The following is a 115,343-nucleotide window of genomic DNA, read 5'->3' as shown; positions in this document are numbered from 1 at the left end:
CTTCCTTCTGGCCGCGCTCCACTTCGGAAAGGTACCCGAGGGAGACACGGGCCTTGTGGGAAACTTCCCGCAAGGTTCGTCCTTGACGCTGGCGCACGTCGCGGAGCACATCTCCGATCTCCTGGCGTAGTACAGGCATGGCATGCTCCTTAGCGTGGGACGGGCTGGGTTCGGATTCTCCGGCTGCCAACCAACGGGTCACGCCATTGATGGTCACCGGTTCTCTCATCATGTCTACTGTCTTCTCCTGTGCGGGGACGATGTATGGGCTGAAGGGATTCCGTCCACTACTGGACGAGATCCGTTGCTGTTCACAACGCACCTCTCGGGTTCTTTGTTCCCTCAGGGCGAGGACTGCGCCCGATTCACAGCTAATGTCCAGCAACTCTGGACGTTTCTCACTATCCTAGTGGCGCAGAACTCATTCGCCTATGCCCGAGGGGCCGTGCACGACGTCGACGATTAATCGCAGTGCGGCATCCACACTGGCCTGCCGGATAGTTTCGCGGTCGCCTTCGAAACGGAACAAGGTGGCGCGTTGGACCTCATCCGTTGCCACCGCGATCCAGACGGTGCCGACCGGTTGGCCTTGGTGCGGTTGCGGGCCGGCCACGCCCGTGGTGGCCACACCAAGGTTCGCGCCGAGGCGGCGTCGAGCGCCGTCGGCCATCTGCAAACTGACCTGTTCGTCCACGGCACCGTGGGAGTCCAACCGGGCGGTGTTCACACCGAGTACGTCGGCTTTGATGTCGTTCTGGTAGGCGATCACTCCCCCGCGCAACACCCGGGAGGCTCCACTGATATCAGCGACGCGGGCTGCAACGGCGCCGGCGGTCAGCGATTCGGCGGTGGCGAGCGTGAGACTGTGAGCGCTCAACAGCTCGACGACGTCAGCTGCGGTCGTCACGGGTCCCATCTTCGGTCGAGTTCAGCAGAGAAGTCTTACGTAGTTGAATCGCTTTGACGATGTAGTCGATGCCGGTGGCGACGGTGACAATGAGCGCCAGGATGATGATGCTCCAGCCCACCCAGGGCCACCAGGATCCCACCAGCGGGGCCAACGGCATCAGCAACAATCCGATGCCCGCGGTCTGGAGCACGGTCTTGAGTTTTCCGCCGGCGGAGGCGGGCATGACCCCGTAGCGCAGCACGATGAAGCGCATCAGGGTGATACCCCATTCGCGCACCAGGATGACGATGGTGATCCACCACCAGATCTCGCCCAAGAGGGAGAGCACGATCCAGGCCGCACCGGTGAGGAGCTTATCGGCGATCGGGTCGGCGATCTTACCGAAGGAGGTCACCAGCCCCCTCTTGCGAGCGATGTCGCCGTCGAGCTTGTCCGTGTACATGGCGGCGGCAAACACCACGAAAGCGAGCCAGCGGTAGAGCAGAGACTCCTCGCCGAAGGTTCCACCCAGCACGAGCAGCCATACCAGCAGCGGAACCATGAGGATCCGCACCATGGTCAGCACATTGGGCAGGTTCCAAAGGGGATGATAGCCCCGCGCTCGATCTAACGACCCGTCAGCTGCCATGCGTCTTCTGACTCTCCCTCGTCGTCATCGTGGTAGTCCACGACTTGCGTGTATTGATCGTAGTGCTGGCCTACCAGATCCTGGCCCCAGTCACGGGTGGCCTGATCGTCGGTGGCGTCCGCGTCGTCGGCTGGTGAGTCTGAGGGCACAGAATCGGCGACCATACGCTGTTCGCTCGCGCTCAGTGCGGCACCGGTCGCTCCGGGTATCGAGGGCTCAGCGGCGGCAGCGCTGGCCGGCGCACCGCCTGCCGGCTTGTCGCCACGGATGGTGGCCAGCACCTCGCCGAGGTCATCCGGCTGAACGAGCACGTCGCGGGCCTTGGAGCCTTCAGAGGGTCCGACCACGCCGCGGGATTCCATCAGGTCCATCAGGCGCCCGGCCTTGGCGAAGCCCACCCGGAGCTTGCGCTGGAGCATCGAGGTGGAGCCGAACTGCGAGGTGACCACGAGTTCCACTGCCTGCAGTAGCACCTCCAGGTCATCGCCGATGTCCTCGTCGATGACCTTCTCGGCCTTCTCGGGGACGACGTCCTCACGGTACTGGGCGCTCATCTGCGTCTTCACATGCTCGACGATCGCCTGGACCTCGGACTCATTGACCCAGGCACCCTGAACACGCATCGGCTTGGACTTGCCCATCGGCAGGAACAGTGCGTCGCCCTGGCCGAGCAGCTTCTCGGCGCCGGGCTGGTCGAGAACCACGCGCGAGTCGGTGACCGAGGAGGTCGCAAAGGCCATACGCGAGGGTACGTTGGCCTTGATGAGACCGGTGACCACGTCCACCGAGGGGCGCTGGGTGGCCAGCACCAAGTGGATGCCGGCGGCACGCGCCAACTGGGTGATACGCACGATGGCGTCTTCGACGTCGCGCGGGGCGACCATCATCAGATCGGCAAGCTCATCGACGATCACGAGCAGGTACGGGTAGGGCTTCAGCTGGCGTTTGGAGTCCGGCGGCAGGGTGACCTTGCCGGCGCGGATGGCCTTGTTGAAGTCGTCGACGTGTTTGTACCCGAAAGCTGCGAGGTCGTCGTAGCGGGTGTCCATCTCCTTCACCACCCACTGCAGCGCTTCGGCCGCCTTCTTGGGACTGGTGATGATCGGGGTGACCAGGTGGGGCACGCCTTCGTAGGCGGTGAGTTCCACGCGCTTGGGGTCGACCATGATCATCCGCACCTCATCAGGAGTGGCCCGCATCAGGATGGAGGTGATCATGGAGTTCACGAACGAGGACTTACCGGCACCAGTGGCACCGGCGACGAGCATGTGCGGCATCTTGGCCAGGTTGGCCATGACGAAGCCGCCCTCGACGTCCTTACCCACGCCCATCACCATGGGGTGGTCGGTCTTGCGCGCGGCGGGAGAACGCAACACGTCACCGAGCGCGACCACTTCTTTGTCGGTATTTGGGATCTCGACACCAATAGCGGACTTGCCCGGGATGGGACTGAGAATGCGCACATCAGTGGAGGCCACGGCGTAGGAGATGTTCTTCTCCAGGTTGGTGACCTTCTCGACCTTGGTGCCCGGGGCGACCGAGATCTCGTAGCGGGTGACCGTCGGTCCACGGGAGAATCCGGTGACGTCGGCGTCGACCTTGAACTGGTGCAGGGTCTCTGTGAGGGCTGCGACGACGCGATCGTTGGCTTCGGATCGCTCCTTGGCGGGCGGGCCCAGCGGGAGCAGGTCCATCTTCGGCAGCGTGTAGGTGACGTCGCCGTCGAGGTGGAGTTGTTCGGAACGGGTGGGCAGCGGCGGCAGGTCGGGGCTGACTTGGGCCACCGGGTTGGAAGCCACCGGGGCGACGGTGCTGAGTGGGACGGTGGCGTTCGGATCGTCCATGGCGTCGGCGTCGGCTGCGTCGTGGGTAGCGTTCTCCCCCACGCCGGCCTGGGCGCGGGCCTGCTGCAGTGCACGATCGGCGGCGGTGGGACGCTTGACCCCGGCGGGAACGGTGGGCTCTGTTTTCGTCCGAGCGGGCACATTCTCAGGGGGCGCTTCGCTATCGAAGATGCCGTCCACATCGACCACGTCAGTGCGGGCCTCATCACGGTCGTGGATCACCGGGGTGGCGTACGCTTCCTCGGCGCTCGCGGAGTCTTCGGCCTCACCGTCTGCCGTGTCGGGTTCATCGGAACCGAAGAGCTTCCACCGCTTCTTGCCGCTGCCCGAGGCCGACTTCTTCTTGGTTTTGCGCCCGGTATTGGTTGCGGCCTCGTCGTCGCCGTAGAGGTAGGACTGGTCGTGGTCAGAGCCTTCGGCTTCCGGGGCAGTATCGGCGTGGATGGAGCGCTCGGCGTGGGGTTGCTGACCGGTGAGCCAGGCATAGAGGCCGGCGAGTCGCTCGGGGATGCGGCCCACGGGCGTGGCGGTGAGCACGAGCAGACCAAAGAAAAGGAGCACACTCATGATGACCCAGACCGGCCCAGGAGTGATCAGCGCGACCAACGGGTCGGTGACCAAGTAACCGAGCACTCCGCCCGAGGCGAGCATGCCGGAGAGGTCACCGGCGACAGGTGGGTTTCCGTGCGTGAGCTGAGCCAGGCCGGAGCCGGCCGCGGTAATAATGAGCAAGCCGATAATAATACGGCCGTTGGCGCGGTGCTCCTGCGGGGTGCGGAAGCAGCGCACTGCCACCATGACCATCAACACGGGGACGATCAGGGCCATCCAGCCGAAGGTTCCGGCGGCGATGCCGTGGACGATTTCGCCGTAGCCGGGCGTTTCGCGCAGTCCCCACCATTCAACGGTGGCGATGAGGATGGCCAACACGAGTAGCACGAAGCCGGTGCCGTCGCGGCGATCCTCGGGTGCGACTTTCGCGTCGGGGCCGAGTTTGCGCACAGTGGCACCGATGGGGGTCACCAAACCGATCCAGGTCCCGCGCAGGGCGCGCAGGGGCCAGGCCATGGTGGGTTCGGAGGATTCGAAGGCCTCCTGTTGCTTCGCCTTCGTCGTCGTCGAGCCTTTTTTGGCCGTGCCGCTGCGGGACTTGGCCGAGGTCGAACGCGTCGAAGACGGCGAGCGAGTGGGGGAAGTTCGGGTCGCCATACCCGAAAGAATACCGTGAATCCGCCATTTTTCGTTGATTCAACACAGAACCGGGCTCGGAATCGTGCGGTTCCGAGCCCTTTTCCGGTGACGAAGTCGCCTCGTCGAGAGACTTTAGTAGCTGGAATAGCCGTCCTCAGTGAGCTCGTGCTTTTCTTCGCCGGTGATGGCGGGATTGAAGATGGACACCAGGATCATGTCCTCGGTTTCGCCACCACGTAGTTCGTGTGGATCGTGTTCGTTGAGCACGTAGATGGTGCCGGGGGTGATGTCGTGGACCGTGCCGTCCTTCTCCACCACGGACCCGGAGCCACCGATGCAATAGCAGGCTTCGAGGTGGTTGCGGTACTGCAGCTTGGAGGAGCTACCGGCTCGCACCACGGTGTGGGCGACGGCGAAGCCCATTTGGTCAGCATCCACCAGGAGACGATCGGAGGTACCTCCGCCCCATTCCACGGTCTGGGCTTCCTCACGCGTACGTGTAAACATCGTGTTCCTTTCTCGAAGTGCGACAGAGACAGGTCCACCGTAAGAAGATGAGCCCCTGAAAGTCAGGGGCTCATCAACGGATTTTCGTTATTCCAATGGTTCGGTTCAGGCTTCCAGAACCACCGGCACGATCATCGGGCGGCGGCGCAGCTTGCGGTTAACCCAGGAGCCGATGGCGCGGCGCACCACCTGTTGCAGCTGGTGGGTGGTGTGCTGTTTACCGGAGGCTGCCGCTTCTTCCAGGGCCTTGATGATCTTGGGTTTCACCGAGTCAAACACCTTGTCGTCCTCGGCCACACCGCGGGCGTGGATGTCGGGACCGGAGACGATCTTGCCGGTCTGGCGGTTGATCACGGTGATCACGGAAATGAAGCCTTCCTCGCCCAGCACCCGACGGTCCTTGAGATCGGATTCGGTGATGGCACCAATGGAGGAGCCGTCAACGTAGACATAGCCGCATTCGACGTCGCCCACAATTTCGGCCACGCCATCGCGCAGGTCCACCACGGTGCCGTCGGCGGTGAGCAGCACGTTCTCGGAGGGCACCCCGGTGGCTTCGGCAATGCGGCCGTTGGCGATGAGGTGACGGACTTCGCCGTGCACGGGCATCACGTTGCGGGGGCGAACGATATTGTAGCAGTACATCAGCTCGCCCTGGGAGGCGTGGCCTGAGACGTGCACGTTGGCGTTGCCCTTGTGGACGACTTCGGCGCCCAGGCCCATCAGCCCGTTGATCACCCGGTACACCGAGTTTTCGTTGCCGGGGATCAGCGAGGAGGCTAGTACCACGAGGTCGCCGGTTTCGATCTGGACCTGGTGATCGCCGTTGGCCATCCGCGACAGGGCCGCCATGGGCTCGCCCTGGGAACCGGTGCACATCAGCACCACTTCGTCGTCGCGGTAGTTTCCGATTTTCTTGACGTCCACGAGGATGCCCTCGGGGACGTTGAGGTAGCCGAGCTTGGCCGCGATCGACATGTTGCGCACCATGGAGCGACCAACGAAGGCCACTTTGCGCCCGTTGAGGGCGGCGGCGTCGAGCACCTGCTGCACACGGTGGACGTGCGAGGAGAAGGAGGCCACGATGATCCGCTTGGTGGCGCGGGTGAAGTAGGTCTCCAGGGTGGTGCCGATGTTCTTTTCCGTCATGGTGAACCCGGGGACTTCGGCGTTCGTCGAGTCCGTCATGAACAGGTCCACGCCTTCTTCACCCAGCCGGGCGAAGTGGCGCAGATCGGTGATGCGTCCGTCGAGGGGCAGCTGGTCCATCTTGAAGTCACCGGTGTGCAGGATGGTCCCGGCCTCGGTGCGGATGGCCACGGCCAGCGCGTCGGGGATGGAGTGGTTGACGGCCACGAATTCGCATTCGAACGGACCGAAACGCTCGACGTCGTTTTCCTTGACCGCCAGCGTCAGCGGCTTGATCCGGTGCTCCTCCAGCTTGGCCTCGATCAGGGCCAGGGTGAGGGTGGAGCCGATCAGCGGGATGTCCTGCTTCATGCGCAACAGGTACGGCACGGCGCCGATGTGGTCCTCGTGACCATGGGTGAGCACGATACCGACGACGTCGTCGAGACGGTCGCGAATGTACTCGAAATCGGGCAGGATCAGGTCAACGCCCGGCTGAGCCTCTTCGGGAAAGAGCACCCCGCAGTCGACGATGAGGATCTTGCCGTCGATCTCGAAGGTGGTCATGTTGCGGCCCACCTCGCCAATACCGCCCAGCGGAACGATGCGGCAGGTGCCGTCGCGCAGGGCCGGAGGCGTGGTGAGCGTGTTAGATAGGGTCATGGTGCGGGTGGTCCTTTCGGAAGGAGATCACACCGTGACGCCGCCCTCCTGGAGGTCGGCGCGGATCACGGCTTGTTCGGCCTCGGTGGCCTGTGTCAGCGGAAGCCGCACCACCGAGTTCGGCAGGATGCCCTGCCAGTGAAGAATGGTTTTCGCTGCGACGGCGCCTTGAACGTGGCTCATCACGGCGCGCTGGATCGGGTCCAGTTCGAAGTGCACTGCGCGGGCGGTGCTCAGGTCTTGGGCGTGCATGGCATCGACCAGGCGGCGGTAACCGGCGGTGGCCACATGGGCGGTCACCGAGACCACGCCCACGGCACCGGCGGCCATCAGCGGCAGGGTGAGGCCGTCGTCGCCGGAGTACACCAGCAGGTCGGTCTCGGCCAGCACCCGGGTGGTGGACTGGTAGTCAGCCTTGGCGTCCTTGAGGGCGACGATGTTGGGATGCTGGGCCAAGGCGATGATGGTCTCGGAGTGGATCGGCATCACGGAGCGGCCGGGGATGTCGTACACCATCATCGGCAGGTCGGTGGCCGAGGCGACGGTTTCAAAGTGCGCTCGAATGCCGGCCTGGTTGGGCTTGTTGTAGTACGGGGTGACGAGCAACAGTCCGTCGGCACCGGCCTGTTCAGCGCGGCGCGAGAGCTCGATCGAGTGGGCGGTGTCGTTAGTACCGGTGCCCGCGATGATGGTCGCACGGTCCCCTACGGCTTCCTTCACCGCGGAGAACATGCGCACGTTCTCGTCGTCGGTGAGCGTGGAGATTTCACCGGTGGTGCCGGTGACGACGATGCCGTCGGCACCCTCGTTCACCAGGTGTTCGGCCAGTTTCTGCGCGCTGTCCGTATCCAGCTGACCTTCGTCGTTGAAGGGGGTGACCATGGCGGGCACGACCGTGCCGAAGAGGAATGAAGTCGCAGAAGTCATAACACCAGCCTACCTGCGAGAATGGTCGGTGGCACTTCCTGGGCCCGACGACGCGCGGGACGTGCTCTACGCCACCGATCCGAGTGCTGACGGAAGGACCTTCGACGATGCGGTCGACCCCGATCTTCTCCCCCACCCGGATCACCGGCATCGATGCTGCGCGCGGGGTGGCCCTGCTCGGGATGATCAGCGTGCACCTGATGTCCTTGACCCAAGTGAGCGCGGATGGAATCACCATGGAGCCTACGCTGGTGGGTCGGCTGTTCACCGGGACGGCCTCCGCCCTGTTCGCGGTGGTGGCCGGAATCTCGCTGTCGCTGTGGTCATCGTCGCGCGCCCCGGCTCAGGCGCGCCGCAGTATATGGATGCGCGCTCTGATTCTGGTGCTTCTGGGGCTGGCCTGCGGGCACCTGGATACTTCCATCGCCGTGATCCTTTGCCACTACGGCCTCTTGTTTTTGGCGGCGTCGACGTTCATTACTCTGAGCACCCGGCAGCTGTCCCTGGTGGCCAGTGCCTGGTTGCTGGTCTCTCCGCTGGTCGCGGCGGGGTTGGCTCGGTTCATGCAAGCGCAGCTGGGCGTGAACGAGTACGTGGATACCTGGCGGTTGTGGCATACCCCGAATTTCGGGGATCTTCTCGTCCAGCCGGGCTTGTTGATGTGGGATCTGCTGTTCACCGGTTACTACCCGGTGCTGCAGTGGACCGGGTATCTGTTACTCGGGCTGGCGCTGGGGCGGTTGCGTCTGGACCGGCTACGCACCGGGGCCTTGCTGACCACAGGTGGCGGGCTGGCGGCCCTGGCCAGCTGGTGGGTGTCGGCGCTGTTGTTCCGTTCGACGGCGCTACGTGATCAGGTGATGGAGCGCACCGGTGTGGAGCCTGAAGCACTCGATGCTGCCCTGCAGACCGGCAGCGGAATGATCGACGAGTACACGGTGGGAGCGGCGTCCTGGTTCGCCGCGGCCACACCGCATTCGGGCGCGCCTTTGGATCTGGTGCGTTCCGCCGGGGCGGCGGTAGCGATCGTGGGTCTCTGCCTGCTGGCCACCACGGTGGCCCGCGGAGTCCTGCGCTGGCCGCTGTTACCGCTGATCGGCGCCGGTGCACTACCGCTGACCCTGTATGTGGGACACCTGGTGGCGCTGCATCTGTTGAGTGACGCCACCGAGACATGGTCGGAGCCACGACTGGCCGCCGTCTATCTGGTCTCCGCACTGGTGATCGGGCTGGTCTTCGCCTTGCTGCGTCGGCGCGGTCCGCTCGAGTGGGTGCTGCACGAACTGTCCTCGGGCGACGTGTCTCCCGCGCGACGCTAGCTGGCGGCGAGGAAACGCCGAATCGCTTCCCGCATCGCACTGCGGGCACGACGGCGGTCGCCGGAGGCGTCATAGGCGAGGCTGAGCCGGAACCAGCTGCGCCAGTCGTCGGGGGCGGCTTCAGCCTCGGCGCGGTAGAGCTCGAACTGCCGGTCAGCCTCGGCGCGGTCGATGCGCCCACCCGGTGAGCGCGGCAGGGTGTCTTCGGGCAGCCCGCCTTCGGATTCCAGCACCTGGGCCATGCGTTCGGAACGCAGGCCGAAGAGGATCTCGCGGGTGATCAGCCAGATGCTGATGCCCACGATGATGATGACGGACACCCCGATGACCGCGGCGATCACCGATCCGGAGCGGATGAAGCCGATCGCCGACCACAGCGCCAGCACGGCGAAGAGCAGGAGCAGCATGGAGAGCAGAATGGTGCCGATTTTCGCGCGCATCAGGACTTTCTTCGAAGGTGCTTAGCCAGCAGAGTTTAGGACAGGTCGAGGTAGCCGTCGAGGCCGTAAGTGAGCCCGGGGCGAGAGGCCACGGTGCGCAGCCCCAGCAACACGCCGGGCATATAAGCGGAACGGTCGAAGGCGTCGTGACGGAGCACCAGTTGTTGTCCGGGGGTACCAAGCAACACCTCTTGGTGGGCTTCGAGCCCGGCTAGGCGCACGGCGTGCACGCGCACCCCATCCACCAGCGCCCCACGGGACCCGTCCGGGTCATGTTCGGTGGCATCCGGGCTGGCCGGGAGCTGAGCGGCGGCACGGGCGGCACCGATCAGTCCGGCGGTACGCACCGCCGTGCCGGAGGGGGCGTCCACCTTGTTGGGGTGATGCATTTCGATGATTTCGACGGAGTCGAAATAGCGTGCGGCCTTCGCGGCGAATTCGCTGGCCAGCACCGATCCGATGGAGAAGTTTGGCGCGATGAGTACCCCCACCTCCGGATGCTCGGCCAGCTGAGCTTCCAGCACGGCGCGGCGTTCGTCGCTCCAACCGGAAGTGCCGACGACGACGTGCAGTCCGTGATCCACGGCATAACGCACCACCTCGGGCGAGACCGACGGCACGGTCAGATCGAGCACATGGCTGGCACCGGAGTCCCCGATGGCGTCGAGACTGTCGCGCGAGGACAGCGTAGCGACCAGCTCGAGATCATCGGCGCCGTTCACGGCGTTGACAGCGTAGCGGCCCATCTTGCCGGTCGCGCCGACCAGGGCAACACGGAGGGAGGAGGTTTCTGCCGGAGAGGTCATGGCTCTACCCTACCGTTGCTCGCGGCCGTTCTCGGGCCCGACCACCACTGTGGCGCGCTCGGAGCTGGCCAACCGGGTAGCCACCCGCTGGACATCGTCGGCGCCAACGGCGCGGATGCGTTCCAGGGCACCGTCGAGGTCGGTGTACTCCCCCGTGACCAACTCGGCCCGTCCCAGTCGCGACATGCGCGATCCGGTATCTTCCAGCCCCAACACTAGGGAACCGCAGATCTGGCCGTGGGCGCGGTCGAGTTCGTCGGCGGAGATCGTCTGAGCCGCCATGGCGTCCAGCTCGGCCACCATCACCTCGGCCACGGTTTCGGTGTTACGCGGGTGACATCCGGCGTAGAGCCCGAAGTAGCCGGCGTCCGAATAACCAGCAGCAAAAGCGTAGGTGGCGTAGGCCAGTCCGCGCCGTTCGCGCACCTCTTGGAAGAGCCGGGAACTCATTCCCCCACCCAAGGCCGTGTTCATGACGGACAGGGCGAAGCGGTCGTCATCGAGGGTGTGGAAGCCGCGGCCGCCCACGATGACGGATGCCTGTTCTACGGGCTTGTGCACCGTGATGGTCCCGGGCAGCAGCCCCGGTTCCTGTGCTTGGGTGGAGCGTCTCGGGGCCGGTGCATCAGAGGTGGCGGTGGCGAACCAGCCGGCGGAATCGAGTGCAGCGGTGACCAGTCTGACCACGTCGTCATGCTCGAGACCACCGGCAGCGGTGACGACGAGCTCCTCGGGGCGGTACCAGTGTCGGTAGTGGTCATAGACGTGGTCGCGGGTGACCGCGTTGATGGTGTCTGCGGTGCCGCCGATGGGACGACCCAGCGGGTGCTCGTGCAGCAGGCGTTCGGCGAGGATCTCGTGGCTAAGGTTTCCCGGATCGTCGGCGTCCATGGCGAGTTCTTCGAGGATCACGCCGCGTTCGAGGTTCATCTCCTCCGGATCCAGGGTAGCGGAGGTGACCATATCAGAGATGACATCGATCGCCATCGGCAGGTCCTCATCCAGCACCCGAGCGTGGTAGCAGGTGGATTCCTTGGCCGTGGCCGCATTGGCTTCCCCGCCCACCCGGTCAAAGGCGCTGGCGATATCCATGGCGCTGCGGCGCGGGGTGCCTTTGAAGAGGAGGTGTTCGAGGAAGTGAGTGGACCCGTAGCCTTCCGGGGATTCGTCGCGTGATCCCACCGCGATCCAAAAGCCGATGCTGACGGAGCGTTGGGTGGGCATCGCTTCGGTGAGCACGCGCACGCCACCGGGGAGCACGGAGCGGCGCACGAGGTTTCCATTGCCGCCGTCAAAAACGGTGCCGGTAAAGTCTACGGGGATCTGCTTGGTCGTCATTGTGCCCATTATGGCAAGGAGCGAGGGGTCAGCGGGAATCGGTGTGGTTTCGGCGCGGGAAACACCGCGGCCCCCGCTTCAGCCGGTGAGGGCTGAGGCGGGGGCCGCGGTTGGGCTCACCTGAAGGGGTCAGGATCTGTATCAGGCGTCGTCGCCGTCGTTGTCCTCGGCCTCGGTGCCGTCGATGTCTTCACCGACGATGACGGGTACCAGGGAGAGCTTGCCGCGGTCGTCGATCTTGGAGATCTCGATCTGCAGCTTCTGGCCCACACCGATGACGTCTTCGACGTCGTCCACGCGCTTGCCATCATTGAGCTTGCGCAGCTCGGAGATGTGCAACAGGCCATCCTTGCCCGGGGTCAGCGACACGAAGGCGCCGAAGCTGGTCAGCTTCACCACGGTGCCGAGGTAGCGCTCGCCGACCTCGGGAACCTGCGGATTGGCGATGGCGTTGATCGCACTGCGGGCGGCCTCGGCCGCGGAGCCCTCGGTGGCGCCGATGAGCACGGTGCCGTCGTCCTCGATGGAGATGTCGGCGCCCGTGTCTTCCTGGATCTGGTTGATCATCTTGCCCTTGGGGCCGATGACCTCACCGATCTTGTCGACCGGGATCTTCACGGAGATGATCCGGGGCGCGGTCGGGCTCATCTCATCCGGGCCGTCGATCACGGAGGTGATCACGGACAGGATGTGCAGACGGGCTTCGCGGGCCTGGGTCAGCGCGGCGGCCAGCACGGAGGCGGGGATGCCATCGAGCTTGGTGTCGAGCTGGATAGCGGTGACGAATTCCGAGGTACCGGCGACCTTGAAGTCCATGTCGCCGAAGGCATCTTCGGCGCCCAGGATGTCGGTCAGGGCGGCGTAGCGGGTCTCGCCGTCGACGGTGTCAGACACCAGGCCCATGGCGATCCCGGCGACCGGTGCCTTCAGGGGCACACCGGCGTTGAGCAGCGACAGAGTCGAAGCGCAGACGGAGCCCATGGAGGTCGAGCCGTTGGAGCCCAGTGCCTCGGAGACCTGACGGATGGCGTAGGGGAACTCCTCGCGAGTGGGCAGCACGGGCACGATGGCGCGCTCTGCCAGGGCGCCGTGGCCGATTTCGCGACGCTTCGGTGAACCGACGCGGCCGGTTTCGCCCACGGAGTAGGGCGGGAAGTTGTAGTGGTGGATGTAGCGCTTGGTCTTCTCTGGTGCGAGCGAGTCGATCTGCTGCTCCAGCTTCAGCATGTTCAGCGTGGTGACACCCATGATCTGGGTCTCGCCCCGTTCGAAGATGGCGGAGCCGTGCACGCGCGGCAGCACCTCAACCTCGGAGGTCAGCTTGCGGATGTCGGTCAGACCGCGGCCGTCGATGCGCACCTGCTCAGTGAGGATGCGCTGGCGCACGACCTGCTTGGTGACGGAGCCGTAAGCCTTGACGACCTCGTTGCGACGATCTTCGAACTGAGTGCCCTCGCCGGCCAGTGCTTCCACGACCTCCTGGTGGTACTCGTCCGAGGCGGCTTCGCGCTCCTGCTTGTCGGCGATGGAGAAGATCTCGCGCAGGCGCTCGGAGGCGTAGTCCTGAACGGCCTCGAAGACGTCGTCCTCGTAGTCGAGGAAGAACGGCACGTCGACCGGCGCCTTGTTCACGCGGTTGGCCAGATCAGCCTGAGCCTCGCACAGGGCCTTGATGAATGGCTTGGCCGCTTCCAGACCCTCGGCGACAATCTCCTCGGTGGGAGCCTGGGCGCCCTGTTCCTTGACCAGCGACCAGGCGTTCGGAGTGGCCTCAGCTTCGACCATCATCACGGCAATGTCGTCGCCGGCCACACGACCGGCCACGGCCATGTTGAACACGGCGTTCTCCAGCTGGGAGTGCTTCGGGAACGCAACCCACTGGCGTTCGCCCTGACCGTTGTCGATCAGCGCCACGCGCACGCCACCGACCGGGCCGGAGAACGGCATGCCGGAGAGCTGGGTGGACATCGAAGCGGCGTTGATAGCCACGGTGTCGTAGATCTCGTCGGGGGCGATCGAGGTGACGGTGACGACGACCTGGACCTCGTTGCGGATGCCCTTGGCGAAGGCCGGGCGCAGCGGACGGTCGATCAGGCGGCAGGTCAACACGGCGTCGGTGGTCGGGCGACCCTCGCGGCGGAAGAACGAGCCGGGGATGCGGCCGGCGGCGTACATGCGCTCTTCGACGTCAACGGTCAGCGGGAAGAAGTCGAAGCCTTCGCGCGGGGACTTGCCCACCGAGGTGGCCGAGAGCATCGAGGTCTCTTCGTCGATGTAGACCATGGCCGCACCGGCGGCCTGCTGTGCCAGACGACCGGTTTCGAAGCGCACGGTGCGCTGGCCGTAGGGGCCGTTGTCGATGATGGCTTCAGCGAACTTAATTTCTGGACCCTCCATGGGTCTCCTTTCGGGTGGTCGCCCGGGAGACTGCGGTGCCGTGGTCGGTCTTCGATCGAAGCTCTCGCACGCTGTGGTTCGCCCTGGTCGGGCGCCACCTTGCGAGAGCCACTGTCGAGGACCGGGATCACGGGCGAACGGGCAGCCCGGGCGAGGTTCTCTTGGTGTTGCTATTCGGGTGTTGCACTCGGTGCGATGCACGCTCCGACAACGGAGCGCACCGTTCACCATTGTGGCCTATCCACGGGGGACAGACCAGAGGCGGTGGCCTCTAGGAGTCCACCGCCTCTGCAGGTCTCAACGACGCAGGCCGAGACGCTCGATCAGCGCACGGTAGCGTTCGATGTCGACACGCTGCAGGTAACCCAGCATGCGACGACGGCGACCCACCAGGGCCATCAGGCCGCGACGGGTGTGGTGGTCGTGCTTGTGGTCCTTCAGGTGCTCGGTCAGATCCGAGATACGACGGGACAGTACAGCAACCTGCACCTCCGGAGAGCCGGTATCGCCCTCATGCGTCGCGTGCTCTTTGATGATCTCCTGCTTCACGGCGGGGTCAAGTGCCACGCTGAACTCCTTTGAGAGTTGTACCGCGATCATGAATGACGCTCCGGAGAGCGCCGGTGCCCTGCCACCGCGGACTGCAGCGGGCACCAAGGATTCAGCTTACCAGGTCTGACCGCCAGGCGCTGGTGATGTAGGGCAGCTGGAGCACCGAATCTGTGGCGTGGCCCAGGTGTTCCAGCAGGTACCAATCCAGGTTCGCCCGCATCTTCTCGCGCGTGGTTTCGGTGGCCCGCAGGTGGTAGGACCGAGTGGCCATCAGCGCGTGCAGGCCCGGCACGGTGACGGAGTCTTCCCAATGCCAACCGGTGCGCTGTGGTGGGCTGAACCCGGGGCCCAGCTGCGGCGGGGCCTCCACGGGGTGCACGTCCCCGGCGTGCATGATGCGACTCAGCCGGTGCACCCAGGGCACGGAGGTGTCCAGTTGGTGTTCGACGATGCCCAGCACTCCCCCGGGCGCCAAGACTTCGGCCAGCCGCTGAGTGCCGAGTTCCGGGATGATCCAGTGCCAGGCCTGACCGCAGGTGACCACATCAATACTGTGTTCGGCGACGACGTCACGGTGGGCGGGCAGGTCCTCGACACGGGCTTCGATGGTGGTGAGGAGAGGGTGTCGGCGTCGCAACACCCCGAGCATCTCGGCGGCTGGCTCCAGTGCGGTCACCTCGTATCCAGCCTGGACCAACTGGTCGGTGAGCAGTCCCGTTCCGGCCCCGACGTCGAGGGCGCGTCGGGAACCGGTGTCGGGCGCGAGCACCTCAATGACTTCTGCCGGGTAGCCCGGGCGTACCGAGTGGTAGATCTCCGCGGCGGAGGCCCCGGCTGCGAACGCGCCACCCAGTCGCTGACGCTGGTGCGCGTCGAGTCGGGGCAGGCGCTGGGGTCGTGGCGGGGGTGGCTGGGTCATCACCCGGTGGTGGCGAAGTCGGAATCGACAGCGGGCATATCTCCGCGCAGGATCAGCCTGGCCATGGTCACATCGCGGTCCATCTGGGCCACCAGTTTCTCGATCCCTTCGAAGGCGACCATGCCGCGCAAGCGGGCCACAAACTCGACGGTGACCTGCTGGCCGTAGAGGTTGAAATCGCTGATAGCTTCTTCGGGCCGGTCCATCACGTGGGCTTCGACGACTCGCTCGATGTCATCAAAGGTCGGGTTGGACCCCACCGAAATAGCAGCCGGCCAGCGGCGTTCGGCGTCGTCGATGAGCCAGCCGGCGTACACGCCATCGGCCGGAATCAGCCCCTGGGTTTCGGTGGAGAGGTTCGCGGTGGGGAATCCCAGTTCGCGGCCGCGGGCGTGGCCGTGTACCACTTCTCCGTGCACGGCGTGCTGACGTCCGAGCACCTCGGCAGCGGCAGCGACCCGGCCCAGGGTGAGGCTTTCGCGTACCCACGTGGAGGACCAGCGGCGTTCGTCGCCAACATCGTCGATGGCGATGACGTCGAATCCGTGGGCGGCGCCGAGTTCTCGCATGGTGGCGAAGTCGCCGGAGTTGTTCCGGCCGAACCGCACATCGTGGCCGACGATCACCACGGAGGCGTTGAGGGTCTCCACCAGGGCGCTGCGGACAAATTCTTCGGGGGTCTGCTGGGCGAAGTCAAGGGTGTAGTGCACGACGACGGTGGCGTCGAGGTTGCGTTGGGCCAACAGGTCCAGGCGCTGTGGCAGGGACACGATCGGCACGAGCGGTTCTTCGGGCCGGTGCACAAGGCGCGGGTGCGGGTCGAAGGTCAGCGCCACGGCCTGTTCTCCCCGGGCGCGGGCGGTGGCGACCACCTGGTCGAGCACCGCCTGATGGCCGCGGTGGACACCGTCAAAATTGCCGAGGGTGACCACCGAGGCTGGCTGTGGGGTGGGGACGGCTGCTAGGCCTTGCCAATACTGCACGCGGTTCCTCTCACGAATTCTTGTCTCGGCTGCACCGTCGTCACGATGTGCACGGTTTTTACGGTACCGTCCCGGCGGGCTCAGTCGCGTCCGGTGACCGCAGTGTCGTGGGCTCCGGTTTCTGCGCCGGGGCGATGAGTGAGTAACCAGATCAGACCAATGATGGGCAACACCATCGGCACGTAGCCGTAGCCTTCACCGAAGTGGCTCCACACGGTGGACTCCGGGAAGTGTTCGGGGGCGACGAATGAATAGGCGCCGATGGCGATGACACCCACCAGCTCTATGAGCACCGCCACGAGTGCGGTCCACCACGCGCGCACTCCGGGGACGGCCAGGGCAACGGTGGCGACAATGTAGACGACGGCGGCGAAGGCCGAGAGCAGATAGGGTTCCGGGGCTGCCGAAAAATCGGAGGCCAACTGGTACCCGGCGCGGACGGATGCGGAGAGCGCGAAGATACCGTACACGGCGATGATGACGCGCCCGAGCCCGGAATTTCGTCGGCCCTTCGGTGGGGCCACCGGGTTCGTTTCGGCCGTCGCGTCCGTCATCTTCTGCCTCTCACCCAAACCAGATCACCTGCATTCTCTGAATCATCACCAGTACGGTGGGGCCGATCGCCCCCAGCACGAGATTAGACCATCGGGTCTTGTCGGTGACGGCCCACGCGAAGGCGATCACCGGCAGCATCAGCGCCGTGAGGATGTAGCCCCAGAATTCCCACAATGGTCCAGCAATGGGGGTGGACGTAATGGAGCGCACCAGTGCGGCAACCGAGTAGACCACCAGGAACAGTTCGACCGCACCGACCGAGATAATGGAGGCGTCGTCGGGGAAGGTGCGGATGGTCGTCATGATGACGCAGATGACGAAGGACAGGATGCAAATAACCGCCCCCGTCCAGAACCAGGCGTCGTAGATCACGAGGGGGTGCCCTTCTCCGGCAGTTGTCCGGGTCCGTCTGCGGCGGCGAAGACGATGCTGGGCTTGGCCACCGCGGTGTCACGGAACGTGGAGTTCTCGATGAGCGCGATCACGACGCCGTCTCGGGTGCGAGCAGCCACGGTCCCCGCATCCTCGCTGGGAGTTATACGGCGCCCAAACTGCAGGTCAGCAGCTTCGTCATCGGTGAGGGTGCGCACGGGGAAGAGCCCGGAGGCGGCCTCGGAGAGTTCGATGTAGGCGAAGGTGTCGGCAAGCTGATCCACCGTGACGGCGTCATCAACGTAGAACGGGCCGACCCGGGTGCGGCGCAGCATGGTGAGGTGTCCACCGGTGTCCAGCGCCTCGCCTAGATCTCGGGCCAGGGCACGGATATAGGTGCCGGAAGAACAGCTCACGGTGACGTCGAGGTCCACGGTTTTACCGTCTTCGGCTCTGCGGTAGTCGGTGAGTTCGAAGGAGTCGATCCTCACCGGGCGGGCTTGCAGTTCGACGTCTTCGCCGGCGCGCACACGGTCATAGGCACGGCGACCGTCCACCTTGATCGCGGACACCGAGGAGGGAATCTGCAGGATATCGCCGGTGAGTTCGCTGATCTGTTCCTGCACCCGTTCCTCGGTGACAGCGTTGGCCAGGCGTGAGCGGACGATCTCGCCGTCGGCGTCATCGGTGGTGGTGGAGGCGCCCAGCCGGATGGTGGCTTGATAGGTCTTGTCCGTGCCGGTAATGGCGGTGAGCAGCCGGGTGGCCTTGTTGAACCCGATGACCAGCAGTCCGGTGGCCATCGGGTCCAAGGTGCCGGCGTGGCCAACCTTGCGAGTGCCGGCGAGACGGCGGGTTTTGCCCACTACGTCGTGAGACGTCCATCCGGCGGGCTTGTCGATCAGGGCCAGTCCCGATACTACGCTCCCCGGTGCCCCGTTCGGACGCTGCTGAGTCATCGGTCAGTGCTCCCGGGTGTCCTCGGCGGATTCGGATTCCTCATCGTCCTTGCGGTAGGGATCTTCGTCCCCGGCGTAGCGGGCTCCGGTGGAGGCAGCAGCGATTTCGGCGTCCCGTTCCCGTGCCGCACGCAGCACGTCTTCGAGATGCGCTGCGGCTTCCGGAACCGTGTCGGGAATGAACTCGAGGGTGGGTACCAGACGGATGGTGAGCCCGCGGCCGACTTCTCGGCGCAGGATCCCACGGTTGGCTTCCATGCCCTCTCGAGCTTCTTCAACCACCGTGTCGTCGCCGAGCACGGTGTAGTACACGGAGGCGTGCTGCAGGTCGTTGGTGACGCGGACCTCGGTGATGGTCACCGGTTCCACCCGGTCGTCTTTGACTGCTTTGCGCATCGCCTCGGCGATGAGCACTTTGATGCGCTGGGCCAAGCGGGCCGCGCGTGCTGGATCGGCCATGGTCTGGCGTCCTCTCTGGTTTGAATGTAGGTGGGTGGGGAGACGATCGGCCGTGGCCGACAAGGCTCAGCCTCGCCGGCCACGGCCGTTCTCCGTTACAGGGTCCGCACCGCCGGTGCGGTGGTGCGGGCAGGCATCATTAGACGCGCGGCTTCTCCTGCATCTCGTAGGTTTCGATGATATCGCCGTCCTTGATGTCGTTGAACTTGCCCAGGCCGATACCACACTCGTAGCCCTCGCGGACCTCGGTGGCGTCGTCCTTGAACCGGCGCAGCGACTCGATCTTGAGATCGTTGGCCACCACGGCACCGTCTCGCACCAGGCGTGCAGAGGCGTTGCGGCGGACAATCCCGGACATGACGAGCGAACCGGCGATGCTGCCCCACTTCGAAGAACGGAACACTTCGCGGACCTCGGCGGTGCCCAGCTGGACCTCTTCGTATTCCGGCTTGAGCATGCCCTTCAGGGCGGACTCGATATCGTCGATGGCGTCGTAGATGACCGAGTAGAAGCGCATGTCTACGCCTTCTTCGTCGGCGTACTCGTTGACGCGCTCGGCCGGGCGGACGTTGAACCCGATGATGATCGCGTTGTCCACGGTCGCCAAGTTGACGTCGTTCTGGGTGATGGCACCCACGCCACGGTGGATGACGCGCAGCTGCACGTCGTCCTCGCCGATGTCGATCTTCATCAGCGAATCTTCCAGGGCCTCCACGGCACCGGAGACGTCGCCCTTGATAATCAGGTTCAGCGTGTCAATCTTGCCCTCGGCCACGGCCTGGTCGAACTCTTCCAGGGTGATCCGCTTGCGACGACGCGCCAGGGTGGCGTTGCGCTCGGCGGCTTCACGCTTCTCAGCGATCTGACGCGCGGTGCGGTCATCTTCGGTCACCAGGAACAGGTCACCTGCGCGCGGAACGGTGGAGAGTCCGAGGACCTGCACGGGGCGCGACGGCAGCGCCTCGGAGACCGTGTCGCCGTTCTCGTCGAACATGGCACGTACACGGCCGTGGGCGGTGCCCGCCACCATGTTATCGCCGACCCGGAGGGTACCGGACTGCACGAGCACGGTTGCCACGGCGCCGCGGCCCTTGTCGAGGTTGGCCTCGATGGCCACGCCGCGCGCGTCCTTGTCTGGGTTGGCGCGCAGCTCCAGTGCGGCATCCGCGGTGAGCATGACAGCTTCGAGCAGATCGTCGATGTGCATGTTTTGGCGTGCAGAGACGTCGACGAACATGGTGTCACCACCGTATTCCTCGGGCACCAGACCGTATTCGGTGAGCTGTCCACGGATCTTGTCCGGGGACGCTTCCGGCTTATCGATCTTGTTGACCGCGACGACGATCGGCACACCGGCCGCCTTGGCGTGGTTCAGGGCTTCCACCGTCTGCGGCATGACGCCGTCGTCGGCAGCAACCACGAGCACAGCGATATCGGTGACCTTGGCACCACGGGCGCGCATGGCGGTGAACGCCTCGTGACCGGGGGTGTCAATGAAGGTCAGGCGACGTTCCTTGCCCTCGTGCTCCAGGCTGACCTGGTAGGCACCGATGTGCTGGGTAATGCCGCCGGCTTCGCCCTCGATGACGTGGGTGGAGCGGATAGCGTCGAGCAGTCGGGTCTTACCGTGGTCGACGTGACCCATGACGGTCACCACAGCCGGGCGCTTCGCCAGATCATCGGCGCTCTCGCCTTCAGCTTCGGCTTCGAGGTCGATGTCGAAGGAGTCCAGGATCTCGCGATCCTCATCCTCGGGCGAGACGATCTCGATCTTGTAGCCCAGTTCCTCGCCGAGCACCTGGAAGGTGCCCTCGTCGAGCGACTGGTTCGCTGTGGCCATCTCACCGAGGTGGAAGAGCACGGTCACCAGGGCCGCCGGATCCGCCTTGATCTTGTCTGCCAGATCAGCCAGCGAGGAGCCACGGCGCAGACGCACCACGGTGCCGCCGTCGCCCTTGGGGACCTTGACGCCGCCTACCACTGGTGCTTGTTGCTGCTCCAGCTCCTGGCGCTTTGCGCGCTTCGACTTGCGCTGCTTGCGCGAGCCGCCTCCGCGGCCGAAAGCGCCCTGGGTGCCACCGCGACCGCCGCGACCACCGCGAGGTGCGCCGCCACCGGGTCCACCGGTGCTGGGGCCGCCGCCGGCTGCGCCGCCACCACGACCGCGACCACCGGCTCCACGTCCGCCACCGGCGGGTGCGGGCCGAGAGATCTGGCCGGGCATCATGGACGGGTTAGGACGAGGACCGCCGCCCTGTCCCGCCGCGCCACCAGGACGAGGCGCCCCGGCCGCGCCGCGGCTACCGCCGGGGCGCGGTGCGGGACGATCGCCGTCGTTGCGGCTGGGCTTCATGCCCTGCTTCGGTGCGAACGGGTTATTGCCCGGACGTGGTCCACCACCGCGGCCACCCGAGGGACGGGGACCGCCGGAGCGCTCGTCGGAACTGTGCTTCGGAGTGAACGGGTTGTTGCCCGGACGTCCGCCGCCACCTCGGCCATTGGGCTTCGATGCAGGTGCGGCCGGACCCGGCTTGGGCGCAGCGGCTCCCGGCTTCGGAGCGTTCGACGCAGCCGGCTTCTCGGGTGCGGACGAGGCCGGAGTCGGTGCGGCCGGAGTCTGCTTGGCTTGTGGAGCCGCAGCGGGCTTCTCGGCCGGGGCAGCATCCTTGCTGGGCGCCGACGAGGCACCGGGCTTGGGAGCTGCGGGGGAAGGCTTCTGGGCAGCGGGTGCGGCCGGCTTCTTGCCAGCGGGCTTCGGAGCGCTGGGCTTGCCCGCGGCAGGCTTCTTTGCATCGCCCTTTGCGGGGGCGTCGGCGTAGGCCGCCTTCAGTTTTTTAACCACCGGGGGTTCGATGGTCGAGGAGGCTGAGGAGACGAACTCTCCAATGTCTTGGAGCTTCGACAGCGCCTCCTTCGAGGTGATACCAAGCTGCTTAGCAACTTCGTGGACGCGTAGCTTCGCCACGGTTCTCCTGTTCTGGTCCGAACCGTGACGCATGCACGAATTAGCTCGCGCACACCTCCGGCGTCAGACCGTTGATGGGTGTGATGTTCATCGTTGGGCACTCATCGCGTGCTCACCGGGTATCCATCAGATCTCTGACCCGCTTTCATGGTTTGTCTGTTGTCGTCCTGATTCGTCTCGCCTCACAAGACGCTCGGCTGCTCGGTTCAGCTGCTCGCGGAGGTCCGTGGTGTCTACGGGCCCTTTGAAGGCGCGTGCGAAACCGCGTCGCGACTCAGCCAGATCCCAACATCGAGGGTCTCGATGCAACCAGGCCCCTCGGCCCGGCAGGCGACGGTGTTCGTCGAGGGTCACGGATCGGGTATCCGCATCACCGACGAGCACCACTCGAATCAGGTGGTACTGGTCCTCTCTCTGGCGACAGCCGATGCAGGTGCGCACCGGACTACGATCGCGCATTCCACACCCGCTTCACAGATATCGTCGGGCGCATCGAACGTCGCCACAGTGATGGACCGCCTACTAGTCTAGCCTTTTCTGCCCGCCGATGTGGGACGGACGTGACACCCCTCATGCCATTGGGGTGACGTGAAGACTTAACTCAGCGGGATTCTGCCTGCGATTCACCGACGATATCGATGCGCCAGCCGGTCAACTTCGCCGCCAGGCGTGCATTCTGACCTTCTTTGCCGATGGCCAGGGACAGCTGGTAGTCGGGCACGATCACCCGGGCCGTGCGCGTGGCTTCATCGGCGCGCGGCACGGAAGCCACCTTGGCCGGGGACAGCGCGTTGGCGATGAAGGTCGCCGGATCTTCGGAGTAATCGACGATGTCGATCTTCTCGTCGTTCAGTTCCGTCATCACCGCACGCACACGAGCGCCCATTTCACCGATGCAAGCGCCCTTGGCGTTGACGCCGGGCTGGGTGGCGCGCACTGCGATCTTGGTGCGGTGTCCGGCTTCGCGAGCCAGCGCCATCACCTCGACGGAACCGTCGGCAATTTCAGGCACCTCAAGTTCAAAGAGCTTGCGCACCAGGTAGGGGTGGGAGCGGGACAGGGTGATGGAGGGGCCCTTCATGCCCCGCTGCACCGAGACCACGTAGGAGCGCAGCCGCCGGCCGTGGGTGTAATCCTCGCCGGGCACCTGCTCCTGGGGCGGCAGCACGGCCTCGACGGAGCCGAGGTTGACCATCACCATGTGCGGGTTCTTGCCCTGCTGGATCACCCCCGAGATCAACTCGTCCTGCTTGTCGCGGAATTCACCAAGAATCTGGTTGTCTTCGACGTCGCGCAGCTTCTGCAGGATGACCTGACGGGCGGTGGACGCGGCGACGCGGCCAAACCCGGAGGGGGTGTCGTCGAATTCGCCGATCTCGGTGCCGTCTTCATCGATCTCGGCGGCCCAGATGGTGACCTTGCCGGTTTTGCGATCGACCTCGGCGCGGGCCTTGCTCAAGGCGCCGGGCGACTTCTGATAGGCCAGATAGATGGCCTGCTCGATGGTGGGCAGCAGCTGATCCAGCGGAATTTCCCGCTCTTTCTCCAGCATGCGCAGCGCGCTGATGTCAATGTCCACCGTGTGCCTCCCGTTTCTTTCCCTGTATTCGCTTGTGGGTGCTGGGCCGTGGGCTGTCGATCTCGTTGCCGAATTTCCAGCCCCAACCTCGCTGTCAGGACAGCATCAGGCTCCGGTGATCGACCGGCCGTGGGTCAACTCTACCTGGACGACGGCGCTAGACAGTATCGCGTAGGAGTGGCGTTTCGGTGCGGACTCCTTGGCGGGCATGCCTTTCTTGGCGCCGGGGCGGATTTCGGCGAAGTCGATACCCTCATCATCGGCGGCGATGATGCGCCCCCAGACGGCCTCGTCGTCGTCGCCAATGGTCACTTCCACGACGCGGCCGACGTTGCGAGCCCAGTGGTGCGGGCTGGTCAGCGGGCGGGTGACTCCCGGGGAGCTGACTTCCAGCTGGTAGGCGTCGCGGCCCAGCTCGGGCAGGTCGTCGATCGCATCCAGGGCGTGGGAGACCGCTTCGGTGGCGGTCTGCAGGGTGTCCATGTCAACGCCCTCGGTTCCTTCGCGCAGGTCGACGATCACGGTCAGCACCTGGGACGGTCCCGAACCGGTGACCCGCACCTCCTCGAGCCACAGCCCGGTGGTGTCCAGGGCGCCCAGCACCAGCCGCTCCAATGCGGTGCGCTCGTCTTCGGGGCGTGCGGAGACCGGCAGGCTCCTCGGTGCAGGCTGTGCAGACATGTCGGCTCCTTCTGGAGTGGGAAACGGATGACTCTCGGCTACCAGGGTACTCAGGACAGGCCCAGAACATGACACAATACACAGGCGTGAGCACCAGCACGCCAAATTCACCGGAGAACCCCAGCGCGGGTCCAGCCTCGACGAGGTCGCAGCCGCGTCGCGTGTGGTCTCGGTGGCTGGTGGTGGGACTGGGATTGCTACTGGCCGCCGGATTTCTGGTGGCGTTGTGGGGACTCGCATCCGGTGTGGTTCGGGCCCTGGTGGGCGAGCACTCCCCCGGGCAAACTCCGATCGTCTCGGATGCCGGCGGAAACCTGGCGCCGGGTACCGGATGGGTGCAAGAGAATCGCGAGCAGCGCGGTGCGGCCTTGGTGGCGGAGTACCGGCGTCTGGCCGCGGCTGGCGAGACTCCCCCGGCGGTGTCCACACTGAGCGAGGCGGTGGCGGGCACGGAAGCACTGTCCTGTGAGTCCTCCACCCTCTCGGCGGTGCAGACCGCTATGGCATCGACCCGCGCCCTGGGCCAGTTGAGCGAGACCGCCGAAGCGCGCGCTGCCGCTGCCGGCGACGCCGAATTCGCGGAACAAACCACCCAAGGCACGTATACGATGTGGCGGGCACTGCAGCAGTGGGTGCCGACCGAGTGCTGGGATGAGGCGGGCACCGCGTTCCAGGTCACGGAGGCTCCGGCCTCTGAGTTGACGCGGCTGTTGCCCGCGCTGACCGATCAGTGGACCCGGGTGTGGGTGGATGCGGATTCCGAGAAGGTCGAGACCGTGGCCCGCAACGGTTTGTGGCAGGCCACGGTGCTCGAGGAGCTCAGCGCAGGGAGCGCAGCTGATCGTCGATGATCTCGGCGGCGTCGGCGACGTCGACGTTGCGGCGCTCACCGGTGGCACGGACCTTGAGTTCCACCTCACCGTCGGCGAGGCCGCGGCCCACGACCACGGTCAGCGGGACGCCGAGGAGTTCGGAGTCGGAGAACTTCACGCCGGCGGAGACCTTCTTGCGGTCGTCCAGGAGCACTTCCAGTCCGCGTGACTCGAGCTCAGAGCTGAGCTTTTCAGCTGCTGCCAAAATCTCGTCGCCCTTACCGGTAGCCACGATGTGCACTTCGGCCGGGGCCACGGCGATAGGCCAGGCCAGGCCGTGCTCGTCGTGGTGGGCCTCGGCCAGGGCAGCGACCGCGCGGGTGACACCGATGCCGTAGGAGCCCATGGTGACGACGACCTGCTTGCCGTTTTCGTCCAACACCTTCAGGTCCAATGCTTCGGCGTATTTGCGGCCGAGCTGGAAGATGTGACCCATTTCCATGCCGCGGCGGGTCTGTAGCGGTCCGGAACCGTCGGGGGCCGGGTCGCCGTCACGCACCTCGGTGGCTTCAACGACGCCGTCCCAGGTGAAGTCACGTTCGGCCACCAGGCCGAAGACGTGCTGCTGGGCGGAGTTGGCGCCAGTGATCCAGGCGGTACCGGCCACAATGCGCGGGTCCACGAAGAACGGCAGCCCGGTCTGGGATTCTTCGCCAAAGAACGCTCGAGCGGTGCCGCTGCTGAAATCGGTGGGGCCGATGTACCCCTTGACCAGTCCCGGGTGCTTGCGCAGGTCCTCTTCAGTGGCCGGTTCCAGTGTCGGTTCGCCGTTGACCTGGAGCAGCTGGGCCACGCTGGCTTCGAGGCGCTTCAGGTCGACGTCGCGATCTCCGGGCACACCGACGACGAACTGGCGGCGTTCTCCGCCGTCGACGACCGCGGTGAGCACCACGCACTTGAGCGTGTCTGCCGCTTCCCATGCCCGGTCCTCGCGGGGCAGCAACTGGTTGGAGACGTCCACCAGAGTGGCGATGGTGGTGGAATCCGGGGTGTCCTTGACCTCGGCCGCCGGAGCGTTGGTGTAGTCCAGTGGTTCGGGGACCACGGTGGTCACGGCCTCAACGTTGGCGCGGAATCCGCCGGCGGACTCAACGAAGGTGTCCTCGCCCACCGGCGAGGGGTGCAGGAATTCTTCAGACTGGGAGCCGCCCATGGCACCAGCGGTGGCCTGCACGGGCACGACCTCGAGACCTAGCCGGGCGAAGATCTTCAGATAGGCGCTGCGGTGGGCGGCGTAGGCCTCGTCGAGACCGGCCTCATCCACGGTGAAGGAGTAGGAATCCTTCATGATGAATTCGCGCATGCGCAACAGACCCGCCCGCGGACGAGCTTCGTCACGGTACTTGGTCTGAATCTGGTACAGGTAGGCCGGCAGATCCTTGTAGGAGGAGTAGTGGTCCTTCACCAGCAGGGTGAACATTTCCTCGTGGGTGGGGGCCAGTAGGTAGTCGGCGTCCTTACGGTCTCGCAGACGGAAGAGGTTGTCCCCGTAGTCGTCCCAGCGTCCGGTGGTCTCGTAAGGTTCGCGCGGCAGCAGGGCGGGGAAGAGCACTTCCTGGCCGCCGATGGCGTTCATTTCCTCGCGCACGATCTGCTCGACCTTGTTCTTCACCCGCAGCCCCAGCGGCAGCCAGGTGTAGATTCCCGGGGCGGCGCGCCGGATGTACCCGGCTCGGACCAGCAACTTGTGGCTGGCGACCTCGGCCTCTGCGGGATCATCACGCAGGGTGCGCAGGAAGAGGGTGGACATGCGCAACGGCATTTCGGCTCCGTTCGAACTGGGGCGACAGGGTGGGATGCCCGGCGCAAGACGGCGCTTCGGACAGCCTGCTCCAGCTTACCGTCTGAGCGCGGTTCAGCTCTCCTCGAGGCGGAGGGACTCGCTGAGCTGATCGATGAACGTGAGCCCGACCCCGACGTCGGATGGTTCGGAGCTGAGGTAGCTGTACACCTGGTCACCGTCGCGGACCAGCACGGTGGAGATGTCCATGGACGGTAATTGGGCGCTGCCCTGTTCTTCCTCGTCATCCTCGGATTCGGCAGGGACGATCGAGTTGAGCAGTTCGAGGGCTTCATCGGTGTGGTGACTGAGCTCGGTGACTTCGGTGTCGGCGCGCAACTGGGTGCCATTGCCGAGGGTGACGTCCACGGTGTCGCAGCGGATCGCGACGTCACGCTGGTTCAGCACATACTCGGATGCTGCCTCCGGGGAGTCGAAGGTCATCACGGTGAGCTGCTCGATGATATAGCTACCGGGCTGGGAGGCATCCACAGTAGTGCCAGCCGCGGCGAGCGTGGCTCCGGCCTCTTCAAGGGGGCCGGGGGTTTCTTCCTCGCTCGGTTCGGCCGTGTCGGCGCCGTCTTCGTGTGATCCGGAGCCGACCAGGGTGGCCAAGCACTCGGCGGGCTCTGCTGACTCCACATCGCTCCACTGCTGGCGCAACACTTGCTGGGCCAACACGGCTTCACCGGTGAGGATCTCGGTGTCCTCGCCCAGAAGGTCCAAGAGCGCCTGCGCGAGATGCTCTTCGGTAAGGTCCTCCGGGTCGGTCGCCGACGGGGTTTCTTCCGCACTGGTCGCGGTGGTGGACGCGGTGGGCTCGGGAGTCTCCTCGGTGCCGGGGGCACCCTCGCGGCAGCCGGTCAACAGCAGCGCGCCGAGCATCAGGGTGCCGGCCAATCGCACCATGTGTGAGGCGTCATGAGCGGTCATGGGTCTCCTTCATCGGCGGGTCACGACTCCAGACGTTCGCGCAGTCGCTCGATGAGCTCCACGGCGGCGTCGGTGTCGGTGTCAGCGTCCCCGGTGTCAACGTAGAGGTCGGTGCCGGCGGGCACGTACACCGCGAGAGTGGGGTCCAGGTCCAACGACGGGGTCGCGGCGGTTCCGGACGGGGCATCGGTCACGGCCTCGGTTGCACCATCGGTGGCGGAGTCCTCCGGCGCCTCCGTCAGCTCTTCATCCATGACCAGGGAGGTTTCGGTGGTGACGACCAGCCCCGGGGCCGGGGCGCAGTCTTCGGGGCTCACTCCGGAGGTTTCGATCATGTCGTCGGAGTCCTGGGGCGCTGCCAGTGCGGACTCGCCGGCCAAGGTGGTGGACTGCTCCCCCAGTTCGGCCAGCAGCGCCTCCTCGAATTCCACGGACACGGAATCGGCCGTGAAATCGGGAGCGGTGAAGACGGCGTGACTGGCCGCTTCCTGCGGCGGCGCCTCGGACGGACTCGGCTCGGGTTCTTCTTTCGGGGCACCACAGCCGGTCAAGAGCAAGAGGGCAACGGCGACGACGGCGCCGCGCAACGGGAGTGCGCTGAGGCGTGCTCGCATGGGTATTCCTTCGACGCGATGACCTGTCGGGCGCGCCACTCGCTCCCGACACCGTTGCCAGTGTACCGCCAGGATCACCCGCCGGCTCAGAACAGCACGGTGGCGAAATCGCCGACCGTTTCGAATCCGACCCGTTGATAAGTGCGGATGGCCGGCTTGTTGTAGTCGTTGACGTAGAGGCTCACCCGCGGCGACATGGTGAGCGCGTGGGCGGCGGTGGCGGCCACCGCGGCGGCTGCTTGGCCCTGGCCGCGGGCCCAGGGAGCCAGCCAAACCCCTTGCAGTTGGATGCAGGCGCGAGTGAAGACACCGATGTCGGCTTTGAACCGCACTCGTCCCGCCGTTTCACCGGGGGTTTCGTCAATGTCGACGAGGCAGTGCCCACGAGAGATCAGTGACTCCACCCGGCTGCGGTACATCACGGGTCCGTCGTCGAGGGGTGAGTATCCGAGCTCTTCGGTGAACATGGCCACGGAAGCCGGAAGCACGCGGGAGAACTCGTCCACTCGCGCCGGTCGAACCCGCGGGTTGAGCGGACCGGTCGGCTGGGTGTCCAGCATCATCAGCGGCTGGTGTTCGCGGACGTCCCGAGCCCGTTGCGGGCCTTCTTGCAGGGCGGACCAGATGCTCATCACGGATTCCCGGGGACCGAAAATTGAGCCCAATCGGCGGCCGAGCACGCGCACGGCGAGTCCGATCAATTCGCCGGCTAACCAGTCGGAACCGACGGGGACCACGTTGGAGCCCACCCAGCAGGCGCTGAGCAGTTCACCGGGACGGTCAAGATCGTCAATCCCCAGGAACACTCCGCGATGCAGGGCGCGCAACGGTCCGGCCAGTCGTCCGGTATCGAGAATGGCCTGGACGTAACAATGAGCAACAGGATCGCTGGCGCACAGCCGCCCGAGCGCTTCGGTGTCGGCGTCCGTGAGCAGACGCACCGTGTCTTGGGTGCGCAACCGGATCGCCGCGTCGACTTCGGCGGTCCAGTGCACCCCGTGCGGCATCACACTCATCGGCGTCCTCCTTCAGCAGCAGTCTGGCTCACTGATACGACACGAACCAGGGTTTGGGGACAATGTCCATCGTCTCAGACGGCGTAAAGGTGGGGTTGTCCTCGTCAATAAAGTTCTTCCACCCAATTCGCACATGCGGGGCCAGGTCCTTCGTCAGGGTGCGATAGGTGTCCATTTTCTGACCGGGAGTGCCGTGACCATCCGCGTGGACCAGCAACGCCAGTCCCGGGCGCTCCACCACTTTTTCGCGGTCGACAATCATCCGCAGCTGGAACTGATGCAGGATCACCAGTTTCTCGGGCAGATTGTTTTCGGCCACCAGTTTGGCCAGCCATTCGGTCGTCGCATTGACCTCATCGGCCTGCACCTGTCCGATTTGAGCCATATGCCGTTGGCCAGGTTGCAGTCGCCATTCGGGATCCAGCGCCAGGCCCACGTGTGGTTCCAGCAACAAGTCCTCGAAGTGTTTCGCCTGGGTGAGGAAATCCGAGAGTCCGGGCTGGAGGTCGAGGATGACGTAGATGTCGTTCTCGGCCGCGGCTTCGACCCACTCACGCAACACGTCCATGTCCACCGCGGAAGTGTATTCACCGGTAGGTCCTTCGGATGCGGTGGCGACCGTGGAGATGATCTCGAAGGCGGGCATCACCGGCTCGCGGCTGGTTCCCTCATAGGATGCCGCCAGTTCCTGGGCGCGGGTGATGGATTCTTCCAGGTCCTGCTCCCCCAGCAACCCCAAGGAGGGGATTCCCGGTGAACCATAAAGGGCCACAAATCGCCGTCCCGGGAACAGCCGGGTGCCGCCACCGGGCAACTCGGGTTTCGGTATGGAGGTGGGTGACGGCGACGCCGCGGCGCTCACCGAAGCGGACGCGCTGCCCGAAGCGGACGGACTTTCCGAGGCGTTGGAACCTCCCGATCCGCATGCCGCCAGCACCCATGTCGCACCCACCCCTGTCAGGCCGGTCAGAACGGTACGACGGGTCGGGAACGAGACGAGGCGTGAAGTAGCGTCGAAGGGGTCAGGCATAGGGGCCACTCTAACGACGAGCTAGAACAGCTGAACAGGTTTGACGATGTCCGCCACGATGAGTATGGCGCCCATCACCATCAGCCCAGCAGCCACTATGTAGGTCAGCGGCAGCAGTCGGGCAATATCGAACGGACCGGGGTCCTTCTGCCCGCGCAGTTTGGCCCACGTCCGGCGGATTTTCTCCCACAGCGCCCCCGCCACATGCCCGCCATCAAGGGGCAACAACGGGATGAGGTTGAACACCATCAGTGCAATGTTCACGGAGGCGATCAGCGACAAGAGCATCGCCGCCCGGTCGGCTACCGAAACCGTTTCTTGTGCGGCCGCCTCACCGGCGATTCGGCCGACCCCCACCACGGACATGGGACCGTTGGGGTCTCGTTCGCCGTCGGTGGCAATCACGACGACGGTGTCCCACAGCCGCACGGGCAGGGCCACCACCACGCGCGCAGTGGCTTCCAGCTGCTGACCCAGCACGGGAAACGTCTCGGTGACCGGTTGCGTCTGGTTCTCCACGAGAGATCCCATGCCGATGAAGCCGACGTGGTGGGTGATGATGTTGTCGTCATCGTCGTATTGGACACGTCCCAACGAATCGAGTTGCGGGCGTGCCGTGAGTTGCGGGGTGATCGTGGTGGTGTGCTCGGTCCCGTCCCGCAGGTAGGTGATCTCGGTAACCTGATCCGCGCGCTGCTGGATGCCCTCGGTGAGAGACTCCCAGTCGACGACCGGTTCCCCGTTGAACGAGGTAATCTCGTCTCCCGGCTCCAACCCCGCCGCGTACGCCGGTGAAGTGGGATCCTCGTCGGTGCATTCTTCAGCACCGGCTTCGGCACGCTCTGTCTGTTCTTGGGCGCTTATCGCACAGCGGAACACTTCCGAGACCGTGGTGGTGGGGGTGGATACGCCCACGCTGGTCACCAGGATAGCGGTGAGCACGGTGCCGATCACCAGGTTCATGAACGGCCCGCCCAGCATGATGATGATGCGTTTCCACACGGGCAGGGAGATGAACATCCGGTGCTCGTCACCCTCGCGCAGCTCGGCGGCCGCGACTTCACGGGCGTCCTGGGACATTTGCTGCAGCAACCCGGTGGAGGCGTTACGCGGTTGCTCCCCCTGGTCGGGGTGGGCCGGCGGGTACATGCCGATCATGGCCACGTAGCCACCCAGCGGTATTGCTTTAATCCCGTACTCGGTGTCTCCACGTTTGAACGAGAACAGGGTCTTGCCGAAACCGACCATGTATTGGGTGACCCGCACCCCAAAAAGTTTGGCGGGAACGAGGTGCCCGATTTCGTGAAGGGCGATCGAGAGGATGATGCCAACGGCGACGACGAGCACACCGATCACAAAGGCCACGGCAGAGAAAGTCACCGCACCATTATGCAGGTATGCGCTGTGTGTCGGCTGAATCGACCGGAACCACGTAGAGTAGTGAGAACATCGACCGACGGTGACGAGGAGGTCACGACAATCATGATCCTGCGTGAGGTCCGTTCTACGGATGTCGACGAGTTTTTCCTGCAGCAGCAGGACGAGCAGGCGAATGTGATGGCCGCCTTCGCGCCTCGCAATCCCCGAGATCGAGGCGTCTTCGATTTCCACTGGTCAGCGCTGTTGCGTGACGAGAATTCGCTCGTGTACACCATTGAGCACGACGGTCACGTGGCCGGAGCGTTGGTGTGCGCAGGACTCAATGATGTGCCCGAGTTGTCGTTCTGGACCGCTCGACAGTTTTGGGGTCAGGGCATCACCACGGCTGCGGTCGATGAGTTCCTGGCCGGTTTCGAGCCGCGCCCGGTCCGCGCCCATGTGCCGGTTGACAATATCGGTTCGCAGAAGGTCCTCACCCGCCGCGGATTCGCCGTCGTCGACGAAGTCAAGACTTTTTCGAATGCTCGCGCCGAGGTCGTGACCGAGCTCGTTCTGGAGCTGAGCGCCTAATCGTTCCGGTCGCCCTGGCGTCCGTACTTTTCCCGGTGCTCAATCGAGAACGGTGAGAAGTTCCACGGCGTCGTCAATAAACGCGTCGACCTGACCCTCTTCATATCCCTCGCTACCCTGCACCGAGCGGAACGAGACCACCCGCAGATCCGTCACCGACACTGAAGATTCGTCGGTGAGGTGCCCCCGCAGTTTCCGGCACAGGGTGTCGACATCCTGCTGGTGATAGCTGGTGGACTCTTCGTTACTGGGGCGGCGGAAGCGTTCGCCGTCGGGACGATCCAGGCGCAACATCAGCCGCCGGATCAGCTCGTCCAGGTACGTATTCCAGGTCTCCATGCCCTGCTTTTGGATGAGCTCATCGCGCTCGGTGCGCAGGAAGGCGTCCTCCAACCGGTCCAGCACCTGGTCCACCTGGTGAGCGGTGTACCCGCCTTTGACGGCGTCAAACGAGGTGGAGCGCACCTCGGCGGCCGTCATGGTTCCGTCACCGTGGTAAGCGTGGCGGGCACGCCGAATGAACTCGTCAACCTGCTTGGGATCGTAGCCGTAGTTCTTGCGCGAGGTCGTCGAGAACGGGTTGGCCTCATCGGGGTTCGCGGACAGTGGTGCGCGCTTGGACCCGCGCTTGGCAGCGCTTCGGGCTTTCGCGTTCATGATCGATCAGCTCCCTTGATGCCGTTCTGTGGTGCGAGGGCGGTGGTGCGTGCGCTCATGGCATCAGCACCACGAAGACGGTGTAAGCGACAGGGGCGGCGAACACCAGCGAGTCGAGGCGGTCCATCGCGCCTCCGTGTCCCGGTAGCGAGTTGCCCATGTCCTTAATGTCCAGTTCACGTTTGACCATGGACTCCGAGAAATCGCCGGCCGTGGCGGCAAAAACGATGGCGAAGCCCAGCAAGGCGCCGATCCACCAGGGCTCGTGCAGGGCCCAGTGGAAGCAACCGGCGCCCACGCCCATGGCTGCCACCAGCGATCCCATCAACCCTTCCCAGGACTTCTTCGGGCTCACTTTCGGCGCCATGGGGTGCTTGCCAAACAGCACTCCGACCACGTAACCACCAGTGTCATTGGCGACGACGATCAGCAGCAGGGAGGCCACCATCAGGCTACCCTGGGGTTCGTGCAACAGCACCACACCGAAGGACAGCAGGAACGGCACCCACAGCAGGATCAGCATGGCGGAAAGTACCGTACCCACGGGGGTGGTGGAGCTCTCGACGACACACCAGTACAGCGCCAGCAACATGGTGCCGAAAAGGGCGAACATCATCGCGTCGATGCCACCAAAGTACGCTGTTAGCGGCATGGCCGCCGAGGCTACCCACAGGGGGGCCAGCGGAACATCGATACCGCGGGGCCGTAGCGCCCGTGCGATCTCCCAGGTCCCCATGAGCAGCAGCACCACAATCAGCACCACGAGCACCAGGTGTACGTAAAGCAAACCTACAATGGCAGTGCCCAGCAGGATCACGCCGGTGATGATCGCGGCGGGAAGGTTCCGTCCCGCGCGGGATTTCTTCGGTTCTTCCGCGGCCGGAAGCTCCAGTGGTGAGTCCAGTGCCGCCTGGGCGCCTTCGTCCGTGAGGTCAATGCCGATAGCGGCGCGTCCGCCGCGCGGATCAATGGCGGCCCCGCTGCCCGTGCCCGGAATCCGGCTCACCAGCGGCGCGGCCGCCACTGCGGCCGGTAGCTGTTCTGGTGGTACTGGTGGTTCCCCTACGGTCGAGGACGCTGCGGCAGCCGCCTGGGCAGCCTCGAGCGCCCGGCGTTCTTTACGGGACTGCGGGATGATCATTCCCGTGTCCGGATCACGCACGGGATCCGGAAACCCTTCAAGCTCGGTAATCACCGGCCCAGATGCGGTCTCGGGGTGTGACGACGACGTCGTCTCCTCACGAGGAGACGACGTCGCGGTGTCTGCTGGGTCTGACATATCAAATGGCCAGGTCAGAGATCTATTCGCAAGCGAACAGATCAGACCTCCATCAGTTCCTGTTCCTTGTTCTTTGCCATCTCGTCGATAGAGTCGGTGAAGCGGCGGGTCAGAGCGTCAAGCTCCTTTTCCGCGCGTGCGCCTTCGTCCTCGCCAATCTCTCCGTCCTTAACGAGCTTGTCGAGGGTTTCCTTGGTCTTGCGGCGGGTGTTGCGCACCGAGACCTTGTGATCCTCGGCCTTGGTCTTCACCAGCTTCACGTATTCCTTGCGGCGCTCCTCGGTCAGCTCAGGCATCACCACGCGGATGACTTTCCCGTCGTTGGAGGGGTTAGCGCCGACCTCGGAGTCGGACAGGGCCTTCTCGATGTTGCGCAGCGCCGAGACGTCATAGGGGGCGATCATCAGCGTGCGGGCATCCTGAGTGGTGAAGGACGCCAGCTGCTGCAGCGGAGTGTAGGTGCCGTAGTAATCGACCATGACCTTGGAGAACAGCCCCGGGTTGGCGCGGCCCGTGCGGACCCCGGCGAAATCTTCTCGCGTGGCTTCCAGGGTGCGTTCCATCTGCTGTTCGGCTTCGACCAGATTCTCTGCGGTCACGATGTCTCCTTCGACGTTGATGGGTCTGTTGTCAATCCTAGGCTACGGCGCGGGCATTGCGGGCCAGCGCTCGCCGCCGCGTCAGACAGTGACGGTGGTACCGATGCGCTCACCGCGCAGCGCTCGAGTGACGTTGCCGTCGCCTTCCATGCCGAACACCATCATCGGCAGGTCGTTGTCCTTGCACATGGTCATGGCGGTCAGATCCATGACGCGGATGTTCTTCAGCAGCGCATCGTCGTAGGTGAGCCGGTCGTATTTCTCGGCCGTGGGGTCCCTCTTCGGGTCTGCGGTGTAGACGCCGTCCACCCCGGACTTGGCCATCAGCACCTCGTCGGCACCGATTTCTAGGGCGCGCTGCGCGGCCACCGTATCGGTAGAGAAGTAAGGCAGACCCGTGCCGGCACCGAAAATGACCACGCGATTCTTCTGCATGTGGCGAATCGCACGCAGCGGAATGTAAGGCTCCGCAACCTGCTCCATCGAGATGGCCGACTGCACACGGGTGTCGACGCCGGCCTGTAGCAAAAAGTCCTGGAGGGCCAGGCAGTTCATGACTGTGCCGAGCATGCCCATGTAGTCGGCGCGACGACGGTCCATGCCGTTCTCAGACAGTTCGGCGCCGCGGAAGAAGTTGCCACCACCGACGACGACCGCCACCTCGATGGTGTTTTTCACGGCGGCAATTTGTTCGGCAACGAAACGCACGGTTGCTGGGTCAATTCCGACTTTGCCACCGCCGAAGACCTCACCGGAGAGCTTCAGCAGTACCCGACGGCGTCCCGACGGGGCGGTGGAGTTGTAGCGTTGTTGGGCGTCCGGGCCATCTTGAAGGCCGCCGGGAGTATTGATGGTCGGGGTGGAGGATGTTTCCGGTGCATGCTGATCCGGCATGGGCGTCTCCTAGACATCGAACGCGCGCGAGGTGGTGCGCAGAAGCGGACGGGTGTGGCGCCGAATTCGTGGTTCGGCAGAGAAAAAGGGGGTGACCACCATGTGGTGATCACCCCCTCCTTCAGGTGTTCATCGTCGATGGACGACGACGGACGTTGTGGTGCAGTCTACTGGGATCAGCTACCGACGCGGAAGCGAGCGAACTTCACGCCCTTGGTTCCGGCCTGCTCGAGGACCTTGCCCACGGAGACCTTCGGGTCCTTTGCGAAGCCCTGGTCCTCCAGCACGATCTCCTTGAAGAAGCCGGTCAGGCGTCCTTCGATGATCTTCTGCATGGCCTGCTCCGGCTTGCCCTCGGCGCGCGCGGTCTCCTCGGCGATGCGGCGTTCGTTGGCCACAACGTCCTCGGCAACCTCGTCGCGGGACAGGTAGGTCGGGGCCATGGCAGCAATGTGAACGGCGACGTCGTGAGCCGCGGTCTGCGCTTCAGCGGAGTCCGAATCCACAGCCATGAGCACGCCCACCTGAGCCGGCAGGTCCTTGGAGGTCTTGTGCAGGTAGGCATCCACGAAGGCGCCTTCCACACGAGCCACGCGGCGCACGACGACCTTCTCGCCCATCAGGGCGCCTTCTTCGGTGACGTGGTCACCCAGGGTGCGGCCGTTGTACTCGGCAGCCAGCAGGGCGTCGACATCGGCAGCCTTGGAGGCGGCGGCGACCTCGAGCACGGTGTTGCCCAGGTTGATGAACTTGTCGGCCTTGGCCACGAAGTCGGTCTCGCAGTTGATCTCGATCATCACGCCGGCGCCATCGGCGACGGTCGCGGCGATGAGGCCTTCAGCGGCCGAACGACCTTCGCGCTTGGTGGCGCCCTTGAGGCCCTTCACGCGAATGATCTCGATGGCCTTCTCGGCATCACCGTTGGCCTCGTCCAGAGCCTTCTTGACGTCCATCATGCCGGCACCGGTGCGTTCACGCAGTGCCTTAATGTCAGCAGCGGTGTAGTTCGCCATTGCTGTTAACACATCCTTCAGTTACGCGGGGTCTCCGCAGTGATGTTGGTCAGTGATCGTAGAGGTCTTACTCGGACTTCTCGGCTTCGGCGGCCGGCTCGGACTGCTCTGCAGCCTCTGCGGTCTCGCCTTCAGCAGCGGACTGCTGTGCCTGAGCTTCGTTGTGCTGCTCGAGGAGCTCGCGCTCCCACTCAGCCATGGGCTCTTCGGTGGTGCCCTGTCCGCCGGACTTGCCCTGGTTGCGGGCGATGAGGCCATCGGCCACAGCGTCGGCGATCACGCGGGTCAGCAGGGACACGGAGCGAATAGCGTCATCGTTACCCGGGATCGGGTAGGTGACTTCGTCCGGGTCGCAGTTAGTGTCGAGGATGGCGACGATCGGGATACCCAGCTTCTCCGCCTCGTCGACGGCCAGGTGCTCCTTCTTGGTGTCCACGATCCACACGGCCGAAGGCGTGCGGGTCATGTTGCGGATACCGCCGAGGTTAGCCTGCAGCTTCTCCAGTTCGCGGTGCAGCAACAGCAATTCCTTCTTGGTGTACTGCGAACCTGCGACGTCCTCGAAGTCAATAGCTTCCAGTTCCTTCATGCGGTTCACGCGCTTGGAAACGGTCTGGAAGTTGGTCAGCATACCTCCGAGCCAGCGGTGGTTCACGTAGGGCATGCCCACGCGAGTAGCCTGCTCTGCGATGGCTTCCTGAGCCTGCTTCTTAGTGCCGACGAACAGGATCGAACCGCCGTGAGCGACGGTCTCCTTGATGAACTCGTAGGCGCGGTCCACGTAAGACAGGGACTGCTGCAGGTCGATGATGTAGATGCCGTTGCGCTCGGTGAAGATGAAGCGCTTCATCTTCGGGTTCCAACGACGGGTCTGGTGGCCGAAATGGACGCCGGAATCCAGCATCTGGCGCATTGTCACGACTGGCATGTCGCTCCTTCTGTGCAGGCGAGACGCCGGGCACCGCAGACCGCGGTGCACAGGGCGTGGCACACTGCTTATCGTAGTTTCTCGGTTGTTTGGCGGACCCTCTGGTGACGGTTGCCCCTGGCAGAGCAATGGCGGTTGCCACTCTGCGGCCGATGACCGATGCGGAAAACGTCCGCGGCGGACCGATGGCCGCACGTCGAAGAGCGTTTGCCCTTCACTTGCTGTGCGCGTAGTCAGCTCCATGGTTTCTTCGCGCCGAGGCACGACGATTGGACACAGAGCTGCTCGCACCAGCATACCCCATCTTGGCCTCCGTCTTGAACGGCTCTGTCTCCTCCACAACCCTTGCGACGACCGTCCCAGTCGTCCCATTTCCACATGTGCCGGATTGCTCGGCGGCACTGACGTGGATCGGGAATCACGATGTCACTATGACTGCTCCCCCACTAGAATCACCACGCACCACATTTCACGGTACATGGGTGATCGCCGTTACTGCCCTCGTACTGGCGTGTGGCACGCTGACTGCCTTCGACGCTCACGGTCATGCGATCACTTCTGCTCGTCATGCAGTGCCAGCAACAAGCACCGCTGGCGCAAACTGGACGCCGCCCGTAGAAGGGGCGAACGCGTCATCGGTCGTGCGCGAGTTCCACGGGCCATCGACTCCGTGGGGTGCTGGCCATCGCGGAATCGACCTGTCCGCGTCTTCGGAGGTGGTGGCACCCGACGGTGGTACGGTCCGTTTTGTGGGCACGGTGGTCGATCGCCCGGTGTTGACCATCGAGCACGACAACGGGATGTTGTCCTCGTTTGAGCCAGTGGCTACTGAGTTAAGCTTCGGGGATGTCGTCCGGCGGGGACAGGTCCTCGGCTCGCTGAGCGGCGAACAGCACTGCGAGATGTCGTGCGTGCACTGGGGCGTGCGCATCCCAGACGGTTGGACAATCGGGTCGACCGTGCGTGATCGCTACATCGACCCTGGACTGCTGTTGGGCTGGTCGGGACCGTCGGTGTTGTGGCCGCTGCAGGGGTCTCCGTTCCGGTAGTAGCTGGCTCGTCGAAGTGAAGTGCTCGTCAGTTGGATTGGCGGCGTGGACGGAGTGAACGACGAGCCGCCACAGATTCGGCGACTCGCAGTAGTTCTTCGGCCGATCGCTCCCACGTAAACAGGGAGGCCTGTTCGACAGCGGCCCGAGATGCATCGGCAAAGGCCGTGGGATCTTCCCAGCGTCGCACCGCCGCGGCCAGTTTTTCTCCGGCTTGACGTTGCTCTTCCAGTTCGATGAATTGAGCTGCTCCGGCTTCGCCACCGATCTCCCGGAAAATTTCGAGATCGGAGACGATCACCGGGGTCCCTTCGGCCATCGCTTCGGCCAACGGCAGCCCGAATCCTTCGGCACGCGACATCGTGACCAGTGCGGTGCAGGAACGGAGTAAGTCCCGGTACTCTTCTTCGCTGGTACCGCGGTGGAACACCAACGCATCCGAGGCAACACCCAGCTCATCCGCCAGTTCCAAGAGCTCAGATTCACGATTCGCTGTGATCCTGGAGAGGAGATGAAGCCGGTAGCCGGACAGGTGCGGCATGGCTGCGATCAGAGACTCCACGTTTTTGTAATCCATGAAGGAGCCCATGTAGACCAGTGACTTCTCAGGTGTTCGGTCGGGCTCGCGTGGCTCGGCGGTGGGCTGGGGCGCGTTGGAGACCACGGTGATCGGCCTACGGGTGAGACGGTGATGTCGCATCAGTCGCTGGGTCGTGCGGGAGACGGTAACAACGTCGTCGGCCCGGTCCAATAGCAGCCGCTGTGGCCAGTATGCCAAGTGGTAGAGCCGCCAGAGTCCACGCACCGGCAGGGGCAAGTCTCGAGGTGGGGTGCGGTGCTGGTAGTAGATCAGGTCGTGCAGAGTCAGAATGAGGCCGAAGCGTCGACCGGCCGATCCCATGGTCTGCATCGGGGAGAAAACCACATCGGGGGAAAAAGCGTTTAACTGCTGAGCGACCATGGGCTCACGGGCCGAGGTCGGGGCAGAGACTTTGACCCAGGGCACGCCGGCCGGAAGCATCGGCAACTGTGCCTCGTCGTGGATGATCATCGTGACATCGGCCCGCCTCGCAGTGGCTTCGATGAGGGAGGCACCGTACCGGGAAATTCCATCATGGAAGTCCGTTCGCGTGTATCGGGCATCCATGAATAGTCGCAACGATCGACCCTGAATCACGGACCGGGCTCCTCTCCTCCAGCACGGGTGGTTCCATCGAGAACTCTATCTGCCTCACCCTGTTCCAGGTTTCGTTCCAGGTAAACCACCAAGGGAGCCACCTCTGATGAGGCGACTCCCTTGTATTCATGCGGTAGGGCGTGCGGGACTTGAACCCGCGACCCAAGGATTATGAGTCCTCTGCTCTGACCAACTGAGCTAACGCCCCCTGCGCTGCCGTCGAAACGGCAACCCGTCCATCATACTGTCAGTTCAACGCGCGGATTTCATTGGCGGAAGCTCCACGGTAAATGCGCTCGAAGATGTCGATGGTTTTCGATTCTGCGTGCTGCTGTACTTTCTCGTGGGATTTCTCCCCCATGGACTGACGGACAGCCGGGTCGGCGCCGAGCACCGCTTCCAGCTTCTGTGCCAGATCTGCGGAGTCGCCGGGGGTGAACAGGTACCCGTTTTCGCCGTTGTCGACCAGGTGTGGCAGGGCCAACGCGTCGGCAAGAACCACCGGCTTCGAGGCGCTCATTGCTTCCAAGCTCACCAACGACTGCAACTCGGCGGTACCGGGCTGACAGAACACGTCGGCGCACAGGTACGCCTCACGCAGCTCAGCTTCCGTCACGTGGCCGCGGAAAGCGACTCGGTCGGTGATACCCAGTTCCTCGGCAAGGGAGCGCAAGGCGTCCCGCTGTTCGCCGTCGCCGACGATTTCGGCACGAACCTGCAGATCAGGATCAGTGAGCGGAAGAGCGCGCAACAAGACGTCGATGTTTTTCTCGACCGCCAGCCGGCCGACGAACAATACGGTGGGCTGCTGATGCTTGATCAGCTTCTCCTCTGGTTTCAGTTCGTACTTTGCTGAATCAATGCCGTTGGACACCGCCAGGACATCCTCTAGCCCCGCGTTTTCCATCATGGTACGTGCGGCCAGTTTGGTGGGAGTGGTCACCACGGCGGTCTGGCCCATGAGCCGTCCCATGTCGCGCCAAGAACTGCGGGAGACGATATTGAGGAACCACTGCGGAAACGGCAAGAACGGCTCAAGGTTTTCCGGCATGAAGTGGTTGGTCGAAATGACGCGAACACGACGCTTCGTGGCTTGTTTGATAGCAGCTTCGCCGATCATATAGTGACACTGCACGTGCACCACATCGAGTTGAACTTCGTCCAGAATCCGCCCGATGGCACGGGCTGCGCCGCGTTTACTCACCAGTCGGTAATACTCGTGCGTGGGGGCAGGTACGGACCGCACCCGGTGCACCGTGGCCACATCGGTGTGCTCGACCGTGTTCGGACCGGATTCATTGCGGGGGGCGACCACGTGGACTTCATGTCCGCGCGCGTGCAACGCGGTGGCCAGCCGATGACAGAACGTTGCCGCGCCGTTGACATGCGGAGGATAAGTGTCCGCCGCGATCAGTACCTTCAAGGGTGCGCGGTCAGCGTCGGTCACGTCGAGCTGCTCCTTCTCGAGCTAGGGCGCGGTTTGTTTCGGGGATTCGGGTTGAGCCGCTTGGTCCCACTCGACCTTGCGCTTGATCACATCGGGGTGGTCCCTGGCCAACACCAGAACTCCCCCCGATGCTACGGCAGCAGCCACGACCATTCCAGCCAACACGAAGAGAGATACCCCATCTTGCAACTCGCCGAGCACGAAGATTCCGATGACGACGGCGACCAGCGGGTCCACCACGGTGAGACCCGCTACCACCAGATCGGGTGGACCATGCTGATGCGCCCGCTGCACGAAGTAGCTACCCAGTAATGCGGCAGTAACCAGCACCGCCAGCTGTAGCCACGGGATGCCCATGAATCCGCCGGCGTCCCGATCGAGCACGTGCAGAATGGCCAATCGGGTGGAGACGGCGACGAAGGCGAACAGCACACCTGCGCCCATGATGTAGAGGAAGGCCGAGGGGTGAGACCGAAGAATCGCCGCCGTGATCGCGAACACGAAAATGACTGCGATGGCGATCCAATTCGTCAGGTTCTCCTGGTCCATGAGGGGGCGGTGATTCTCCCGGGTCGCCACAATCGCGAGAGCGACGAACCCTGCCGAGCCACCCACACAGCAGGCGATGGCAATGATGGTGGACCGGTTCAACTTCAGGGCAGCAATTCGAGCGTGCAGCACGGTGGTGATCACCACCGCGACCGCGCCGATGGGTTGCACGACCGTCAGGGGCGCGGTGGCCAAGGCATAAACGTTGAGCGCGATGCCCAGCAACAACAGCAACCCACCGACCAGCCAGCGCCCCTGTCGCACCAGCTTGAAGTAATCCAAGGGGCGCAGCACCGTCACCCCGGCGTATTTACGAACTCCCGATGATTGTCGTTCCGAGCCAACCGCCAGGCACACCGCTCCAAGCAGTGCGGCCACCACGGCCCAAATGATCATGATGCTCCGGTTTCTGCGGCGATGCTGTTTTCAGGTCGGCCCTGCTGATGTTTAAAGGTCCAGGCCTGTCGTTCGCGCGGGTTAATTCCGGCGGCGCGGAGCTCACGGTGCTTGCGCAACGAGCGGAGCGTGTAGTCGATCGCAGCACCCCAGTGCCCAAGGCAGCCCGGGATCAAGAAGACATAGGCCACCACATGCCAGAACGTGGAATCCATGTCCGCTACCTGGGCCAAGAGCAGGAAAGGGATTCCGGCCATGAGCATCGCGGTGCGGATCTTCCCCAGCGCAGTGACTTCCAGCTCCGGAGAACCGAGGAAAAGTACGGCGTTGAGCACGAAGAGCAGTAGATCCGGGATGAGCAGGGTGAGAACCAACCAGCTGGGGGCCACCCCGGTGATCACCACGGTGATGGCGACGACGACAATCGAAATCCGGTCGGCTAGCGGGTCCAGCCATTTCCCGACCGTCGAAATCTGGTTGAACCGGCGTGCGACGTAGCCGTCCACCCAGTCGGTGCTGAACAATACCGCCAGGGTAATGAAGGCTCCCAGGTACTGACCGGTGAAGGTCTGCCAGACGAAGAGCGGAACCAGACAGAACCGCACCAGGGTGATGATGTTCGGCGCGGTGAGCCATCGGTCCGATACCCGGTAGTCGATATCGGTTCTGGTGCCGGCGCCAATCAGCTTCATCCCGTCACTCCCGAGGGGTGGTGTGAGTCGACGAGCGGGCGGCGACTCACTTCTTGTCTGTGAGCTTCTTCAAGAATACCGCCAGGGCGGTGGACGACGCTCCGAGCAGTGCGATCGGCTGCCAACGGTCCTTCACGTAGTCGCTGGCGTCGCCCACCTTTTCACCGGCGCGAACCGCCCCGGTGTAGGGCGAGACCGGCGAGGTGCCGGCGTCCTCTCGACGACGACCGGTAGCGGCCGCAGTGAAGGCAGCGAACTGGGCCTTGACGTCTGTCTTCTCTTCAAGGCCCGAGCGGATATCACCCAAGTGACGACGGCGCAGTTCAGCGCGGTGGCGCAGTTCCTCGGAAGAAGGCTTGATGGAGGCCACCGTGGTGGGCGCCTCACCGCGCTTACGGGCGGCCTTCTCTTCCTTGCGGGCCTGCTTGGTGAGTTCCTTCTCGCGCAGCTTCTCCTGCTTCTTGCGCTCGGCCTTCTCGGCCTCGAGGCGGTCGAATTCCACCGGGTCGAAGGCGTTGCCCTCGGCGAGGTAGCCCAGGTCATGCTTAAATCCGCGGATAGTCTCCTGGGGCACCAGCGGCATCTGGCCCTTGAGGATGAGTGCTCCAATGCCGATGAAGATCAGGCTGATCACCAGAGCGCCAGCGGCGACCATCAGCGACCAGAACCAGAGGTTTCCGGTGTCGGCGAACGCACCGATGAGGGCCACGACCAGCGCGATCAGCACGATAGCCAGCAGGAACAGCCCCAGCACGGCCAGGCCGATGCCGACGCCGAGACCCATGCCCTTGGACTTGATGTGGTTGACGGCCAGCGCGGACTCGTCCTTAAGCTGTTTCGGCACCAGTCGCAGGCCCGTGGCGGTCAGATCGAGCATGGAGCTGGACCGCGTCTGATCCGTCACACGCACGCGTCCGCGCTGCGACGAGTGCTGCGCTGATGCGTCAGCGGCCGCATGAGTACCGGGATTTGCCATTCGGAACTACCTCTTTAACATCTCGGACGGTGGTCTTGTCGCCTACAAAAGTATCACCGGCCCCAGCGCCCCGCGTAGTTCACATCAACGCCACTCCCCCGGTTCTTCTCACCACCATCTCATCTGATGTTCACATGTTTCTCATCCGTCAGGGTCAGGATGTGCACATTAGCCTGACGGCGCTGGGACGCCGTCGGTCCACTCACCACCGGAAGCCGAGCCTCATGACACCGTTCCTCACGCCTCCACCGGGCCCCGCTGCATCCACCGCTCCACAGCGTTCGGATGTGGCGGGACTATTGGCCACCGCCGCGTTCGCCGCCGCACTGCTATCGCCGCTGCGCCACTACGTGGGTCCGCAGAAGAAGGTCCAGCGCGACAAAATCAAGCACGATTCATTTCCGATCTCCACCTATCCGATGTTCTCGGCCGATCGAGCCGGGCGCATCGTCGTCCCCCATGTGGTGGGTGAGACGGCCGACGGCGAGCGCATTAACCTCTCCTACCGGCTCTACGGCACCGGTGGCCTGAACCAGGTACGCAAGCAGGTGGCTCGCGCGGTACGTCAAGGCCATGCCGACACGGTCGCCCAGAACTACGCGGATGCGCTGCACCGCTACTGCAACCCGGAGGAGATTTCCGAGGTTCTGGTGGTGCGCAGCCGCTTCATCTTCTCCGATTATTTCGCCGGTGACCGCCGTCCCTTCGCCGAGAACGTCCACGCACGCTGTGCCCCCGGAGGCACGGCCACGCTGTGCTCCCCCGGCATACTCGCTCGCCCCGATTCCGATACCTCGATGAAGGACCGCTGATGCTGAACACCATGATTTCTCTGTTGCGACCCATCGCCGATGCCTCGCGTCCGGCGGTGCTGCGTGTGGGCGTGGGCGCCTACTCGGTGGCCCAGCAGGTGCGCCGTCGGAAAATGTTCCGAAGCCTGCACCGCCAGGACCCGAAGCGTTTCAAACCGGTCGGCGTCGTCTCCGTGTTGAAACGCCCGTTGCCTCCGCGCGTTGCCGATGCCGTGTTGGATCTGTCGCTGGTCACTAATGTGCTTGCGACGGCCGGGGTGGCCCACCGCATCACCGGCCCCGCCAACGCCGCCCTGCAGTGGTGGACCCTGACCTACCGCAACTCCTGGGGCATGATCTTCCATCACGACAACATGATGCTGCTGCATCAGAGCGTGCTAGGCGTGACCCGTTCGGCGGATTCGCTCTCGGTGGATTCCCTGCTGCGCGACGGCGAACTACTGCCCGAACGCAGCGGACGCTCCTACGGTGCGGTGGCGCCAGCCATGAATGTGGCAACCTGTGCGATCTACCTCATTTCGGGCGTGGCCAAGGTCCGCTCCCCCCGCGGTTGGAAGTGGGCGTCCGGAGATACGCTGCGGGATCAGATTGCCGCCGATGCGCTCCGCAAAGAAGTCTTCGGTTCCACTCCCCCGGAAACCGCACGGCATTTGGAGTCCTCGGGTACCCCGTTTGGAGTGCTTGCGGCGGTATCCCTGGCCGTGGAACTCGGGGCCCCCGCGGCGCTGGCGCACCCTCGCCTGGGGCAACTTTTTGCCGTCGGCGCCTGGGGAATGCACTGGGGCATTCGCCGGATGATGGGCATCAAATTTTCCTACAACACCTCAGGGGTGGCGTACCTGTCGTTCTTCCCGTGGGACCTGCCCTCATCGGATTCTCATGCACATCTCACGGGCTCGTCATCTTGACGTGGTCTTCTACTTCTTGACACCGCACCCCTCGGTCTGACCCGAAAGGACCCGCCATGACTGCTTCTCTGACTTCCTCCATCGCTTCCCTCCCCGCCCCGCTGAGCGCCGAGGAATTGCTCCGCTCGGCTTCCCCGCTGAACCAGCTGTCGATCGTCCGCCATCCCGTGCCGGCCCGGGTCCAGGGTTCCTACACCACCCGCTTCGCCGCGGCTGATCTGGCAGCCCGCCCCGATGCCTTCCATCTGCTCTCCGGCAATGGGATGCGGCCGATGACCGGCGACGTCGTGGTGGCCCGCGTGGTCGAGATCGGTAACCACAAGCGCGTGGAAACCATGGAGTCGCGTAAAGCCATCCTATTCGAGAACTCGATCATCATGCTGGCCTACGGTCACCGCTACGCCGCCGACCAGTTCCTGGCACACGTGCCGGACTCGCTGCAGCCCTGCCACCTGGTCGCCGCCGGTGGAATTGCCGGACTGGTCACCGAATCCCACGCCGATATGGAAGAGCCCACGCTGATCGAGCCGCTGGGTCTGCTGGCCGATGAGCACGGTGTGGTCAACGTGGCGCGTTCAGCCCCATTGCACTTCGACGACGCCGCCGCACTGGAGCGCCTGCGCGTCTCGCGGCCCAAGGTGATCGCGGTGCTGGGTACCTCGATGAACTCCGGGAAGTCCACGGCGGCCGCCTGCCTGGTGAACGGTCTTACCGCCTCGGACCGTCGGGTCGCCGCGGGCAAGATCACCGGGACCGGGGCCGGTAATGATCCCATGCACTACCACGACGCCGGGGCGCAGAAGGTGCTGGACTTCACCGATTTCGGCTACCCCACCACCTTCAAGACCTCGATGCCCGAGGTTCGCAGCCTCACCGTGAACCTGATCGACCGCCTGGCCGACAGCGCTTCCGGGTCCGTGGACGTGGTGATCGTGGAGATCGCCGATGGTGTCTACCAGGAGGAAACCGCTGCCCTGCTGCGTGACCCCCTGTTCCACGAGGTCGTCGACCAGGTGGTCTTCACCGCTTCGGACGCACTGGGCGCCCAGGCGGGTGTGCAGGCACTGCAGAACGTCGGGCTCTCCGTGGCTGCTGCTTCCGGTGTGATGACGTCGTCGCCGCTGGCCACCCGCGAGGCCGGCCAGGTGCTCTCCGGTGCCGGTGTGCCGGTCATCAACACCTTGGAACTGACTGACCCCGAGGTGGCCACCCGGCTGCTGCTGAACGAACAGGCCTGATGATGGCTGTCACCACGCACCCTTCCACCCGCTCGAATGACTCCCGTGACCCCGCCATGCCGCGGGTCTGGAAGGGGCGTCGTCGCCTGCTGCTGTTGCAGTTGGTCGGCTGCGGTGTGGCACAGGCGGTGGCAGGACTGGCGATGGCACTGCTCGTAGAGACGCTGCTCTCGGCGGCCTCCGCGGAGCCTGGCACCGATCCCGCTCACGCCCTGCCGACCTGGATGCTGGTGGCGGGTCTCGTCGGTTCGGTGCTCGGTATCGGCATCATCCGCTGGATCGAGCGCATCGTGGCCGAGGACCTGGGGCAGGACTACGTGTTCGAGCAGCGACGTCGTCTGGTGACCGCGGCTTTCGGGGGTGCCGGGAACCGCTCGCTAGGCGTGATCGTCACCCGGGCCTCCAACGACCTCACAGCGGTGCGCACCTGGATCTCTCGCGGGCTGGTCCCGCTGCTCACCGGGCTGCCGCTGATCCTGGTGGTGCTGGGGGCGCTGACTTTCTCTCATCTGGTGATCGCCGCCGCGGTGGCCCTGCCACTGCTGTTGATGGCCGCCCTGCTGCCCTGGCTGGCACGGATGGCTCGCGAGCGGGCCCGCACCGTGCGCCGGATGCGCGGGCGGATGTCCGCGCGCATCGCCGACGCGGTGAAAGCCGGCGACTCGGTGATCCTGGCCGGCGCGGTGCGTCGCGAGCTCAACGCCGTGGACCGCGACTCCCGCAAGGTGGTGGATGCTGCCGTGCAGCGCTCCTATGTAACCGGTCTGATCCGGGCGCTGACGGTGACGGCAGCCTCACTGAGCACCGTGGCCGTGGTGTTGCTGTCCACCTTCGGTTGGATCGATACCGCCTCGGTGGCTTCCGTGATGACCCTGCTGGGTGTCATGTCCACCCCGCTGACTGATCTGGGTCAGGTGGTTGAGTACCGGCAGAACTTCCGGGCCGCGCGTCGGGTGATCGCCCCGGTGTTGCATCAAGCGCAGGAGCTGACAGCAGCCGAAGCCGAGCGCGAGCGCCGATGGGAAGAGGTCGAGGCAGAAGCCGAGGCACAGCCCGGCAACACTCCCGCCGGCGTCGACGTCGTGGGGGCCACCATTGCGCACCGGGACACTCACGTTCGGCTGTCTGCCTTGCATGCGGCCCCCGGCTCGGTGGTGCAGCTGCAGGCCACGGACCCGCTGCGTCGTCGTCAGGCCCTGGATGCGATGTTGATGGCCGCGGAGGACTCTCCGGCCAAAGTGCGCATTGCCGGGGCGGAGTACCCGTTGGCTCCGCTGCGTGAGCGCCGCCATCTGGTGGGCGTGGCCGCCCGCCACCTGCCGCTGGAGCGGGGTTCGGTGCGCCGACTGGTCGCCTATCGCACCCCGGAGGCCAGTGATGGCGAGATCCGGTGGATGCTGGATCGGGTGGGTCTGCTCGAAACCGTGGAGGATCATCCGCGGGATCTGGGGCGCCGGTTGAAGAACGACGGTGCCCCCTGGACGGCGCAGCAGGTAGCACGATTGAAAGTGGCTCGGGCATTTTTGGGCCAGCCTCCGCTGGTGGTGCTGGACGAGGTGGACCAGGATCTGAACACCGATGGGCTGCGCCGGCTGGCCGGTCTCATCGACCGCCACCCCGGGGTGGTGCTGGTGTCGTCGTCGAACCCGCAGGCCCTGTTGCGGTACAGCCGCCGTGCCGAGGCTGGTGCAGTGCTCTGGAACGTTGACGCCGAACCGGTCACCGCAGAACTGCCGGTGCTTCACGCCTCGGGTTGATAGTTCCGTTCCTCCACCAGCCGGTAGCCAATACCACGCACGGTGGAGAAGCGTGAGGCACCGAGTTTGGTGCGCAGGTACCGCACATACACGTCGACGACATTGGAGCTGCCCTCGAAGTCGTCTCCCCACACACGCGACAGCAGCTGGTCGCGGGTGAGTGCTTGTCCGGGGTGGCGCAAGAACGTCTCGGCCAGGGTGAACTCGCGCGGGGAGAGCTCCACGACCGTCTCGTCCAGGGTCACGAGATGGCGCACCGGATCAATCACCAGATCCGCGTGGCGCAAGGTCTCCGCGTCCTGAGCGGTACCGCCATTGCTGTTGTTCCCGTGAGACCAGGAACCACCAGCACCCGAGGCCGAGTCGTCGTCACCCATGCCCTCGTGCGCCTTGAGCCGCAGCCGGATCCGGGCCACCAGCTCGGGGAAGCGGAACGGCTTGGGCACATAATCGTCGGCACCGGAGGTGAGCCCGGTGACCGTATCGGCGCCCGAGGTCCGGGCGGTGAGGATAATCACCGGCAGCTGCGGGTAACCGGACCGGATCTTCTTGAGCACCTCGAACCCGTCCATATCGGGCAGACCCAGATCCAGGATCACCAGCTGGTAGCCTTCACCGGAGCAAGCATCAAACACCTCGCGGATGCCATCAGCACCGGTCGACACCGCGGTGGGTTCGAACCCCTCCGACATCAACCCTTTCGATACGAAGTCGCTGATGCGCTGCTCGTCTTCGATGATCAGAATGCGCTGGGCGGTCACGAATGTCCTCCTGAAATGGCGGTCGGGCCAGGGGCCGAGTCGAGGGGGGAATGCTGGTCGGTCAGTGGCAAATGCATCATGAACGTGGAGCCGACACCGGGCGTGGAACGCACCGACACGGTACCGCTGTGGGCGCGGGCGATCTCCACCACAATGTTCAGCCCCAGCCCGGAACCTTCGGCCCGAGACGAGTTTCCGCCGCGACCGAAACGTTCAAAAATGCGCTGGGCGTCTTCGGCGGTCACCCCAATGCCGCGGTCGGTCACCCACAGACTCAGCCATCGCCCGTTGGCCGGGGTGGGTGCAGGCGTCTGGCCGGGCAGGGTGACCTCCGGGGAGTCGGCGACGACGTGCACCGGGCCGCCAATGTTTTCCACCCGCGAGCCAATCCACACCTCGGTATCCGGCTCAGAATACTTGACGGCGTTATTGGCCAGCTGAAGCCACGCCTGAGTGATGCGCTGTTCGTCCAATTCGTGCACTACTTCGGCCACGGATTCCACCATCCAGGCGCGCGGGCCCAGTCGTGCGGCCTTTTCAGCGACGGCGTGGGTGAGGGTCGCGACGTCCATCGGGCGCGGGGTGACGAAGTCGGGCCGGTTCGATTTGGCCAGCGTCACCAGATCCTCGGTGAGGCGGGTGACCCGGTCGAGCTCGTCGAGGGAGATATCGCGGACCTGCGCCACATCGGCCGGATCGTTGGGATCCATCAGCTCCAGATTACCCTGCACGATGGTGATAGGAGTGCGCAGCTCATGCCCGACGTCGTCGAGCAACTGCCGCTGCGAGGCGAAGCTGCTGGAGAGCCGGTCCAGCATGGCGTTGAAGTCTTCGGCCAGCCGGGCAACATCATCACCACCACCGATCGGCACCCGGCGGTCGAGATCCTCATCTCCAGAGATTTCGGCCGCCGTCGACTGCAGCACCCGCAGCGGAGCCAGCAGCCGCCCCACCACCAGAGATCCGATGAGTCCGGCGACGATCATCACCCCGAGTCCGGTGGCAGCGTAGGTGAGGAACGTGTTGTCCAGTGCGCGCAATGCAGCGCGTTGGTCCTCCGCCACCACCATTACGGAGGGCTCTGCGTCGTCGGGGAAGGAGATGGGAATGATCGCCACACGATAGTCCGTGGTGGAGGTGGTGATCGTTTCGAGCACCACTTCGGCGCGGGAGTCCGGGCCCACGCGGTTCATCAGCTGGGCTACCAGTTCGCGGTCGTCCTCGAGGCGCAACGGCACCGAGGAGTTAGCTGTCCACACGACGCCCGAGGAGTTCATGCCGAGCATGCCTTCCGTGGCGCGGGGGAGGTGCCGCAGCATGGCCACGTACACCATCTGGTCCGACTCCACGAACGGCTCCCCGGTGCCCGGGTCCACCCCCTCTTGGGCGAGGATGCGCACCTCGTCGACCGTACGCGTGAGCGAGTCATCAATGCGCTGCTGATAGTCGGTGCGTTGCAGACCGTAGGAGATGAGGCCGGTCACGGTCAATGCGGCCACGGTGAGTACCACGAGGGTAATCACCACGCGGGTGCGCACGGTGAACCGACCCCAGGCGCTGGTCGATCGTCGAGTGGAAGTTGCGCTCACACCCCCACCTTAGCGAGCGCGTCAGTCGTCATCGTCCCAGTCGTCGTCCCAGTCATCATCGTCATCGTCATCGTCATCATCCCAGTCGTCATCATCCCAGTCGTCATCATCATCATCGTCATCCCAGGTTTGCGTCTGGGCACGAGACGGTGCCGGTTCGGGCACGGCGCGCGGCGTGGACGGCGCCTTGGTGGCCGGAGGTGGGGCGGAACTGGTGGTGGCGGCAGGAGTCGTGGCCGTCTTCGAGGCGGTGGCGCTGGCCGAGGATGACGCGGTCTCGGATGCTGATTCCGTGGCGGAGGCGGATGCGGATTCCGACTCACTGGCCATCGACGACGGCTGGTTTCCCGTGTCCGTGGGCTCGTCACTCACCGAGACCGAGGGGCCCAGGTCCACGGTGCCCGGGCTGGCGGTCGACAGCGTCACGATGATCGCCGCGGCGGCGACGATCACCGCTACCACGCTGGCAATGCTCACCCACGGATAGGCCCGAGAAACGGCAGAATTTCGACTCATGGTCTCAGTGTGCCGCACCTCGATGAGACCTGGATGAGAGCGGGGCGGATCATGGTGACCACGCCATCGCCGGAACGAGCACCACCGCCAGCGTGACGGCCACGATCAGCACAGCCAGCACCGCCAAGGCATGCACTTTCCAGTGGTCGCGCAGGACCGCCGCGAATTCGCGCAGGATCGCGCTCGGCAGGTAATACCAGGCCGTGCGTGCGCCGACCACGTGCGCGGTGAGTCCCAGCCTGCGGGTCAGCAAGGCCGCCCGGAACACGTGGTAGCTGCTGGTCACCACGGTGATCGGATCGTGTTTCGAACCCAACAGCGCACGGGAATTGATGAGGTTTTCTCGGGTGGTGCGTGACTCCGTTTCGGGCTGTATCTGCGTCGCGGGCACACCGAGTTCGTCTCGCAGGTACTCAGCCATCGCTTCGCCCTCACTGCGTGGTTCATCCGCACCCTGCCCGCCGCTCGGAATGAGCACGGGTGCCGGGGTGAATATCCGCTGAACCTCGACGCCGCGGCGCAGCCGGGCACCCAGCAAGGGCGGAACCTCGCCCTGGATCAGACCAGAGCCCAGCACCACCACCGCTGAGGGGCGGGTGGATGACCGGCGCCATCGGTAGAGCAGCGAGCCGATCAAGAACAGTGCGAACACCGCCGAAAAGTACGCCACCACCAGGATCGCGAAAGTATGCACGCCATAGCCGATCATGTACCAGGGGTCGTCGCGGATCTCCCCCTGGGGGGCGAGCCGTTCCAGCGTGCCCGGAAGGAAAAGGAGGCCGATGCCGGCGAGCAGGGCCAGCCCATTGCCGAGAGTGCGGCTTTCGCGCCGCAGAATCGTCACGCCACTCCAGATCAGAAAAACGACGAGACCGGGATACCCCAGCAGATTGAACAGCAGCAGTACTCCGAGGGAGATACCGATCAGCAGGAGTAACGGCAGATGATCACCTGCCTCATACCGCCACCCACTGAATCCGACTCCCGCCAGCACCAGCCCGAGTGCCACCACGCCATAGGCGAGGAATCCCCGAGGATCCCGCACGGTCCGCCAGAGTCCGACCCCGGCGATCAGCAGCCCGGCGATCGTGCCCACGACGCTCACGACGATGACTGGCATCTTGTCTCCTTCATCGACGTCATCGGTCGGATGTGCTGTGCAGTCTACGCGATGGGGGTGCGGGCACCCTCGATACGGGTGGTCAGCCACCGGGTGAACCGGGCCGTGATGGTCACCGGATCCACCAGCAGTTTGGGAATGTTTGCTGCGTTGCCCGGCTCGATCCGCACGTGCAGCACCGCCGGGCCCTGCTCGGTCAGAAGTTGGGTGAACTCGGTCTTCAGTCCTTCGCCATCCATGGCGCGCCCGACTCTCCAACCGGCAGCCTCGGCCAGGGCGCCCAGGTCCAGTCGGGAGGCATACGTGGGCAGACCGGCTGTCGACCCGTACACCTGGTTGTCCAACACGATCAGCATCAGCTTCTCCGGAGCCAAGAACCCGCCGGTGGGCAGAACGTTGGGGTTCATCAGCAAGGAGCCGTCCCCTTCGACCGCCACTACCTTGGCCATGTCCGTATCGCGCACTGCCCAGGACAGGCCGGTGGCGATGGAGCCCACCAGACCCATCGAGTCCAACACCGGGAAATGGTTGTCTCGGTCCTCTACCGATGCCATCTCGCGGCTGGTGGCCGCACAGGTCAGCACCACCGGCAGGTCCGGGGTGAGGTCGTTGATGATGCGCAGCGCTTCGATCCGCTTCATGATCAAGCCACCTTCCCATCGGTATTCCAGAACGATGCCAAGACGACCACGGGCCGGAACGTCATGCGCGCGTGCACACCCGCCTCGGCAATCACGTCTTCCCAGTCGTCGACGCCGGACCGACGGTCCAAGTGCAGGGTATGAATGCCGGCCGCTTCCAACCAGGCAGGCACGGGCTGGCTGACGGAGTGGATCATCGAGTTGTACTCTCCCAAGCTGCCGCGGGTGTTCGCCACGATCAGCAGTGGCAGATGGTAGGAGACGCTGAAGGTTGTCAGCGCGGTGAGTGCGTTGCCGAATCCGTTGTCCTGCATCACGACCGCACCGAACTGACCGGCCAGAGGCAAAGCACCGACCAGACCGACCGCTTCTTCTTCCCGCGAGAGCGGAGTAACTCGCGGCGACGAACCAGCGGCGCCGCCGTCGGCTTCCACCAGTGAATCGATCACCGGAGCCACCGTCACCGAAGGCACATAGCCCACCAGGTCAGCTCCGGACCTCCACACACCTCTCGCGACCGCTTCGGCGTAGCTCGTCTCAGCCATCCGCATTCTCCTCTATCTGGAAGTTAACAACCACATCATAAACATCAGTACACTCGAAGCGGAAGACTTCTCTCCCCCACCGCACCGATCTCCTCTGGACGTGACCATGACCGCAGAGCACCCGCGCACCACCGGCACCCCATCCCAGCAGCCCAGAGCCTCCGTGACACCCCGACGGCAGCGAGCGGTGAGGCAGGACGCATTACGCAACAAGGCGGAGCTGGTACGCGCCGTCGGTGAGCTACTCATCTCTGATCCAGAAGGGGCCCTCATGCCCGCCGTGGCCGAGCGCGCCAGCCTGTCCTTGACCACCGCGTACCGGTATTTCCCGACGATGGATCATCTCCACCGCGAATTTATGCTCTCGGTCATCCGTGGCTTGCAGGAGGAAACGTCCCTGCTCACCAGCACAGGCACCGCCAGGTTTGAAGAGATCCTGCAGCACTGGGTGCGTATTGTGTCGCACTATGGACGGGCCATGGTCATCGTGCGCTCCCGGGAAGGCTTTTTGACACGGTATCTCCAGGGTGAGGCGCACACCTTAGCCATCGCTCAAGTGTGGGGCGAGGCCCTTCGCGGCATGCTCGCGGAACGGGAGATTTCACCGTCCCAATTTCCCAGCGCGCTCACCCTATTCAATACCCTGGTGAACTCGCGGGAGATTCTCGATTTGCGCACCGCCACTGGGCTGAGCGACCGCCAGCTAGTCCAGCACTTCAGTGCGCTCTACCAGGCCGCTCTCGAAGGCATCAGGAACCCTGTGACCTGAATCGAGTCTTCATCGTCTCCTCGTAGTCTTGCTGTGCCGACGCCGCGGTCAGGGCACCAGCGACCTCACTGGGCGGGAGCACGATCAGACCGTCAGCGTCACCGATAATCACGTCCCCACCGCGACATACCAACGAACCGCAGGCCACCGATTCCCCCACGGTTCCGGGCCCGCTCTTGTACGGCCCGGCGGGACTGACGCCTCGCGCATACACGGGCAGCCCGAGCTCCGCCAGCTCCTCGGCGTCTCGAATGGAGCCGTCCACCACCAATCCCGCCATTCCATGGATCACCGCAGCTTCGGCGATCAAGGCGCCGATAATGGCTCGGGTCACCTCCCCCATGGCGTTGATGACCATGACGTCTCCGGGTCGGATCTCTTCAAGAGCTCGATGCACAGCCAAGTTATCCCCCTCGCGACACCACACTGGAAGAATCGAACCGAACATGAGCGGCTTCGGAGTGATCGGACGGATCCGCGGATCCATCATCCCCATGCGCCCACGCGTATCGCCGATGAGAGCAACGGGAAATTTCGCCAGCTGCTCCACCTGCCCCAAGTCGGCGGTCCGATCAAATGCTGCAACCCGAATCGAGGAAGCATCAAGATCCATGAACATGGCAATTCCTTAAGTGGTAGTTGAGTGTCAGAATGTCACTCCGATTAGACTACCCGCCCCGCTCGGTCCGGGATACAGCTGAGGCTCCGCAAGGTGGTCAGTGATTCAGTCTTGCCCTCCACGGTCGACTCCCTCTCCATCGTGTAGTAGTAGGCATACCCCAGTAGCCCGACCGAAATGGCCGAGATAATGCTCGGTTGCGCGAGCACCTCATAAGCGCGGTCGATCCAGACACCCTGTCCCAGCAATAGTCCGGCGAGCTGCGTCAGCACGATGGCAAAAGCCATGAGTAGGAACGCCACGATAGCGACAGTGCACAGGGGCAGAAGTACTTTTTTCAAGGCGGTTTTCATCTCAGTCATCCCATCGGTACGGTGCGATTCCCAGCGCAATGAGCACGCCGAGCACAAAGAACGGAAGCACGTAGTAGACCACGAGTGGTATGAATGTATTTTCAGGTCGCGCCTCGGTAATACCGCAGGCAACTAAGATCGACCCCGAGGCCGGAGGAGAGGCACCTTCGGCCGAGGCGAAGACCAGAATTGCGATCACGGCGAGCAGTGGATCAACTCCGGCGCCGACGAGGGTGAAGAGAGACACTTGCCCCACAGCGCTGAGCGTGGCGGTATGAAGTTTTCTATCACTCAATAGAGTGACTCGGATCATTGCGTGGATGCTCACACCAGCTGTCAAGCACGATTCAGCAGTTCTTGGGCGCGTCCTTGCCTCGTCGAGGACTCTGAGAAAACGAACGGGAACACACTCAAACGCCCAGTGATTTCACGCGTCCACACACCGAAAGGCACCCATGGCCGAAGCCGCTGGCAATCAAGGTCGCACGCTTGATCGAGCACTAGACCTGCTCGAGTGCGTGGCTTCGTCGCGAGAGACTACCTAGCGTCCATTCCACGGGGATACACGCTAGGCCCACGAGTACTTCCCCTGTCACACACCTTCGTGGTTCAGGATCGGCTCGCCCTGATTGCACCCAGCATTTTGAGCGACATCACCCACCACACCGGACTGACGTCGTCGGTGTTTGTCCGCACCGGCGATGAACGCGTTTTGATCGCCCGTTGCGAGTCACCCAGCCCCCTGAGCTACCAGTTCCCCGTAGGTCAATTGCTGAGCCTGTTCCTCGGCGGCGGAAAAGTGCTCCTTGCGCATGCTCCCGAAGAGGACCAGGAGTGTCTCCTGGGCTCATACGAACCCTTCGGTCTTGCGGACGGACGCGTCCAGACGGCCGACACACTGCGCGCGGATCTACAGTCCGCGCGGGACACCGGATACTTCGTGAGCCAGTCAGAGCGCCACCGTGGCACCGTGAGGATTACCGCACCGGTCCGATCGGTGGAGGGAGACGTCATTGCCTCCATCAATCTCGTTGCCCATGATGGCACGATTGACGCCGCCGCCATCAGCAATCACCAGACGATTCTCATGCAGGCGAGTCGACGCTTCACGGACCAAATCTGACGCGTAGCGAAAGCAGTCACGCCGATTTCACATATCCGGAGAACCGGTGGTAGAGTCTTATCCGTTGCTTTCCCCCGTAGCTCAATTGGCAGAGCATTCGACTGTTAATCGAAGGGTTGCTGGTTCGAGTCCAGCCGGGGGAGCTCGTCAAAGCCCTCGTCCCGCATCGCGGGGCGGGGGCTTTTCTCGTTAACCAGGGAATTGCCCAGCAACTCACCTAGCGAAATATTAAACGCCTGCGCAATTAGCGCGAGCTCCTCCACATCAAAGGCAACTTGACCACGAAGTCGTGCAGAGACTCCCGGCTGAGCAATTTGGAGCAATTCGGCGACAGCCTTCTGCCGGACGCCTAAGCGAGCCATCCATGCTCGAACTTCGGCGCCTACCCGTTGCCCAGTGGTTAGAGTGCTGCGATCTCCATCTACGACTGTCATGCGACCACCATACCTCGTCTAGCCTCTGAAAGATACGGTGGGCGACACGAATCGAGGCTCAGCAGATAAATGCTCTTGCATTTATAGGCTGAGCGTTTACGCTAGACCTATGAGGTATCAACGACAGCTGAGAGCCAATCTCATGGCTGAGCTCAGCAGAAACGACGTCACACAAACGCAAGCAGCACGCGCAATCGGGTTACCGCAGAACGCACTTTCAGCAAGGCTTCACGGGCGTGTCGAGTTTCGCCTATCCGAACTTCTGACCATCTGCGAACTGCTTGGAATCGATCTCGGCACAATCCTCGCCAATGTCCAACAGGAGTTCTCCGCTGAGGCGGCAGGGAACTTGGTGGTGAGCTGATCATGGAAACTATCGTTCATTCGCCGCAGACATCAGTGTCCGTTGACCAACTTTCGTCGGAAGCCGCAAGGGAGCTTACGGATCAGATTCGCACTGGCCTTGAGGGAGTTTTCCACCTGATTAAGGCTGCCTACCGAGGTCGGGCGTGGTCGGTTCTCGGCTTCGCCTCGTGGGATGACTATGTGCTTCGCGAGTTCGGGAACCTCTACCTGCGTCCGCCGCTCGAGGAGAGATCTGCAGTCATCAAGTCAATGCGTGAGGCCGGGATGAGTGTCCGCGCAATCGCGACAGCCACGCAGCTGAGCAAGAACACCGTGCACCGCGAGATACAAAGTTCTACTGTCCCAAATGGGACAGTTGGCACCTCTGAAACGCCAGGTATGGAGACAGTGCTCGGGTTGGATGGCAAACACCGGCCAACTACGAAGCCCAAACCTGCGCAAACTGGCAAGCAGGATCGCGTTGTCCCGGGTGAGGGCGACCGGGTTGCGCCAGCGTCCGAGGAAGTATCCGTCGAGGATGTTTTGGACATGCCGGCCACAGATCTAGGCATTGAGCCCTTGGATGTCGACCAACTCGCTGATCAGGATCGGAAGCAGGTCGAGCGGGCAATCCGTGAGTTCCACGGCACGGGGTCGGCAGCACTTCCGATGACGATCAAACTTGCTTCGAAGATGTCCGGGCTGGTCTCCCCCGTTACTGGACAAGCTGTGGTCAGTGGCGAGCGGATCGAGGCGCTGGCATTCGATGTCTCCCGCGGGGTCCGCACCCTCTCCTACGTTGTTCGGTCCATGGAAACGCCCCTGACGGAGCAGAAGACCGCAGGGCATTCGATGACCGAGATGACCACGAACTTGCAGGACGCGATTGATGACCTCGAGCGGATTCTCAACGCTCTGGAAGGACTGAACTGATGACGCGCCACCACGACGCCCTGGCAGACGACGGCCTGATCGAAGAGGCAGAAGGCCTGGAACAAGACGGTGCCCCACGAAGCAGTGACGAATCGTGGGACACCAATGGAAAGACAGGAATCTTTGCGGGGATCTCTGTTTCCGGCTCAGACACTACCACGCACCCGCACCGGGCTGCACGCACTGCGAAGAGGATCAACCCTGATGATGGGCGCTTTATCCGCCTCGTCGTGGCCGGCGTCGTTATCGCTGGGGTGGTGGCATTCGCAATTAGTTTCGCCGCTCTCTACGAAGTTGCCGAATGGCTGGGACTGCCACAGTTTATGTGGTGGGCGGTGCCGGTGTTCATTGATCTGGCGATTCTGGTGTACGCGGCCTCCGTTCTCGTGCATAAAGCACGCGGTGAACGAACGTGGCCCTCCTGGGCCGCGTTGGGGATCTTCACCACACTCAGCGTGTTTGCGAACGCCGCGCACGCTTTGAGTCATACCCATGAACAGTCCTGGCAGGGCCTCGTCGGGGCGATCATCGCGGGCATGGTTCCGGTGGCGATCTTCGTGGCCACAGAACAACTCTCACGGGTCGCGGTAGAAGATCCGGCTTCGCGTCGGGCGGAGATGCATCAGCAATCGCTGATGGATCAGGCCCAGGTTGAACACGCTCAGATGCGGCAACGCCTGGAATTTGAACAGGCTCAACTGGCCCGCCGGATGCAGTGGGAGCGCGAGGAAGAAGACCGGGCGCGGGAACTTGAGCGGGAGCGTCACGCGACCGAGCTGGAGAAGGTCCGGGCACGACGAGCGTTGGAGGTGAAGGCCGCTACAGAACCGGATGAGAGTCCAGCCTCTAGACAGACCGGACAGGGGCTCCACTTGGTCGATGACCTCGATGATCGTCCCGATCGTAAACACAAGCCGGTCACTGGGCCCGGGCGGGCGACAGGACCGGATGCGGCCGCTGAGTTCATCCGTGAGCACACCGAGCACGGCGTGGAAGTCACTGCGGAGATGATCGCGGAACAGTTCGAGGTCTCCGACCGGACGGGGCGGCGTTGGTTGCAGAAGCTACGCACCGACCGGCCAGACGTGTTCGAAACACCAAGTGAAGACCATGACGACATCGACGGAGTGATCCAGGATGCGCAAGCCAGCAATCAATGATCCCGTAACCCGGGGACAGGTTCCGGATGGGATGGCTGCCCCGGTCCGAGAGGTTCCTCGTCCTGGGGTGGGACGGGCGGTGATTTACCGGCTGAATCCACCAATGAACGGGAACGAGCACGTGATGGTCTCGGCCGTGGAACGAGCCGATGGTGGGTGCGAGACCTTAATCTTTCCCGCGAATCAACACCGGGTCACAGATTTCATGCAGCTTCCCGGTTCCAGGATGAACGCGCTCGACCACGCCACGGTGCTTGCTGGGGCCGGATACGTGATCGCGCTAGAAGGTGAGGACCAATGAGTATTCAGGCCATCAATTGGGCTCGTCAGGTTGGGGCCACCGGTGTTCTCAGGGCTCCAGAGATTCTGGTGTTATGGCAACTGGCTGACATGGCTGATGAGGCGTGGTCGTGCTGGCCCTCGCAGGACACCATCGCGCGTGAGACGAATCAGTCGCTGCGCACGATCAGCACCCAGATCGGTCGGTTGAAGAAATTGGGACTGGTCCGGGTGGAGGACCGTCATGGGCCAGGTGGTGGTCGGATCGGGATGCGCTACTACCTGCAAGAAGAAGCCCTATTCACCCTGTCCGAAACCGCTGAAAGAGCAGCGAGCAAGGAGGCTCCAGTCCGCGAGAATGAGCGACACGCAAAACTTGCGGGCCGTGTAAACAAGCCACACGCAAAAGTTGCGTATCGCGAGGATAAGCGACACGCAGAATCTGCGTCTCCTGAACCCTTGCGAGACGCAGAAGTTGCGTCCCGCGAGAATGAGCGACACGCAAATATTGCGTTTGAGGGACCCAAACGCAAATTGGCGTATGACCCAAACGCAAATTCGCGTTTTGGGCACTATAAGGAACGCGCGCGGATTAACCCTCAAGAATCATCATCATCCTCGGTTGACCAACGTGCTCACCAGGACCTGGGCGAAACTGATCGGATCGATGATGACGATGATGATCGGATCTTTCATCGAGGAGTGGATCTCGATGTGCTCACCGACCAGCTCGGACTCGAGGCAGACGATTACGACTTAGCTGCCCGGGTCGTCAACGTGGTCCTGGATCGAGCAATTACCCACGTCAAAGCACCAGCCCGTTATGTGGCTCGAGCGGTTATGGCCGACCGGGCTGGTCTGCTGGCTGAGGCGCGCGCCAGCCTGTCTCCGGCCCAGACCACAACGGATGAGCGACCAGCTGACGGCGTGCCGGGCACGCAACCGGTGGTGCACACCGACGCGGTGCCGTGCACGAACCCAGACCATTGGGGTTCCGGATACGACCTGACCAATTGCGGGGCTTGCCGGGGTGAGGCGAAAACGGGGCAGGCATTTCCTCACGTGGATGACCTCACTGAGGACCAAATCGACCGTCTTCCCGAACGACACCGGGCGTGGGCGTTATCGGTTCGAGGCGTCAACGCCTGAACCGAGGGTCGCGGAAAGGATGCGGGGATGAATAACCAAGAGACGGTCCAACAGGTTTCAACACCGGATCAGGACGCAGTGACACGGGCTCATGAATTGGATGGTCAGGTACTGGCTGAAGCGGTTCAACGGACCCGCCCAGCCGTGGTGAATGCTCTGGGTGATCAGCGTCGGGAAGGTGATGTGGAGGACGTGTTGCAGGCCGCCTGGGAATCTGGGGCTCCCCGCAAGTCGTGGACACGTGAACCACGTCACGCAGCCTGCGTAGACACTTCCTCCTGAACCCGGCCGGCACTGTGCTCGGCCCGGAACTTCTCCTCAAACTCCACCGGCGGGACCATCCCCAACGCCGAGTGCAACCGCCGCCGGTTATATACCACCTCGACCCACCGAGCGACTTCCCGCATCGCCTCAGCCCGAGTCTGCCAGACCCGGCGTTCGAAGAACTCAGTCTTCAGTGATGACCAGAACGACTCCGACATCGCATTATCCCAACACACTCCAGTCCGGCCTACCGACTGCTTGAGCCCCAGCTCCACAGAGGCCTGATGCAACTGCGCTGACGTGTACTGCGCTCCTTTGTCGGCATGAAAAATGACGTCATCTGGAACCATTTCTCGTAGCGTATGAGCCATCCTCAACGCTCGTTCCACGAGGTCAGAATCTTGTCTGGCATCCATCGCCCAGCCGAGCACTCGGCGTGAGCACCCATCGCGGATGACGCACAAATACACGAACCCTTCCCACGTGCGCAGATACGTAATATCGCTGATCCACACAGCATCCAACTCACCTCGGTCCCAGACTCGTTTCACGAGGTCCGGAATGTGATGAGTCGCCACACCCGGCAGTGTCGTCACCGGCCGAAACCGACGTGGACTGATGCCTTCAAGGCCCTGCCTGCGCAACGAAGCCGCGACCGTCTTCTCGTCCACACTCACGCCTTGTCGAGCCAGTTGCGCTGCCACCCGTGGTGCCCCATAGACACCATCAGACTCCGCATGAACCGCTGCGACTTGCCCGTCAAGATTCCGTTGCGCTCTCGCGCGTTTCGATGGCCCGGCCTGCCGACGTTTCTTCCATGCGTAGTACCCAGATTTCGTCACCTCGAGGAGCCTGGCCATCCGGCGAATCGCATAGTGGGCCTTCTCCGAGTCCATCAGCTCGAATTTCTCTTGTTTCGAGGCTTCGACGCGAAGAAGGCGGCTGCTTTTCCCAGGAACTCGTTGTCCTGTTTCAGATCGAAGTTCTCCCGCCTCAACCGTGCCAGTTCAGCCCGTTCGTCCTCGTTCAACGCACCCGTGGGTTCACCCTCGGCGCGGCGTCGGTCTTTCTCGGCTTTGACCCAGGTGCCCAGGGTCTGTTCACCGACTCCGATTTCCTTTGCCACCGCGGCGATAGACCTGCCGGTGTCAATGACGAGATTCGCCGCCTCGATCCGATATTCCGGGGTGAAAGAGCGACGCTGTCGCTTCTGGTCTGACATATTGAACATCCTTCCAGCAGGACTGCGAATCCCGCTAACTTGGGTGTCCACTATTCGAGGGTAGCCTCAAATCGGCGTGGCGGGCACGAGCATCGTTCGACCCGGCGAAGGGATCAAGCTTGCACGCCTGGGTGGTGGTGATCGCGAAACGACGCGCTATTGATGTGCTGCGTTCCCGCTCCCGTGACCTGGATGTCCAGCATCGGGCGGAGCGGGAATCCACCTCCCGGGTAGCCTCGATGCTCTCGATCACCGAAAACGATCACGCCGACGAGACGATGATGAGCCTGGAAACCAGGCAAACCCTTATTGAGATTCTCTCCGTGGTGAATCAGGTCATCGTCAATCGCGAATCCACCGCCCGGGGACTATCGCTGCTGATGGTCTTCGGTGACGATGTGGAGCTGGCGTCCCGGGCTTTAGGGGTGTCGATGGACCGGCTGCGGCAAGCTCGTCGTGAGCTGGTGCGGTGTTGCCAGGTTGTGGTGAAAGCGCAGGAGGCCGTGCGGCAGGGACGACCGGCCACGATGCGGCACTTGATCGAGTGCCTGCCGCAGGGTGACGAGTCCGGGAACTGGGCCGGACAGATGGGCCTACTGGTGGCCCGGGCCGGTGGACAGCTGGGCAACGTGACTGCTGGGGATGTGATGGCGGTGACCGGGTTCAGCTTCAACACGGCACGCCAGTACCTGGCCCAGACGCAACATCTGCTTCGTGTCGCGGCCACCGTGTTCAACCACCACAAAACGACCACTCACCAAAGCAGTGAAGAGATGAAGCGATGAACAACGAACACCAGGCCAGAAACGTTCACCCAGTACCAGTCACAGATGGCCGCGGCCTCGAGGAAGACGTCTTCGTCGAGTACCTGATGGTGCCCCGCCCGACTTGGCGACAGCGACGGCATGCTCGGAGACAGGCCCGAAGGGATTGGTTCGATGAGAAAAAACACGCTTGGGTCACTCACACGATTGAAGCGCCCCTGCCGGATCGGATCGGACACCGGCTACCCGGCTGGGCGTGCACGGTGAAAGGCCGGGTATTGCTCGGAGTCACTGCGGTGGCCCTGATCCTCGGGTGGGGCGTGGTGGCGGTCGCCGTGATCAGCTGACACACCACAACGACCGCTGGCCGCGAACTGTTCACGAATCGAACAAAGCGCCCGGGACCGGGGTGCAGTAAGGACTTTTGCGATGTTGGATGGACTCTTGGATCTCGGTGGCCTGTCACAGATCAATCTCGTCGCACGATGGTTCCTCGGATCTGCACTGCTGATCATGGTGGCTGGTGGTTCGATCGGTGTCGTGATGTGGATCGGTGGGAAGGTGAAGCATTCACAAGCAGCGGCTGCCCGAGGCCTGAAGACCCTGGGTGCGTCGTTAGCTGGTGCTGTTCTGTTGGGCAGCGTGGGTGGGGTGATCCAGTTCAGCACCACCCTGGGCACCTCGGAGCTGATGCCGGAAGCTGCACAGCCCCGCGAGATCGTCATCGAGCGTGAAGCCGCTCTGACGAGTTGTACCGACCGGGTCACCAAGACTTGGGGAGTCACCGAAGGTGTCACCTTCGAGGACCGCGAAGACGCTCTGTACCAGATTGCAGGCGATGCAGCGTTCAACGAGTTCGATCTCGGATCCCGGGACGGCGCGACAGGAATCCCGCTAGGGGGATCCGGTCTCATCCAGTCCATCAGTTGGTATCCGCAAGGCAACGATTGCTCCGAGAACAACCTGCGCGCTGCGGCAGGGACCGAGGTCTCAATCGTGGTTCAAGGCAGCGGTTCCCAAACAGTGGAAGTCCCCCGACGCGGCGGAGACTCCTAAATGTTTCCTGGTCATCACTCCCGGTGATCAGTAAAGGACCGGTAACACCGGGTTGTCGGTTAGAGCGAAAGGAACAAGGCAATGCAACTCACAACTGTTGTGGCGTCAGTAACCCCAGAGAGCATCTCCCCTACGTTCAATGCACCGTGGATGGGCTTCCTGGGAAGTATCGCCGGTTGGGCTGGTGGTACTGCCCTGGTGGTACTCGTGATCGTTCTCGTGGTCGGTGCCGTGGTGTGGATCGCCAGCAAGCTCGGATCATCCGGGCGGGGCCAAGACGCGGGAATCAGCATCATCCTCTGGGGACTGCTCGCAGCCGGGATTGTCGGCGCGATCGGTGGCCTGGTGGGCTGGGCGGCAGGGCTGCCACTGATTTAAGGGTTTGAGGTGATCGAGGGTAAGGAGGTGATGTGATGGATTTCGGGTCGGATTGGCTGCACCAGTTCATGAACGACGGCATTCTCGGGCTGGCGTTGGCTGCGTGGGAGTTCTTGCGGAATTCCTTTGAAGCCGGGGCCGTCACGGCCGAGTGGTGGGCCGTGCTGGTGGGTGGCACGATCATCGTAGACGTCGACGGCGCTCAGACGGTGATCGACCATCCCGGCATGCTCAACGTGATGGTCGTGGCAATGATCCCGCTCCTGATTATCTTCGTCGCAGTTCAAGTGATTTGGTCACTCTTCCGGTCCTCCATTGAAGGTGTGGTCCGAGCCTTCGTCGTGGCTCTTGTTTCCGTGCCTAGCGTCTATATCACCACCGGAATCGGGTGGATGCTACTAATCGCCACCGATCAGATAACCCAATGGATCCTCGAAATCGGCGGCGATGACGAAACGTCCGCAGCGGGCGGCATCCTGGCATTGTTCGGTCTCTACTACGACCCATCTTCGGGCGAGATCATCATGGATGAGAACTTCATGCTCTGGGAAATGGCCGTGAATCGAAACGAACCCGGCCAAATAATTGTCCCCTTGGGAGCGATGATCATCATTTTCGCGTTGGGTTTGATCTTGCAGATGATGATGATCTTCCGACTCGTGGCGATTCTTATCTTGTTGACCTTCGGCCCGGTGGCAATTTACTCACTAGCTCTGGAGCCGGCTAAAGCCGTGGCTACCCGTTGGGTGTCGGTGATCGTCGCGTTACTGCTCGCCAAACCCGTGGCGGCGGTCATCGTGAAGTTCGGGCTGGTCGCCTCGGCCATCAGCAACAACTGGATTCAGCTGGTGGCGGGGATGGTGCTTGTACTGATGGCGGCGGCGATGCCGGTCGTGATGCTCACCTTCATAGCCTTCGCCACCGGTGGGGCGTCGGACTCAATGGAACGCGCCGCGACCGGGATGGGACGCTCCGCCGCCCGGCAGGGAAACCGCGTGGTGGCGGGTAGTGCTCGCCGTGCGACGAGCATGACACGAGCAGCCGTCAGAACAGCGAAACGCTGAGAACAGAATCAGTTCAAGAAAACTGGAAGGACTTAAGCGATGGCACAGCACGCACAGACCCCGACGTCGGAGGCCTCCGAATGGGATGGAGCGCACTTCGCTAAAGAGCAATCCTCCGGGGTGGTGTTGGGACTGAACCTTCGACAAGTCATCATCGCCGGGACCGGTATTGGTCTGGGAATGGTGTTCATCATCGCCGGTGGTGCACCGACGGGGTTGATCCTGGCCGTGATCGTCGTCTTGCTCGCCGCAGGTCTTGCGATCCCGAAAGTTCAGGGCGTCCCGGTCGCGGATTGGATCGTGGCTCTGATTCGTCATGGTGTCCAGGGGTCCCGAGGGCAACTGTCGTATGTTCAGGCGGATTCCTACGATGAGGTGGGTGAACCCTCCGCTGGTGTGCTTTCCGCTTCGGATCAGGTGGAAGATGCGCAGCGTCGTGACAAGAAGGGTCGGATTATTCCTGGTCGGGGGTGGCGGTTCCAACTGCCGGGTGAAGCCGGAGAGCTCTTGGCTTATGAGCTGCCTGGCGGGGCTGGTTTCTGCTATGACCCGCGCACCGGTGAAGGCATGGTCTCAGCAAAGATCATGACTTCGAAGGGTTTCGCGTTGGAGTCCTTCGACTCACAAGAAGAACGAACCGGGCACTGGCGCGACGGGCTGACCGCCGTCGCAAATCTCCCGGGAGTTTTGAGGATTCAGTGCAGTGATCAGACCACCTTGATCTCGGGGTCAAGGATCCAGAGATTCTACGAGTCCCGTGTTGAAGACACCGTGGCCTCTGGAGGTAAAGCCGGTGCCGAGGTGGACCCGTTCTTACACGCCGGGCTTGAGGATCTGATGACAGAGGCCCAGGATATGCCAGTCCACGAGATGTGGCTGACCGTGGTGTTGTCGAAGGAGAAACTTGGGAAACGTATCAAGGTCCTGGGTGGAGGGCTCTCTGGATTCATGGAGATCGCGCTGAAGCTAATGTCCACCATTGAAGGAGTGCTGCCACCGTCTGGGACCCAGGTGGTGTCCTGGCATTCCCCGCGTTCGTTGGCGGGGTTGTCGAGGTCGGCGTTTGACCCGGATTCATCTGTGATGATTTCTGAGCGTTCCGCTTCCTGGGTTGGTGCCTCCCCGTCGCAGGCGGGTCCGATGGCGTTGGACGTGTTCGTGAGTCATTTGGCCACGGATGGGTATCTGCACCGGGTGTATAAGGTCTCGGAGTTCCCGCAGCGGCAGGCCCGGTTGGGGTTTCTCGATGCTTTCGTCTTTTCCGGCGAGTTCCGCCACACGGTGACTGTGTATTACCTTCCCGGTGATTTGAGGAAGGCCAAGGCCCGCGTGGGTGGGCGTAAAGCGACCTGGACGACCTCGGACCGGATGCTCACGAAACTGGATCGTCCTCCCTCGTTGGAGCACCAGCGGGAATGGGACGACATCGAGGCAGAAGAAGCAGAGCTGGTCGACGGGCACGCGCCCTTGGATGTTGCCGCGTTTGTGGTGGTGACGGGCAAAGACGAACTCGAGTTGGAAGCGAACTGTGCTGATCTTCTCGGCCGGGCGGTCCAAGCCAACTGTGAGCTACGTGTCCTCTACGCCGAACAAGGATCGGGCATGCTCGCCGCTGGTCTGCCGTTCGGGTGGATCAAACGCTAACCCGGGACGAAGAAGAATCAGAAAGTAGGTGTGGGTCCGTATGGGAAGCACGAAGCATCAAACCACGACCAGTTTCGGGTTCACGGAGAACACTCGTGCAGCTCGACGTGAGCTGGTGAAGCAGACGCGCGCAGCGCTAAAACAGCGAGCCGAAGCCAAAAAAGCAGACAACAACGACGATGAGTATGGGCTGCCGAAACAAGCGTGGTCAGCCGGAGGCCAGAATCGTCCGAGGTCACTGCGCGGGACACGACCGCTGACGGTCAAGGGCATCCCGACGACCGCACACACAGCCGCGACCGCTTACCCCTATGTGGCGGGGCCCTCGTTGGGACCCGAAGGGGTGTACATCGGCCGGGATCTCAATGGCGGTGGCGCGTTCACGTTCGACCCCTGGGAACTCTACAAGCGCGGTGTCATCTCGGGAATGTCGATGATGCTCTTCGGCCAGATTGGCACCGGTAAGTCCACGTTGGCGAAGTCCTTGGCCGTGCGGCAGGTCCTGATCGGGCGGAAGCTGGCGGTGCCCTCGGATAAAAAGGGTGAGTGGACGAAAGTCATCCACGCCCTAGGTGGGGTCGTGATCCAGGTCGGTCCCGGGGCGAGGAACCGGTTGAACCCACTGGATGAGGGTCACCGTCCGGTGCAGAACCCGAAAGGGGAACCGATGGGCGATGATGAGTGGGCGATGATCGTGCGCACCCGTCGCATGGCAATTCTGGGCACGCTGGTGAAGATCCTGATCGGCAACCACGACATGGACTCAGAGCAGCGCTACGCACTCTCCCTGGGCTTGGACCGAGCGGTGAATGCTGCTGCGCGGCGGGGCCGGGAGGTCGTGATCCCAGACGTGATCCATGAGCTTGCCGAGGCCAGCGAGACTGAGCGGAAGGACGAGGTCCGCAAAGCTGTCGACGACGGGTGAATAGTGGGCACGTAGCGACGGATGAAAACTGGACAGTTTCATCCATGCTAGGAGGCATGATCACTATGGAAGATTGGGCTGAAATCCGTCGGCTGCATCGTGCGGAGAAGATGCCGAAGAAGCAGATCGCTGAGCGATTGGGAGTCTCTCGGACCACGGTGTATCGAGCTCTTGAGTCAACAGAGCCACCGAAGTATCAACGAGCGTCGAAGGGCTCGATTGTAGATGCGGTGGTCCCAGAGATCCATAAGCTTCTTAAAGACGCTCCGAGGATGCCAGCGACCGTTCGTTATCGCGGAACGCTTGCAGTGGCAGCATTCGATGACGATCCTCAAAGATCGCGTGCGTCAGATCCGTCCTTTGTATACCGGGGTAGATCCAGCGGACCGGTTAGAGCATGCTCCTGGTGAGGCTGCCCAGTTCGATTTGTGGTTTCCCGAGCCGAAGATCCCGGTGGGGTTCAGCCAAGTACGCGTCTTACCGGTGCTAGTGATGACTCTGACTTTCAGTAGATTCCTTCGTGCTCGGATGATTCCCTCGAGACAGTCGGGGGATCTGCTGGCAGGTATGTGGCATCTGATCACTGGCGTTGGCGCTGTGAGCAAGTCATTGATCTGGGACCGTGAAGCAGCAATCGCACCGAAGGGAAAGCCTCTGCCTGCAGTCCAAGGCTTCGCCGGCACGATCGCGGCCAAGATGATTATCGCTCCGGCCAGAGACCCAGAGTTTAAGGGCATGACGGAACGAAATAACCAGTTCTTCGAGACGAGTTTCCTGCCGGGGCGAACCTTCGGCTCACCCCAAGATTTCAACGCCCAGATGGAAGCGTGGTTAGAGACACGCGCTAATCAACGACTCGTGCGCAGCCTGGGAGATCGTCCAGTGAATGTACTTGATCAGGATCGAGCAGCTATGACTGCGCTTCCTCCGTCACCACCGGCTGTCGGGTTGAATTTCCAGATCAGACTAGGCCGGGACTACTACGTTCGTGTCGATACCAATGACTACAGTGTGGATCCCCGATACATCGGGCGACTGGTACAAGTCACCACGACCCTAGAACGGATTCTCGTGGTCTGTGATGGGGAGACTGTTGCTGATCACCCCCGTTGTTGGGCCACCGCGCAAACGATCACTGATCCCGGTCATGTTGCTACCGCGAAGATGCTCCGAGCCCATTACAACCAGATCCGACGTCGTCCTGTCGGGCGCGATACTGAGGTCGCGTATCGACCTCTGAGCGTCTACGACGAGCTCTTCGGATTGAGATCTGCACCGGCTGCACCGGCGCCGGTGACGGAACAGGAGGCAGTATGAGGACCAATCCAGAGAAGATCGGGGCCACGCTGTCACATCTAGCTCGAGCGATGAAGACTCCCACGATCGCGAAGGTCTGGGAACAACTGGCCAACACCGCTCGTGAGCAGGGATGGACACACGAGGAGTATTTAGCTGCCGTGCTTGAACGTCAGGTTGCTGATCGCGAAGCCAATGGCACCAGCTTGAGGATTTCCACCGCCCGGTTTCCAGCGATGAAGACTCTCGAGGACTTCAACCCTGATTTTCAGCCAACCCTACGCCGTGATCTGATCGCGCATCTAGGGACCACGAGTTTCATTCCGAAAGCTGACAACGTGATTTTGCTTGGCCCGCCCGGAGTAGGCAAGACGCACTTAGCGATCGGACTCGGCATTCGGGCCTGTCAGTCTGGGTATCCCGTGTTGTTTGATACCGCTGCTGGGTGGATCAACAGGCTTAGCGTTGCTCATCAGCGTCATGGAGGATTAGCAGCTGAAATCAAACGCCTGCGACGATACCGCTTACTCATTATTGATGAGCTCGGGTACCTGCCCTTAGACGCTGACTCTGCGAATCTGTTTTTCCAGCTAGTCGCCTCAAGGTATGAGCAGGGTTCGTTGCTCATTACTTCTAACCTGCCCTTCAGCCGGTGGGGTGAGATCTTTGCTGATGACACGATTGCAGCAGCGATGATTGACCGATTGATCCATCATTCAGAGGTCCTCACCCTCGATGGAGAGTCTTATCGGACACGAACCCGACGGGAACTCCTTGAGAAGAACACCAACATCACGACCTGAACCTGTCAGAGTGTCCAGTTTTCAGACGTCGATTAATGTCCACTTTTCAGCCGCCGTTGACAAAAGCCGCCGGCCACCTTGAGCTGACGCTACACAGGATCACCAGCGGGGACCTGGCGGGCATGTTTGATGGGGAGTCCACGGTGACCTTCGACCCGAACGCCCCAGCGGTCTCCATCGATTCTTCAGCGCTGTCGGGGGCCAGTCCGGAAGCGGTGCGCGTGGTGAATGCCTGTGCGGGTGCATGGACGGAGGCGATGATCACTAACAGTGATTACGGTCAGCGGCTGGTCATCTATGAAGAGGGTTGGGACAACATCTCCTCGGAAGCTGACCTGCAACGGATGGTGGAGTCCTGGAAACTGGCCCGGGCTTATGGGTTGTTCAACATTTTGGTGATGCACAAGATCAGTGACCTGGATATGGCCGGAGATCAGAAATCTCGGATGGCTGCTATGGCCCGGTCACTGCTGGCAGATTCTGATGTGAAGGTCATCTACCGCCAAGACGCTTCCGCGTTGAAGGTCACCATGGACGAACTCGATCTCTCCGACCGGGAACGCGCACTCATTAAGTCCCTGGATAAAGGGGTGGGGCTGTGGCGGCTGCGGGAGTCGAGTTTCGAGGTCGCCAACGACCGGTCGCGCGCTGAGACACCGCTGTTCGACACCGACGAGCGGATGCGCACCCTCGACATCACCGACGAAGACGCAACCGTTTTGGCCGGTCAGGGACAGAGCTGAGAGGGAAACGGACCCATGAGTGAGAACAGTACTGGCAATCAGGAACGACTGATCCTCATTGGCCTGGGCATAGCAGCACTGTATGGGCTGTTCGTGCTCACCGGGATGGGAGCCACCCGGGCGGTGTGCGGACCAGGCGGGTTCCCAGAATCGCTGTTTGGGCCGATGAGCTTCTTCACCAGCGGGGACACCACCGTGTTCGGAACCGTTGACGGGTGTAGTGCCCCCACCGCTGCGGTCGTGACCGTCCTCGTCGGGGCGATCGTGGTTGTAGCCTTACTGGTAGGAGTCGGGTTCTGGGCGCGGGCCAAGTGGAAGCAATCAGACCGAGCGTTTTTGAAGGATCTGCGCCGTCGTGAAGGAATCGCCCGATCTTCCGAGGTGCGCCGTACCGTGGGGACACGGTCCGTGGGTAAGCGCGTGGGCAAGGTCCGTCCGTCGTTGAAGAATCCGAAACCCGTACAGGGTGCGCTGAAACTCGGGGTCTCTGAGGGGTCCCCGGTGTGGGCGTCACTGGAGGAATCGGTGTGTCTGATTGGGCCACCACGGTCGGGTAAGGGCCTGCACCTGCTGGTAGGGGCGATTCTGGATGCTCCTGGCCCAGTGATCACCACCTCGTCACGAGCCGACAATCTGGCCATGACGTGGGATCTGCGCAAGGAGAAAGGACCCGTAGCCCTGTTTGACCCACAGGGGCTAACGGGTCGTGCTACCACGTTGAAATGGTCCCCTATCACTGGGTGTGAACGCCCGATGGTCGCCAATCAGCGGGCCACATCACTGATCGGGGCATCCGGGTTGGGTGCGTCCGCGGGAAATCAAGAGTGGCGGGCACCGGCCACGACGATCATGGAGTGTTTGCTGCACGCTGCCGCATTGGGCCACCGGACGGTGGATGATCTGATGCGGTGGGGCAATAACCCGATGGAAGCCAAAGAAGCCGTCCGGATTCTCTCGGATCATCCAGGTGCAGCGTCGAACTGGAACCTGGTGTTGCAAGGCATCATCGAGGGCGATCCGAAGCTGTTGCAGAATAAGTGGTTCGGCGTTGAGGGCGCGGTCAAAGGGCTCGCGGTGCCGGAGGTACGAGCCGTGTTGAACCCGGCCCGGGTGGATGAAACCTTCGACATCGACCGCTTCCTCACCGAGAACGGCACCCTCTACATTGTGGGCACCAAGACCGGTGGTTCCTCGGCGGGACCGTTCCTGATTGCGATGATGGACGCGATCACCGAACGTGCCCGTGAATTAGCTGCGAAGTCACCAGGAAACCGACTGGACCCTCCCCTGTCATTGGTGCTGGATGAAATTGCGAACATCTCTGGTGCGTGGCCGGGACTCACACAACTCATGGCCGATGGTGGTGGTGTCGGGATCAGCGTGTTCGCGGTCTTTCAGTCCCTGGCTCAGGCCCGCAACGAATGGGGAGAACAACAAGCCACCGCCCTATTCGATTCCGCAACCGTGAAGATCCAACTCGGTGGAGCCTCTAACGTCTCAGATTTGGAAACCTTCTCGAAACTGGCGGGATCCAGGGAGATCACCCGGTTCTCGAAGTCCCGTTCTAGAGATTCGGTCTCCACCTCTGAACAGGTCGCGGAGCTGCAGGTGTTGAATATCTCTGATTTGCGGCGGCTGCCGTTCGGGTGGGGCATTCTCTTCAATCGCAACGGTCGACCGATCGTGATGCAGATGACGAAATGGCCAGACCGCGCTGACGCTAAGCAGATCAAGGCGGCGGCCGGTGCGTACAATCAGGCGCTGCTCTCAGAGTTGCTGGGTGGTGCTGACGTATTGTCCTCGGGCCCGTCGACCAGGGACGTGGATGTGAACGCGGACCTCGATGGTCGCCTGCCGGTGCCGGTCCGGTGATGACAACATGTCGAGACTGTCGCTGCACCGGACCGGTTCCTCCAGTTACCGCGAGTACCTGCGCTCCCCGCAATGGGGTTTTCGACGGGTGCGGTGGTTTCGTGATCAACGCAAGGAAGGATTCGAGCCGGCGTGCCAGGTCTGCGGAATCACACTGGCAGAGGCGGGGACGCTGGACCTCCACCACGTCTCCTATGCGGGGGGTGGGGAGAGATTCATCCACAGGTAAGTGGCGGGCACAGGAAACGGATGAGGATCTCGTGTCACTGTGTAGAGACCATCACCGAGATCTTCACCGGATCATGGACGGACGCAAAGAGTTTTACGGGTGGGACCGCCGCCGCGCAACGGTGGTGATCATCGCTCGGATGATTCGACATCTACGCAGAAATCAGTGATCCGGAGGGGACAAAACGAATCATGAACGAGAACGCGGACTGGAACGAAGTCATTCACGGGGATTGGTCCGATCCTGAGTCTCCGCTGGGGACGTGTGGGATCTGTCAACGCTCTCAACCGTTGGTTTTCCATGCGACTTCGGTTGACATCGTCGACCGTGCTCACTGTCGAACTACCAGCGACCCTGAGACCGGGGTGTGGTTATGCACGATGTGTGAAGACGCCGTCCATCGGTGGATGAGCGCTCATCCCGGTCCAGGGGCAGCTGAGAAGGCGGTGAATGCGATGTTCGCCAGACTCTCGAAAGCGATATTCGCTCCCCCGCGGCGGTATCGACGCAAGCAACACTGACCAGGCAAATCCAGGAGCAGAACACCATGGCAACGAAAACCCGAAAGTTCCTTGATCGAGAACGGACCATCCCCCTGAACGGGACTCCAGTTGGGGCTCCCCGCAAGTCGTGGACACGTGAACCACGTCACGCAGCCTGCGTAGACACTTCCTCCTGAACCCGGCCGGCACTGTGCTCGGCCCGGAACTTCTCCTCAAACTCCACCGGCGGGACCATCCCCAACGCCGAGTGCAACCGCCGCCGGTTATATACCACCTCGACCCACCGAGCGACTTCCCGCATCGCCTCAGCCCGAGTCTGCCAGACCCGGCGTTCGAAGAACTCAGTCTTCAGTGATGACCAGAACGACTCCGACATCGCATTATCCCAACACACTCCAGTCCGGCCTACCGACTGCTTGAGCCCCAGCTCCACAGAGGCCTGATGCAACTGCGCTGACGTGTACTGCGCTCCTTTGTCGGCATGAAAAATGACGTCATCTGGAACCATTTCTCGTAGCGTATGAGCCATCCTCAACGCTCGTTCCACGAGGTCAGAATCTTGTCTGGCATCCATCGCCCAGCCGAGCACTCGGCGTGAGCACCCATCGCGGATGACGCACAAATACACGAACCCTTCCCACGTGCGCAGATACGTAATATCGCTGATCCACACAGCATCCAACTCACCTCGGTCCCAGACTCGTTTCACGAGGTCCGGAATGTGATGAGTCGCCACACCCGGCAGTGTCGTCACCGGCCGAAACCGACGTGGACTGATGCCTTCAAGGCCCTGCCTGCGCAACGAAGCCGCGACCGTCTTCTCGTCCACACTCACGCCTTGTCGAGCCAGTTGCGCTGCCACCCGTGGTGCCCCATAGACACCATCAGACTCCGCATGAACCGCTGCGACTTGCCCGTCAAGATTCCGTTGCGCTCTCGCGCGTTTCGATGGCCCGGCCTGCCGACGTTTCTTCCATGCGTAGTACCCAGATTTCGTCACCTCGAGGAGCCTGGCCATCCGGCGAATCGCATAGTGGGCCTTCTCCGAGTCCATCAGCTCGAATTTCTCTTGTTTCGAGGCTTCGACGCGAAGAAGGCGGCTGCTTTTCCCAGGAACTCGTTGTCCTGTTTCAGATCGAAGTTCTCCCGCCTCAACCGTGCCAGTTCAGCCCGTTCGTCCTCGTTCAACGCACCCGTGGGTTCACCCTCGGCGCGGCGTCGGTCTTTCTCGGCTTTGACCCAGGTGCCCAGGGTCTGTTCACCGACTCCGATTTCCTTTGCCACCGCGGCGATAGACCTGCCGGTGTCAATGACGAGATTCGCCGCCTCGATCCGATATTCCGGGGTGAAAGAGCGACGCTGTCGCTTCTGGTCTGACATATTGAACATCCTTCCAGCAGGACTGCGAATCCCGCTAACTTGGGTGTCCACTATTCGAGGGTAGCCTCACAGTCGCACCGGACTGGTTCCTTTTGCTGACCCTAGGAAAGGGAGCGGTGCTCAGTGGTGCAGCGGAGATGACTCCGTTCTTGGATGAGGTGATGTGGCAAGGTGTCAGTCCGCACGACGTGCAGTCGCCCCCGGCTTCGTTGAACAACCATCTGATGCGCCGATGGGTCGAAATCGAGACCCGCGATGCCGCCGAGTTCTTGCGCGAACAATGGGGAATGATCCGAGCCCCGGAGACCCGGGAGGAGGCTCACAGGATGCTCTCGCGTCCTGATTGTTTCGCTGCTGGCCTCGGTGGCCATCGGCTCACTGCCGAGCACTATCTGCTCGACGATGAGACTGATGCGTGGGCGGTCGGGCATTGCCGAGATTGTTTTCGGGCACTGCTGTGGCGTTTCCCCTTGAACGGCGGGCGTCCTCAGACGTGGCAATTCTACGATCAAGAAACAGGTCAGGAGCGCATCACACTATGAGTAGTCCGTGGGTGGAAGACGAAGACCTCGACACCGAAGTGCGGGAGAACTCGGAAACCGGCCAGAACAAAAGGCCCGGGGTGGGGACGCCTTTACCGCATATGGACCCGGAGATCGCAGCGGAGCTGCTGGCGGAGGGGCCGCCGGCCTGGTTTGGTGTCCGGTGGAGAGAGATTCCCCCGGAGCAGCAGTGGGACGCCTGGAACGGGTTGCGGCGATGGGTGGACTGGCTCATCCACGAGTACCGGGTCAGCGCCCAGGAAATCCCGGATTGTTGGTATCACCACCCTGACATCACCGCGGAACTCTACGCGGCGATGTGCATGGAATACAAGGTGTGGGAAGAACAAGCTCCAGGGCTCTCCCCCATGATGATGTGGCACCCGAATCTACAACAGATGCTCTACCGGGTTCGCGCCATGACGGAGAAAGCCGGGTGCGCGAACAACGGTGGCCACCAAGAGCCCACCGGATACAAATCAGGCATCGGCGCCTACGAACGTGACTACAACGAGACAGACTGGCGCGTGCATGCCTCCACGATCCGACGCGCCGAGCTGGTAGACCGGCCAGAAACCGGTGTCCGATATGTGCGAGCCGCTGCAGTGAGCGCGAAAGGCGAACGGCTTGCCGTGTCGTCTCCCATCGGTCTGAGAGCAGATGCACCGCTCCCCGACGCCCACGTGGGACTCGAATTCGGATCCATGGCCACGGGGAAAGCAGAACTGTCCGCGACAGTCGTCGGCACACCTGAAGATGCCGGGTTGGTGTGGGAGCAGTCAACGGATGGCCAGGATTGGAAAACAATAGCCGATGAGAAGGATCCGGATTAGTGAGCAGCCAGTCAGAGTCCAGCTTCCAGGAACTTCAGGAACCCACAAGGTACTGATGTTCGTCACCTTGGGAATCGCCACCTACTTCTCATTCGTGGCAGCGGTGACGCTGACTGTGAGTGTTGTAGCTGGAATCAGGGGTGTATTCGTCGCTACAGCGTTCGCCTCCGTTGCGGCATTTCTGCGGAGGAATGCGTATCGTCCGGGGACCTTCACTCAGAGGAATATCACGTGGCTCGTGATCGTCGTAGTGGCCGCCATCATCGTGAGTGTCACCATTACTGGAATCATGAGCCTCAAGAGCATCTAATACGCAGGGATCGAAATGCCTTGTCGGACACGCCCACCTATAATAGGACGCATGATCTATGAGCATGGAAACCCAGTTGGGCATGTAACTCAAGCATCTGAACCCATAGCAGTGACGGTCACCAACGACGAGGGCGCAACTTTCGACGGATACGCGATCGCCTGGACGCAAACGATGGTCCAGGCCGAGTGGGAGGTCAACCGGTGGGTCACCCGCACCGCCTGGATGGACGCACACCACGTCGAAAGACGCGTGCTGAACGCCCATTTAGAGGCGATCAAGAAGCACAACAGGGCGCGGGGCAAGTACGGATGACAGACTTACAAACCAGAGCCGACTCAATCAACACGGTTCAGCGCTCTCCAGACGCTAGACCGGCTGACTCCTAGCGCGGCCGCGATCTCGTTGAGGCTATGGCCTTGGGCCTTCAGATCCTCAGCTGCACGTCTACGTTGCTCGGACATCACCGTGGGGCGTCCACCCACTCGACCTTGCGCTCGAGCGTAAGCCAGTCCCCTACGAGTGTTGTCAGTTTCAGAAGCTGTCTGCATTGAATTCAGAAGTCGAGTGCAATCGCGTCAGCGCACTCTCCACTCGGCGCAGATTGACCAGAGGTCAGGAACGCATGGAAGAGAGTGCCGCAACAGTCAGTATCACGGCCATGACAACTGCCATAGCTGAGTAGCTGCCGAGCACACTGGCAAGGGCTGGGCCAGAAACGGGAGCCAGGGCACCGACAGCGGTCATTGGCGCGGTGAAGACACCGTTGATCGTGCCGAAGTTCTGTGTGCCCCATCTGTCAGAGACAGCAGTGGCTTGCAGCAGGGTGTGGCATCCACGGACAGCGCCGAGCAAGACAGCGATGGCGATGAGGAGTGCGGCGGGACCGGGGACGTACGCCAGAAGCCAGAGCCCGTTAGCACCAAGACCGAAGATGAGTGCGGTGCGCGTGTGCGCAGCGGTAGATCTGGCCAATCTCGAGTAGCCGATTCGTCCGATCACCTGCCCGGCACCAATGAGACCGAGGGTGAGGGCAGCGGTGCTGTAAGAGATCCCTCGTTCCAGGAGTACGGGGATGATGTTGATCGTGACGGCGAAAAGAGTGAACGTCGCCAGCGCCATGGTGATCTGCAGGATGACGAAGCGCGGAGTGCGGGTGATGGCGCGGACGTGGGCTTTCGACCCGTGAGCAGAGTGGGTGATGTTGTCTGTCCAGGAGCTATTAAGGAAGAAGGCGTGCAGTGGCACAGTCACAGCAGCGAGGATGCCGGCCATGATGAGGTAACTGGTCCGCCACCCGACCTGATCGATGAGATAGGCCACGATCGGAGCGAAGATCGTGGAGGCCAGTCCCGCGACAAGAGTCAAGGTCGTCAACGGGACGACGCGCTGGGGACCGTACCAGCGTGTGATGACAGCGAACGCGGGCGGGTAGAGAACTGCGGATTGGGCGAACCCTGCCAGCAGCCATGCAAGGTAGAACATTGGCAGGTTCGGAGACCACGCGACGAGCACCAGGGAGAGCACTCCGATGAGTGCTCCCAGCGTCATGACGGTGCGTGGCCCCTGAGTGTCCAGGATTCTGCCGACGCGGATACCGGCGATCGCGGACACGAGCAGGCCCACGGACAGGGCAGCTGTGATCGCGGTGTGGCTCCACCCCGTGTCCTCGGAGATGGGCGCGACAGCGACGGGCAGTGAGTAGTACAGCAGCCCCCAGCTGGTGGTCTCGGCGATGCAGAGTGCGACGAGACCACCACGGAGACGGTCAGTCATGGGCGAGACTGTGTGGGGAACCTGGCAAAGGTCTCATGACTCCAGTATGTCGGGGCAGGTCGTGCGCAGGTGGAACGGTGAGGAGCCAACGAGACACGCTGGCTCCTCACGCAAGGCACGCACTCACGTCTGGATGTCGGCCCACAGGCTGCGGACGTGGTCCTCGATCTGGTCAACGATGTCGTGTACCCGTTCGGGTGTTTCTTCGGCGGGGTCGGCGAGTTCCCAATCGAGGTAGCGCTTGCCTGGGTAGATGGGGCAGGCGTCACCGCAGCCCATGGTGATGACGTAGTCGGCGGCGCGGACGACATCATCGGTCAGTGGTTTCGGGAAGGCTCCGGCAAGATCAATGCCGCGACTTTCCAGCGCTTCGATGACAAGTGGGTGGATTTCGGAGCCGGGCAGTGAGCCGGCAGAACGGACTTCTACGGCGGTACCAGCCAGGTGGGACAGCAGCGCGGCTGCAATCTGCGACCGGCCGACGTTGTGCACACAAACGAAAAGAACCTGAGGAACAGTCGTCGCGATCTTCCCTTGTGCGATGGCCAAAGCTCGCAGACGGTCGGTGGCGAAGCGTTCAGCGAGGATCGCGAGGTAGGTGCGGATCTTCGCTGTTCGCGAGAGGGTCGTGTAGGACTCAAAGACGTATCGCTCAACTGTTTCCGGGGAGAAGGTCCCCTCGTAGACGCGCGAGAGATCAGCAGCTGTGCGCTGGAGAACCCGGGTATCGAGGGGCGGGGTTTCGGCGGTCATGGCCACGTCCTTTCAGTCTCAGCAGCACGAGGCGGCAGCAGGTGCGCCGATCGTCACCAGCTGGGGTTCTGCGGGCGCGTCACAGGATCCACCGAGGTCGGTGCTGCACACACCGGTCTCCGGAAGGTTGAGGTGCACCTCGTCCGCGGCGGCACGGTCACCGGCCATCGCCGCGGCGATGGAGCGGACCTGCTCGTATCCGGTGGCCATGAGGAACGTCGGCGCCCGACCGTAGCTCTTCATACCCACGATGTAGAAGCCTGCTTCGGGATGGGACAGGACGCTCTCGCCGTGCGGCTCGACGCTGCCGCAGGAATGGAACTCCGGGTCGATGAGCGGTCCAAGCTGGCGGGGAGCCTCCACTGCGGGATCGAGTTCGAGGCGCAGCTCGGCCAGCATCGACAAGTCCGGGCGGAAGCCGGTGGCCGGCACGAGCAGGTCGACCCTCAGCTCCTCGGGCCCGGCAGACCCGGTTGCGAGGACTCGGAGCTGGTCACCGGCAGCTTCGAAGCCGGAGATCGTGAACGTCGTGTGGACGTCGATGACGCCGGATTCGACGAGTGCGCGCAGGCGGGACCCGAGTGCTCCACGTGCGGCGAGTTCATCGCGGTCTTCTCCGCCGTAGACGCCGGTGACGTCAGCAGAGCGGACCGCCCAGCTGATCCGGGTCTCCGGGGCGTCCTGGGCCAGTTCGGCTAGGTCGAGCAGTGTGTTCGCTGCCGAATGTCCGGCACCGATCACGAGGATGTGACGGCCGGCGAATCGATCGCGATGGGCATCCGTGACGGCCGGCAGGGGCTGCGTGATGAGACCACGCGCCGCGGCCTCGGCTTCTCCGGGTGCGGGAAGACCTGATCGTCCCAGCGGATTGGGCTGCTCCCAGGTGCCGGAGGCGTCGATGACGCTGCGGGCCTGCACGTCGTCGTATGAGCCATCTGTCTGGGCGATGCGGACGAGGAACGGCGTGTTGTCGCGGTTCTGGCTGCGGGTCTTGTCGATGCCCTGGCGAGAGACCGCAACGACCCGGGTGCTGGTGCGGATGACGTGGCCCAGTGCTGCTGACAGCGGGGTCAGGTAGTCGTCGACGAGTTCGTGGCCGGTGGGCAGGGCGTCGAGGTCTGGCTCCTGCCACCCGTTGGGCTCCAATAAGCGCCTGGCGGCTTCATCAATGTTGTAGCGCCACGGCGAGAACAGTCGGGTGTGCCCCCATGTGCGGATTGCTGCAGCCACGGTGTCTCCGGCTTCGAGGACCACAGGGGTGAGGCCTCGTTCGCGGACATGGGCGGCGGCGGCCAGTCCGACGGGACCGGCACCGATGATGACGACGGGCAGATCCTGGTGGGCACTCGCGAGGTCACGCATGGCTGATCTCCTGAAGGACGGGGGTGAGGGCCGGTGGTGCGATAGTGGCGAGGTAGCGCTCGGCGTCCAGCGCCGCTGAGCAGCCGGTGCCGGCTGCGGTGATGGCTTGGCGGTAGCGGTGATCGACCGCGTCGCCGCAGGCGAAGACGCCGGGCAGGTTGGTGTGGGTGGTCGGAGCGTCGACGAGGATGTATCCGTCCGGGTCCAGATCCAGCTGGCCGCGGAGGAGTTCGGTGCGGGGCAGGTGTCCGATGGCGACGAACACCCCGGTGGCGTCGAGATAGGTGGTCTGCCCAGACACGGAGTCCATCAGGGATACTCCGGTGACCTTGTCTTCGCCGTGGATGGTGGTGATGTGGCTGTTGTAGACGAAGCGGATCTTCTCGTTCTCCCGGGCCCGCTCGGCCATGATCTTCGAGGCGCGCAGGGTGTCTCGGCGGACCACGATGGTCACTGTCTGGGCGAAGCGGGTGAGGAAGAGAGCTTCTTCCATCGCGGAGTCCCCACCACCGACGACCACGAGGTGCTGGTCGCGGAAGAAGAACCCGTCACAGGTGGCACACCAGGACACGCCGTGCCCGGTGAGTCGCTTCTCTTCGGGCAGACCAAGTTCCTTGTACGCCGAACCGGTCGCCACGATCACCGCAGGTGCGCGGTACGTCGCCCCTGCCAGGGTGGTGACCTCTTTCAGAGTCCCGGTGAGTTCCACGGCGGTGACGTCGTCGTATTCGATGCGGGCACCGAATCTGCTGGCCTGCGCGCTCAGACCCATCATCAAGTCCGGGCCCTGAATGCCGCCGGGGAAGCCGGGGAAGTTCTCCACGTCAGTGGTATTCATGAGAGCACCACCGTGTGTGACAGACCCGGCGATCACGCGCGGGGACAATCCCGCACGGGCGGCATAGATGGCAGCGGTATAACCGGCGGGACCGGAACCAATGATGATCAGCTCATCGGTCGTGTCGAGAGGTGAGTTCGTCATCGTGTCGTCGTCTCAGTTCGATGCGGTCGGTGTCGGAATCAGTTCGCTGATCAGCTGCTGGATACGGGACTTGATGTCGTCGCGGACCACGCGGACGTCGTCGATGCCCTTGCCTGCCGGGTCGGTCAGTTCCCAGTCCTCGTAGCGCTTGCCGGGGAAGATCGGGCAGGCGTCGCCGCAGCCCATGGTGATCACGACATCGGAGGCCTGCACCGCCTCGGTGGTCAGCACCTTCGGGGACGCTGCGGTGATGTCGATGTCTTCTTCGGCCATTGCCTCCACGGCGACCGGGTTGATCTGGTCGGCAGGTTCGGAGCCGGCCGAGCGGACCTCGATCCGGTCACCGGCCAAAGCGGTGAGGTAACCCGCCGCTATCTGGGAGCGGCCGGCGTTGTGGACACAGACGAAGAGGACGCTGGGCTTGGGTGCAGAAGTCATGGGGTGTCTTCCAATCAGGGGGTGGGGTCAGCGGGGGAGGAGTTCGGCGTGCAGGGCACGGACGCGGGCGTCGATGTCGCCACAGACCAGGCGCATCCGCTCAAGTCCTTCGATGCCGCGCTCGGAGGGCTCATCGGTCGTCCACGTCTCGATGGTGGCCGTCATGCCCGCGACGGGCTCCACGTGGGCCTCCTGGCCGAGCACGACGACTCGATCGACGCGGCGCAGCAGCTCCGGGTCAATCGGTTTGGGCTGCTCATCCGCCATATCGGCTCCTGCTTCGGCGACCGCTTCTGCGGAGAGGCTGTTGAGAGAGCCGCCCGGCGCGGTGCCTGCCGAGTGGACCTCAACCGTGTCGCCAGCGCGGTGGCGCAGCAGGGCCGCGGCCATCTGCGACTTGCCGCCGTTCTTGACGCAGACGAACAGCACGCTGGGCTTGCCGGTCATGATCGCACCCCCGCGACTGCACGGTTCGGGACGGTCGGGTCGTTGCGAAAAAGCTTGGGCCCAAGCCAGAGAGCGACGTAGACGAGGCCGACGAGGACGGGGACCTCGATCAACGGGCCGACGACTCCCGCCAACGCCTGGCCCGAGGTGATACCGAAGGTGCCGATCGACACGGCGATGGCCAGTTCGAAGTTGTTTCCCGAGGCGGTGAAGGCCACGCTGGTCGACTTCGCGTAGTTCAGCCCCACCGCTTTCGACGCGAACAGGCTGATTGCAAACATGAGCACGAAGTACAGCAGCAACGGCACCGCCATCCGCGCCACGTCCAGAGGCTGCGATGTGATCGCCTCACCCTGCATCGCGAACAGCAGCACGATCGTGAACAGCAGCCCATAGAGTGCCCAGGGGCCGATCTTCGGCAGGAACGTCTCCTCATACCACTCCCGGCCCTTGGCTCTCTCCCCGAATACGCGGGTGAGGAAGCCCGCCAGCAGCGGGATGCCGAGGAAGACGAGCACCGATGCCACGATCGCCCACACGGAGAACTGCGCCGAAGTCGTCTCCAGTCCCAGCCAGGACGGCAGCACCTGCAGATAGAACCAGCCCAGCGCACCGAAGGCCACAACCTGGAAGACGGAATTGATGGCAACCAGCACCGCGGCAGCCTCTCTGTCGCCGCAGGCGAGGTCGTTCCAGATGAAGACCATGGCGATGCAGCGGGCCAGGCCGACGATGATCAGTCCGGTGCGGAACTCCGGCAGGTCGGGCAGGAAGACCCAGGCGAGCGTGAACATGAAGGCCGGACCGACGACCCAGTTGAGGAACAGCGACAGAGCCAGCAGCTTCCGGTCCCCGGTCACCCGGTGCATCTCGTCGTAGCGGACCTTCGCCAGCACCGGATACATCATGACCAGCAGACCGATCGCGATCGGCACGGAGATCCCACCGACCTTCACAGAGTCCAAGGCCGTGTCGAGCCCGGGCACGAAGCGCCCCAGCAGCAGACCCACGGCCATCGCAATCAGGATCCACACCGCCAGCCACCGGTCCAGGAAGGACATCTCCTTCGCCACCGGCACCGCGTTCTGCGCAGCCGTTGTTGCAGTGGTGCTCATCGGCACTAAGCTCCTTGTATCGATGGATGTCTATGGAACAGACTAAGCGCATGCATCGATGAGCGTCAATGTATGATGGTGTGATGAGTACTTCAGTGGAAACCAGTGAGCTGCGTCTCGGAGCCGCGACCGAATGCTGTGCGTTGGACGCGTCCCCGCTAGGGGTCTCAGATGCCGACCGGATGGCGAAGAAGCTCAAGGCGCTGTCCGATCCGACGCGATTGCGCGTCTTGTCGCATGTGGCGGCCCAAGGCTGCGACGCAGTGTGCGCCTGCGACCTGATCGACGTCCTCGACATCAGCCAGCCCACGATCAGCCACCACCTCAAGAAACTCGTCGAAGCAGGCCTCCTGACCCGAGAGCAGCGCGGGAAATGGGCCCATTACACCGTCGTGCGCGAAGCATTCGCAGAGCTGCGTCAATTCTTGTCGCTGGACTGACCGCTACGGGGGCGGACCGAGAGTGACTGAGCGCGTCGATGTCGTAGTCATCGGGGGCGGACAAGCAGGGCTGGCGATCGGTTACTATCTTCGTCGTGCCGGCCTGTCGTTCGTGATCCTTGACGACCGCGAAAGGTCAGGGGGCGCATGGCAGAGCACCTGGCCATCGTTGCGCCTGTTCTCACCAGCACAGTACTCATCGCTACCGGGCCGTCCGATGCCCGCGTCGCCGCGCGCCAACCCCGACGCGTCTCATGTGATTGACTACCTCGCTGACTACGAGGAGCGCTACCGACTGCCCGTGCGGCGGCCGATCCAGGTCGACCACGTCGAGCATGGGCCCGAGGGGTTCCGCGTAGCTACGCACTACGAAGACTGGCTGGCACGCATCGTCGTGAACACGACGGGCACTTGGTCTCAACCGTTCTGGCCGTCCATGCCGGGGCAGTCAACGTTCCAGGGAGTCCAGGTGCACAGCGCCTGGTACCGCGGCCCAGAACAGTTCGAGAACTCTTCCGTGCTCGTCGTCGGTGGGGCGAATTCCGGCGCTCAGATCGCAGCGGACCTCGTTGGCAGCGCCGAGGTGACCTGGTGTCTACGCGGAGAGCCTCGCTACCTGCCCGATGACGTCGACGGGCGCGAATTGTTCCGAGTGGCAAGCCAGCAGGTGCGCGCGAGAGCAACAGGCCAGCCCGATCCCGGCGGGGTAAGCGATCTGGGCGACATCGTCGCTGTCCCACCTGTCAGGCGGGCACGTGATGCTGGGTTGCTGACCGCTCAACCGATGTTTGAGCACTTCAGTCCCGGCGGCGTGGTTTGGCCCAACGGAAGAACGCATTGTATTGAGGCCGTGGTGTGGTGCACCGGCTTCCGTCCAGCGTTGCGCCATCTACGCCGTCTCGACCTCCGGGAATCCGACGGAACAATCGATCTGAACGGGACCGCTTCCACACGTATCCCGGGCCTTTATCTCGTCGGCTACGGCGACTGGACCGGGCCAGGGTCAGCCACCCTCATCGGCGTCGGAGCAACAGCGAAAGCTACCGCCAATGACATCCGCTCCAAACTCGTCTGAGAAATTTCCTCAACCGATTGCCACAGCAACCTACCGGCTCTCATAACGCCTTCGACCTGGAGCGCGGGGGAACCTAGAGGCGGCCAGTCACCGCTGCAGTAGCTTGCTTCCGGCGGACCGAAGTTCACCAGTGGGAGAGACGTGGCGATACAGGGTCTGCCGCGTGACCCCGAGTTCCTTGCATAGGTCTCCGACGTGAGTGCCCGGCTGGCCCATTGAAGCCATCGCCAATCGGACTTTCGCCGGCGTCATCTTGAAGGGCCGGCCGCCCTTCCGCCCACGAGCACGAGCTGAGGTCAGCCCAGCCTTGGTGCGCTCGGAGATGAGCTCTCGTTCGAACTCCGCCAGCGCAGCGAAGATGCCGAACACCAATTTTCCGGAAGCGGTGGTGGTGTCGATGGCTGCTCCTTGTCCGGTGAGTACTTTAAGCCCGATGTCGCGGTCGGTGAGGTCGTGGACGATGTTGACCAGGTGGCGCAGGTCTCGGCCGAGCCTGTCGAGTTTCCACACGATCAGGGTGTCACCGGACCGGAGAGCTTTCAGGCAAGCCAAGAGCTCCGGACGGTCGTCCTTCTTACCGGAGGCTTTGTCTTCATAGAACTGTTCGGGGCCGACGCCGGCGGCGGTGAGTGCATCCCGTTGCAGATCCGTGGTTTGAGATCCGTCGGCTTTCGACACTCGGATGTATCCGACCAGCATCGCCAAACCTCCATCACTTATACCTTCGTTTACGTGACACACAGATCATATTTCCACTGATCTGTGACTTTGTGAGCTAAATGGCGGGGTTCGTCAGGCGCTCCGCGGCGGTCTCCGCTCCCGCAGGCAAGGCTTGCTGGGAGTGAGAACAATGTCCCGCAAGAGGATCCCCATACGACTACCGGGGTTGGCGACCCTCACCCCTGTCGACCCACCCGGATCGATACGTGCTGTGAGTCCCTCGGGCGCAGTTCCGATGCCCACTGCGCCGCTGACACTTTCGTGTCAGTAGGTCGAGGCGGAACGTTCCAGCTGTGCGGCTGGGGCTCGGTCGACCACCACCCCTCGATGGCGTGTCCGTGCGGCGTCGGGCTTGGCTACAGGTACCGGCAGACCTGGTCGGAGCTGCACGTGTCGGGCTCAACGTGCTCGGCCTGGTCGCGTAGCCCGGCGAGGGTGTCGCGCAGGTCGTGGAGCTGTCTGAGTTTCAGGTCAATGTCGGTCAGGCGTGCGTCGAGCAGGTCGCGTACGTGATCGCAGGGAGCTTGGCCGTGGTCGCGGATGTCGAGGACCTGCCGGATCTGGGCGAGGGAGAGTCCGGCGGCTTGGCCGCGGTGGATGAAGTCGATCCGGGTGAGGCTCTCGGTCGTGTAGTCGCGGTAGCCGCCGGGCGTGCGCTCGGCCGGGGGCAAGAGCCCCTGGTCTTCATAGAACCGCAGAGTCTTCGTGGTCGTGCCGGCCGCTTCAGCGAGCTCCCCGATCCGCATCCTCACCCCTCGTGTGTCACAGGTCTCACCCTTGACCTTCCCCTGTACTGGAAGCTTTAGTATCGCCGCATCAGGAGGATTTCTCAACAGTCCGGGGAGGGTTCGGGATGCAGTCGAAGATTGATCTGGCCGTGATCGGGTCGGGTGGCGCGGCGTTCGCCGCAGCGATCCGCGCCACCACGCTGGGCAAGTCGGTGGTGATGGTCGAGCGCGGCACGTTCGGCGGCACCTGCGTGAACACCGGGTGCGTGCCGTCCAAGGCGCTGATAGCGGCCGCCGAGGCCCGCCACGTGGCCGCGGACGCGGGCTCCCGGTTCCCGGGGATCGCCGCCACCGCGGGCGCGGTCGACATGCCCGGGCTGGTGGGTGGCAAGCAGGACCTGGTCGAGGCGATGCGGGGTGAAAAGTACTTCGACGTGGCCGAAGCCTACGGCTGGCCGGTCCGCCAGGGCCAGGCGGCCTTCGCCGGCACCCCGGATGCGCCTGTGCTGGAGGTCACCGCCGCTGAAGGCACCGTGGAAACCATCGAGTCCGCCCATTACCTGATCGCTACCGGCACCCGTCCCTGGGTCCCGCTCATCCAGGGGCTGGACGGCGTCGAGTACCTGACCTCGACGTCGGCGATGGAACTGTCCGAGCGCCCCGACTCGCTGCTGGTGCTCGGCGGTGGCTACGTGGCGCTGGAGCTGGCCCAGATGTTCGCCCGGCTCGGCTCGAAGGTGACCCTGCTGGTGCGTTCTCGGCTGGCGTCGAAGGAGGAGCCGGAGGTTTCCAGATCATTGCAGGAAGTCTTCGCCGACGAGGGCATCCGGGTGGTCCGCCGCGCTGTTCCCTCCCGCGTTGCCCGCGATACCGTCACCGGGCAGGTCGTCGTCATGGCCGAGGTCTCGGGCGGCGAGCAGGAGTTCCGTGCCGACGAGATCCTCGTCGCGCTCGGACGCCGCCCGGTCACCGAGGGGCTCAACCTCGAGGCCGTGGGGGTGAAGACCGGCGAGGCCGGACAGATCGTGGTCACCGACCAGTTGCAGACCGCCAACCCCCGCGTCTGGGCGGGCGGGGATGTCACCGGGCACCCCGAGTTCGTCTATGTCGCGGCCCGGCACGGCACGATCGTCGCCGAGAACGCCTTCACCGACGCCAACACTTCGGTCGACTACACACGGATGCCTCGGGTGACGTTCACCGGTCCCGCCATCGGCGCGGTCGGGATGACCGAGAAGGAGGTCATCGCGGCCGGGATCCGCTGCGACTGCCGCGTCCTGCCACTGGAGTACGTGCCCCGTGCGCTGGTGAACCGGGACATGCGTGGGTTCATCAAGATGGTCGCCAACGCCGACACCGGCGAGATCCTCGGTCTCACCGCTGTCGCCAAGGACGCCGGCGAGCTCGCCGCCGCCGGCGTCCACATCCTCGGCAAGACCATCGCAGAAGTCGCCGACGCGTGGGCCCCATACCTGACCATGGCCGAAGGCATCCGCATCGTCGCCAAGGCCTTCACCGCCGACGTCTCGAAGCTGTCCTGCTGCGCCTGACCGCGCACTCACCCCAATAGAACTGGACGCACTCAATGAGACGATCCTCACCACCGACCTGACAGACCACCGACCTGGCAGACCGGCTCGTCCGGTCCGAGGAGACCGCCCTGCTGGTCCCGTTGCTGCGGCTGCGCGCCGCCGGTGACCCGATCACCATCGATCACCTCGCGACGGTCCCTCGACGGCACACTTCCGAGGGTCCCGCATGGGGAACCTCGACCGGACACACCCACTCCCGACATGGGAGTCCTACTAGCATGCCTGACGAGGTGTCCCGTAAGACCCGTCCGGTGAACTGTTCGGTGACGGGGCCTTATATGACACACTTAGAAGCATGTCCGCTTTGAAGGTCGGGTACGCCCGGGTCTCCACCGATGAACAGGACCTCACCGCCCAGCGCGATGGCCTCAGCGCTCTCGGTGTCGACGCGATGCGCATATACGTCGATCACGGACTGACCGGCCGCAACGCGGATCGCGCCGGGCTGCGGCAGGCGCTGGCGGCATGCCGGGCCGGTGACACGTTCGTGGTCACCAAGCTCGACCGGTTGGCACGTTCGGTGCGCGATGCTCACGAGATTGCCGATGACCTCGCGGCCCGCGAGGTGAAACTCAGCATCGCCGGATCGGTGTATGACCCGACGGACCCGATGGGCAAACTGCTGTTTAACGTGCTGGCGATGGTCGCCGAGTTCGAAGCCGACCTCATTCGCGCCCGCACCCGCGAAGGGATGAAGGTCGCCAAGGCCAAGGGCCGGCTGCGCGGGAAGTCTCCGAAGCTCACCCCACGACAGGAGGCTCACCTCGTCCACCTGCATGCCGCCAAGGAGCACACCGTGGGCGAGCTGGCCGAGCTGTTCAGCGTCGGCCGCTCCACGGTCTACCGTGCCCTTGAGCGCGCGCAGCGTGGCCGCGAGAGCCGCGTGCAGTAGGTGCGCGATGGACGCTGCGGCGCGGTGGCGCATTCTCCGGCTCCATGTGGAGGACGAGGTTCCGCTCGCGCGTCTGGCCCGCGAGTCCGGCGTCGGGCTGCGGACCCTGGAGCGCTGGCACGCCCGCTACCGGACCGACGGCTACGCGGGCCTGGAGACGGCCCCGCGAATGGACGCCGGCACCCACCGCTTGCCGACCGATCTCGTCCACGTGATCGAGGGTCTGGCGCTGAGCAAGCCGCGGCCGGCTATCGCCACGATCCATCGCAAGGTCACCGGCATCTGCGGCATCCACGGGTGGCCGGTCCCGTCCTATTCGGTGGTGTGGGAGATCGTGCGCGCCCTGGACCCGGGCATGGTCACCCTCGCCCTGGAAGGCGCGGCGTCCTACCGCGACAAGCACGAGCTGGTGCTGCGCCGGCAGGCGGAGTGGCCCAACGCGATGTGGCAGTCCGATCACACGTTGCTCGACATCCTGGTAGTCGGCACCGATGGCAAACCTGCCCGGCCGTGGTTGACGACCATCCTCGATGACTGCTCCCGAGCGATCTGCGGCTATACCGTCTTCCTGGGCGCACCGTCGGCGATGAACACCGCGCTGGCGCTGCGGCAGGCGATCTGGCACAAGGCCGACCCGGCCTGGCCGATGTGCGGCCTACCGGACGTGCTCTACGTCGATCACGGCAGCGACTTCATCAGCCACCAGCTCGCCGGCACCGCCGTCGACCTCCACATCCGGCTGATCCATTCCACCGTCGCCCGCCCCCAGGGCCGGGGCAAGATCGAGCGGTTCTTCGGCACCGTCAACACCGAGCTGCTGGCCGACCTGCCCGGATACATCGGCGAAGGCCAGCCCTGGCCAACACCGACACTATCCCTGGCCGAGCTCGACACCGCCGTCGAAAGGTTCGTGGCCACCTACAACGACCGCACGCACAGCGAGATCGGCACCTCCCCGCGCAGCGCGTGGATCGCCGAGGGCTGGCTGCCCCGCATGCCCGAGAGCCTGGAAGCTCTCGACGGACTGTTGCTGACCGTGGCCAAGACCCGCGTCGTGCGCCGCGATGGCATCCGATTCCAGGGCCTGCGCTACGTCTCCCCGACCCTAGCCGGCTAGGTCGGACAGTCGGTCGTGATCCGTTACGACCCTCGCGACATCACCGAGATCCGCGTCTTCGACCACGACGAGTTCCTCTGCAAGGCCGTCAACCAGGAGCACCACGACCAGAAGGTCAGCCTCAAAGAGATCCAGGCCGCTCGCAACGCGAGACGCCGGGCACTACGGGCCGGCATCAACGAACGCATCGCTGTCGTGGCCGCACACACCACCGAGACACCACCTCCCGCGGAGGAACCAGCGGCGGCGCAGACGCCGAAACGGAAGTTGAAGGTCTACAAGGAGGACCTGAGGTGAGCCAGCGCTTCATCGTCACCAAAGAATACCGCCGCTTCACCGAGTTCGCCGACGCCGTGCGCCGCGGCCACACCATCGGCCTGTGCTTCGGGTCGGCCGGAGTGGGCAAGACGCTCTCGGCGCGCCGCTACGCGCACTGGGACAAGGCCCTCGATCTGCTGACCTACTGGGGGCCGCGCTCCGACGACGACGCCAAGATCTACGCCGCCCTGAACCGGAGCCGCACCGTGCTCTACACCCCCAGCGTGCTGACCACCCCGCGGACCCTGAAGGATGAGCTCAATCAGGCCATCACCCGCACCAACATCTGCATCGAACAGCACCTCGCGCCGCACGGCGACGTCACGCCCGAGACCTGGGGATGGCGCCGCAGCAGGAACTACGTGGAGCTGATCATCGTCGACGAGTCCGAACGGCTCCGCCCCGCCGCCCTGGAACTGCTGCGCGACCGCTACGACCGAGACGACATCGCACTGATCCTGATCGGCATGCCCGGACTGGAGAAGCAGTTCAGCCACTACCCCCAGTTCTACAGCCGGGTCGGGTTCGCCCATCAATACCGACCCCTGGGTCAGGACGAACTGTTGTTCGTCCTGCAACGACACTGGCGCTCCCTCGGCAAGACCCTCGACCCCGAAGACTTCACCGACGCCCAAGCCATCGCCGCCATCGCGCGGGTCACCCGCGGCAACTTCCGGCTGCTCGAACGCCTCATCCCCCAGATCCAGCGCGTGCTGAAGATAAACGAACTCGACACCATCACCAACGATGTCATCGAAGCCGCCCAAAGCACCCTGGTCATCGGCGTCACCTGACCCCGGCCTGCCACGGAACGTCGGAAGAACCCCGCCATTTAAACGCAGAAGTCACATGTCGGCAGCGCCGCCTGCCAGCAACGATAAGTGGTCAGAAACGACCGTTAGTGGTCGCCGAGGAAGTTGCACCCAGGAGGCCGTGAGGAAAGACCGACAATGACTATTCTTGAATAAGTCAGTACTCGCTGTATAGTCAGTACATGCTGACTAATTCTTCTCGCCTTGATGTGATGAACCGACTTGGCCGAGCTATGGCGGATTCGACTCGTTCCCGAATTTTGCTCTCCTTGCTGGAAGCTCCTGGCTACCCTGCACAGCTCTCCCGCGACCTGGGGTTAACCCGAACCAATGTGTCGAACCACCTGGCCTGTCTCCGAGACTGCGGAATCGTGGTCTCTGAACCCGAAGGCCGACAAACCCGGTATGAAATCGCCGATTCCCACCTTGTCCGGGCGCTGAACAACCTGATGGAGGTCACGCTTGCTGTTGATGAGAATGCTGCCTGCATCGACCCAGACTGCTCACTTCCCGAATGCACACAGGCAGGCAGCCGGACCTGATGATAACTGCTGCTGCACAGGCCGTTGTCCTCTTCATCGCCACCAACATCGACGACATCATCATCTTGTCCCTCTTCTTCGGCCGAGGTCACGGCCAACCAGGGACCACCCGCCGAATACTGCTAGGTCAATACCTGGGGTTCATCGCAATTTTGGGGACTGCCGTCATAGTGGCCGTAGGCGCGGACGCGATTCTGCCTGACGAACTGTTGCCTTATTTCGGGCTGATTCCCCTAGGTCTTGGTGTTTGGGCCGCGTGGCGGTCATGGCGCAATCGAGGCGAGGAAGACAACGACGAAGCTCAGCTACAGGGCAAACGGGTCTCTGTCGGCACAGTAGCGCTGGTGACCTTCGCCAACGGCGGGGACAACATTGGGGTCTATGTGCCAGTGTTCGTTAGCATCAGCTGGGCTTCTGTCTTTGCCTTCTGCATAGTCTTCCTACTGCTGGTCGCCACCTTAGTCTTCACCGCCCGCTGGCTCACATCACGGAAACCCATCGCCGAAGCCCTCGAACGCTGGGAAAGTATCCTATTCCCGACTGTGCTCATTGCGCTGGGAGTCATCATCCTCATCAGCGGCGGGGCATTCGGACTCTAATTCACCGTTGCTTGTCTTCAATGGGGCAGAATCAACTACTGCGTCCTGCAATCTGCCGACAACTTTTGACTACTGTCAGAAACCGGCTCATCCCAATCGGGGGTGTAGGAGTTGGGGTCTGAAGCCGCCGGTCTCGAGCAGGCTTCGGGCGATGTAGTTGGTCAGGTTGCGGAACCCGAGTGCGGAGCCGCGCAGGTGTTCGAGCCGTCCGTTGAGCGCCTCGGTCGGCCCGTTGCTGGTGCCAGGTCGTTCGAAGTAGACGAGCACGTCAGCGGCTCGCTTCTTCAGGGTCCGGCCCAGGGTGGTGAGCTCGGTGAGCACCTTGGGGACGCCGGCGCTGAGGTCGGTGATCAGCTTCTCCATGAGCTCGCGGCCACGTTGCCGGTCCTCGTGGCGATAGGCGGCGATCATGCGCTGGTAGACACCCCAGGTCGCCTCGACCTCGACGTGAGCGTCATCAACGAACAGCGCGCGTAGCCTGTCGCTCTGCTTGTCGGTGAGCAGGTCCGCGCCGGTGTGCAGCGTGCGCCGCGACTTGTAGAGCGGGTCGTCCCTGAACCCACGGTGCCCGTGGATCGCGAGTTGGACCCGGCGCCGGCACCTGTCGAGGGCGTCACCGGCCAGGCGCACGACGTGGAAGGGATCCATCACCGTGACCGCGTCCTGGATCTCCTCTGCAGCGGCGGGCTTGAACCCGGTGAAGCCGTCCATCGCGACCACCTCGACCGCGTCACGGAAGGCGTCGTCGCGGTCGGCGAGCCAGGTCTTGAACGCCGCCTTCGACCGGCCATCGACCATGTCCAGCAGTCTTGCTGGGCCGGCGCCATCGCGGACCGGGGTGAGGTCGATGATCACGGTAACGTACTTGTCACCACGCCTGGTGTGGCGCCAGACGTGCTCATCGACGCCAACGACCTTCACGCCCTCAAACCGCGTGGGGTCGTTGATCAGCAGCCGCTTGCCTTCAGCCAGGACCGCGTTGTTGGCGGTGTCCCACGCGACCCCGAGTCCCTCGGCGACACGGGCGACGGTGAGGTGTGCGACCACGATCCCTTCCAGCGCCCACCGCAGCCCGGTGCGCGAGAGCTTCGCACGTGGCTCCGCCGCGGCGCTGGTGTCTTGGCGCCACACGTGTCCGCAGTCGGCACAGCGGTAGCGGCGCACTACAAATTCCAGCACGGTCGGTCGCCAGCCCAGCGGCTCGTGGGCCAACCGCCGGATCACGGTGTCACGAGCAGCGCCTTCGCTGCCGCACCGTCGGCACCACTGATCTGGTTCCACCACGCGGCACGCGAGGACCGCACGATCCGGTTCAAGTCGTTGTCCGGTCACGCTCAGACCGAGGCCGTCGAGTCGAGCGAAGGCGGTCAGGTCAGGGCGGCCGAAGCCGGCCGGCGGGGTAGCGTCGGACACGTCGAGGTCTTTCGGATGGATGGCGTAGGAACCTCCATCGTCGGGAGACCTCGACGTCTATCTGCGGACCGACGCGCCCGGCCGACCTACACCCTCATCTGTGAAGAGCCCAGAAACCACCGTTTATGGACTAGCTGTTCGCTGGGCACACTGGCTATGGCTCGCCCTGAGTGAAGACTGGAGAATCAGTTACATTTTGACTGGCGTTCGGTTCAACTACAGGACGAATCGGCAGCATCGTGCAGCGCGCTGGCGCGGACGTTTAATTCCTTGTTTGGGCGTCATCCTCGTCGGTCCGCAACCTAACCACCTCTGTGTGGATAGTGGACCTGGTTTCATAAAGCTCGTCGACGACGGAATCTCTATGCGCGAACATGGGATAATTCAGCGTGACATCTTGATCTGAGTCTTGTGAAGTCCAGGTGCACTCTAGGGCGCTTTGAATATCTTGGCCGGCACCGAGTTCGGGAATTAGAGCGTTGAGCTGGACGGAAATTGCCGAGACGACAAGATCTTCATCGGGCGCCAAAAACGACCACTGTTGCTCTCCGTCAAAACTGGAAGCTCCCTCGGGCAGAACGCCACTCTTCCTAGATTCGCCAATGAGAACCAGCTTGGTTAAGTTCCCGTCCACCGCGGTATGCCAATCATAGGGAGGCCTAGATTCGGCATGAGCAAACATTGCTCGGAACGCTCGAGCCGACTCCAAGACCCCATAGGCTTCATCCATAAATAAGCCTTTCGACTTCCACCATTTAAGAAATCTCGAAACGGAGTTGCTTGGCGAGTCTCCGAACGTGGAACGGTATCGCTTTACAACCGTGCTGAGAGCTGCAACCGCCGCGTAGTAGGTGTCAAAGAATTCGACCGTCGTCGCGTGTAGTGCTTTCTGTTGCTGCCGCGTCGGATGAGCTTCCGGGTAGTAGATGCTGACTGGCCCGAACGGGCCCCTTGCTATTTGCAAGGCGTCTCGTTTTTCCAGCAAGCGCAGAAGTGCCGTCTCCAGACCGGTCACCGCCATACTCTGGGACACACTGGATTCGAAATGCTCAAACTGGTGTGTCCACCATTTGACGTAGCTAGGGCCAATTCGAAAAGCGAAGTCCGGTAGGTCCTCTGGTGTCCCGTCGGTGATCATGTGTGCAACCGATCTTTCGAATCCAACGTTCTGAACAACATCCGCTTTGTGATCAGATCATACAAAAGAAATGTGTGTCGCCCTCATCGGACGAGCAAGTAATCCGAACTGGTGGTGTCCGACGTGGACAGAGCGTTCATGTAGACGTGACCAGTGAAGGTGTGAGAGTGATGGCGAATCTGGGCAAAGTGACGGTAACGGGGAATCTAACCGATGACCCCAAGCGAATCACCACGGCCGAGGGAAAAACGTTCCTTTCGTTCACAGTGGCCGAGAACAAGCGGATCCTGGACCGAGAGACGAATGAGTGGCGCGATGGTGAAACCACATATTGGGATACCACGGTCAACAGTCAGCAGCTCGGTGAGAATGTGGAATCCAGCCTGAGTAGGGGCAATCGGGTCGTGGTTCAGGGTTTGGCCAAGACCGAACCATACGTGACAAAGGACTGAGGCTACCCTCGAATAGTGGACACCCAAGTTAGCGGGATTCGCAGTCCTGCTGGAAGGATGTTCAATATGTCAGACCAGAAGCGACAGCGTCGCTCTTTCACCCCGGAATATCGGATCGAGGCGGCGAATCTCGTCATTGACACCGGCAGGTCTATCGCCGCGGTGGCAAAGGAAATCGGAGTCGGTGAACAGACCCTGGGCACCTGGGTCAAAGCCGAGAAAGACCGACGCCGCGCCGAGGGTGAACCCACGGGTGCGTTGAACGAGGACGAACGGGCTGAACTGGCACGGTTGAGGCGGGAGAACTTCGATCTGAAACAGGACAACGAGTTCCTGGGAAAAGCAGCCGCCTTCTTCGCGTCGAAGCCTCGAAACAAGAGAAATTCGAGCTGATGGACTCGGAGAAGGCCCACTATGCGATTCGCCGGATGGCCAGGCTCCTCGAGGTGACGAAATCTGGGTACTACGCATGGAAGAAACGTCGGCAGGCCGGGCCATCGAAACGCGCGAGAGCGCAACGGAATCTTGACGGGCAAGTCGCAGCGGTTCATGCGGAGTCTGATGGTGTCTATGGGGCACCACGGGTGGCAGCGCAACTGGCTCGACAAGGCGTGAGTGTGGACGAGAAGACGGTCGCGGCTTCGTTGCGCAGGCAGGGCCTTGAAGGCATCAGTCCACGTCGGTTTCGGCCGGTGACGACACTGCCGGGTGTGGCGACTCATCACATTCCGGACCTCGTGAAACGAGTCTGGGACCGAGGTGAGTTGGATGCTGTGTGGATCAGCGATATTACGTATCTGCGCACGTGGGAAGGGTTCGTGTATTTGTGCGTCATCCGCGATGGGTGCTCACGCCGAGTGCTCGGCTGGGCGATGGATGCCAGACAAGATTCTGACCTCGTGGAACGAGCGTTGAGGATGGCTCATACGCTACGAGAAATGGTTCCAGATGACGTCATTTTTCATGCCGACAAAGGAGCGCAGTACACGTCAGCGCAGTTGCATCAGGCCTCTGTGGAGCTGGGGCTCAAGCAGTCGGTAGGCCGGACTGGAGTGTGTTGGGATAATGCGATGTCGGAGTCGTTCTGGTCATCACTGAAGACTGAGTTCTTCGAACGCCGGGTCTGGCAGACTCGGGCTGAGGCGATGCGGGAAGTCGCTCGGTGGGTCGAGGTGGTATATAACCGGCGGCGGTTGCACTCGGCGTTGGGGATGGTCCCGCCGGTGGAGTTTGAGGAGAAGTTCCGGGCCGAGCACAGTGCCGGCCGGGTTCAGGAGGAAGTGTCTACGCAGGCTGCGTGACGTGGTTCACGTGTCCACGACTTGCGGGGAGCCCCAGGACGGCCGCGTCGGAGAGAACTATCGTGATGCTCCTATATGGTGTCAAAGCGTTTGTAGGAGGTACTTTCGGTACTGCTTTGTGAAGTGATCATCTCGGCTTTGGCCGCGTTCGATCCGGGAGATCTTCCCCGGCGAAGTATCGAAGTGATCAGCGACCTGTGTCAGGGTCAAATGTTGCTGATGCCGCAGTGGGCGAAGGTCGTCTGAGGGCGGGACTTGATCAGGGTCAAGAATCAATGTGTAGACCTCGTTAGCCACATATCTCTTCAGACATCGCATGATGTCCTTGGTTCCCTTTCCCTCAGCGGTGCGGCGTTCAACATAGCGACGAGTACGTTCATCGTTGCCCATCCTGACCATCACGATCCGGTGCAACGCCCAATTCGCTTGCCGATCCCCGCCTCGGTTGAGGCGGTGACGCTGTGTCTTACCGGAAGAAGCCGGGATCGGACTCACACCACACAATGCTGCGAAAGCAGCCTTGGACTTGACCCGTTCCGGATTAGCCCCGGCAGTGACAAGTAACTGGGCTGCGGTGATCGTACCGATCGCTCGAGCCTGAGTGAGCTCCGGAGCCACCCGAACCGTCAGCACCTCCAGCTCCTCGACCGCCTGGTCAATTTCCTCACCGAGGTATTCATAGCGCCGCGCCAATCGACGCAACACCCGCTTCAGCGTCTGATCTGATTGCGGACGACTAGCGGCCAGTACCTCGATGAGTTCCTCATCAGACAAGTACCGGTAAGCCTCTCGTACCCGGGCTGGTGCGGTGGTGAGGAAGTCCTTGATCTGGACCATGGCCGTACTACGGGCCTTGATAGCACTGCTACGGGCCCTGAGTGTGACCCTGATCCGCTCAACGTCTCCGTCCAACAGCTTCGGGATCGGCAGATCATCATCGGCGGCAACGGTCCGGGCCGCAGCATAAGCATCGATGGGATCGGACTTACCCTGACGGCGAGCAGCCCGGCTAGGACGAATAACTTCTCGCACCCTGATCCGCTCAGCCCGCAAATAAGCCGTCAGTCCAGCCCCATACGAAGCAGTGCCCTCCACACCGATACGTTGCACCGTCCCGAACTCACCCACGAAGACCAAGAGTTGTTGGTAACCGAGAACCGTGGTTGGGAATTCCGCGTCTCCGAGCCGACGTCCCAATCCATCAATCACAGCGACGTGGTGGGTCTCGGCATGGGTATCAACACCGGCATATACATCCAGTACAGAACTTGTCATGATGGAACTGCCTTTCTCGTTGTTCTGATCTCCGGGAAGGCTCCGGCCGGGCGGGCAGACAAGACATTGACGAGGCCGGGACCACCAGGCTCCTATGAGGTCATGTCCGTCCGGCTGGATCACCCCAGGGCGAGACCCCGGTATCCAGTGGGCAAATCACAAGCAGGAAACTCATGTTCAGTCCTTGTGCCGGGCCACACCAGAGGGCCTCACGCCCATCCTCCACGCCACGCACCGCGATGTCAGCCCGGTCGTCAGAATCCTGAACAGGCAGCGGGGCCGGTGGACACATCACGATCAAGACACAAACTGGTCAGTCCTAGTGAGAGTCACAGACGACCCCGCCCCGTTATCAGTATCAATGTCCGCGCCAGCGAGGTCGCTGCTTCCCTGCGCCATACGACGGTGAGTATTGACCCGGGTGTCGAGCGTGAGCAGTCCCCGCGAGTACAGGCGGCAGGGGCTGGTGTCGAGCAGGTCCAGCGTGCCGAGGCGGAGGTTCCCAGTGATGTGTCCGGGTGGGAGCCACGGTTGCAGTCAGGTTCAACCCAGGCACCGCCCGTCGAGGATTTCGGTAGGGGCGTGCAGGACGCGAACGCCCAGGCATGGGCCGTAGCCCAACAGTCGCGAATGTCCGCGCCACAGCATCAGGCCGGTGGGCCAGGGATCAGCTGATCCTCATCGACGTTCTCAGGGAAACCGCTTCAAAACAGCGGTCGAGGGTTGACTCACCCCCGACCGCTGTGGAGTTATGTCAAGACAGGAGTGTGTGATTGTGGCACGCCGAAAGAATGAAATTGCCGGACAGCTCAGCATCTTCGATGAGTTAGGCGGCGACGAACTCGGGTTAGGAGCGGCTGAGGACAATGAAGGAGTACAAGAATCTGAGGGACCCCATCCCGATCCAGGACAGTCAGGAATTTATGGGGCGCTGGATGCAGGAGTGGGACGAGGACCCGAACGTGTGGCAGAACCCGACGGAAACGACACCCTACGCGAGGACGATCGCGGAGTACTGGGACGAGAAGTTCCGGCAGACGCAGACCCGGACGGTCGTGGACCAGTACTTGGAGCTACCGGAACTCCAGGGGGCGACACCACGGTTTCGGGAGCTGTTGGAGTCAATCGTGATGTCGAGGTTTTCCCAGGTGGCTCGGGATCGGGTGTCCCCGATCGAGCTGGACGAGTTCGAGGCGTTGCCGCTGAGTCAGCAAGTACACCAGCTGGAGAAACTGGAGAACCTGGCGGCGATCGTCTTCGAGTGGATGCTCCAGCAGAATCAGACACCGATTCCGGGACGGGTCTCACTGCCGATGGTGAGCACGAAGGTGAAGAAGAAGTACGGGCAGGCTCCGAACCAGTAGCCCTGTCTGGGGACCCGGTTGATTGGGCGGGTGGTACATCTCGGCCCTCTGGGTTCCGTGCCCGGTTGAACGCCAACATCGCGGCGTTAGAAGTTCTGAAGCGGGTGCGGGATGAACAGCGATATGCCACGCCTTCGGAGCAGGCCACGCTGTCAGGGTGGTCATCGTGGGGTGCACTTCCGGAGGTCTTCGACCCGTTGGATGAACGAGTCACTGAGGAAGACCGCGACCATGTGCGCCGTCTTCTAGGTGAGCAGGGGTGGGCACAAGCCCGAGCCACCACCCTGAACGCGCACTACACGGACCCAGCGCACGCGCAAGCAATGTGGCGGGCATTGCAGCGAGCTGGATTCGAACAGGGGCAAGTGTTAGAGCCCGGCTCAGGGTCGGGCGAATTCATCGGGCAAGCACCTGCTGGAGCGCAGATGACTGGCGTCGAGCTGGATGAGACCACGGCCCGGATCAGTGCATTGTTGTACCCTTCGGCTGAGGTTCATGCCGCCGGGTTTGAGTCTGTTCAGCTTCCGGAATCAGGGTTTCATGCCACGGTCGGTAATGTCCCGTTCGGGAATTTCTCGGTGGCCGATAGGGCGTTCAACGCGCAGAACCACGCCATTCATAACTACTTCATCGTCAAGTCGCTGCGCATGACAGCCCCGGGCGGGTACGTGGCGGTGATGACGTCCGCGTGGACGATGGATTCCTCCCGTACGACGGCGCGTCGGGAAATGGCCCGGTACGGGGATCTGGTCGGGGCGGTCCGGTTGCCTTCGGGAGCGATGCGGGACTCGGCGGGCACGGATGTCACCGCGGATGTTCTGGTGTTCCGACGGCGTGAACCGGATGCGGAGATAGACCAGGACGCGATCACCGCGTGGGTGGAGCCTGGATCTGTGACCATCACCGACCGTGACGGTGAAGCGCATCAGGTCGGGTTCAGCCGCTACTTCTCAGAGCATCCAGAGAACGTACTGGGCGAGGTGCGCGCCGATACCGGCCCGTGGGGAATCACTTACGAGGTACGCTCTGAGGATCTAAGCGTGGTGGGAGACCAGCTCGAGGCCCGGTTGGCGGATGTGGTGGATCGTGCCGGGCAGAATGGCCTAGCCTACGCGCCGGTGGGTGCTGGCGTGGTGCACCAGCCGGGGTTGCGCTTCCCGTTGGAGGCGGAAGCCGACGTGGGACATGTGCGGTTCAATCCGGAGAGTAACGGGTTTGAACGCTATGGTGCCGGAATGCAATGGGAACCGGTGAAGGTTCCTCGCGCTCGAGCAGCGGAGTCTCAGGCATTGCTGCGCGTCCGTGATCTGGCGGTAGCCACGATGTCCGCGCAGTCTGATGGTCACGGCGCAGAGGCATCGCAACAGGCGAGAGACGATCTGCGTGAGGCGTGGCAGCGCTACGTTGATCAGTACGGGCCGATCAATCGGTCTGATGAGGTGTGGAAGACCCCTACGGCTGCTGCGCAGCGTGCGCGTGTCCGGGAGTCGGAAGAGGAGTGGCGGGCAAGCCTGCCAGAGGATGGGGACCTCGATCCGAGGGAGACACCGGTGCCTGAAGAGTTGGCTAGGCGATGGGAGCAGGAGGCGGCGCAGCGGGTGTTCCATTCCCGTCGTCAGCCGCACCTCGTGTTTTTGGCGGGCGACCCGAAACTAGGGCTACTGCGCGCTTGTGAATCTTTCGATGAGCAAGAACAGTCGGCGGAACCTGCCGCATTGTTGGTGCGTGATGTCATCGAGTACCGGCCCCGCCCGGAGACCGCGGACAGGGTGCAGGATGCTATCGCAATCAGCCTGGAGGAATCCCGGACGGTAAACCCTGACCGGGTGGCCGGGCTGCTGGGGGTTGACGAGGAGACCGCGCTTCAGCGGATGGCCGGGTACGTGTACCGGGACCCAGAGACCGACGTGTTAGTCCCTGCGCAGACCTATCTGGCCGGGGATGTGCGGGGGAAGCTGGACCAGGCGCGAGAGGAGGCGGCTCTCGATGATCAGTACCGGGCGAATGTGGTGGCGTTGGAAGCGGTAGTCCCCGATGAAGTGGATATTCGCGACGTCGTCGTCAATCCCGGGGTGCAGTGGGTTCCCCACGAGGTCTACACCGATTTTGTGAGGGACACGTTCGAGGTGGCCTGCGATGTGAAGTGGAATCGCGTGAACGAGCAGTGGGAGGTGGATTCCCCGAAGGGTGGGTTCAACGAACACGTGCGTTTCCAGTGGGGCACCTCGAAACGGACCCCGGCGAATCTGCTGGCGGCCGCGATGAACTACCGCGCCGTGGTGGTCCGGTACAAGGACAGTCACGGAGTCTCACACAAGGATGAGAAGGCGACGACTGCTGCCCGGGAGAAGGTCGAAGCCATTCGGAAGCGATTCAACGAGTGGGTCACCGAAGACCCGGCGCGTGCGGAAGTGCTTCAAGACCGATATAACCGGGCGTTCAACGCACACGTGGCCCCGAACTACGCCAGCGCAGGGGAAGGATTGAGCCTGCCCGGGCTGGCCGAGTCGCGGACACCGTATGCGTATCAGCGGTCCGCGGTGGCCAGGGTGGTGAACGAGCCTGCCGTGTTGCTGGATCATGTGGTCGGTGCCGGTAAGACTGGGACCATGGTGATGTCCGCGATGGAGCTGCGCCGGACGGGGATTGCTCATAAGCCGGCCATGGTGGTCCCGAATCATTTGGTGGAACAGATCAGCCGTGAGTTCGTTGAATGGTATCCCGGTGCGAACGTGCTAGCTGTACCGACTGGGTTAGAGAATCCGGAGCGTCAGGCGTGGATGGCTATGGCGGCGGCTGGGGACTGGGACGCTGTGATCTTGCCTCAAACAGTGTTTGAGCGTGTCCAGATTGACCCGGGCAAACAGGCTGAGTGGTTGCGAGAGCGGATTGATGAAATTGAGGCGATGGGTGCCTCGGCCGATGACGACCGGCTCTCGGTGAAGCGCATCGAAGCAGCGAAGAAGCGGTTGGAGACCCAGTACGCGAAAGCACAAAGGGTGTCCGACCCGGGGATCACGTTCGAACAGACAGGAATTGATTACCTGTTCGTCGATGAGGCTCATCATTTCAAGAACCTGGCTCGGACCTCGGATCTAGCGGAGCTATCCTGTGCGGGGTCGAGGCGGGCCATGGACCTGGACTTCAAGCTGCGTGCGTTGCGAGAACAGAAGATCCTGTCTGCCCAGCGTGCCGGGATGATGAGCTCCACCTATCAGCCCTCGGTGGCGACGTTCGCCACCGGGACACCGGTGTCGAACAATATGGCGGAAATGTGGGTGATGCAGCACTATCTGCGCCCGGATTTGTTGGCGGCGACGAGCACCGACACGGTGACGGCCTGGGGGCAGCAGTTCACCACGTCGGAGACCACGTTGAAGCCGAAGATCACTGGGGACGGGTTTGATCAGGTCACTCGGATCGGGCGCTACGTGAACGTGCCCGAGCTGATGCGGCTCAATGGTGCGTTCACGGACACCGTGTTGCGTGATCAACTCGAAGTGAGTCTGCCGAGTGTGGCAACCGGAGACCGAATTCTGTTGCGTCGGGAACCCTCGGAGCAGGTGCTGGACTATATCGGAGAGCTCTCCGAACGGATCGAGAACCTGTCCGGGCCACCTGAGAAGGGCGGGGACAACATGTTGGCCATCACCGGAGACGGGCGGAAGGTCGCCTTGGATCCTCGGTTGGTCGGATTAGACGCGGACGCTGACGGTGGTCGCGCCGCGAGTGTGGCAGAGCAGATCATCGACCTACACGAGCGCACCAAGCACACCCAGTACCTCACCGAGACCGGGGACCTCGCCCCCACCCCTGGTGGGTTACAGATCGTGTTCTGTGACCAGTCCACGCCCCGGGATGAGTGGAACCTGTACGACGCGATCCGGGACCAGCTCACCCAGCGCGGCATGGACCCTGAAACAATACGGTTCATCCACGACGCTGAGACAGATCAAGCACGCCAGGACCTGTTCTCAGCGTGTCGAGAGGGGCAGGTCTCGGTGCTTGTTGGCTCCACCGGGAAAATGGGCACGGGCACTAATATCCAGCAGCGCGCGGTGGGACTGCATCACGTGGATTGCCCGTGGCGCCCGGCAGATCTAGAGCAGCGTGAGGGCCGGATCATCCGGCAGGGCAACCAGAACGAGACCGTGGAAATCTACTCATACGCCACGGAGAACACTTTCGATGTGGCGTCCTGGGACATGATCGCCCGCAAGGCACGGTTCATTGGACAGATGAAGCGCGGAGCTCTAGCCGGACGCGAGATGGAGGACGCGGTCGCTGATCTGGAGTTCAGCGCCTCCCGTGCTGCCTCCGAGTTGTCTGGAGACCCGAGGATCGAGCAACTAGCGGAAATGCAGATGAGAATCGAGCAACTGGTGAGTCTGGAATCTTCCTGGCGCTCGGAACGATCCCAGACGCGCATGCAGCTCCGCACCGCAACGGCCCGGGTCGAGTATCTGGAAGGGTTCATCCCACAACTCGAACGGCTGGCTTCTCAGATCCGAGATACCAGCGGAGACGCGTTCCGGTTCCGCACTACCGAAGGTTGGGTGCTGACCAATCGGGAAGCAGCTGGTGACGTGGTGGCCAAAGCGTTGCGGGCCGAAGCTGTCCGGACAGATCAGCCCGACTTCCTCGACCCGACCGAACCCCGGGTCGTGGGAGAGGTGGGAGGGATCGAGTTAGGGACCGTCCGGCACGCGAACAACGTGTACCTGGTGGCCACCGCATTGCCCGCGGTTCGGCGGACGTGGCCAGTTCCGAAACTGGTGGCCGAGACCCCCTCCGGACGGGGAACCACACAATCGGTGGAGGCGTTCCTGAGCCGGATTGGTGAAGATGTGGCAGAACGCCATACAGAGCAAACGAAGCTGCAGGCGCAGATTCCTCGCACCCAGCAGGCGTTGGAGATGGGGTTTGACCACGCCGATGAGTTGGCTCGGCTTCGGACTGAGAGTGCGGAGCTGCAAGACGAGATGGGAATGAACGAGGACACCGAAACCGGAGCATCGGCTCGGGTGCTGACTGGCCAGGACATTCAGGACAAACTGTTCCTGCGTCACGGTGACGTGCGGGCCGGGGACGTGTGGGCCTATAAGAAGGGGTACTACCGGATCGGAGAGTTCACCACAGAAGACGGACAGAAACGTGTCCTCGGCTGGCCATCAGAAGAGGACAAGCCGGAACGGATCAATGACACGATGGTCAGTGAGTTGATGCTCTCTGCTGACGGAAAGCTGGTGACCAGAGAATTCGAGCAGCTCTCCGAGTTCGAACAGAACGTGATGGATCTGGACACGGGCCACCATCGGCACGAACAGCACCTCTGGGGAGTGGAGAAAGGCACCCGCTTGCGATTCGAAACCGAAGATCACCAGATCAAAGAAGGCGTGCTGGAAGCCAGCGTGATCGTTCTCGATGATGGCACCCGGATGACACAGCGGGACCATGGTCGGGCAGGGACCGGGTATATGGCGCTGAACGTGACTACACCGGAAGAACAACGCGCCGAGCAAGAGGAAGCTGCGCGACGTGAGCGAATGCGCAATCCGCGCCAGTTCTCCCCAGGAGAAGTGTTGGAAGAAGACATCGAGAACTTCGGGTCCGCGGGTGACCTTGTGATGACCGGCGGGGCGATGAGAACCGGACGAGTCGCTGTGTCCCCGGATACCGGGATTGCCCGAGAACAGGGTGGATTCCCGGGCACTGGCGAGTGGAAGACCCGGGCACCGATCATGCTCACCAGTGACGAGAAAAAGAGACTCTTTGGTGCAGAGCAGTTCACCGTGCCGGCCGGAGAATTGAGGGCCGGGGACGTGGTGGTCTCCACTGAAATTGACTCTCAAGCAAAGACGAAAGAGCCCGTCACTCTCACGGACACGGGATTCCCCTTGGGGATGGTCGATCTCGGATACCGGGGAGCCTCGGAATCAGGAAGTGGGAAGAAAAAGGCAACCACGAAGGTCACCGTGCTGGACCGGCCAAGAGCAGGGTGCACGATGGCGGAACTGATGGAACTGGCCGGTCACGACACCACGAAACAGACCACAGCACATGACGTGTTTCAGGCCGATGAGCCAGGACAGTACGTCGTGGTAGAGAGCATTGATGTGAGGGGAGAATCCGTTGCGGGGATTGTGTCCGGTGAGCTGGTTGGCACCACGACGCAAGCAGCCCGAGATTATTCTGGCAGGCAGATTCATCTTGACTTGTTGCAGATCAGGGACATGCAGGGCAACGAACACTCTGTGCTGGCCAGCCCGAGGAACACCGTGCTCGCTACCAATGAGCCCGTGCGATTCAGCCAATTTGAACTCAGTCCGAGCATTGGAGTGACCAGGGACCAAGAAGCACAGCGTTTCATCCCAGAGACCGCGACCGTTACCGGCGAAAACGGCCAACACACCAGAACAAACCCATCCCCCTCCCCCACCACCGAGGTAACAAAGGACAAGGACTGGGCAGTCGAAACGGCAATTCGCTACGGGATGGGGGCCGTGAACTCCATTCCAGAACAAGGTAGCCCAACACTAAGGTGAAGACCCAGGTTGCACACCAAAAACAATCGACCTCGTCCTCGGTCTCCAAGTGGCGTCCGGTGCGCACGAGTGGCGTCTCATGGTCGTCCGACGGCGCGTTACAGGCAGGGTTCACATGCATGTTAGTGCTCACCGGTAGGATCAGGGAACGCAGATAAGTACAGAAAGAGGCGCGTTTCTCGCGCGGAGGAGCGACACAGATGTCGAGACGTGCTGCGAAGCCGAGACCAGCCAAAACACTTGAACAGACGCTTTGGGAGGCAGCAGACAAGCTGCGCGGCAACCAGGAGCCCAGCGAGTACAAGCATGTCGTGCTGGGTCTGGTGTTCTTGAAGTACGTCTCAGATCGCTTTGAGGAGCGTCGCGAGCAGCTCAAGGAGGAGCTCGCTGCTGATGGCATCAAGGCCGAGCGGATCGACTCGTTCCTGGAGGAGCGCGACGAGTACACGAGCAAGAACATCTTCTGGGTCCCGGTGAAGGCTCGCTGGGGATCAGTCCAGGACTCGGCGAAGCATCCGCAGATCGGTGAGATCATCGACAACGCGATGGATGCCATCGAGAAGGAGAACCCGTCGCTTCGCGGCGTGCTGCCCCGTAACTATGGGCGTGATGGCCTCGATAAGCGGCGCCTCGGCGAGCTGGTCGATCTCATCGGGTCGATCGGCTTCACCGAGACCGACGACCACGGCGCCGATGACGTGCTCGGGCGCGTGTATGAGTACTTCCTGGGTCAGTTTGCGGGCAAAGAGACCGGCAAGGACGCGGGAGCGTTCTACACCCCGCGCTCCGTCGTCCGCACGCTCGTGGAGATGCTGGAGCCATACAAGGGACGCGTCTACGACCCCGCAGCTGGCTCGGGCGGCATGTTCGTGCAATCGGCCGAGTTCGTGAAGGCCCACGGCGGCAAGCGCACTGACATCTCCGTGTACGGGCAGGAGTTCACCGAAGGGTTACTGGTTCGAGTCCAGTCGGGGGAGCTCATCTCAATCCTCGTCCCGCATCGCGGGGCGAGGATTTTTCATTGTCGTGCCTGTCGATCTCAGGCAGTCGGGTCGTGCACGGTGGCCATGAACAGCGGCCATTCCGTATCGACATGCACCACACGCAAGGTGAACGGACGGTCCACGTGCATCGTCACCGGTGGCTCAGCCTGCACGGGTGCTGAGGTTTCCGCTACTTCGACTTCGGTGACTGCGGCGCCGACGGTCCCCTCTTCATCAACCTGCAGCAGCGCCTGATGCCCCACGGCATCGATCCAGAGGTCTGATTCCATGATCCCGTCCAGCAGATCGCCGTCCAGGGTGGACTCCAGCCCCTGCTCCTGAAGGAAGGGCAGCATGTCGGAGGCCCCATCCGGGGTTTCCAGATCCAGCACCGGCATCTGCAAGTCGACCTCGGTCAGCCGTTGGTTGTCGAACCCTTGCGAAACGACATGCCAGTCAGCGGCCGTGATGCTCTCCGGCGCCGATCCGGGTGCTGGCAGTACGATATCCATGGCGAACCCATCGGTGTAGGGCAGCCGGATCACTTGGCCTGATTCCGTCTCGTGGTAGCGCGCTTCCACCACTTGCGTCATCGAGTCGGTTTCGACGGTGCTACCGTCGAGACGATTGAAGTCCGTCGGCCTCGTGAGGTTCGGGTCGAAGGGGCTCTCCCACCGTGCCACCATCAGGATGGCGTTCTGGATCACCGCGAGGGTCTGGGCATCCGGCTCGATCGCGGACTCTTCGATCAGTCCCCCGGTATGGTGGTTCACCCACTCATCGAGTGATTCCTTTGCCGTAGCGGAGGTGAAGTCTGCTTCCCCGACACCGGCGTCATACCAACGGCTCAGCGTATTCAGGAACGGTTCTTTCACTCACCCGCCCTCACGGACCGTCACCTGGTTCGCCAGGTGCAGCAACGGCACCTCAGGCAGGTCGTCTTCCTGGATCGCGCTCGGGTCGCCGTCAAACTCTCGCACCGAGGCCTGCAGCGCGCTGAGTGCATGGGTGCGGTCCTCGCCGGAAGTGCCTAACCATTCGTCCAGTTCTTCGGAGGCGGCGCCGTTGGCGCCTTCGGCCAGCATGCTGAAGGCCATGACGATCGATGCCGGAGAGACCACCGCGTTCTCCGTCCCGTTGCTGAAGGATCCTTGGGCGTCGACGCCGATCCGCGTCGTGGCGGCCACGACGTCGTCCACGGAGCTGGCTTCTTGGAGCGAGGCTGGCGCATAGTCGGTGTCACCAACCAGATCAGCCTCGGGTTCTGCCGCGCCGCAAGCACTCAGCGCCAGGGCGCCAGCGACGGAGGGCGCTATCCATGACAGCGCTCCAGGGCGTACCGCACGAGAAGTCATGACCTCAGTGTGAAGAGCGCCCTTTGACGGGTCCATGGTCAGACCTGCTCTCAGCGGCTTCTCACACGGCCTCGTTACGCTGATGCCATGAGCCGCCGGTGTAGCCCCATCGGCACCCGTCGATCACTGAGGAGTGATGAGTGATGAACACCGAGAACACCACCACGATCCGCCGTATCGCCACCACCACCGGCGCGGCCTTGGCCGCCATCGCGTTGCTGGCCGCCTGCACCACCGAAGAAGGTTCCGGCGACACCGTCTCCCAGCCTCCGATCGACACTCCCTCGGCTTCGGCCACGGATGCCGGTGCCGAGGAGACCACCGAGTCCACCGAGACCGCAGACGAGGCCGCGGACACCGCATCGGACGACGCCGGTGACGACGCTGGCGCCCAGGGCGACGACCCGGTCTTCGCTGTGATCGACGCGGTGCTCGCCGAGTACGCCGACGGTTTCATCGTCGATATCGACCGTGAAGACCGCGGCGACCGATACGACGTCGACGTCGTGGTCGGCAACGAGGTCATCGAGCTGGAGGTCACCGTCGACGGCGAAATCCGCGAGGATGACCGAGAAGGCGACGATGACGATGTCCGCGAGGCTCAGCAGGCCACCGTCACCGCGGCGGAAGCCATTCAGGAAGCACTGAACCAGCAGGAAGGCTCCGTCTTCGACGAAGCCCAGCTGGACGATGACGACGACCGCCTGGTCTGGGACATCGACCTGGACGACGAGGACGGCCGCGATCTGGCCGAGCTCACGATCCCCGCGAACTGATCCTGACGTCGACAACAGACATCGACGCCCGACGCGCCCTGTGCTCAGCGACCTGAGCGGAGGGCGCGTCGTCGTTGTTCGAGCTCCATGAGCTCCTCATTGATCCGGGTGAAGGTCTCCGCATCCGCGTCCGGCCCCAGCCGCTGCAGCTGCCCCATCAGATCCGCCTTGCGATGCGTGATCTGCAGCTCGAAGAGGCGGTTCATGATGTCGCGGCAATAGCGCGCCAGATCTTCTTCGGTGCGGGCCGGCAGCGACGTCACGGCCAGCTCGGCTACCAGCGACGCCAGCGGCTGCGGCACCTCGTCGACCACCTTGTCTACCCAGTTGGTCGGGGTCGCCCCGGCGGATCCCGCTGCCATCACACCGGAATGAATGGCGGCGAAAGCCGGCACCTTGAACTGCGAGGTGTAGAACGCCTGCCACTGTTCGGCCGAGAGCTGGGTGGGCTGCTGCAGCACCACTTCCAGGGCTTCCTTCTCCATGCGCGACACTGGGTCATTCAGATCGGGCCGGAAGGAAGACCGCTGCGACTGCTCCGCGCCTTCCGCACTTTGTTGATCCTGTTGAGATCCTCGCCCCTGCTGTTGGTGCCCCGGGGTGTTCCCGGAGCGTTGCGAGGCCTGCACGGCTCGCGTGACGATGCCGGGATCCATGCCCAGCCACCCGGCCAGCTCGCGGGTGTAGCCAGCACGGATCACCGAGTCACGAATATCGGCCACGATCGGGGCGGCATAGCGCAACCCCTGGGTGCGGCCCTCCACCGTGTTCAGGTTGTGGTTCTTCAGCCCCGCACGAATCGCGAACTCGAACAGGGGTCGACGCGATTCAATAAGATCCCGGACTGCCTGGTCCCCCTTTTCGAGGCGCACGTCGCAGGGGTCCTTACCGGAGGGTTCCACCGCGACATAGGTGCGAGCCAGGAACCGGTGGTCCTCCTCAAAGGCACGCAATGCTGCCTTTTGACCGGCGGCGTCGCCGTCGAAGGTAAAGATGACTTCTCCCCCGCTACCGTCGTCGGAGATCAGACGGCGCACAATCTTGATGTGCTCCGCACCAAAAGCGGTGCCGCACGTGGCCACCGCGGTGGTGATCCCGGACAAGTGGGCCGCCATCACGTCGGTGTAGCCCTCCACGACGACGAGCTGCCGGGACTTGGCCACATCGCGTTTCGCGAGATCCAGCCCGTAGAGTACCTGGGACTTCTTGTAGAGCGCCGTTTCCGGAGTGTTGAGGTACTTGGGGCCTTGGTCATCGTCGTGCAGGCGCCGGGCACCGAAGCCGATGGTGGAGCCGGTCATATCTCGAATCGGCCAGGTGAGTCGGCCACGGAAGCGGTCATAAAGCCCGCGGTTACCTTCGGAGAACAACCCCGTGGCGCGCAGTTCGTCGTCGTTGAACCCCTTGCGGCGCAGGTAATTCAGCAGCTTGTCCCATCCCTGCGGAGCGTATCCCACGCCGAAGTGGCTGGCATCCTCTCGAGTGAAACCGCGGTCCTTGAGGAAGGTCCGCCCAATCTCGGCGTCGGGCGCGCCCAGGTTGGTGTGGAAGAACTCATCGGCCAGCTTATTTGCTTCCAACAGTCGCTGACGCTGGCCCACCTGATGCTTGTCCGGCCCGGTACCGCCGTCTTCGTAACGCAGCTCGATACCGGCTTTCGCCGCCAATCGTTCCACGGTCTCGGTGAAGCTGGTGTGCTCGAGATTCATCAGGAAGCTGATGACGTCACCGGATTCGTCGCAGCCGAAGCAGTGATAGGTGCCGACCGAGGGGCGGATGTGGAAGGAGGGCGTGCGCTCGTCGTGAAAGGGGCAGAGCCCTTTGAAGGAGCCGACGCCGGCGCTGCGCAGGGTGACGTACTCCTCGACGATCTCCTTGAGATCGGTGCTCTCGCGCACCTTGTCGATGTCCTCCCGCTTGATCAGTCCCGCCATGGCCTCCAGTCTAGATCCAACAGGCGCGACGACGTGCCGCGACCGTGTCAGCCTGTGGAGGAAAACATCGCGCTGTGCCACCGTGGTGTCATGACCGTTGCATCGGGGTTACTCCATACCGCACGTAAACTCACCGAGGACGCCACGCGTGTGGTGGTGTTGTCGGGCGCCGGGATGAGCGCCGAGTCGGGGGTTCCGACGTTCCGTGACGCTCAGACGGGACTGTGGGAGCGGTACTCCCCCGAACAGCTGGCCACCGAGGAGGCGTTTCGGGCAGAGCCGGATCTGGTGTGGTCTTGGTACCTGTGGCGGGCCCGGATGGTGAGAGCCTGCGAGCCGAATGCAGGGCATCGGGCGCTCGGCGTCGCACAGCACCGATGCGCGGAGCGGGGCGGCTCACTGCAGGTCGTGACCCAGAACGTGGACGATCTCCACGAGCGCGGCGGGGCCGAGGTGCTGGCCCATCTACACGGCTCGCTGTTCGAATATCGGTGCGCCGATTGCGATGCGCCCGCGGAGTTCGACCCGGGTACCGCAGAGGCCGGACACATGGGGACAGAAGAGGATCTGGAAAAGATGCTGCGGACTCCTCCACCGATCTGTAGTCAATGTGCTCACGGAACCTTGCGTCCCGGAATCGTGTGGTTCGGAGAGATGTTGCCGATGGACGCTTTCAGTTCCGCACAGACGGCGGTGGAACAGTGCGATCTGGCCCTCGTAGTGGGCACGTCGGGACTCGTTCAGCCCGCTGCGTCACTGCCCTATCGGGCGCTGGGATCCGGAGCCGCCGTCGTCGAGATCAACCCGGAAGCCACCCCACTCAGTGATGACGCAACGGTGACGCTTCGGGGTACAGCAGCCGAGTTGTTGCCCGAGTTGCTCCTGGATTCCAGCGGCGCTTTGTCGTGAATACTGCACAGCACCCTTGACGCCTGCCCTCGGGTTTGATTCACTCAAGACTAAGTGAGTTATCTCACATTTGAATAGTATTCGCTGTTCATTCCCGTCGCTCCGAAAGGGGACACCATGTCTGCGATCTCAACCCCGCTGTTCTACGGCGGTCAGGAACACACCACAGAAAAAACACTGGATGTCAGAAACCCCGCCCGTCCCTCGGAGACCGTGGGTACCGCTGCGGCTGCCTCGCGAGAGCAGGCGTTGGCAGCAGTGGCAGCAGCCAAGGCAGCGTTCCCGGCCTGGGCAGCAACGTCGGCCCAAGACCGCGCGCAAGCTCTGCAGGCCGCTGCCGGCACCATCATGGAAAACGCGGAGGAAGACGCCAGGATCTTGTCGTCCGAGAACGGCAAGGTCGTCGGCGAATCCACCTTCGATCTCATGGGACTGCAACAGCGCACAGAGCTGGCCTGTGGGCTGGTCGATGACGTGGATGCCGTCGAGATCCTGCCCGGGCCTCCCACCGAGGTGCGGGTGAGCCACCAGCCGATGGGCGTCGTCACGATCATCGTGCCGTTCAACTGGCCGCTAGCGATCCTCGGTGCCTCCCTGCCTTACGCACTGATGGCCGGTAACTCCGTCGTCGTGAAGCCGCCACCCTCCACCCCACTAGCGATGACCCGGGTGCTGCAGCGCTACGCCCAAAAGCTGCCCGACGGTGTGCTGAACATTGTGACCGGTGAGGACGCCGAGATCGGTGAGGCACTGGTGTCCAACCCCGACGTGGCCAAGGTGTGCTTCACCGGATCCATCCGTGGCGGTAAGCGCATCATGACCATGGCCGCGGAGACCCTGACCAATGTGACTCTCGAACTCGGTGGCAACGACGCGGTGCTCATTCTCGATGACGCCGAGTTCACCGAGCAGGGCATGGACCTGCTGTTCATGGGGATTTTCGGCACCACGGGCCAGGTCTGCATGAATGCCAAGCGCATCTACGTGCACTCCTCGAAGAAGGACGAGCTGATCGCGGAGCTCACCCGTCGGCTGGAGCAGGTCAAGATCGGTCCGGCGACCGATCCGGACACCACTATGGGCCCCTTCCACCAGAAGGCTCAGCTGGAATTCGTCACCGAACTCGTCGAAGAGGCACGTGCTGCCGGCGCCGAGGTGCGGGAATTCGGCGAGCTGCCGGGCGGCGAATGGTCGGAGGGGTACTTCATGCGCCCCTCGCTGATTCTCGACCCGGACCCGCAGCTGCGGGTGGTGACGGAGGAACAGTTCGGCCCGACGATTCCGATCATCACTTTCGACGATGTCGAAGAGGGCATCGCCATGGTCAACGACAGCCCGTACGGCCTCTGCAACAGCGTGTGGACCGCCAACGAGGATCGGGCGGTGGAGGTCGGCAGCCGACTCCAGTCCGGCTACGTCTTCCACAATACGCACGGCCCCGCACTGTTGGATCAGCGCGCGCCCTTCGGCGGTGTCAAGCAGTCCGGGATCGGTCGCGAGATGGGCGTCATCGGTCTCCGTGAGTTCCAGGAGCCGCACGCACTGGGACTGCTCAAGAGCTGAGCCGTAGACGTCTCGTCTAGACTGCGCCGCCCGGATACCGCTTACCCTGCACGAGGGTGGTGTGCCATTCCAGGGCGGCGTAGTCGGTCAGCGATGCCACCTGATCAATCACGGCGCGCATACGTCCGGCGTCGTCAGCTGCGTGCTTCCAATCGGAGGCATACATCGGCTCCAGATATTCCCCCTCGGTGTGGGCTAAGAATTCGACGAGCCCGGTGAGCAGCTCGCGCTGGCGTTCATAGAGCGGGCGGCGGTCTTCGGAAGACATGACATAGGCGGCCGCGATGCCCTTCATAGTGGCAATCTCGATAGCGGTCTGCGGCGGGACGACCACGTTGGCGTTGTGCCGGGTGAGCGGATCGTTGCCGTAGACCTCGCGGGTGGCATCAAAAGCGGCGGTGCAGAAGCGACCGATGAGCTGGGACGTCATGTCCTTCAGCGCGGCGCGTGCGGCACGGGAGCCATCGGCGTCGGTCACCCAGACCCGAGTGGATTCCAGACGGGTGAGGGCGGCTTCGATCTCGGCCGGGTCGGTGTCGGGCAGGTACCAGGTGCGGGTGGTCTCGATGGCGCGCGCCCGGTGCTCGGTGCCGGTGAGCCACTGCAACTGGAAGTGTCCGGAGACGATGCCGTCCTCGACGTCGTGCACGGAGTAAGAAATGTCATCGGCCAGGTCCATGACCTGGGCTTCCATGGACTGGCGGTGGGCGGAGACGCCGTGGCGGAACCAGTCGAACACTTCGGCGTCGTCGGCGTAGACCCCAAATTTCTTGGAACGGGTGCCATCGGCCTTCAGCGGAGCGTCTTCGCGCAGCCAGGGGTACTTGCACGCGGCGTCGAGGGAGGCGCGCGTCAGGTTGAGCCCGGCCGAGGAGCCGTCATCGAAGGTTTTCTTGGTCTCCAGTCGGGCCAGTAGCCGTAGCGTCTGGGCGTTGCCCTCGAATCCGCCCATCGTCTCGGCAATCGCATCAAGTGCTTTCTCGCCGTTGTGACCGAAGGGCGGGTGCCCAAGATCATGGGAGAGGCACGCTGTGTCGACGACGTCGGGGTCGCAGCCCAGGGACCGACCCAGCTCGCGGCCCACCTGGGCGACCTCGAGCGAGTGAGTGAGCCGGGTCCGGGTGAAGTCGTCGTCGCCGGGTGAAACCACCTGGGTTTTGGCGCCGAGTCGGCGCAGCGCCGAGGAGTGCAGCACCCGGGCCCGGTCACGTTCAAAGTCGGACCGGTACGAGGACTTGGGTGGCTCGGGGAGCCAGCGGGCACGGTCCCAGGCGCCGTAACCGGGGGTGTCGGCGGGGCGTCCGGCGTAGGGAGGGCGTCCCTCGGGGCCGAACAGGGTCTGCTGCACCGCGGCTGGCTGCCGCTGCCCAGAGCGCTCAGCCACCGGAGACGTCCAGTTCGGCTGCCTTGATGAGTTCGCGCTGGCGCTCGTTGAGCTCCTGGGAGTCCAGCCAGCCCTGCGGCAGGTGCGGGCGTTTGGGAGAACCGGCTCGACCGCGGGGTCCTTCGACGTCGGCGCCCGGGTAGGGGGTTTCGCGGTCGAGTTGGCTGAGCAGGTCCTCGAGCATGGCCAGGTCCATCACTTGGGCCAGTGAGGCGCGCAGTTCGCCGCCGACCGGGTAGCCCTTGAAGTACCAGGCCACGTGCTTGCGGATATCGCGCAGTGCTTTGGCTTCATCGCCGCCAAAGGTGTCGACCAACAGCTCGGCATGGCGGTAGAAGGAATCGGCCACGTCGCCGAGGCTGGGACGGTAGCGCTCCGTGGAGCCGGTGAA

At 63.1% G+C, this 115,343-nt stretch carries 107 protein-coding genes, 2 tRNA genes and 5 pseudogenes (2 of these 114 cut by a window edge); 45 read left to right on the top strand and 69 right to left on the bottom strand.

The genetic code is table 11. The annotated features are described in order from the left end of the window. The 7 genes from P8192_RS05800 to dapA form a co-directional block, all read right to left on the bottom strand. Window positions 1-232 carry the 5' portion of a helix-turn-helix domain-containing protein gene (locus P8192_RS05800; RefSeq protein ID WP_278159250.1) on the bottom strand. 209 nt of this gene lie to the left of the window's left edge, so only the first 232 of its 441 coding nucleotides appear in the window; the start codon lies at window positions 230-232; the stop codon falls past the left edge of the window. Between the two features lie 189 nt (window positions 233-421). Then, the gene (locus P8192_RS05795) at window positions 422-916 is read right to left on the bottom strand and encodes a CinA family protein (protein ID WP_431521148.1); all 495 of its coding nucleotides are present in this window, start codon (window positions 914-916) and stop codon (window positions 422-424) included. After that, window positions 891-1,538, bottom strand: a complete 648-nt coding sequence (gene pgsA, locus P8192_RS05790) for a CDP-diacylglycerol--glycerol-3-phosphate 3-phosphatidyltransferase (protein ID WP_278159249.1) — start codon at window positions 1,536-1,538, stop codon at window positions 891-893. The genes P8192_RS05795 and pgsA overlap by 26 nt, the downstream gene beginning before the upstream one ends. After that, the gene (locus P8192_RS05785) at window positions 1,517-4,591 is read right to left on the bottom strand and encodes a DNA translocase FtsK (RefSeq protein ID WP_278159248.1); all 3,075 of its coding nucleotides are present in this window, start codon (window positions 4,589-4,591) and stop codon (window positions 1,517-1,519) included. Before P8192_RS05785 ends, pgsA begins: the two co-directional genes overlap by 22 nt. Before the next feature lie 114 nt (window positions 4,592-4,705). After that, on the bottom strand, window positions 4,706-5,080 hold the full coding sequence (locus P8192_RS05780; RefSeq protein ID WP_270105680.1) for an ectoine synthase: 375 nt from the start codon (window positions 5,078-5,080) through the stop codon (window positions 4,706-4,708). A gap of 105 nt (window positions 5,081-5,185) precedes the next feature. After that, entirely contained in the window at window positions 5,186-6,871 is a 1,686-nt protein-coding gene (locus P8192_RS05775; protein WP_278159247.1) for a ribonuclease J, read from the bottom strand. A gap of 27 nt (window positions 6,872-6,898) precedes the next feature. Beyond that, window positions 6,899-7,798 (bottom strand): 4-hydroxy-tetrahydrodipicolinate synthase, encoded by a 900-nt coding sequence (gene dapA / locus P8192_RS05770; protein ID WP_278159246.1) that lies wholly within the window; start codon window positions 7,796-7,798, stop codon window positions 6,899-6,901. Window positions 7,799-7,905: 107 nt separating this feature from the next. On the opposite strand from dapA, the gene P8192_RS05765 reads away from it, so the two are divergent. After that, on the top strand, window positions 7,906-9,117 hold the full coding sequence (locus P8192_RS05765) for a heparan-alpha-glucosaminide N-acetyltransferase domain-containing protein (protein WP_278159245.1): 1,212 nt from the start codon (window positions 7,906-7,908) through the stop codon (window positions 9,115-9,117). Here P8192_RS05765 and P8192_RS05760 read toward each other — a convergent pair. From P8192_RS05760 to rimP, 15 genes are all read right to left on the bottom strand, one after another. Next, window positions 9,114-9,557: a hypothetical protein gene (locus tag P8192_RS05760; RefSeq protein WP_278159244.1), complete on the bottom strand. Its 444-nt coding sequence runs from the start codon at window positions 9,555-9,557 to the stop codon at window positions 9,114-9,116. The genes P8192_RS05765 and P8192_RS05760 overlap by 4 nt on opposite strands. Window positions 9,558-9,592: 35 nt before the next feature. Then, on the bottom strand, window positions 9,593-10,363 hold the full coding sequence (dapB, locus tag P8192_RS05755) for a 4-hydroxy-tetrahydrodipicolinate reductase (protein ID WP_270105688.1): 771 nt from the start codon (window positions 10,361-10,363) through the stop codon (window positions 9,593-9,595). A 9-nt stretch (window positions 10,364-10,372) separates the two neighbouring features. After that, window positions 10,373-11,701: a M16 family metallopeptidase gene (locus P8192_RS05750; RefSeq protein ID WP_270105689.1), complete on the bottom strand. Its 1,329-nt coding sequence runs from the start codon at window positions 11,699-11,701 to the stop codon at window positions 10,373-10,375. Between the two features lie 141 nt (window positions 11,702-11,842). Continuing rightward, on the bottom strand, window positions 11,843-14,098 hold the full coding sequence (locus P8192_RS05745) for a polyribonucleotide nucleotidyltransferase (protein ID WP_278159241.1): 2,256 nt from the start codon (window positions 14,096-14,098) through the stop codon (window positions 11,843-11,845). Between the two features lie 297 nt (window positions 14,099-14,395). After that, window positions 14,396-14,665: a 30S ribosomal protein S15 gene (gene rpsO / locus P8192_RS05740; RefSeq protein WP_278159239.1), complete on the bottom strand. Its 270-nt coding sequence runs from the start codon at window positions 14,663-14,665 to the stop codon at window positions 14,396-14,398. Window positions 14,666-14,759: 94 nt separating this feature from the next. After that, the gene (locus P8192_RS05735; RefSeq protein ID WP_278159237.1) at window positions 14,760-15,569 is read right to left on the bottom strand and encodes a class I SAM-dependent methyltransferase; all 810 of its coding nucleotides are present in this window, start codon (window positions 15,567-15,569) and stop codon (window positions 14,760-14,762) included. Further along, entirely contained in the window at window positions 15,569-16,552 is a 984-nt protein-coding gene (locus P8192_RS05730) for a bifunctional riboflavin kinase/FAD synthetase (RefSeq protein WP_270105693.1), read from the bottom strand. The genes P8192_RS05735 and P8192_RS05730 overlap by 1 nt, the downstream gene beginning before the upstream one ends. Before the next feature lie 80 nt (window positions 16,553-16,632). After that, window positions 16,633-17,106: a hypothetical protein gene (locus P8192_RS05725; RefSeq protein ID WP_278159235.1), complete on the bottom strand. Its 474-nt coding sequence runs from the start codon at window positions 17,104-17,106 to the stop codon at window positions 16,633-16,635. A 10-nt stretch (window positions 17,107-17,116) separates the two neighbouring features. Further along, window positions 17,117-17,479 (bottom strand): hypothetical protein, encoded by a 363-nt coding sequence (locus P8192_RS05720; protein WP_278159233.1) that lies wholly within the window; start codon window positions 17,477-17,479, stop codon window positions 17,117-17,119. Continuing rightward, window positions 17,476-18,438, bottom strand: a complete 963-nt coding sequence (truB, locus tag P8192_RS05715; RefSeq protein ID WP_278159231.1) for a tRNA pseudouridine(55) synthase TruB — start codon at window positions 18,436-18,438, stop codon at window positions 17,476-17,478. Before truB ends, P8192_RS05720 begins: the two co-directional genes overlap by 4 nt. Window positions 18,439-18,441: 3 nt before the next feature. Beyond that, window positions 18,442-18,897 (bottom strand): 30S ribosome-binding factor RbfA, encoded by a 456-nt coding sequence (gene rbfA / locus P8192_RS05710; RefSeq protein ID WP_270105698.1) that lies wholly within the window; start codon window positions 18,895-18,897, stop codon window positions 18,442-18,444. A gap of 139 nt (window positions 18,898-19,036) precedes the next feature. Further along, the gene (infB, locus tag P8192_RS05705) at window positions 19,037-21,862 is read right to left on the bottom strand and encodes a translation initiation factor IF-2 (RefSeq protein WP_278159229.1); all 2,826 of its coding nucleotides are present in this window, start codon (window positions 21,860-21,862) and stop codon (window positions 19,037-19,039) included. A 126-nt stretch (window positions 21,863-21,988) separates the two neighbouring features. Next, complete coding sequence (locus P8192_RS14510; protein WP_431521147.1) at window positions 21,989-22,321, bottom strand: YlxR family protein; 333 nt, start codon at window positions 22,319-22,321, stop codon at window positions 21,989-21,991. 142 nt (window positions 22,322-22,463) lie between these two features. Further along, a complete protein-coding gene (nusA, locus tag P8192_RS05700) occupies window positions 22,464-23,441 on the bottom strand; it encodes a transcription termination factor NusA (protein WP_270105702.1) in 978 nt (325 codons plus the stop codon). A 105-nt stretch (window positions 23,442-23,546) separates the two neighbouring features. Further along, window positions 23,547-24,122, bottom strand: coding sequence for a ribosome maturation factor RimP (rimP, locus tag P8192_RS05695; RefSeq protein WP_278159226.1), 576 nt, complete (start codon window positions 24,120-24,122; stop codon window positions 23,547-23,549). A gap of 86 nt (window positions 24,123-24,208) precedes the next feature. Between rimP and P8192_RS05690 the strand changes: the two genes are divergently transcribed. Continuing rightward, window positions 24,209-24,973: a hypothetical protein gene (locus P8192_RS05690; protein ID WP_278159224.1), complete on the top strand. Its 765-nt coding sequence runs from the start codon at window positions 24,209-24,211 to the stop codon at window positions 24,971-24,973. Here the strand turns inward: P8192_RS05690 and P8192_RS05685 are convergent. From P8192_RS05685 to P8192_RS05660, 6 genes are all read right to left on the bottom strand, one after another. Continuing rightward, a complete protein-coding gene (locus P8192_RS05685) occupies window positions 24,942-26,756 on the bottom strand; it encodes a proline--tRNA ligase (protein ID WP_278159222.1) in 1,815 nt (604 codons plus the stop codon). The two genes, P8192_RS05690 and P8192_RS05685, sit on opposite strands and share 32 nt — an antisense overlap. A gap of 93 nt (window positions 26,757-26,849) precedes the next feature. After that, a complete protein-coding gene (locus P8192_RS05680; protein WP_278159220.1) occupies window positions 26,850-27,707 on the bottom strand; it encodes a hypothetical protein in 858 nt (285 codons plus the stop codon). Window positions 27,708-27,727: 20 nt separating this feature from the next. Beyond that, on the bottom strand, window positions 27,728-28,321 hold the full coding sequence (locus P8192_RS05675) for a hypothetical protein (protein ID WP_278159218.1): 594 nt from the start codon (window positions 28,319-28,321) through the stop codon (window positions 27,728-27,730). 86 nt (window positions 28,322-28,407) lie between these two features. Then, on the bottom strand, window positions 28,408-29,337 hold the full coding sequence (locus P8192_RS05670) for a DUF4081 domain-containing GNAT family N-acetyltransferase (protein WP_278159216.1): 930 nt from the start codon (window positions 29,335-29,337) through the stop codon (window positions 28,408-28,410). A 28-nt stretch (window positions 29,338-29,365) separates the two neighbouring features. Next, window positions 29,366-30,367: a hypothetical protein gene (locus P8192_RS05665; RefSeq protein WP_278159214.1), complete on the bottom strand. Its 1,002-nt coding sequence runs from the start codon at window positions 30,365-30,367 to the stop codon at window positions 29,366-29,368. A gap of 21 nt (window positions 30,368-30,388) precedes the next feature. Beyond that, window positions 30,389-31,747: a M50 family metallopeptidase gene (locus P8192_RS05660; protein ID WP_278159212.1), complete on the bottom strand. Its 1,359-nt coding sequence runs from the start codon at window positions 31,745-31,747 to the stop codon at window positions 30,389-30,391. 102 nt (window positions 31,748-31,849) lie between these two features. Between P8192_RS05660 and P8192_RS05655 the strand changes: the two genes are divergently transcribed. Continuing rightward, entirely contained in the window at window positions 31,850-32,317 is a 468-nt protein-coding gene (locus P8192_RS05655; RefSeq protein WP_270105712.1) for a GNAT family N-acetyltransferase, read from the top strand. Between the two features lie 39 nt (window positions 32,318-32,356). Here the strand turns inward: P8192_RS05655 and P8192_RS05650 are convergent, their stop codons facing one another. The 6 genes from P8192_RS05650 to rpsB form a co-directional block, all read right to left on the bottom strand. Next, window positions 32,357-32,974 (bottom strand): DivIVA domain-containing protein, encoded by a 618-nt coding sequence (locus tag P8192_RS05650; protein ID WP_278159209.1) that lies wholly within the window; start codon window positions 32,972-32,974, stop codon window positions 32,357-32,359. Between the two features lie 55 nt (window positions 32,975-33,029). Further along, window positions 33,030-34,253 carry a phosphatidate cytidylyltransferase gene (locus tag P8192_RS05645; protein WP_270105714.1) on the bottom strand — a complete coding sequence of 408 codons (1,224 nt, stop codon included), beginning with the start codon at window positions 34,251-34,253 and terminating at the stop codon, window positions 33,030-33,032. A 41-nt stretch (window positions 34,254-34,294) separates the two neighbouring features. Further along, window positions 34,295-34,816 (bottom strand): ribosome recycling factor, encoded by a 522-nt coding sequence (gene frr / locus P8192_RS05640; RefSeq protein ID WP_431521163.1) that lies wholly within the window; start codon window positions 34,814-34,816, stop codon window positions 34,295-34,297. 117 nt (window positions 34,817-34,933) lie between these two features. Next, window positions 34,934-35,746 (bottom strand): UMP kinase, encoded by an 813-nt coding sequence (pyrH, locus tag P8192_RS05635; RefSeq protein WP_278159206.1) that lies wholly within the window; start codon window positions 35,744-35,746, stop codon window positions 34,934-34,936. Between the two features lie 176 nt (window positions 35,747-35,922). Then, window positions 35,923-36,759 (bottom strand): translation elongation factor Ts, encoded by an 837-nt coding sequence (tsf, locus tag P8192_RS05630; RefSeq protein ID WP_278159204.1) that lies wholly within the window; start codon window positions 36,757-36,759, stop codon window positions 35,923-35,925. Window positions 36,760-36,826: 67 nt separating this feature from the next. After that, a complete protein-coding gene (gene rpsB, locus P8192_RS05625; protein ID WP_270105718.1) occupies window positions 36,827-37,687 on the bottom strand; it encodes a 30S ribosomal protein S2 in 861 nt (286 codons plus the stop codon). Window positions 37,688-38,118: 431 nt separating this feature from the next. Here rpsB and P8192_RS05620 point away from each other — a divergent pair, with 431 nt between their 5' ends. Continuing rightward, on the top strand, window positions 38,119-38,736 hold the full coding sequence (locus tag P8192_RS05620) for a M23 family metallopeptidase (protein ID WP_278159200.1): 618 nt from the start codon (window positions 38,119-38,121) through the stop codon (window positions 38,734-38,736). 28 nt (window positions 38,737-38,764) lie between these two features. On the opposite strand, the gene P8192_RS05615 is transcribed toward P8192_RS05620, so the two are convergent. The 6 genes from P8192_RS05615 to P8192_RS05590 form a co-directional block, all read right to left on the bottom strand. Further along, a complete protein-coding gene (locus P8192_RS05615; RefSeq protein ID WP_278159751.1) occupies window positions 38,765-39,895 on the bottom strand; it encodes a glycosyltransferase family 4 protein in 1,131 nt (376 codons plus the stop codon). 152 nt (window positions 39,896-40,047) lie between these two features. Beyond that, window positions 40,048-40,121: transfer RNA gene (locus P8192_RS05610), tRNA-Ile, on the bottom strand. 39 nt (window positions 40,122-40,160) lie between these two features. Beyond that, window positions 40,161-41,360, bottom strand: coding sequence for a glycosyltransferase (locus P8192_RS05605; RefSeq protein ID WP_278159199.1), 1,200 nt, complete (start codon window positions 41,358-41,360; stop codon window positions 40,161-40,163). Between the two features lie 21 nt (window positions 41,361-41,381). Continuing rightward, a complete protein-coding gene (locus P8192_RS05600; RefSeq protein ID WP_278159197.1) occupies window positions 41,382-42,305 on the bottom strand; it encodes a DMT family transporter in 924 nt (307 codons plus the stop codon). After that, window positions 42,302-42,997 carry a CDP-alcohol phosphatidyltransferase family protein gene (locus P8192_RS05595; protein WP_270105723.1) on the bottom strand — a complete coding sequence of 232 codons (696 nt, stop codon included), beginning with the start codon at window positions 42,995-42,997 and terminating at the stop codon, window positions 42,302-42,304. Before P8192_RS05595 ends, P8192_RS05600 begins: the two co-directional genes overlap by 4 nt. A 46-nt stretch (window positions 42,998-43,043) precedes the next feature. After that, window positions 43,044-43,973 carry a phage holin family protein gene (locus P8192_RS05590; RefSeq protein WP_278159194.1) on the bottom strand — a complete coding sequence of 310 codons (930 nt, stop codon included), beginning with the start codon at window positions 43,971-43,973 and terminating at the stop codon, window positions 43,044-43,046. Window positions 43,974-44,107: 134 nt separating this feature from the next. On the opposite strand from P8192_RS05590, the gene P8192_RS05585 reads away from it, so the two are divergent. The 4 genes from P8192_RS05585 to P8192_RS05570 are packed head-to-tail and all read left to right on the top strand — an operon-like array spanning window position 44,108 to window position 48,688. Continuing rightward, the gene (locus P8192_RS05585; RefSeq protein WP_278159192.1) at window positions 44,108-44,785 is read left to right on the top strand and encodes a hypothetical protein; all 678 of its coding nucleotides are present in this window, start codon (window positions 44,108-44,110) and stop codon (window positions 44,783-44,785) included. After that, entirely contained in the window at window positions 44,785-45,693 is a 909-nt protein-coding gene (locus tag P8192_RS05580) for a hypothetical protein (protein ID WP_278159190.1), read from the top strand. The genes P8192_RS05585 and P8192_RS05580 overlap by 1 nt, the downstream gene beginning before the upstream one ends. Before the next feature lie 56 nt (window positions 45,694-45,749). After that, window positions 45,750-46,931, top strand: a complete 1,182-nt coding sequence (locus P8192_RS05575; protein ID WP_278159188.1) for a DUF1611 domain-containing protein — start codon at window positions 45,750-45,752, stop codon at window positions 46,929-46,931. Beyond that, window positions 46,931-48,688, top strand: coding sequence for an ABC transporter transmembrane domain-containing protein (locus P8192_RS05570; protein ID WP_278159186.1), 1,758 nt, complete (start codon window positions 46,931-46,933; stop codon window positions 48,686-48,688). The genes P8192_RS05575 and P8192_RS05570 overlap by 1 nt, the downstream gene beginning before the upstream one ends. On the opposite strand, the gene P8192_RS05565 is transcribed toward P8192_RS05570, so the two are convergent. Genes P8192_RS05565 through P8192_RS05540 form a run of 6 tightly spaced genes read right to left on the bottom strand, consistent with a single transcriptional unit; the run spans window position 48,673 to window position 53,860 of the window. Further along, entirely contained in the window at window positions 48,673-49,449 is a 777-nt protein-coding gene (locus tag P8192_RS05565; RefSeq protein WP_278159184.1) for a response regulator transcription factor, read from the bottom strand. The genes P8192_RS05570 and P8192_RS05565 overlap by 16 nt on opposite strands. Further along, on the bottom strand, window positions 49,446-51,038 hold the full coding sequence (locus tag P8192_RS05560; RefSeq protein ID WP_278159182.1) for a sensor histidine kinase: 1,593 nt from the start codon (window positions 51,036-51,038) through the stop codon (window positions 49,446-49,448). Before P8192_RS05560 ends, P8192_RS05565 begins: the two co-directional genes overlap by 4 nt. Window positions 51,039-51,059: 21 nt before the next feature. Then, on the bottom strand, window positions 51,060-51,554 hold the full coding sequence (locus P8192_RS05555; protein WP_278159180.1) for a hypothetical protein: 495 nt from the start codon (window positions 51,552-51,554) through the stop codon (window positions 51,060-51,062). 49 nt (window positions 51,555-51,603) lie between these two features. Further along, window positions 51,604-52,674, bottom strand: a complete 1,071-nt coding sequence (locus tag P8192_RS05550; protein WP_278159178.1) for a YdcF family protein — start codon at window positions 52,672-52,674, stop codon at window positions 51,604-51,606. A 44-nt stretch (window positions 52,675-52,718) separates the two neighbouring features. Next, on the bottom strand, window positions 52,719-53,315 hold the full coding sequence (locus tag P8192_RS05545; protein WP_278159176.1) for a thiamine pyrophosphate-dependent enzyme: 597 nt from the start codon (window positions 53,313-53,315) through the stop codon (window positions 52,719-52,721). A gap of 2 nt (window positions 53,316-53,317) precedes the next feature. Continuing rightward, the gene (locus tag P8192_RS05540) at window positions 53,318-53,860 is read right to left on the bottom strand and encodes a thiamine pyrophosphate-binding protein (RefSeq protein WP_278159174.1); all 543 of its coding nucleotides are present in this window, start codon (window positions 53,858-53,860) and stop codon (window positions 53,318-53,320) included. A gap of 106 nt (window positions 53,861-53,966) precedes the next feature. Here P8192_RS05540 and P8192_RS05535 point away from each other — a divergent pair, with 106 nt between their 5' ends. After that, on the top strand, window positions 53,967-54,629 hold the full coding sequence (locus P8192_RS05535; protein ID WP_278159171.1) for a TetR/AcrR family transcriptional regulator: 663 nt from the start codon (window positions 53,967-53,969) through the stop codon (window positions 54,627-54,629). Here the strand turns inward: P8192_RS05535 and P8192_RS05530 are convergent. Genes P8192_RS05530 through P8192_RS05520 form a run of 3 tightly spaced genes read right to left on the bottom strand, consistent with a single transcriptional unit; the run spans window position 54,610 to window position 55,929 of the window. Beyond that, on the bottom strand, window positions 54,610-55,248 hold the full coding sequence (locus tag P8192_RS05530) for an RraA family protein (protein ID WP_278159169.1): 639 nt from the start codon (window positions 55,246-55,248) through the stop codon (window positions 54,610-54,612). The genes P8192_RS05535 and P8192_RS05530 overlap by 20 nt on opposite strands. A gap of 44 nt (window positions 55,249-55,292) precedes the next feature. Next, entirely contained in the window at window positions 55,293-55,610 is a 318-nt protein-coding gene (locus P8192_RS05525) for a hypothetical protein (RefSeq protein WP_278159167.1), read from the bottom strand. Further along, entirely contained in the window at window positions 55,603-55,929 is a 327-nt protein-coding gene (locus P8192_RS05520; protein ID WP_278159165.1) for a hypothetical protein, read from the bottom strand. The genes P8192_RS05525 and P8192_RS05520 overlap by 8 nt, the downstream gene beginning before the upstream one ends. 276 nt (window positions 55,930-56,205) lie before the next feature. On the opposite strand from P8192_RS05520, the gene P8192_RS05515 reads away from it, so the two are divergent. Together P8192_RS05515 and P8192_RS05510 are read left to right on the top strand one after the other, a co-directional pair. Further along, window positions 56,206-56,724, top strand: coding sequence for an IclR family transcriptional regulator (locus tag P8192_RS05515; protein WP_278159163.1), 519 nt, complete (start codon window positions 56,206-56,208; stop codon window positions 56,722-56,724). 70 nt (window positions 56,725-56,794) lie between these two features. Next, window positions 56,795-56,867 (top strand) — tRNA-Asn (locus P8192_RS05510). Here the strand turns inward: P8192_RS05510 and P8192_RS14505 are convergent. Beyond that, window positions 56,829-57,086, bottom strand: coding sequence for a helix-turn-helix domain-containing protein (locus tag P8192_RS14505; protein WP_431521162.1), 258 nt, complete (start codon window positions 57,084-57,086; stop codon window positions 56,829-56,831). The two genes, P8192_RS05510 and P8192_RS14505, sit on opposite strands and share 39 nt — an antisense overlap. Before the next feature lie 214 nt (window positions 57,087-57,300). On the opposite strand from P8192_RS14505, the gene P8192_RS05505 reads away from it, so the two are divergent. The 4 genes from P8192_RS05505 to P8192_RS05490 all read left to right on the top strand — a co-directional run bounded on the left by P8192_RS05505 (window position 57,301) and on the right by P8192_RS05490 (window position 61,024). Continuing rightward, complete coding sequence (locus P8192_RS05505) at window positions 57,301-57,522, top strand: helix-turn-helix domain-containing protein (protein ID WP_278159161.1); 222 nt, start codon at window positions 57,301-57,303, stop codon at window positions 57,520-57,522. Window positions 57,523-57,524: 2 nt separating this feature from the next. Next, complete coding sequence (locus P8192_RS05500; protein ID WP_278159159.1) at window positions 57,525-58,436, top strand: helix-turn-helix domain-containing protein; 912 nt, start codon at window positions 57,525-57,527, stop codon at window positions 58,434-58,436. Continuing rightward, window positions 58,436-59,596, top strand: coding sequence for a DUF2637 domain-containing protein (locus P8192_RS05495; protein WP_278159157.1), 1,161 nt, complete (start codon window positions 58,436-58,438; stop codon window positions 59,594-59,596). Before P8192_RS05500 ends, P8192_RS05495 begins: the two co-directional genes overlap by 1 nt. A 297-nt stretch (window positions 59,597-59,893) precedes the next feature. Further along, complete coding sequence (locus tag P8192_RS05490; protein ID WP_278159155.1) at window positions 59,894-61,024, top strand: helix-turn-helix domain-containing protein; 1,131 nt, start codon at window positions 59,894-59,896, stop codon at window positions 61,022-61,024. A gap of 251 nt (window positions 61,025-61,275) precedes the next feature. Here the strand turns inward: P8192_RS05490 and P8192_RS05485 are convergent. Beyond that, a protein-coding gene (locus tag P8192_RS05485; RefSeq protein WP_431521094.1) for an IS3 family transposase occupies window positions 61,276-62,510 on the bottom strand; the annotation gives its coding sequence in 2 pieces (ribosomal slippage) (window positions 61,276-62,228 and window positions 62,228-62,510; 1,236 coding nt in all). An 83-nt stretch (window positions 62,511-62,593) separates the two neighbouring features. Between P8192_RS05485 and P8192_RS05480 the strand changes: the two are divergent. From P8192_RS05480 to P8192_RS05435, 10 genes and pseudogenes are all read left to right on the top strand, one after another. Further along, window positions 62,594-63,295, top strand: a pseudogene (locus P8192_RS05480) (sigma factor); the annotation flags it as partial. A gap of 408 nt (window positions 63,296-63,703) precedes the next feature. After that, on the top strand, window positions 63,704-64,330 hold the full coding sequence (locus P8192_RS05475; RefSeq protein WP_278159153.1) for a hypothetical protein: 627 nt from the start codon (window positions 63,704-63,706) through the stop codon (window positions 64,328-64,330). A gap of 81 nt (window positions 64,331-64,411) precedes the next feature. Continuing rightward, complete coding sequence (locus P8192_RS05470; protein ID WP_278159151.1) at window positions 64,412-64,708, top strand: hypothetical protein; 297 nt, start codon at window positions 64,412-64,414, stop codon at window positions 64,706-64,708. Between the two features lie 35 nt (window positions 64,709-64,743). Then, the gene (locus P8192_RS05465) at window positions 64,744-65,772 is read left to right on the top strand and encodes a hypothetical protein (RefSeq protein ID WP_278159149.1); all 1,029 of its coding nucleotides are present in this window, start codon (window positions 64,744-64,746) and stop codon (window positions 65,770-65,772) included. Between the two features lie 39 nt (window positions 65,773-65,811). Then, the gene (locus tag P8192_RS05460; protein WP_278159148.1) at window positions 65,812-67,416 is read left to right on the top strand and encodes a PrgI family protein; all 1,605 of its coding nucleotides are present in this window, start codon (window positions 65,812-65,814) and stop codon (window positions 67,414-67,416) included. A gap of 40 nt (window positions 67,417-67,456) precedes the next feature. Beyond that, a complete protein-coding gene (locus P8192_RS05455) occupies window positions 67,457-68,341 on the top strand; it encodes a hypothetical protein (protein ID WP_278159146.1) in 885 nt (294 codons plus the stop codon). Window positions 68,342-68,397: 56 nt separating this feature from the next. After that, window positions 68,398-69,658: pseudogene (gene istA, locus P8192_RS05450) on the top strand (IS21 family transposase). Next, window positions 69,655-70,440 carry an IS21-like element helper ATPase IstB gene (gene istB, locus P8192_RS05445; protein ID WP_278157723.1) on the top strand — a complete coding sequence of 262 codons (786 nt, stop codon included), beginning with the start codon at window positions 69,655-69,657 and terminating at the stop codon, window positions 70,438-70,440. Before istA ends, istB begins: the two are co-directional and overlap by 4 nt. A gap of 35 nt (window positions 70,441-70,475) precedes the next feature. Beyond that, a complete protein-coding gene (locus tag P8192_RS05440) occupies window positions 70,476-71,183 on the top strand; it encodes a hypothetical protein (RefSeq protein WP_278159144.1) in 708 nt (235 codons plus the stop codon). A 15-nt stretch (window positions 71,184-71,198) separates the two neighbouring features. Beyond that, window positions 71,199-73,055 carry a type IV secretory system conjugative DNA transfer family protein gene (locus P8192_RS05435; RefSeq protein WP_278159142.1) on the top strand — a complete coding sequence of 619 codons (1,857 nt, stop codon included), beginning with the start codon at window positions 71,199-71,201 and terminating at the stop codon, window positions 73,053-73,055. Window positions 73,056-73,932: 877 nt separating this feature from the next. Here P8192_RS05435 and P8192_RS05430 read toward each other — a convergent pair. Continuing rightward, a protein-coding gene (locus P8192_RS05430; RefSeq protein WP_431521094.1) for an IS3 family transposase occupies window positions 73,933-75,167 on the bottom strand; the annotation gives its coding sequence in 2 pieces (ribosomal slippage) (window positions 73,933-74,885 and window positions 74,885-75,167; 1,236 coding nt in all). 137 nt (window positions 75,168-75,304) lie between these two features. Between P8192_RS05430 and P8192_RS05425 the strand changes: the two genes are divergently transcribed. From P8192_RS05425 to P8192_RS05410, 4 genes are read left to right on the top strand one after another with little or no spacing between them, the layout of a single operon-like run. Beyond that, entirely contained in the window at window positions 75,305-75,709 is a 405-nt protein-coding gene (locus P8192_RS05425) for a hypothetical protein (protein WP_278159140.1), read from the top strand. Then, entirely contained in the window at window positions 75,706-76,542 is an 837-nt protein-coding gene (locus tag P8192_RS05420; RefSeq protein ID WP_278159138.1) for a hypothetical protein, read from the top strand. Before P8192_RS05425 ends, P8192_RS05420 begins: the two co-directional genes overlap by 4 nt. 55 nt (window positions 76,543-76,597) lie before the next feature. Further along, complete coding sequence (locus tag P8192_RS05415; RefSeq protein ID WP_278159136.1) at window positions 76,598-76,852, top strand: hypothetical protein; 255 nt, start codon at window positions 76,598-76,600, stop codon at window positions 76,850-76,852. A 51-nt stretch (window positions 76,853-76,903) separates the two neighbouring features. Further along, on the top strand, window positions 76,904-77,167 hold the full coding sequence (locus P8192_RS05410) for a hypothetical protein (protein ID WP_278159134.1): 264 nt from the start codon (window positions 76,904-76,906) through the stop codon (window positions 77,165-77,167). Window positions 77,168-77,190: 23 nt separating this feature from the next. Here P8192_RS05410 and P8192_RS14500 read toward each other — a convergent pair whose 3' ends face one another. The 8 genes from P8192_RS14500 to arsB all read right to left on the bottom strand — a co-directional run bounded on the left by P8192_RS14500 (window position 77,191) and on the right by arsB (window position 83,725). Next, a complete protein-coding gene (locus P8192_RS14500) occupies window positions 77,191-77,316 on the bottom strand; it encodes a helix-turn-helix domain-containing protein (RefSeq protein ID WP_431521146.1) in 126 nt (41 codons plus the stop codon). 151 nt (window positions 77,317-77,467) lie between these two features. Then, window positions 77,468-78,628 carry an MFS transporter gene (locus tag P8192_RS05405; RefSeq protein ID WP_278159132.1) on the bottom strand — a complete coding sequence of 387 codons (1,161 nt, stop codon included), beginning with the start codon at window positions 78,626-78,628 and terminating at the stop codon, window positions 77,468-77,470. A 123-nt stretch (window positions 78,629-78,751) separates the two neighbouring features. Beyond that, a complete protein-coding gene (locus P8192_RS05400; protein ID WP_019157846.1) occupies window positions 78,752-79,381 on the bottom strand; it encodes an arsenate reductase ArsC in 630 nt (209 codons plus the stop codon). Window positions 79,382-79,399: 18 nt separating this feature from the next. Continuing rightward, the gene (locus tag P8192_RS05395; RefSeq protein WP_019157847.1) at window positions 79,400-80,743 is read right to left on the bottom strand and encodes an FAD-dependent oxidoreductase; all 1,344 of its coding nucleotides are present in this window, start codon (window positions 80,741-80,743) and stop codon (window positions 79,400-79,402) included. Continuing rightward, window positions 80,736-81,725, bottom strand: a complete 990-nt coding sequence (trxB, locus tag P8192_RS05390; protein ID WP_278159129.1) for a thioredoxin-disulfide reductase — start codon at window positions 81,723-81,725, stop codon at window positions 80,736-80,738. Before trxB ends, P8192_RS05395 begins: the two co-directional genes overlap by 8 nt. A gap of 12 nt (window positions 81,726-81,737) precedes the next feature. Further along, window positions 81,738-82,163: an arsenate reductase ArsC gene (locus P8192_RS05385; RefSeq protein ID WP_019157849.1), complete on the bottom strand. Its 426-nt coding sequence runs from the start codon at window positions 82,161-82,163 to the stop codon at window positions 81,738-81,740. 27 nt (window positions 82,164-82,190) lie between these two features. After that, window positions 82,191-82,610 (bottom strand): low molecular weight phosphatase family protein, encoded by a 420-nt coding sequence (locus P8192_RS05380; protein WP_278159126.1) that lies wholly within the window; start codon window positions 82,608-82,610, stop codon window positions 82,191-82,193. Continuing rightward, the gene (gene arsB / locus P8192_RS05375; RefSeq protein ID WP_278159749.1) at window positions 82,607-83,725 is read right to left on the bottom strand and encodes an ACR3 family arsenite efflux transporter; all 1,119 of its coding nucleotides are present in this window, start codon (window positions 83,723-83,725) and stop codon (window positions 82,607-82,609) included. Before arsB ends, P8192_RS05380 begins: the two co-directional genes overlap by 4 nt. Before the next feature lie 83 nt (window positions 83,726-83,808). On the opposite strand from arsB, the gene P8192_RS05370 reads away from it, so the two are divergent. Next, entirely contained in the window at window positions 83,809-84,165 is a 357-nt protein-coding gene (locus P8192_RS05370) for an ArsR/SmtB family transcription factor (protein ID WP_040364631.1), read from the top strand. A gap of 22 nt (window positions 84,166-84,187) precedes the next feature. After that, entirely contained in the window at window positions 84,188-85,240 is a 1,053-nt protein-coding gene (locus P8192_RS05365) for an ArsO family NAD(P)H-dependent flavin-containing monooxygenase (protein ID WP_083882698.1), read from the top strand. A gap of 87 nt (window positions 85,241-85,327) precedes the next feature. Here P8192_RS05365 and P8192_RS05360 read toward each other — a convergent pair whose 3' ends face one another. Continuing rightward, window positions 85,328-85,939 (bottom strand): recombinase family protein, encoded by a 612-nt coding sequence (locus P8192_RS05360; protein WP_019157853.1) that lies wholly within the window; start codon window positions 85,937-85,939, stop codon window positions 85,328-85,330. Between the two features lie 377 nt (window positions 85,940-86,316). Then, complete coding sequence (locus tag P8192_RS05355; RefSeq protein ID WP_019157843.1) at window positions 86,317-86,706, bottom strand: heavy metal-responsive transcriptional regulator; 390 nt, start codon at window positions 86,704-86,706, stop codon at window positions 86,317-86,319. A gap of 107 nt (window positions 86,707-86,813) precedes the next feature. Here P8192_RS05355 and merA point away from each other — a divergent pair, with 107 nt between their 5' ends. From merA to P8192_RS05325, 6 genes and pseudogenes are all read left to right on the top strand, one after another. After that, window positions 86,814-88,238, top strand: a complete 1,425-nt coding sequence (gene merA / locus P8192_RS05350; RefSeq protein WP_278159117.1) for a mercury(II) reductase — start codon at window positions 86,814-86,816, stop codon at window positions 88,236-88,238. 337 nt (window positions 88,239-88,575) lie between these two features. Further along, entirely contained in the window at window positions 88,576-89,172 is a 597-nt protein-coding gene (locus tag P8192_RS05345; RefSeq protein ID WP_278159115.1) for a recombinase family protein, read from the top strand. Beyond that, a pseudogene (locus P8192_RS05340) lies at window positions 89,057-90,586 on the top strand (Mu transposase C-terminal domain-containing protein). Before P8192_RS05345 ends, P8192_RS05340 begins: the two are co-directional and overlap by 116 nt. Further along, window positions 90,583-91,401: an AAA family ATPase gene (locus P8192_RS05335; RefSeq protein ID WP_278159114.1), complete on the top strand. Its 819-nt coding sequence runs from the start codon at window positions 90,583-90,585 to the stop codon at window positions 91,399-91,401. The pseudogene P8192_RS05340 and the gene P8192_RS05335 overlap by 4 nt, the downstream one beginning before the upstream one ends. A 200-nt stretch (window positions 91,402-91,601) precedes the next feature. Then, complete coding sequence (cmtR, locus tag P8192_RS05330; protein ID WP_278159112.1) at window positions 91,602-91,961, top strand: Cd(II)/Pb(II)-sensing metalloregulatory transcriptional regulator CmtR; 360 nt, start codon at window positions 91,602-91,604, stop codon at window positions 91,959-91,961. Beyond that, window positions 91,958-92,560 (top strand): cadmium resistance transporter, encoded by a 603-nt coding sequence (locus P8192_RS05325; RefSeq protein ID WP_278159747.1) that lies wholly within the window; start codon window positions 91,958-91,960, stop codon window positions 92,558-92,560. The genes cmtR and P8192_RS05325 overlap by 4 nt, the downstream gene beginning before the upstream one ends. An 87-nt stretch (window positions 92,561-92,647) precedes the next feature. On the opposite strand, the gene P8192_RS05320 is transcribed toward P8192_RS05325, so the two are convergent. Continuing rightward, window positions 92,648-93,973, bottom strand: a complete 1,326-nt coding sequence (locus P8192_RS05320; protein WP_278159110.1) for an ISL3-like element ISPfr2 family transposase — start codon at window positions 93,971-93,973, stop codon at window positions 92,648-92,650. A 262-nt stretch (window positions 93,974-94,235) separates the two neighbouring features. Further along, on the bottom strand, window positions 94,236-94,988 hold the full coding sequence (locus P8192_RS05315) for a hypothetical protein (protein ID WP_278159108.1): 753 nt from the start codon (window positions 94,986-94,988) through the stop codon (window positions 94,236-94,238). A gap of 293 nt (window positions 94,989-95,281) precedes the next feature. Here P8192_RS05315 and P8192_RS05310 point away from each other — a divergent pair, with 293 nt between their 5' ends. After that, window positions 95,282-95,563: a single-stranded DNA-binding protein gene (locus P8192_RS05310; RefSeq protein ID WP_278159106.1), complete on the top strand. Its 282-nt coding sequence runs from the start codon at window positions 95,282-95,284 to the stop codon at window positions 95,561-95,563. 66 nt (window positions 95,564-95,629) lie between these two features. Next, window positions 95,630-96,864, top strand: a protein-coding gene (locus tag P8192_RS05305) for an IS3 family transposase (RefSeq protein WP_431521094.1) whose coding sequence is annotated in 2 segments (ribosomal slippage) — window positions 95,630-95,912 and window positions 95,912-96,864 — 1,236 coding nt in all. Because the reading frame shifts where the segments join, the coding sequence is not laid out codon by codon here. A gap of 81 nt (window positions 96,865-96,945) precedes the next feature. Here P8192_RS05305 and P8192_RS05300 read toward each other — a convergent pair. Then, entirely contained in the window at window positions 96,946-98,139 is a 1,194-nt protein-coding gene (locus P8192_RS05300; RefSeq protein ID WP_278159104.1) for an IS110 family transposase, read from the bottom strand. Window positions 98,140-99,005: 866 nt separating this feature from the next. On the opposite strand from P8192_RS05300, the gene P8192_RS05295 reads away from it, so the two are divergent. The 3 genes and pseudogenes from P8192_RS05295 to P8192_RS05285 form a co-directional block, all read left to right on the top strand. Beyond that, window positions 99,006-99,503, top strand: a complete 498-nt coding sequence (locus P8192_RS05295) for a hypothetical protein (protein ID WP_278159102.1) — start codon at window positions 99,006-99,008, stop codon at window positions 99,501-99,503. A gap of 65 nt (window positions 99,504-99,568) precedes the next feature. Continuing rightward, complete coding sequence (locus P8192_RS05290; RefSeq protein WP_278159100.1) at window positions 99,569-106,048, top strand: DEAD/DEAH box helicase family protein; 6,480 nt, start codon at window positions 99,569-99,571, stop codon at window positions 106,046-106,048. A gap of 200 nt (window positions 106,049-106,248) precedes the next feature. Further along, a pseudogene (locus P8192_RS05285) lies at window positions 106,249-106,983 on the top strand (type I restriction-modification system subunit M); the annotation flags it as partial. 104 nt (window positions 106,984-107,087) lie between these two features. On the opposite strand, the pseudogene P8192_RS05280 reads toward P8192_RS05285, so the two are convergent. Next, window positions 107,088-108,116 (bottom strand): annotated as a pseudogene (locus P8192_RS05280) (serpin family protein). 413 nt (window positions 108,117-108,529) lie between these two features. Between P8192_RS05280 and P8192_RS05275 the strand changes: the two are divergent. Next, window positions 108,530-109,162: a peptidase gene (locus P8192_RS05275; protein WP_278159098.1), complete on the top strand. Its 633-nt coding sequence runs from the start codon at window positions 108,530-108,532 to the stop codon at window positions 109,160-109,162. A 44-nt stretch (window positions 109,163-109,206) separates the two neighbouring features. On the opposite strand, the gene dnaG is transcribed toward P8192_RS05275, so the two are convergent. Continuing rightward, entirely contained in the window at window positions 109,207-111,096 is a 1,890-nt protein-coding gene (gene dnaG, locus P8192_RS05270) for a DNA primase (RefSeq protein ID WP_278159096.1), read from the bottom strand. A 90-nt stretch (window positions 111,097-111,186) separates the two neighbouring features. Between dnaG and P8192_RS05265 the strand changes: the two genes are divergently transcribed. Continuing rightward, window positions 111,187-112,005: an NAD-dependent deacylase gene (locus P8192_RS05265; RefSeq protein ID WP_278159094.1), complete on the top strand. Its 819-nt coding sequence runs from the start codon at window positions 111,187-111,189 to the stop codon at window positions 112,003-112,005. Window positions 112,006-112,122: 117 nt separating this feature from the next. Further along, window positions 112,123-113,568, top strand: coding sequence for an aldehyde dehydrogenase family protein (locus P8192_RS05260; RefSeq protein ID WP_278159093.1), 1,446 nt, complete (start codon window positions 112,123-112,125; stop codon window positions 113,566-113,568). Window positions 113,569-113,584: 16 nt separating this feature from the next. Here P8192_RS05260 and P8192_RS05255 read toward each other — a convergent pair whose 3' ends face one another. Both P8192_RS05255 and dusB read right to left on the bottom strand, forming a co-directional pair. Continuing rightward, on the bottom strand, window positions 113,585-114,904 hold the full coding sequence (locus tag P8192_RS05255) for a deoxyguanosinetriphosphate triphosphohydrolase (RefSeq protein WP_431521161.1): 1,320 nt from the start codon (window positions 114,902-114,904) through the stop codon (window positions 113,585-113,587). 40 nt (window positions 114,905-114,944) lie between these two features. After that, a protein-coding gene (gene dusB, locus P8192_RS05250) for a tRNA dihydrouridine synthase DusB (RefSeq protein ID WP_278159089.1) crosses the window boundary here: on the bottom strand, window positions 114,945-115,343 show its end. The gene runs 891 nt beyond the window's last position; 399 of the gene's 1,290 nt are visible here — the last part of the coding sequence; the start codon falls outside the window, past its right edge; the stop codon is at window positions 114,945-114,947.

Source organism: Citricoccus muralis (assembly GCF_029637705.1).
Classification (GTDB): Bacteria; Actinomycetota; Actinomycetes; order Actinomycetales; family Micrococcaceae; genus CmP2.
This window is presented reverse-complemented; position numbering and strand designations above follow the sequence as displayed.

Bases quoted from the DNA above. Each gene is read 5' to 3' on its own strand.
- P8192_RS05725 (WP_278159235.1), bottom strand. From the start codon at position 17,106: ATGACGGACGCGACGGCCGAAACGAACCCGGTGGCCCCACCGAAGGGC.
- P8192_RS05680 (WP_278159220.1), bottom strand. From the start codon at position 27,707: ATGACCGCTCATGACGCCTCACACATGGTGCGATTGGCCGGCACCCTG.
- P8192_RS05380 (WP_278159126.1), bottom strand. From the start codon at position 82,610: ATGACCGGCAAGCCCAGCGTGCTGTTCGTCTGCGTCAAGAACGGCGGC.
- P8192_RS05600 (WP_278159197.1), bottom strand. From the start codon at position 42,305: ATGATCATTTGGGCCGTGGTGGCCGCACTGCTTGGAGCGGTGTGCCTG.
- rpsB (WP_270105718.1), bottom strand. From the start codon at position 37,687: ATGCCAGTCGTGACAATGCGCCAGATGCTGGATTCCGGCGTCCATTTC.
- P8192_RS05775 (WP_278159247.1), bottom strand. From the start codon at position 6,871: ATGACCCTATCTAACACGCTCACCACGCCTCCGGCCCTGCGCGACGGC.
- P8192_RS05545 (WP_278159176.1), bottom strand. From the start codon at position 53,315: ATGAAGCGGATCGAAGCGCTGCGCATCATCAACGACCTCACCCCGGAC.
- P8192_RS05650 (WP_278159209.1), bottom strand. From the start codon at position 32,974: ATGAACGCGAAAGCCCGAAGCGCTGCCAAGCGCGGGTCCAAGCGCGCA.
- P8192_RS14510 (WP_431521147.1), bottom strand. From the start codon at position 22,321: ATGCGCGATCGTAGTCCGGTGCGCACCTGCATCGGCTGTCGCCAGAGA.
- arsB (WP_278159749.1), bottom strand. From the start codon at position 83,725: ATGAGCACCACTGCAACAACGGCTGCGCAGAACGCGGTGCCGGTGGCG.
- P8192_RS05505 (WP_278159161.1), top strand. From the start codon at position 57,301: ATGGCTGAGCTCAGCAGAAACGACGTCACACAAACGCAAGCAGCACGC.
- P8192_RS05385 (WP_019157849.1), bottom strand. From the start codon at position 82,163: ATGACTTCTGCACCCAAGCCCAGCGTCCTCTTCGTCTGTGTCCACAAC.
- P8192_RS05420 (WP_278159138.1), top strand. From the start codon at position 75,706: ATGAGTAGTCCGTGGGTGGAAGACGAAGACCTCGACACCGAAGTGCGG.
- P8192_RS05540 (WP_278159174.1), bottom strand. From the start codon at position 53,860: ATGGCTGAGACGAGCTACGCCGAAGCGGTCGCGAGAGGTGTGTGGAGG.
- P8192_RS05345 (WP_278159115.1), top strand. From the start codon at position 88,576: ATGTCCGCTTTGAAGGTCGGGTACGCCCGGGTCTCCACCGATGAACAG.
- P8192_RS05260 (WP_278159093.1), top strand. From the start codon at position 112,123: ATGTCTGCGATCTCAACCCCGCTGTTCTACGGCGGTCAGGAACACACC.
- P8192_RS05455 (WP_278159146.1), top strand. From the start codon at position 67,457: ATGGGAAGCACGAAGCATCAAACCACGACCAGTTTCGGGTTCACGGAG.
- P8192_RS05525 (WP_278159167.1), bottom strand. From the start codon at position 55,610: ATGACTGAGATGAAAACCGCCTTGAAAAAAGTACTTCTGCCCCTGTGC.
- pgsA (WP_278159249.1), bottom strand. From the start codon at position 1,538: ATGGCAGCTGACGGGTCGTTAGATCGAGCGCGGGGCTATCATCCCCTT.
- P8192_RS05415 (WP_278159136.1), top strand. From the start codon at position 76,598: ATGTTCGTCACCTTGGGAATCGCCACCTACTTCTCATTCGTGGCAGCG.
- P8192_RS05795 (WP_431521148.1), bottom strand. From the start codon at position 916: ATGGGACCCGTGACGACCGCAGCTGACGTCGTCGAGCTGTTGAGCGCT.
- P8192_RS14500 (WP_431521146.1), bottom strand. From the start codon at position 77,316: ATGTCCGAGCAACGTAGACGTGCAGCTGAGGATCTGAAGGCCCAAGGC.
- P8192_RS05590 (WP_278159194.1), bottom strand. From the start codon at position 43,973: ATGGCAAATCCCGGTACTCATGCGGCCGCTGACGCATCAGCGCAGCAC.
- P8192_RS05360 (WP_019157853.1), bottom strand. From the start codon at position 85,939: ATGCTGGTCGGATACATCCGAGTGTCGAAAGCCGACGGATCTCAAACC.
- P8192_RS05670 (WP_278159216.1), bottom strand. From the start codon at position 29,337: ATGAGTGTGATGCCGCACGGGGTGCACTGGACCGCCGAAGTCGACGCG.
- pyrH (WP_278159206.1), bottom strand. From the start codon at position 35,746: ATGCCGGATCAGCATGCACCGGAAACATCCTCCACCCCGACCATCAAT.
- P8192_RS05645 (WP_270105714.1), bottom strand. From the start codon at position 34,253: ATGTCAGACCCAGCAGACACCGCGACGTCGTCTCCTCGTGAGGAGACG.
- dapB (WP_270105688.1), bottom strand. From the start codon at position 10,363: ATGACCTCTCCGGCAGAAACCTCCTCCCTCCGTGTTGCCCTGGTCGGC.
- P8192_RS05735 (WP_278159237.1), bottom strand. From the start codon at position 15,569: ATGACCCAGCCACCCCCGCCACGACCCCAGCGCCTGCCCCGACTCGAC.
- P8192_RS05530 (WP_278159169.1), bottom strand. From the start codon at position 55,248: ATGTTCATGGATCTTGATGCTTCCTCGATTCGGGTTGCAGCATTTGAT.
- dapA (WP_278159246.1), bottom strand. From the start codon at position 7,798: ATGACTTCTGCGACTTCATTCCTCTTCGGCACGGTCGTGCCCGCCATG.
- P8192_RS05550 (WP_278159178.1), bottom strand. From the start codon at position 52,674: ATGCCAGTCATCGTCGTGAGCGTCGTGGGCACGATCGCCGGGCTGCTG.
- rbfA (WP_270105698.1), bottom strand. From the start codon at position 18,897: ATGGCCGATCCAGCACGCGCGGCCCGCTTGGCCCAGCGCATCAAAGTG.
- P8192_RS14505 (WP_431521162.1), bottom strand. From the start codon at position 57,086: ATGGCTCGCTTAGGCGTCCGGCAGAAGGCTGTCGCCGAATTGCTCCAA.
- P8192_RS05585 (WP_278159192.1), top strand. From the start codon at position 44,108: ATGTTTCTCATCCGTCAGGGTCAGGATGTGCACATTAGCCTGACGGCG.
- P8192_RS05570 (WP_278159186.1), top strand. From the start codon at position 46,931: ATGATGGCTGTCACCACGCACCCTTCCACCCGCTCGAATGACTCCCGT.
- istB (WP_278157723.1), top strand. From the start codon at position 69,655: ATGAGGACCAATCCAGAGAAGATCGGGGCCACGCTGTCACATCTAGCT.
- P8192_RS05470 (WP_278159151.1), top strand. From the start codon at position 64,412: ATGCAACTCACAACTGTTGTGGCGTCAGTAACCCCAGAGAGCATCTCC.
- P8192_RS05765 (WP_278159245.1), top strand. From the start codon at position 7,906: ATGCGGTCGACCCCGATCTTCTCCCCCACCCGGATCACCGGCATCGAT.
- P8192_RS05785 (WP_278159248.1), bottom strand. From the start codon at position 4,591: ATGGCGACCCGAACTTCCCCCACTCGCTCGCCGTCTTCGACGCGTTCG.
- P8192_RS05490 (WP_278159155.1), top strand. From the start codon at position 59,894: ATGAGTATTCAGGCCATCAATTGGGCTCGTCAGGTTGGGGCCACCGGT.
- P8192_RS05395 (WP_019157847.1), bottom strand. From the start codon at position 80,743: ATGCGTGACCTCGCGAGTGCCCACCAGGATCTGCCCGTCGTCATCATC.
- P8192_RS05355 (WP_019157843.1), bottom strand. From the start codon at position 86,706: ATGCGGATCGGGGAGCTCGCTGAAGCGGCCGGCACGACCACGAAGACT.
- cmtR (WP_278159112.1), top strand. From the start codon at position 91,602: ATGCTGACTAATTCTTCTCGCCTTGATGTGATGAACCGACTTGGCCGA.
- P8192_RS05265 (WP_278159094.1), top strand. From the start codon at position 111,187: ATGACCGTTGCATCGGGGTTACTCCATACCGCACGTAAACTCACCGAG.
- P8192_RS05500 (WP_278159159.1), top strand. From the start codon at position 57,525: ATGGAAACTATCGTTCATTCGCCGCAGACATCAGTGTCCGTTGACCAA.
- P8192_RS05440 (WP_278159144.1), top strand. From the start codon at position 70,476: ATGTCCACTTTTCAGCCGCCGTTGACAAAAGCCGCCGGCCACCTTGAG.
- P8192_RS05435 (WP_278159142.1), top strand. From the start codon at position 71,199: ATGAGTGAGAACAGTACTGGCAATCAGGAACGACTGATCCTCATTGGC.
- P8192_RS05495 (WP_278159157.1), top strand. From the start codon at position 58,436: ATGACGCGCCACCACGACGCCCTGGCAGACGACGGCCTGATCGAAGAG.
- P8192_RS05400 (WP_019157846.1), bottom strand. From the start codon at position 79,381: ATGACCGCCGAAACCCCGCCCCTCGATACCCGGGTTCTCCAGCGCACA.
- P8192_RS05580 (WP_278159190.1), top strand. From the start codon at position 44,785: ATGCTGAACACCATGATTTCTCTGTTGCGACCCATCGCCGATGCCTCG.
- frr (WP_431521163.1), bottom strand. From the start codon at position 34,816: ATGGAACGCACCCTGGAAGCCACGCGAGAAGATTTCGCCGGGGTCCGC.
- P8192_RS05425 (WP_278159140.1), top strand. From the start codon at position 75,305: ATGACTCCGTTCTTGGATGAGGTGATGTGGCAAGGTGTCAGTCCGCAC.
- P8192_RS05620 (WP_278159200.1), top strand. From the start codon at position 38,119: ATGACTGCTCCCCCACTAGAATCACCACGCACCACATTTCACGGTACA.
- P8192_RS05300 (WP_278159104.1), bottom strand. From the start codon at position 98,139: ATGACAAGTTCTGTACTGGATGTATATGCCGGTGTTGATACCCATGCC.
- dnaG (WP_278159096.1), bottom strand. From the start codon at position 111,096: ATGGCGGGACTGATCAAGCGGGAGGACATCGACAAGGTGCGCGAGAGC.
- P8192_RS05405 (WP_278159132.1), bottom strand. From the start codon at position 78,628: ATGACTGACCGTCTCCGTGGTGGTCTCGTCGCACTCTGCATCGCCGAG.
- P8192_RS05780 (WP_270105680.1), bottom strand. From the start codon at position 5,080: ATGTTTACACGTACGCGTGAGGAAGCCCAGACCGTGGAATGGGGCGGA.
- P8192_RS05745 (WP_278159241.1), bottom strand. From the start codon at position 14,098: ATGGAGGGTCCAGAAATTAAGTTCGCTGAAGCCATCATCGACAACGGC.
- P8192_RS05750 (WP_270105689.1), bottom strand. From the start codon at position 11,701: ATGACGACCAAGCAGATCCCCGTAGACTTTACCGGCACCGTTTTTGAC.
- P8192_RS05575 (WP_278159188.1), top strand. From the start codon at position 45,750: ATGACTGCTTCTCTGACTTCCTCCATCGCTTCCCTCCCCGCCCCGCTG.
- P8192_RS05370 (WP_040364631.1), top strand. From the start codon at position 83,809: ATGAGTACTTCAGTGGAAACCAGTGAGCTGCGTCTCGGAGCCGCGACC.
- P8192_RS05295 (WP_278159102.1), top strand. From the start codon at position 99,006: ATGAAGGAGTACAAGAATCTGAGGGACCCCATCCCGATCCAGGACAGT.
- P8192_RS05275 (WP_278159098.1), top strand. From the start codon at position 108,530: ATGAACACCGAGAACACCACCACGATCCGCCGTATCGCCACCACCACC.
- trxB (WP_278159129.1), bottom strand. From the start codon at position 81,725: ATGACGAACTCACCTCTCGACACGACCGATGAGCTGATCATCATTGGT.
- P8192_RS05555 (WP_278159180.1), bottom strand. From the start codon at position 51,554: ATGAGTCGAAATTCTGCCGTTTCTCGGGCCTATCCGTGGGTGAGCATT.
- P8192_RS05465 (WP_278159149.1), top strand. From the start codon at position 64,744: ATGGATTTCGGGTCGGATTGGCTGCACCAGTTCATGAACGACGGCATT.
- P8192_RS05460 (WP_278159148.1), top strand. From the start codon at position 65,812: ATGGCACAGCACGCACAGACCCCGACGTCGGAGGCCTCCGAATGGGAT.
- P8192_RS05410 (WP_278159134.1), top strand. From the start codon at position 76,904: ATGATCTATGAGCATGGAAACCCAGTTGGGCATGTAACTCAAGCATCT.
- P8192_RS05675 (WP_278159218.1), bottom strand. From the start codon at position 28,321: ATGCGAGCACGCCTCAGCGCACTCCCGTTGCGCGGCGCCGTCGTCGCC.
- P8192_RS05475 (WP_278159153.1), top strand. From the start codon at position 63,704: ATGTTGGATGGACTCTTGGATCTCGGTGGCCTGTCACAGATCAATCTC.
- P8192_RS05595 (WP_270105723.1), bottom strand. From the start codon at position 42,997: ATGAAGCTGATTGGCGCCGGCACCAGAACCGATATCGACTACCGGGTA.
- P8192_RS05760 (WP_278159244.1), bottom strand. From the start codon at position 9,557: ATGCGCGCGAAAATCGGCACCATTCTGCTCTCCATGCTGCTCCTGCTC.
- merA (WP_278159117.1), top strand. From the start codon at position 86,814: ATGCAGTCGAAGATTGATCTGGCCGTGATCGGGTCGGGTGGCGCGGCG.
- P8192_RS05685 (WP_278159222.1), bottom strand. From the start codon at position 26,756: ATGCCGTTGCGCATGTCCACCCTCTTCCTGCGCACCCTGCGTGATGAT.
- P8192_RS05665 (WP_278159214.1), bottom strand. From the start codon at position 30,367: ATGCCTGACCCCTTCGACGCTACTTCACGCCTCGTCTCGTTCCCGACC.
- P8192_RS05535 (WP_278159171.1), top strand. From the start codon at position 53,967: ATGACCGCAGAGCACCCGCGCACCACCGGCACCCCATCCCAGCAGCCC.
- P8192_RS05655 (WP_270105712.1), top strand. From the start codon at position 31,850: ATGATCCTGCGTGAGGTCCGTTCTACGGATGTCGACGAGTTTTTCCTG.
- tsf (WP_278159204.1), bottom strand. From the start codon at position 36,759: ATGGCGAACTACACCGCTGCTGACATTAAGGCACTGCGTGAACGCACC.
- P8192_RS05310 (WP_278159106.1), top strand. From the start codon at position 95,282: ATGGCGAATCTGGGCAAAGTGACGGTAACGGGGAATCTAACCGATGAC.
- truB (WP_278159231.1), bottom strand. From the start codon at position 18,438: ATGACTCAGCAGCGTCCGAACGGGGCACCGGGGAGCGTAGTATCGGGA.
- rimP (WP_278159226.1), bottom strand. From the start codon at position 24,122: ATGTCTGCACAGCCTGCACCGAGGAGCCTGCCGGTCTCCGCACGCCCC.